The organism is Phytopseudomonas argentinensis (assembly GCF_900113905.1).
Lineage (GTDB): Bacteria > Pseudomonadota > Gammaproteobacteria > Pseudomonadales > Pseudomonadaceae > Aquipseudomonas > Aquipseudomonas argentinensis.
Window position 1 is genome coordinate 458,228 of sequence record NZ_FORC01000003.1, and the last position, 114,729, is coordinate 572,956.

Annotated in this window: 98 protein-coding genes and 2 riboswitches (2 of these 100 only partly in view); of the genes, 60 read left to right on the forward strand and 38 right to left on the reverse strand. The window is 64.0% G+C overall.

Going from position 1 to position 114,729, the window contains the following annotated elements; all coding sequences use genetic code 11:
• A protein-coding gene (hemF, locus tag BM154_RS16640) for an oxygen-dependent coproporphyrinogen oxidase (RefSeq protein WP_074886493.1) crosses the window boundary here: on the reverse strand, positions 1 to 713 show its 5' portion. Its footprint begins 208 nt before the window's first position; 713 of the gene's 921 nt are visible here — the first part of the coding sequence; it begins with the start codon at positions 711 to 713; the stop codon falls past the left edge of the window.
• A 172-nt stretch (positions 714 to 885) separates the two neighbouring features.
• Here hemF and BM154_RS16645 point away from each other — a divergent pair, with 172 nt between their 5' ends.
• On the forward strand, positions 886 to 1,863 hold the full coding sequence (locus BM154_RS16645) for an NADPH:quinone reductase (RefSeq protein ID WP_074886496.1): 978 nt from the start codon (positions 886 to 888) through the stop codon (positions 1,861 to 1,863).
• Between the two features lie 244 nt (positions 1,864 to 2,107).
• Here the strand turns inward: BM154_RS16645 and tsaC are convergent, their stop codons facing one another.
• The 3 genes from tsaC to BM154_RS16660 form a co-directional block, all read right to left on the reverse strand.
• Positions 2,108 to 2,665, reverse strand: a complete 558-nt coding sequence (gene tsaC / locus BM154_RS16650; RefSeq protein WP_074886499.1) for an L-threonylcarbamoyladenylate synthase type 1 TsaC — start codon at positions 2,663 to 2,665, stop codon at positions 2,108 to 2,110.
• A gap of 35 nt (positions 2,666 to 2,700) precedes the next feature.
• Entirely contained in the window at positions 2,701 to 3,801 is a 1,101-nt protein-coding gene (gene dprA / locus BM154_RS16655; protein ID WP_074886502.1) for a DNA-processing protein DprA, read from the reverse strand.
• A gap of 239 nt (positions 3,802 to 4,040) precedes the next feature.
• Positions 4,041 to 5,081 (reverse strand): LysM peptidoglycan-binding domain-containing protein, encoded by a 1,041-nt coding sequence (locus BM154_RS16660; protein ID WP_074886505.1) that lies wholly within the window; start codon positions 5,079 to 5,081, stop codon positions 4,041 to 4,043.
• Positions 5,082 to 5,234: 153 nt separating this feature from the next.
• Here BM154_RS16660 and def point away from each other — a divergent pair, with 153 nt between their 5' ends.
• The 5 genes from def (at position 5,235) to BM154_RS16685 (ending at position 9,766) form a co-directional block, all read left to right on the forward strand.
• Positions 5,235 to 5,741: a peptide deformylase gene (def, locus tag BM154_RS16665; protein ID WP_027904102.1), complete on the forward strand. Its 507-nt coding sequence runs from the start codon at positions 5,235 to 5,237 to the stop codon at positions 5,739 to 5,741.
• Positions 5,742 to 5,811: 70 nt separating this feature from the next.
• Positions 5,812 to 6,753 carry a methionyl-tRNA formyltransferase gene (gene fmt / locus BM154_RS16670; RefSeq protein WP_074886508.1) on the forward strand — a complete coding sequence of 314 codons (942 nt, stop codon included), beginning with the start codon at positions 5,812 to 5,814 and terminating at the stop codon, positions 6,751 to 6,753.
• Entirely contained in the window at positions 6,750 to 8,066 is a 1,317-nt protein-coding gene (gene rsmB / locus BM154_RS16675) for a 16S rRNA (cytosine(967)-C(5))-methyltransferase RsmB (protein WP_074886511.1), read from the forward strand. The genes fmt and rsmB overlap by 4 nt, the downstream gene beginning before the upstream one ends.
• Positions 8,063 to 9,436 (forward strand): Trk system potassium transporter TrkA, encoded by a 1,374-nt coding sequence (gene trkA / locus BM154_RS16680; RefSeq protein WP_074886515.1) that lies wholly within the window; start codon positions 8,063 to 8,065, stop codon positions 9,434 to 9,436. Before rsmB ends, trkA begins: the two co-directional genes overlap by 4 nt.
• Before the next feature lie 9 nt (positions 9,437 to 9,445).
• Positions 9,446 to 9,766 (forward strand): tetratricopeptide repeat protein, encoded by a 321-nt coding sequence (locus BM154_RS16685; protein WP_074886518.1) that lies wholly within the window; start codon positions 9,446 to 9,448, stop codon positions 9,764 to 9,766.
• Positions 9,767 to 9,833: 67 nt separating this feature from the next.
• Here the strand turns inward: BM154_RS16685 and BM154_RS16690 are convergent, their stop codons facing one another.
• On the reverse strand, positions 9,834 to 10,733 hold the full coding sequence (locus tag BM154_RS16690) for a LysR family transcriptional regulator (RefSeq protein ID WP_074886521.1): 900 nt from the start codon (positions 10,731 to 10,733) through the stop codon (positions 9,834 to 9,836).
• A gap of 172 nt (positions 10,734 to 10,905) precedes the next feature.
• Here BM154_RS16690 and BM154_RS16695 point away from each other — a divergent pair, with 172 nt between their 5' ends.
• Positions 10,906 to 12,195, forward strand: a complete 1,290-nt coding sequence (locus BM154_RS16695) for an MFS transporter (protein ID WP_074886524.1) — start codon at positions 10,906 to 10,908, stop codon at positions 12,193 to 12,195.
• Positions 12,196 to 12,264: 69 nt separating this feature from the next.
• Here BM154_RS16695 and BM154_RS16700 read toward each other — a convergent pair whose 3' ends face one another.
• On the reverse strand, positions 12,265 to 12,915 hold the full coding sequence (locus BM154_RS16700; RefSeq protein WP_074886526.1) for a 7-cyano-7-deazaguanine/7-aminomethyl-7-deazaguanine transporter: 651 nt from the start codon (positions 12,913 to 12,915) through the stop codon (positions 12,265 to 12,267).
• A 605-nt stretch (positions 12,916 to 13,520) separates the two neighbouring features.
• Entirely contained in the window at positions 13,521 to 14,063 is a 543-nt protein-coding gene (locus BM154_RS16705) for a C40 family peptidase (protein WP_074886530.1), read from the reverse strand.
• 257 nt (positions 14,064 to 14,320) lie between these two features.
• Here BM154_RS16705 and choX point away from each other — a divergent pair, with 257 nt between their 5' ends.
• The gene (gene choX, locus BM154_RS16710) at positions 14,321 to 15,247 is read left to right on the forward strand and encodes a choline ABC transporter substrate-binding protein (protein ID WP_074886533.1); all 927 of its coding nucleotides are present in this window, start codon (positions 14,321 to 14,323) and stop codon (positions 15,245 to 15,247) included.
• Positions 15,248 to 15,292: 45 nt separating this feature from the next.
• Here choX and BM154_RS16715 read toward each other — a convergent pair whose 3' ends face one another.
• The 4 genes from BM154_RS16715 to BM154_RS16730 form a co-directional block, all read right to left on the reverse strand.
• The gene (locus tag BM154_RS16715; RefSeq protein WP_074886536.1) at positions 15,293 to 15,559 is read right to left on the reverse strand and encodes a PilZ domain-containing protein; all 267 of its coding nucleotides are present in this window, start codon (positions 15,557 to 15,559) and stop codon (positions 15,293 to 15,295) included.
• A gap of 95 nt (positions 15,560 to 15,654) precedes the next feature.
• Positions 15,655 to 16,542, reverse strand: coding sequence for a lysophospholipid acyltransferase (locus BM154_RS16720; protein WP_074886539.1), 888 nt, complete (start codon positions 16,540 to 16,542; stop codon positions 15,655 to 15,657).
• Between the two features lie 87 nt (positions 16,543 to 16,629).
• A complete protein-coding gene (locus tag BM154_RS16725; RefSeq protein WP_074886542.1) occupies positions 16,630 to 17,244 on the reverse strand; it encodes a pyridoxamine 5'-phosphate oxidase family protein in 615 nt (204 codons plus the stop codon).
• A complete protein-coding gene (locus BM154_RS16730; RefSeq protein WP_074886545.1) occupies positions 17,241 to 17,804 on the reverse strand; it encodes a DNA-3-methyladenine glycosylase I in 564 nt (187 codons plus the stop codon). The genes BM154_RS16725 and BM154_RS16730 overlap by 4 nt, the downstream gene beginning before the upstream one ends.
• A gap of 329 nt (positions 17,805 to 18,133) precedes the next feature.
• Here BM154_RS16730 and glyQ point away from each other — a divergent pair, with 329 nt between their 5' ends.
• From glyQ to BM154_RS16780, 10 genes are all read left to right on the forward strand, one after another.
• Positions 18,134 to 19,081: a glycine--tRNA ligase subunit alpha gene (gene glyQ, locus BM154_RS16735; RefSeq protein ID WP_074886548.1), complete on the forward strand. Its 948-nt coding sequence runs from the start codon at positions 18,134 to 18,136 to the stop codon at positions 19,079 to 19,081.
• Positions 19,078 to 21,132, forward strand: coding sequence for a glycine--tRNA ligase subunit beta (gene glyS, locus BM154_RS16740; protein WP_074886552.1), 2,055 nt, complete (start codon positions 19,078 to 19,080; stop codon positions 21,130 to 21,132). The genes glyQ and glyS overlap by 4 nt, the downstream gene beginning before the upstream one ends.
• 43 nt (positions 21,133 to 21,175) lie before the next feature.
• Positions 21,176 to 21,706 carry a D-glycero-beta-D-manno-heptose 1,7-bisphosphate 7-phosphatase gene (gene gmhB, locus BM154_RS16745; protein ID WP_074886555.1) on the forward strand — a complete coding sequence of 177 codons (531 nt, stop codon included), beginning with the start codon at positions 21,176 to 21,178 and terminating at the stop codon, positions 21,704 to 21,706.
• Positions 21,707 to 21,741: 35 nt separating this feature from the next.
• Positions 21,742 to 22,518 carry a lysophospholipid acyltransferase family protein gene (locus tag BM154_RS16750; RefSeq protein ID WP_074886558.1) on the forward strand — a complete coding sequence of 259 codons (777 nt, stop codon included), beginning with the start codon at positions 21,742 to 21,744 and terminating at the stop codon, positions 22,516 to 22,518.
• Positions 22,519 to 22,750: 232 nt separating this feature from the next.
• Positions 22,751 to 23,368, forward strand: coding sequence for a CDP-alcohol phosphatidyltransferase family protein (locus tag BM154_RS16755; RefSeq protein WP_074886561.1), 618 nt, complete (start codon positions 22,751 to 22,753; stop codon positions 23,366 to 23,368).
• 11 nt (positions 23,369 to 23,379) lie between these two features.
• Entirely contained in the window at positions 23,380 to 25,137 is a 1,758-nt protein-coding gene (locus tag BM154_RS16760) for a bifunctional alpha/beta hydrolase/class I SAM-dependent methyltransferase (protein ID WP_074886564.1), read from the forward strand.
• Positions 25,137 to 26,486 carry a phosphatase PAP2/dual specificity phosphatase family protein gene (locus BM154_RS16765; RefSeq protein ID WP_074886568.1) on the forward strand — a complete coding sequence of 450 codons (1,350 nt, stop codon included), beginning with the start codon at positions 25,137 to 25,139 and terminating at the stop codon, positions 26,484 to 26,486. The genes BM154_RS16760 and BM154_RS16765 overlap by 1 nt, the downstream gene beginning before the upstream one ends.
• On the forward strand, positions 26,476 to 26,931 hold the full coding sequence (locus BM154_RS16770) for a hypothetical protein (RefSeq protein WP_074886571.1): 456 nt from the start codon (positions 26,476 to 26,478) through the stop codon (positions 26,929 to 26,931). Before BM154_RS16765 ends, BM154_RS16770 begins: the two co-directional genes overlap by 11 nt.
• A gap of 10 nt (positions 26,932 to 26,941) precedes the next feature.
• Complete coding sequence (locus BM154_RS16775; protein WP_074886574.1) at positions 26,942 to 27,562, forward strand: lysophospholipid acyltransferase family protein; 621 nt, start codon at positions 26,942 to 26,944, stop codon at positions 27,560 to 27,562.
• A gap of 1 nt (position 27,563) precedes the next feature.
• Positions 27,564 to 28,496 (forward strand): phosphatidate cytidylyltransferase, encoded by a 933-nt coding sequence (locus BM154_RS16780; RefSeq protein ID WP_074886577.1) that lies wholly within the window; start codon positions 27,564 to 27,566, stop codon positions 28,494 to 28,496.
• 72 nt (positions 28,497 to 28,568) lie between these two features.
• Here the strand turns inward: BM154_RS16780 and gyrB are convergent, their stop codons facing one another.
• From gyrB to dnaA, 4 genes are all read right to left on the reverse strand, one after another.
• Complete coding sequence (gene gyrB / locus BM154_RS16785; protein ID WP_074886581.1) at positions 28,569 to 30,986, reverse strand: DNA topoisomerase (ATP-hydrolyzing) subunit B; 2,418 nt, start codon at positions 30,984 to 30,986, stop codon at positions 28,569 to 28,571.
• A 3-nt stretch (positions 30,987 to 30,989) separates the two neighbouring features.
• Positions 30,990 to 32,093 (reverse strand): DNA replication/repair protein RecF, encoded by a 1,104-nt coding sequence (gene recF / locus BM154_RS16790; RefSeq protein ID WP_074886584.1) that lies wholly within the window; start codon positions 32,091 to 32,093, stop codon positions 30,990 to 30,992.
• Positions 32,094 to 32,228: 135 nt separating this feature from the next.
• Positions 32,229 to 33,332, reverse strand: coding sequence for a DNA polymerase III subunit beta (gene dnaN, locus BM154_RS16795; RefSeq protein WP_074886587.1), 1,104 nt, complete (start codon positions 33,330 to 33,332; stop codon positions 32,229 to 32,231).
• Between the two features lie 35 nt (positions 33,333 to 33,367).
• A complete protein-coding gene (gene dnaA / locus BM154_RS16800; protein ID WP_074887158.1) occupies positions 33,368 to 34,870 on the reverse strand; it encodes a chromosomal replication initiator protein DnaA in 1,503 nt (500 codons plus the stop codon).
• 522 nt (positions 34,871 to 35,392) lie between these two features.
• Here dnaA and rpmH point away from each other — a divergent pair.
• From rpmH to yczE, 22 genes are all read left to right on the forward strand, one after another.
• A complete protein-coding gene (gene rpmH, locus BM154_RS16805) occupies positions 35,393 to 35,527 on the forward strand; it encodes a 50S ribosomal protein L34 (protein WP_003213577.1) in 135 nt (44 codons plus the stop codon).
• Positions 35,528 to 35,542: 15 nt separating this feature from the next.
• Positions 35,543 to 35,944, forward strand: a complete 402-nt coding sequence (gene rnpA, locus BM154_RS16810; RefSeq protein ID WP_208609456.1) for a ribonuclease P protein component — start codon at positions 35,543 to 35,545, stop codon at positions 35,942 to 35,944.
• Positions 35,937 to 36,182: a membrane protein insertion efficiency factor YidD gene (gene yidD, locus BM154_RS16815; protein WP_074886593.1), complete on the forward strand. Its 246-nt coding sequence runs from the start codon at positions 35,937 to 35,939 to the stop codon at positions 36,180 to 36,182. Before rnpA ends, yidD begins: the two co-directional genes overlap by 8 nt.
• A gap of 2 nt (positions 36,183 to 36,184) precedes the next feature.
• On the forward strand, positions 36,185 to 37,924 hold the full coding sequence (yidC, locus tag BM154_RS16820) for a membrane protein insertase YidC (RefSeq protein WP_074886596.1): 1,740 nt from the start codon (positions 36,185 to 36,187) through the stop codon (positions 37,922 to 37,924).
• 75 nt (positions 37,925 to 37,999) lie between these two features.
• Complete coding sequence (gene mnmE / locus BM154_RS16825; protein ID WP_074886599.1) at positions 38,000 to 39,367, forward strand: tRNA uridine-5-carboxymethylaminomethyl(34) synthesis GTPase MnmE; 1,368 nt, start codon at positions 38,000 to 38,002, stop codon at positions 39,365 to 39,367.
• A gap of 719 nt (positions 39,368 to 40,086) precedes the next feature.
• Entirely contained in the window at positions 40,087 to 41,979 is a 1,893-nt protein-coding gene (gene mnmG / locus BM154_RS16830; RefSeq protein WP_074886602.1) for a tRNA uridine-5-carboxymethylaminomethyl(34) synthesis enzyme MnmG, read from the forward strand.
• The gene (rsmG, locus tag BM154_RS16835; protein WP_074886605.1) at positions 41,979 to 42,623 is read left to right on the forward strand and encodes a 16S rRNA (guanine(527)-N(7))-methyltransferase RsmG; all 645 of its coding nucleotides are present in this window, start codon (positions 41,979 to 41,981) and stop codon (positions 42,621 to 42,623) included. Before mnmG ends, rsmG begins: the two co-directional genes overlap by 1 nt.
• A 13-nt stretch (positions 42,624 to 42,636) precedes the next feature.
• Positions 42,637 to 43,425 (forward strand): ParA family protein, encoded by a 789-nt coding sequence (locus tag BM154_RS16840; RefSeq protein WP_074886609.1) that lies wholly within the window; start codon positions 42,637 to 42,639, stop codon positions 43,423 to 43,425.
• A gap of 11 nt (positions 43,426 to 43,436) precedes the next feature.
• Entirely contained in the window at positions 43,437 to 44,309 is an 873-nt protein-coding gene (locus BM154_RS16845; protein WP_074886612.1) for a ParB/RepB/Spo0J family partition protein, read from the forward strand.
• Positions 44,310 to 44,466: 157 nt separating this feature from the next.
• Positions 44,467 to 44,859, forward strand: coding sequence for a F0F1 ATP synthase subunit I (locus tag BM154_RS16850; RefSeq protein WP_074886614.1), 393 nt, complete (start codon positions 44,467 to 44,469; stop codon positions 44,857 to 44,859).
• Positions 44,860 to 44,890: 31 nt separating this feature from the next.
• Entirely contained in the window at positions 44,891 to 45,760 is an 870-nt protein-coding gene (gene atpB / locus BM154_RS16855) for a F0F1 ATP synthase subunit A (RefSeq protein WP_074886617.1), read from the forward strand.
• Between the two features lie 151 nt (positions 45,761 to 45,911).
• Positions 45,912 to 46,169 carry a F0F1 ATP synthase subunit C gene (gene atpE / locus BM154_RS16860; RefSeq protein WP_003097235.1) on the forward strand — a complete coding sequence of 86 codons (258 nt, stop codon included), beginning with the start codon at positions 45,912 to 45,914 and terminating at the stop codon, positions 46,167 to 46,169.
• A 58-nt stretch (positions 46,170 to 46,227) separates the two neighbouring features.
• The gene (locus BM154_RS16865; protein WP_070884868.1) at positions 46,228 to 46,698 is read left to right on the forward strand and encodes a F0F1 ATP synthase subunit B; all 471 of its coding nucleotides are present in this window, start codon (positions 46,228 to 46,230) and stop codon (positions 46,696 to 46,698) included.
• A gap of 14 nt (positions 46,699 to 46,712) precedes the next feature.
• Complete coding sequence (locus tag BM154_RS16870) at positions 46,713 to 47,249, forward strand: F0F1 ATP synthase subunit delta (RefSeq protein ID WP_074886620.1); 537 nt, start codon at positions 46,713 to 46,715, stop codon at positions 47,247 to 47,249.
• Between the two features lie 21 nt (positions 47,250 to 47,270).
• Positions 47,271 to 48,815: a F0F1 ATP synthase subunit alpha gene (gene atpA / locus BM154_RS16875; RefSeq protein WP_013793554.1), complete on the forward strand. Its 1,545-nt coding sequence runs from the start codon at positions 47,271 to 47,273 to the stop codon at positions 48,813 to 48,815.
• A 50-nt stretch (positions 48,816 to 48,865) separates the two neighbouring features.
• On the forward strand, positions 48,866 to 49,726 hold the full coding sequence (gene atpG / locus BM154_RS16880) for a F0F1 ATP synthase subunit gamma (RefSeq protein WP_027904139.1): 861 nt from the start codon (positions 48,866 to 48,868) through the stop codon (positions 49,724 to 49,726).
• A gap of 27 nt (positions 49,727 to 49,753) precedes the next feature.
• Positions 49,754 to 51,130, forward strand: a complete 1,377-nt coding sequence (gene atpD, locus BM154_RS16885; RefSeq protein ID WP_013793552.1) for a F0F1 ATP synthase subunit beta — start codon at positions 49,754 to 49,756, stop codon at positions 51,128 to 51,130.
• A gap of 42 nt (positions 51,131 to 51,172) precedes the next feature.
• Positions 51,173 to 51,601: a F0F1 ATP synthase subunit epsilon gene (locus BM154_RS16890; RefSeq protein WP_074886622.1), complete on the forward strand. Its 429-nt coding sequence runs from the start codon at positions 51,173 to 51,175 to the stop codon at positions 51,599 to 51,601.
• Positions 51,602 to 51,718: 117 nt separating this feature from the next.
• Positions 51,719 to 53,083 (forward strand): bifunctional UDP-N-acetylglucosamine diphosphorylase/glucosamine-1-phosphate N-acetyltransferase GlmU, encoded by a 1,365-nt coding sequence (gene glmU, locus BM154_RS16895; protein ID WP_074886626.1) that lies wholly within the window; start codon positions 51,719 to 51,721, stop codon positions 53,081 to 53,083.
• A 136-nt stretch (positions 53,084 to 53,219) separates the two neighbouring features.
• Positions 53,220 to 53,993 carry a DeoR/GlpR family DNA-binding transcription regulator gene (locus BM154_RS16900; protein ID WP_013793549.1) on the forward strand — a complete coding sequence of 258 codons (774 nt, stop codon included), beginning with the start codon at positions 53,220 to 53,222 and terminating at the stop codon, positions 53,991 to 53,993.
• 10 nt (positions 53,994 to 54,003) lie between these two features.
• Entirely contained in the window at positions 54,004 to 55,842 is a 1,839-nt protein-coding gene (gene glmS, locus BM154_RS16905) for a glutamine--fructose-6-phosphate transaminase (isomerizing) (RefSeq protein WP_074886629.1), read from the forward strand.
• Complete coding sequence (yczE, locus tag BM154_RS16910) at positions 55,842 to 56,489, forward strand: membrane protein YczE (RefSeq protein ID WP_074886632.1); 648 nt, start codon at positions 55,842 to 55,844, stop codon at positions 56,487 to 56,489. Before glmS ends, yczE begins: the two co-directional genes overlap by 1 nt.
• A gap of 72 nt (positions 56,490 to 56,561) precedes the next feature.
• On the opposite strand, the gene map is transcribed toward yczE, so the two are convergent.
• Complete coding sequence (map, locus tag BM154_RS16915) at positions 56,562 to 57,329, reverse strand: type I methionyl aminopeptidase (protein ID WP_074886635.1); 768 nt, start codon at positions 57,327 to 57,329, stop codon at positions 56,562 to 56,564.
• Entirely contained in the window at positions 57,326 to 57,535 is a 210-nt protein-coding gene (locus BM154_RS16920) for a ParD-like family protein (RefSeq protein WP_074886638.1), read from the reverse strand. Before BM154_RS16920 ends, map begins: the two co-directional genes overlap by 4 nt.
• A 411-nt stretch (positions 57,536 to 57,946) precedes the next feature.
• On the opposite strand from BM154_RS16920, the gene BM154_RS16925 reads away from it, so the two are divergent.
• On the forward strand, positions 57,947 to 59,839 hold the full coding sequence (locus BM154_RS16925; RefSeq protein WP_074886641.1) for a PhoX family protein: 1,893 nt from the start codon (positions 57,947 to 57,949) through the stop codon (positions 59,837 to 59,839).
• A 12-nt stretch (positions 59,840 to 59,851) separates the two neighbouring features.
• On the opposite strand, the gene BM154_RS16930 is transcribed toward BM154_RS16925, so the two are convergent.
• The 8 genes from BM154_RS16930 to zwf all read right to left on the reverse strand — a co-directional run bounded on the left by BM154_RS16930 (position 59,852) and on the right by zwf (position 80,250).
• Positions 59,852 to 60,397 (reverse strand): TadE/TadG family type IV pilus assembly protein, encoded by a 546-nt coding sequence (locus BM154_RS16930; protein ID WP_074886645.1) that lies wholly within the window; start codon positions 60,395 to 60,397, stop codon positions 59,852 to 59,854.
• Between the two features lie 8 nt (positions 60,398 to 60,405).
• Positions 60,406 to 62,481 (reverse strand): pilus assembly protein TadG-related protein, encoded by a 2,076-nt coding sequence (locus BM154_RS16935; RefSeq protein WP_074886649.1) that lies wholly within the window; start codon positions 62,479 to 62,481, stop codon positions 60,406 to 60,408.
• 2 nt (positions 62,482 to 62,483) lie between these two features.
• A complete protein-coding gene (locus BM154_RS16940) occupies positions 62,484 to 62,951 on the reverse strand; it encodes a TadE/TadG family type IV pilus assembly protein (protein WP_074886652.1) in 468 nt (155 codons plus the stop codon).
• A 395-nt stretch (positions 62,952 to 63,346) separates the two neighbouring features.
• Positions 63,347 to 64,525, reverse strand: a complete 1,179-nt coding sequence (locus BM154_RS16945) for a beta-barrel domain-containing protein (RefSeq protein ID WP_074886655.1) — start codon at positions 64,523 to 64,525, stop codon at positions 63,347 to 63,349.
• Positions 64,512 to 66,668, reverse strand: a complete 2,157-nt coding sequence (locus tag BM154_RS16950) for a type I secretion system permease/ATPase (RefSeq protein WP_074886658.1) — start codon at positions 66,666 to 66,668, stop codon at positions 64,512 to 64,514. The genes BM154_RS16945 and BM154_RS16950 overlap by 14 nt, the downstream gene beginning before the upstream one ends.
• Positions 66,658 to 67,908, reverse strand: a complete 1,251-nt coding sequence (locus tag BM154_RS16955) for a TolC family protein (protein WP_074886661.1) — start codon at positions 67,906 to 67,908, stop codon at positions 66,658 to 66,660. The genes BM154_RS16950 and BM154_RS16955 overlap by 11 nt, the downstream gene beginning before the upstream one ends.
• 20 nt (positions 67,909 to 67,928) lie before the next feature.
• Entirely contained in the window at positions 67,929 to 78,311 is a 10,383-nt protein-coding gene (locus BM154_RS16960) for an Ig-like domain-containing protein (protein WP_074886664.1), read from the reverse strand.
• A gap of 487 nt (positions 78,312 to 78,798) precedes the next feature.
• Positions 78,799 to 80,250, reverse strand: coding sequence for a glucose-6-phosphate dehydrogenase (gene zwf, locus BM154_RS16965; protein ID WP_074886667.1), 1,452 nt, complete (start codon positions 80,248 to 80,250; stop codon positions 78,799 to 78,801).
• Between the two features lie 155 nt (positions 80,251 to 80,405).
• Here zwf and hexR point away from each other — a divergent pair, with 155 nt between their 5' ends.
• The 4 genes from hexR to BM154_RS16985 all read left to right on the forward strand — a co-directional run bounded on the left by hexR (position 80,406) and on the right by BM154_RS16985 (position 84,149).
• On the forward strand, positions 80,406 to 81,272 hold the full coding sequence (gene hexR, locus BM154_RS16970; protein WP_074886670.1) for a transcriptional regulator HexR: 867 nt from the start codon (positions 80,406 to 80,408) through the stop codon (positions 81,270 to 81,272).
• A 17-nt stretch (positions 81,273 to 81,289) separates the two neighbouring features.
• On the forward strand, positions 81,290 to 81,580 hold the full coding sequence (locus BM154_RS16975) for a YceK/YidQ family lipoprotein (RefSeq protein ID WP_074886673.1): 291 nt from the start codon (positions 81,290 to 81,292) through the stop codon (positions 81,578 to 81,580).
• A 111-nt stretch (positions 81,581 to 81,691) separates the two neighbouring features.
• A complete protein-coding gene (locus tag BM154_RS16980) occupies positions 81,692 to 81,880 on the forward strand; it encodes a PA3496 family putative envelope integrity protein (protein ID WP_074886676.1) in 189 nt (62 codons plus the stop codon).
• A gap of 85 nt (positions 81,881 to 81,965) precedes the next feature.
• Entirely contained in the window at positions 81,966 to 84,149 is a 2,184-nt protein-coding gene (locus BM154_RS16985) for a patatin-like phospholipase family protein (protein WP_074886679.1), read from the forward strand.
• Positions 84,150 to 84,179: 30 nt separating this feature from the next.
• Here BM154_RS16985 and BM154_RS16990 read toward each other — a convergent pair whose 3' ends face one another.
• The 3 genes from BM154_RS16990 to BM154_RS17000 form a co-directional block, all read right to left on the reverse strand.
• Positions 84,180 to 86,894, reverse strand: coding sequence for a DEAD/DEAH box helicase (locus tag BM154_RS16990; RefSeq protein ID WP_074886683.1), 2,715 nt, complete (start codon positions 86,892 to 86,894; stop codon positions 84,180 to 84,182).
• Between the two features lie 109 nt (positions 86,895 to 87,003).
• On the reverse strand, positions 87,004 to 87,393 hold the full coding sequence (locus BM154_RS16995; protein ID WP_074886686.1) for a response regulator: 390 nt from the start codon (positions 87,391 to 87,393) through the stop codon (positions 87,004 to 87,006).
• A gap of 44 nt (positions 87,394 to 87,437) precedes the next feature.
• Positions 87,438 to 87,638 carry a Flp family type IVb pilin gene (locus tag BM154_RS17000; RefSeq protein ID WP_074886690.1) on the reverse strand — a complete coding sequence of 67 codons (201 nt, stop codon included), beginning with the start codon at positions 87,636 to 87,638 and terminating at the stop codon, positions 87,438 to 87,440.
• Between the two features lie 396 nt (positions 87,639 to 88,034).
• On the opposite strand from BM154_RS17000, the gene cpaB reads away from it, so the two are divergent.
• From cpaB to BM154_RS17040, 8 genes are all read left to right on the forward strand, one after another.
• Complete coding sequence (gene cpaB / locus BM154_RS17005; RefSeq protein ID WP_074886693.1) at positions 88,035 to 88,976, forward strand: Flp pilus assembly protein CpaB; 942 nt, start codon at positions 88,035 to 88,037, stop codon at positions 88,974 to 88,976.
• 19 nt (positions 88,977 to 88,995) lie between these two features.
• Positions 88,996 to 90,234 carry a type II and III secretion system protein family protein gene (locus tag BM154_RS17010; protein ID WP_074886697.1) on the forward strand — a complete coding sequence of 413 codons (1,239 nt, stop codon included), beginning with the start codon at positions 88,996 to 88,998 and terminating at the stop codon, positions 90,232 to 90,234.
• Positions 90,235 to 90,243: 9 nt separating this feature from the next.
• Positions 90,244 to 91,410 carry a CpaE/TadZ family protein gene (locus tag BM154_RS17015; RefSeq protein WP_074886700.1) on the forward strand — a complete coding sequence of 389 codons (1,167 nt, stop codon included), beginning with the start codon at positions 90,244 to 90,246 and terminating at the stop codon, positions 91,408 to 91,410.
• The gene (locus BM154_RS17020; RefSeq protein ID WP_074886702.1) at positions 91,410 to 92,651 is read left to right on the forward strand and encodes a TadA family conjugal transfer-associated ATPase; all 1,242 of its coding nucleotides are present in this window, start codon (positions 91,410 to 91,412) and stop codon (positions 92,649 to 92,651) included. The genes BM154_RS17015 and BM154_RS17020 overlap by 1 nt, the downstream gene beginning before the upstream one ends.
• Positions 92,652 to 92,681: 30 nt before the next feature.
• Positions 92,682 to 93,563 (forward strand): type II secretion system F family protein, encoded by an 882-nt coding sequence (locus BM154_RS17025; RefSeq protein WP_074886705.1) that lies wholly within the window; start codon positions 92,682 to 92,684, stop codon positions 93,561 to 93,563.
• Positions 93,563 to 94,453, forward strand: coding sequence for a type II secretion system F family protein (locus BM154_RS17030; protein WP_074886708.1), 891 nt, complete (start codon positions 93,563 to 93,565; stop codon positions 94,451 to 94,453). Before BM154_RS17025 ends, BM154_RS17030 begins: the two co-directional genes overlap by 1 nt.
• On the forward strand, positions 94,450 to 95,793 hold the full coding sequence (locus BM154_RS24320; protein WP_083414593.1) for a tetratricopeptide repeat protein: 1,344 nt from the start codon (positions 94,450 to 94,452) through the stop codon (positions 95,791 to 95,793). Before BM154_RS17030 ends, BM154_RS24320 begins: the two co-directional genes overlap by 4 nt.
• Before the next feature lie 94 nt (positions 95,794 to 95,887).
• Positions 95,888 to 96,166, forward strand: a complete 279-nt coding sequence (locus BM154_RS17040; RefSeq protein ID WP_074886716.1) for a DUF3613 domain-containing protein — start codon at positions 95,888 to 95,890, stop codon at positions 96,164 to 96,166.
• A 104-nt stretch (positions 96,167 to 96,270) separates the two neighbouring features.
• On the opposite strand, the gene BM154_RS17045 is transcribed toward BM154_RS17040, so the two are convergent.
• Positions 96,271 to 96,966 carry a response regulator transcription factor gene (locus BM154_RS17045; RefSeq protein WP_074886721.1) on the reverse strand — a complete coding sequence of 232 codons (696 nt, stop codon included), beginning with the start codon at positions 96,964 to 96,966 and terminating at the stop codon, positions 96,271 to 96,273.
• Between the two features lie 157 nt (positions 96,967 to 97,123).
• A complete protein-coding gene (locus BM154_RS17050) occupies positions 97,124 to 97,606 on the reverse strand; it encodes a prepilin peptidase (RefSeq protein WP_074886724.1) in 483 nt (160 codons plus the stop codon).
• Between the two features lie 99 nt (positions 97,607 to 97,705).
• On the opposite strand from BM154_RS17050, the gene BM154_RS17055 reads away from it, so the two are divergent.
• Both BM154_RS17055 and BM154_RS17060 read left to right on the forward strand, forming a co-directional pair.
• Complete coding sequence (locus BM154_RS17055) at positions 97,706 to 100,432, forward strand: PAS domain-containing sensor histidine kinase (RefSeq protein ID WP_083414595.1); 2,727 nt, start codon at positions 97,706 to 97,708, stop codon at positions 100,430 to 100,432.
• Position 100,433: 1 nt separating this feature from the next.
• On the forward strand, positions 100,434 to 100,739 hold the full coding sequence (locus BM154_RS17060; protein ID WP_074886726.1) for a hypothetical protein: 306 nt from the start codon (positions 100,434 to 100,436) through the stop codon (positions 100,737 to 100,739).
• Here BM154_RS17060 and cobM read toward each other — a convergent pair.
• From cobM to BM154_RS17080, 4 genes are read right to left on the reverse strand one after another with little or no spacing between them, the layout of a single operon-like run.
• Entirely contained in the window at positions 100,702 to 101,475 is a 774-nt protein-coding gene (gene cobM, locus BM154_RS17065; RefSeq protein ID WP_074886730.1) for a precorrin-4 C(11)-methyltransferase, read from the reverse strand. The genes BM154_RS17060 and cobM overlap by 38 nt on opposite strands.
• 50 nt (positions 101,476 to 101,525) lie before the next feature.
• The gene (locus tag BM154_RS17070; RefSeq protein ID WP_074886733.1) at positions 101,526 to 101,933 is read right to left on the reverse strand and encodes a cobalamin biosynthesis protein; all 408 of its coding nucleotides are present in this window, start codon (positions 101,931 to 101,933) and stop codon (positions 101,526 to 101,528) included.
• Positions 101,930 to 102,640, reverse strand: coding sequence for a CbtA family protein (locus BM154_RS17075; protein ID WP_074886736.1), 711 nt, complete (start codon positions 102,638 to 102,640; stop codon positions 101,930 to 101,932). Before BM154_RS17075 ends, BM154_RS17070 begins: the two co-directional genes overlap by 4 nt.
• 10 nt (positions 102,641 to 102,650) lie before the next feature.
• Positions 102,651 to 102,836 carry a CbtB domain-containing protein gene (locus BM154_RS17080; protein ID WP_074886738.1) on the reverse strand — a complete coding sequence of 62 codons (186 nt, stop codon included), beginning with the start codon at positions 102,834 to 102,836 and terminating at the stop codon, positions 102,651 to 102,653.
• Between the two features lie 95 nt (positions 102,837 to 102,931).
• A riboswitch (cobalamin riboswitch) is annotated at positions 102,932 to 103,133 on the reverse strand.
• Between the two features lie 71 nt (positions 103,134 to 103,204).
• A riboswitch (cobalamin riboswitch) is annotated at positions 103,205 to 103,388 on the forward strand.
• Positions 103,389 to 103,484: 96 nt separating this feature from the next.
• Between BM154_RS17080 and cobW the strand changes: the two genes are divergently transcribed.
• From cobW to BM154_RS17095, 3 genes are all read left to right on the forward strand, one after another.
• Positions 103,485 to 104,534, forward strand: coding sequence for a cobalamin biosynthesis protein CobW (gene cobW, locus BM154_RS17085; protein ID WP_074887165.1), 1,050 nt, complete (start codon positions 103,485 to 103,487; stop codon positions 104,532 to 104,534).
• Between the two features lie 12 nt (positions 104,535 to 104,546).
• On the forward strand, positions 104,547 to 108,281 hold the full coding sequence (gene cobN, locus BM154_RS17090; RefSeq protein ID WP_074886741.1) for a cobaltochelatase subunit CobN: 3,735 nt from the start codon (positions 104,547 to 104,549) through the stop codon (positions 108,279 to 108,281).
• Positions 108,282 to 108,568: 287 nt separating this feature from the next.
• Positions 108,569 to 110,179, forward strand: a complete 1,611-nt coding sequence (locus BM154_RS17095; protein WP_074886744.1) for an ATP-binding cassette domain-containing protein — start codon at positions 108,569 to 108,571, stop codon at positions 110,177 to 110,179.
• 88 nt (positions 110,180 to 110,267) lie between these two features.
• Here BM154_RS17095 and BM154_RS17100 read toward each other — a convergent pair whose 3' ends face one another.
• The 4 genes from BM154_RS17100 to BM154_RS17110 form a co-directional block, all read right to left on the reverse strand.
• The gene (locus BM154_RS17100; RefSeq protein ID WP_074886748.1) at positions 110,268 to 111,356 is read right to left on the reverse strand and encodes a 3-deoxy-7-phosphoheptulonate synthase; all 1,089 of its coding nucleotides are present in this window, start codon (positions 111,354 to 111,356) and stop codon (positions 110,268 to 110,270) included.
• Between the two features lie 279 nt (positions 111,357 to 111,635).
• Positions 111,636 to 111,767, reverse strand: coding sequence for a hypothetical protein (locus BM154_RS24585; protein ID WP_279626230.1), 132 nt, complete (start codon positions 111,765 to 111,767; stop codon positions 111,636 to 111,638).
• Positions 111,768 to 111,794: 27 nt separating this feature from the next.
• On the reverse strand, positions 111,795 to 112,223 hold the full coding sequence (locus BM154_RS17105; protein WP_074886751.1) for an NUDIX hydrolase: 429 nt from the start codon (positions 112,221 to 112,223) through the stop codon (positions 111,795 to 111,797).
• On the reverse strand, positions 112,223 to 112,801 hold the full coding sequence (locus BM154_RS17110; protein WP_074886754.1) for an LOG family protein: 579 nt from the start codon (positions 112,799 to 112,801) through the stop codon (positions 112,223 to 112,225). The genes BM154_RS17105 and BM154_RS17110 overlap by 1 nt, the downstream gene beginning before the upstream one ends.
• 407 nt (positions 112,802 to 113,208) lie before the next feature.
• Here BM154_RS17110 and BM154_RS17115 point away from each other — a divergent pair, with 407 nt between their 5' ends.
• On the forward strand, positions 113,209 to 114,216 hold the full coding sequence (locus BM154_RS17115) for a magnesium chelatase ATPase subunit I (RefSeq protein WP_074886757.1): 1,008 nt from the start codon (positions 113,209 to 113,211) through the stop codon (positions 114,214 to 114,216).
• 2 nt (positions 114,217 to 114,218) lie between these two features.
• Positions 114,219 to 114,729, forward strand: partial view of a vWA domain-containing protein gene (locus tag BM154_RS17120; RefSeq protein ID WP_083414596.1) — the 5' portion only. Its footprint extends 179 nt past the window's final position; only the first 511 of its 690 coding nucleotides appear in the window; the start codon lies at positions 114,219 to 114,221; the stop codon falls past the right edge of the window.

Below are 114,729 nucleotides of genomic sequence, written 5' to 3' on the forward strand. Positions count from 1 at the left end.
CGGCGGTATTCCTGGAATTCGCGCTGCGCCGGCGTGTAGGGCTTGGCCTTGCGGCGCTGCACGATGGGCAGGTAGGCGTCGATATAGGCGTCGCCGATGGCGCGGATAAAGGCGAAACAGGTGTCGAAGCCCCATTCGTTGAGGTCGTCGAAGAACAGCCCGCCAATGCCGCGGGGTTCGCCGCGGTGCTTGAGGTGGAAGTAACGGTCGCACCAGGCCTTGTAGCGCGGGTAGACGTCGGCACCGAAGGGCGCGCAGGCCTGTTCGGCAACGCGGTGCCAGTGCACGCAGTCCTCTTCGTTGCCGTAATAAGGCGTGAGGTCGAAGCCACCACCGAACCACCACACCGGCTCCTCGCCCTCCTTCTCGGCGCTGAAGAAGCGTACGTTGGCGTGGGAGGTGGGAACGTGCGGGTTGTGCGGGTGGATCACCAGCGACACGCCAAGGGCCTGGAAGCCGCGCCCGGCCAGCTCGGGACGATGGGCACTGGCCGACGGCGGCAGGTTCTCGCCGAACACGTGGGAGAAGTTGACGCCGCCCTTCTCGATCACCGCGCCATCACCGATCACCCGGGTGCGCCCACCGCCACCACCCGGACGCTGCCAGGCGTCTTCGGCGAAGCTGGCCTGGCCGTCTTCGCGTTGCAGCGCGGCACAGATACGGTCTTGCAGGTCGAGCAGGTAGGCTTTTACGGCCTCGGTCTGGTCACTCACGGGCTTACCCTGGTTGCGGCGAAATCGGCGGCTAGCATAGCACCGGCCATTCGCGCTCCGCAGTTGACGCCGGTCAACGGCGGATGCGACGTTCCGCTGCTGAGCAAAATCGTTTCAACCCCGCGAAGCGCTCGGGGTCTATTGCATTCACTCTTCAAGCAGGAGCAAGACGATGGCCAAACGCATCCAGTTCAGCCGCCACGGTGGCCCCGAGGTTCTCGAATACGTCGACTACCAGCCTGCCGCGCCCGGCCCCCACGAGGTGCGTGTGCACAACCAGGCCATCGGCCTCAACTTCATCGACACCTATTTCCGCAGCGGCCTGTACGCGCCGCCATCCCTGCCCTCCAGCCTGGGTACCGAAGGCGCCGGCTTCGTCGATGCCATCGGCTCCGAGGTCAAGGGCTTTCAGGTCGGTGACCGGGTGGCCTACGCCACCGGCCCGCTCGGTGGCTACAGCGAGCTGCACGTATTGCCGGCCGACAAGCTGGTCAAGCTGCCCGATGCGATCAGCTTCGAGCAGGCCGCCGCGGTGATGCTCAAGGGCCTGACCGTGCAGTACCTGTTGCGCCAGACCGCCGAACTGAAGAGCGGCGACATCATCCTCTTTCATGCCGCTGCCGGCGGCGTTGGCTCCTTCGCCTGCCAGTGGGCCAAGGCCCTGGGCGTCAAGCTGATCGGCACCGTGAGCTCGGCGAAAAAGGCCGAGCGCGCCCTGCAGCAGGGCGCCTGGGCGACCATCGACTATAGCCACGAGAACGTCGCCCAGCGCGTGCTGGAACTGACCGACGGCAAGAAATGCCCGGTGGTCTACGACGGCGTCGGCAAGGACACCTGGGAGACCTCGCTCGACTGCGTGGCGCCGCGTGGCCTGCTGGTCAGCTTCGGCAATGCCTCGGGTGCGGTCACCGGGGTCAACCTCGGCATCCTGGCGCAGAAGGGCTCGCTGTACGTCACCCGCCCGACCCTGGCGAGCTACGCCGACACCCCGGAGCGCCTGCAGAAGATGGCCGACGAACTGTTCGGCATGATCGCCAAGGGCAAGCTCGAGGTGGAGATCGGCCAGCGCTACCCGCTCAGCGACGCCGCTACCGCACAAACGCTGCTCAGCGAACGCAAGACCACGGGCTCGACGATTCTGTTGCCGTAAGCTTTTACCGATAGTGCCCACGCTCTGCGTGGGAACAATCAACACTCTGATCGGCTGCCTTCGTTTTGGAGGTTTGTCTCTATGGCCGGAAAGTGGCGAAAGCGGCCATTTGCAGCGGTGGGCTAAAGCCCACCCTACAGATCGTGCCAGCCTCGTAGGCTGGGCCGGGCGGCGATCCGCTTCAGCCCACCAATATGAGCAGGTTTGAGATCGCAGCACGACCGGCCGCTTCTGCCTTCAAGCGTCAGGCCGGTCGGCGCACGTCACCAGTCACCAAATCTCGAATTACACTCGGATTGCGCCGCCCACCCAGGGCACCACCCAGCACCGCATCCAGCTGCCGTGGGAAGTACTGTTCGACCCGCAAACGTGACCGCGCCGCCGGCCGACCAGCTGGGTTGGCCGAGGTCGACACCAGCGGCCCGGTCAGCGCACAGAGCTCGCGCACCCGCGGGTGGTCGCTGACCCGCAGGGCCACGGTATCGTGCTGACCGGTGATCCACTGCGGCAAGCGATCCTGGTGTGGCACCAGCCAGGTGTTGGGCCCCGGCCAGGTGCTGGCCAGGCGGTCCTGCCAGGCCTCTGGCAGGTCTTCGAGCAGAAAGTCGAACTGGCGAATGGTGTCGGCCACCAGAATCAACCCCTTGTGCACCGGCCGCTCCTTGAGCGCCAGCAGCCGATCCACGGCCATCTCGTCCCACGGGTCGCACCCCAGCCCCCAGACCGCCTCGGTCGGGTAGGCGATCACGCCACCGGCACGCACCACGCGCGCTGCCTGCTGAACCTGCCAACTGGTGACCATGCATACCTCCGCCGAAAAACACTCGGCGCAGTGTATTACGGCTTGCGGCCCGTCCAAAGCCCGGCTTCGCAGGCGACCAGACCGTCCAGCTCCAGCTCGGTCAACGCCGCCAACACCTCGGGCAACGGCCAGCCGGCGGCATGGGCCAGAGCTTCACTACTGTGCGGTGCGGCATACAACAGAGCCAGCAAGGGATGTACATCGGTCCGGGTTGAAGCGACGGCCTGTTCGGCAGCTGGTGACTGCTGCCAACCGCGCAGGGCTTCGAGAATATGCTCGATGCTCTCCACCAACGTGGCGCCATCACGGATCAGCTGGTGGCAGCCCTTGGCACCCGGGTGGTGGATGGAGCCGGGAATCGCGTACACCTCGCGGCCCTGCTCGGCGGCCAGGCGCGCGGTGATCAGCGAGCCGCTGGACGGGCTGGCCTCGACCACCAGCACGCCCAGCGACAGGCCGGAAATGATGCGGTTGCGACGGGGGAAGTTGGCGGCCTGGGGTGGGCTGTCCAGCGGCAGCTCGGACACCAGCGCCCCGCCGCGCTCGACGATATCCCGGGCCAGGCGCTGGTGGCGCGCCGGGTACAGGCACTGCAATCCGGTGCCGAGAACTGCCACGGTCTGCCCGTCGGCATCCAGGGCACCCTGGTGGGCAGCGCCATCGATGCCCAGGGCCAGCCCGCTGGTGACCACGAAACCACCACGCGCCAGGCTGCGCGCGAAGCTGTGAGCAGTGTCCAGGCCCGGCCGCGAGGCGCGCCGACTGCCGACCATGGCCAGCTGCGGGCGCTCCAGCAGCGTCGGGTCGCCGGCCACGAACAGCAGCGGCGGCGCGTCGGCGATCTCGGCGAGCAAGGCTGGATAATTCGCCTCGTCCCACATCACCAGTTGCTGGCCAGGCATTTGCAACCATTCCAGGGCCCGGCGCGCCCGTTCACGAATCTCCGGGCTGCGCCGCGCCTCGCTGCAGGCCAAGGGCAAGCCGAGCGAGCGCCAGGCGCTAGCCGGCGCACTCAGGGCGGCCGAGGCGCTGTCGAAGGCGCTGAGCAGTTTATGGAATCGTTTGGGGCCCAGCTCCGGCAGGCAATGCAGGCGCAGACGGGCTTCGAGTTCGGCAGGAGAAAGCGAGGGCGACATGGCGGATCATCCTTGATCGTGGGCCCTATCGGAGGGTCTGTTCGCGCTTCAGCGCGAGTCGCGTTGCTGCGAAAAATGGCCTCCGGTTAGGCGCAGGACGCAGGTAATGGTCGCTCCCTTGCCAAGTCCTGCAACGACAGCGGAGGTCATTTCCCGCGCAACCCGCAGGGCCGGCGCGGCCGTGCGTGAAACGCGAACAGACCCTAGCACAAGCCCCGCGTGGGCGGGGCTTGCAGGTGTTACGGATTGCGTACCTTGTCCATCACCGCCAACTGCCGCGAGGCATTGAGGATCATGCCGTAGCTGAGCTTGTCGTAGGTGCGGAACACCATCAGCATGCCGGCGCGCTCGTCGGGGATCTTCACAGACTCGCCGGTAACCCGGTCGCGTACGGTTTCGCCGGTCTTGTAGACCGCCAGTACGTTGCCGATCTCCAAGCCATCGCGGGCGCCCTTGTTGAGGGTGACCACATCGAACTGGCCGATCTGGCTGACGCCGCGTGGCACGTCGAGGATCAGGCCCTTGATCTCGGTCTTCGGCTCGCTGGGCATGAAGGTCGAATTGATCGCCCGCTCTTCGGTGGGGAACAGGCGGTCGCCGTTGCGCACTTCCTGGGTGGTGCGGGTCAGGTTGAGGGTACCGACGCCCTCTTCCTCGGCGATGATTTCGCCACCGCCGATGTCATCGGCGTTGATACCGAGAAATTCCTTGGTCACCGGATCGGTGTAGGTCTTGCCCTGACGGAAGATGCCGTAAACCGGCGCCGCCGGGTCGAAGCTGCCGCGGGCATACACACGGTCGCCAGCGCCGCTGACCACACGCTCGGCATTGCCGGCGACGATATAGGGCGCGCTCTGGAACTGTTCCGGGGAGTCGACGATGCGGTTCTTGAGCAGGAAGCTGTTGATCGCCTCCAGCGGAATGGTCGGGATGGCCTCGGCCATCGGCGTGCTGCGCACCTTCGGCGACAGCTTGATGGTGCCGCGCGAATCACCGCGGCCCAGCACCAGACGCGGCTTGCCATCGATATAGACGAGGCTCAGCACATCACCGGGGTAGATCAGATGGGGGTTCTGCACCTGGGGGTTGGCGTGCCAGATTTCCGGCCACTTCCACGGTTGGCTGAGGAACTTGCCGGAGATATCCCAGAGGGTGTCGCCCTTGACGACCGTGTAGCGGTCGGGATGACCATCCTTGAGCTGCACGTCGGCCAGGGCGAGCCCGGTCTGCGCCAGGCTGCTCGCGCCGACCAGCAGCAGGGCGAGTAGTGATTTCCTCATGCGGTGAATCCCTTTATGATGTGCCTTCGCGTGAAGCGCCCTAGCGCTGCGACAGAGCCCAGTAAATCCGCGGCTTGACGCCGTTTTTTGAATGCTTGCGTCATCTTAGCAGCGGATTTTGAATTTATTCCACAAGTGCATCACAAACGTATTATGGCGATTTTAAACATTCTCGAATTTCCCGATCCGCGCCTGCGGACCATCGCCAAGCCGGTGGACGTGGTCGATGACGCCCTGCGTCAGCTGATCGACGACATGTTCGAAACCATGTACGACGCCCCCGGGATCGGCCTCGCCGCTACCCAGGTGAATGTGCACAAGCGCGTGGTGGTGATGGACCTGTCCGAAGACAAGAGCGAGCCGCTGGTGTTCATCAACCCCACCTTCGAGTCGCTGACCGAGGAGATGGACCAGTACCAGGAAGGCTGCCTGTCGGTGCCCGGCTTCTACGAGAACGTCGACCGCCCGCAGAAAGTGAAGATCAACGCCCTGGATCGCGACGGCAAGCCGTTCGAGATGATCGCCGAGGGCCTGCTCGCGGTGTGCATCCAGCACGAGTGCGATCACCTAAACGGCAAGCTGTTCGTCGACTACCTGTCCACGCTCAAGCGCGACCGCATCAAGAAGAAGCTCGAAAAGCAGCACCGCCAGCAGGCCTGATCGGGCCCACAGCAAAGGCTTGCCGCGGCAAGCCTTTTGTTTTTCCAGCATCCAGTCAAAGCGAGACCCCATGACCGAAGCTCTGCGTATCGTTTTCGCCGGCACCCCGGAATTCGCCGCCGCCCACCTCAAGGCCCTGCTCAACACGCCGCACCAGATCGTCGCGGTGTACACCCAGCCGGATCGCCCGGCCGGCCGCGGCCAGAAGCTGATGCCCAGCCCGGTCAAGCAGCTCGCTGTGGAAAACGCCATTGCCGTACTGCAGCCGCCGAGCCTCAAGGACGCCGCGGCGCAAGCCGAACTGGCGGCGCTGGAGCCGGATCTGCTGGTGGTGGTCGCCTATGGCCTGATCCTGCCCCAGGCGGTGCTGGATATCCCGCGCTTCGGCTGCATCAACAGCCACGCCTCGCTGCTGCCGCGCTGGCGTGGTGCGGCGCCGATCCAGCGCGCCGTACAGGCCGGTGATGCCGAGAGCGGCGTGACCGTTATGCAGATGGAAGCCGGGCTGGACACCGGGCCGATGCTGCTCAAGGTGCGCACACCGATCACTGCCGAAGATACCGGCGGCAGCCTGCACGACCGCCTGGCCGAGCTCGGCCCACCGGCAGTGATCGAAGCCATCGCCGGCCTGGCCAGCGGCACGCTGATGGGCGAAGTGCAGGACGACGCCCTGGCCAACTACGCCCACAAGCTCAACAAGGACGAGGCGCGTATCGACTGGAGCCACCCGGCCGATGAGCTGGAACGCTTGATCCGCGCCTTCAATCCCTGGCCGATCTGCCACAGCTCCCTGAACGAGGCCCCGCTCAAGGTACTGGCTGCTCGTATCGGTGAAGGCCAGGGCCAGCCCGGGGAAATTCTCGCCACCAGCAAGGACGGCCTGACCGTCGCCTGCGGCAGCGGCGCCCTGCTGCTCACCCGCCTGCAATTGCCTGGCGGCAAGGCGCTGAACTTCAGCGATCTGTACAACAGCCGCCGCGAGCAGTTCGCCGTCGGCACGGTGCTGGCATGAACCCCAGGCTGGCAGCAGCCCGCGCCCTGGCCGCGGTGCTCGAAGGCAAGGCGTCGCTGGGCACCAGCCTGCCGCCGCTGCTCGACAAGGTCGAGGCCCGCGACCGCGGCCTCGCCCAGGATCTGGCCTTTGGCGCCGCACGCTGGCAGCCACGCCTCGAACTGATCGCCGGCAAGCTGCTGCGCAAGCCCTTCAAGGATGGCGACCGCGACCTCGAAGCCCTGCTGCTGGTCGGCCTCTACCAGTTGTTCTACACCCGTATTCCGGCCCACGCGGCCATCGGCGAGACCGTCGGCTGCGTCGACAAGCTGAAGAAGACCTCGGCCAAGGGCCTGCTCAACGCCGTGCTGCGCAACGCCCAGCGCGACAGTGAAAGTATTCTGACCGAACTGGACCGCGACCCGGTGCTGCACACCGCCCACCCGCGCTGGCTGCAGAAGCAGCTCAAGGCCTTCTGGCCCGAGCACTGGCAGGCCATCTGTGCCGCCAACAATGCGCATCCGCCGCTGATCCTGCGGGTCAACCGACGCCACGGCAGCCGCGATGACTACCTGACGCGGCTGCGCCAGGTCGGTTTCGAGGCCGAACCCTGCACCTTCAGCCGCGACGGCATCCGCCTGCTGCAGGCCTGCGACGTGACGCTGCTGCCGGGCTTCACCGAGGGCCACGTCAGCGTGCAGGACGAAGCCGCGCAACTGGCCGCCGACCTGCTGCAACTGGCCCCCGGCCAGCGCGTACTCGACGCCTGCGCAGCGCCAGGCGGCAAGACCTGCCACCTGCTCGAAGCCGAGCCGGGCTTGAGCGAAGTAGTCGCCGTGGATCTGGAAGCCAAACGCCTGCTGCGCGTGCGCGAAAACCTCGACCGCCTGGGCCTCGACGCCAAACTGATCGCCGCCGATGGCCGCGACACGGCTGCCTGGTGGGACGGCAAGCCGTTCCAGCGCATCCTCCTCGATGCGCCCTGCTCGGCCACCGGCGTGATCCGCCGCCACCCGGACATCAAGCTGACCCGCAAGGCCGATGACATTCCGGCCCTGGCCACCCTGCAAGGCGAGCTGCTCGACGCCATGTGGTCGGCCCTCGAAGTTGGCGGCATCCTGCTGTACGCCACCTGCTCGACGTTGCCGACGGAAAACACCGAAGTCATCGGCGCGTTTCTCGAACGCACGCCGGGTGCCCGCGAGCTGGACATCAGCGGCCCGTTTGGCCTCAAGCAGCCCCATGGCCGCCAGTTGCTCGCCCAGCAGGACGGCCATGACGGCTTCTACTATGCCAAGCTGATCAAGATCGCAGCCGCAGGAGCAACCCGATGAAGATCATCATCCTCGGCGCCGGCCAGGTCGGCGGCACCCTGGCCGAGCACCTGGCCAGCGAGGCCAACGACATCACCGTGGTGGACACCGACGGTGATCGCCTGCGCGACCTCGGCGACCGCCTCGACATCCGTACCGTGCAGGGCAAGGGCTCGTTCCCGACCGTACTGCGCCAGGCTGGCGCCGACGATGCCGACATGCTGGTGGCGGTGACCAACAGCGACGAAGTCAACATGATCGCCTGCCAGGTCGCCTATACCCTGTTCCATACGCCAACGCGCATCGCCCGGGTGCGCGAAGCGGCCTACCTAACCCGCGAAGCGCTGTTCGACAACGAGGCCATCCCGGTCGACGTGCTGATCAGCCCCGAGCAGGTGGTGACCAACTACATCAAGCGCCTGATCGAATACCCCGGCGCCCTGCAGGTGATCGACTTCGCCGAGGGCAAGGCTCAGCTGGTCGGCGTCAAGGCGTACTACGGGGGCCCGCTGGTCGGTCAGCAGCTCAAGCAGATCCGCCAGCACATGCCCAAGGTCGACACCCGGGTGGCGGCGATCTTCCGCCGCGACCGGGCGATCATGCCCCAGGGCGATACGGTGATAGAGGCCGATGACGAGGTGTTCTTCATCGCCGCCAAGGCCGACATCCGCGCGGTGATGAGCGAGATGCGCCGGGTCGAGAACGAATACAAGCGGGTGGTGATCGCCGGCGGTGGGCATATCGGCGAGCGCCTGGCCGAAGCCATCGAGAGCCGCTACCAGGTGAAGATCATCGAGATGAACCCGGCGCGCTGCCGCTACCTCTCGGAAAACCTGGAAAGCACCATCGTGCTGCAGGGCAGCTCGTCGGACCGCGACCTGCTGGTGGAAGAGAACATCAAGGATGCCGACATCTTCCTGGCCCTGACCAACGACGACGAGGCCAACATCATGTCCTCGCTGCTGGCCAAGCGCCTGGGTGCACGCAAGGTGATGACGCTGATCAACAACCCGGCCTACGTCGACCTGATCCAGGGTGGCGAGATCGACATCGCCATCAGCCCACAGCTGGCCACCATCGGCAGCCTGCTGACTCACGTGCGGCGCGGCGATATCGAAAGCGTGCACTCGCTGCGCCGTGGCGCCGCCGAGGCCCTGGAAGTGATCGCCCACGGCGACGCGCGCTCGAGCAAGGTGGTCGGCAAGGCCATCAAGGACATCTCGTTACCGCAGGGCGCCACCATCGGCGCGATCATCCGCGACGAACAGGTATTGATCGCCCACGACGTGACGGTCATCGAATCCGGCGACCACGTGATCCTGTTTCTGATGGACAAGAAGCACATCCGCGACGTGGAACGGCTGTTCCAGGTTGGCCTGACCTTCTTCTAGGGAGCCCCCATGAGCACCGACGCACTGGAAAAGATGCTCGCCAAGGGTGTGGATAACTCGCTGCTGCGCTTCGGTCTCGGCAAGGGTTATCTGGACGCCGGCGATGCCGCCCGGGCCGCCGAACACCTGCAGCGCTGCGTCGAGCACGACCCGCAGTACTCGGCGGCCTGGAAACTGCTCGGCAAGGCCCATCAATCTGCCGGCAATCTCGAAGCGGCGCGCAATGCCTGGCAGAGCGGGCTGCAGGCGGCGCAGGCGAAAGGTGACAAGCAGGCGGAAAAGGAAATGACCGTGTTTCTGCGCAAGCTGGACAAGAACGCCGGCGCTTGAACCACGAACAGTCCCTAGCCCGGGTGGCGCGGCACTCGCCCGGGCCACGAACCAGCGGCCACCTCAACTACTTGAGGGCCTGCACTTCCCTGGTAAGCAGGTCGACAAAGGCCTGGGCCAGCGGCGAGCGTTCCTGGCGGCGCTTGACCAGCCACACCGCAGTGGTGGCATCTGCGTCCATCAGGGTGCGGAACACCACGCCATCGATGCGGATACGTCGGAACGATGCCGGCAGTACCGAAACCCCAAGCCCCGCCGCCACCAGGCCGATGATGGTCAGCGCTTCGTTGGCCTCCTGGGTAACCCGCGGGGTGAAACCGGCCTGCCGGGCCAGGTTGAAGAACTGCCCATACAGGCCCGAGCCATAATTGCGCGGAAAATAAACGAAGGGCTCATCGGCCAATTCGGCCAGAGCCAGCCCTCGATCCTGTTCGCCAGCCAGCGGGTGGCCGGCATGCAGCAAGGTCACCAACGGTTCGCTGAGCAGCTCAACCGCATCCAGCTCGGTGGGGAGTTCCAGCGGGCGAATCATGCCGATCTGCAGCTTCTTTTCCAGCAGCGCCTGACTGACCTGGCGGCTGGTCATCTCCTGCAAGTTGAGGTGCACCGCGGGGAACGCCTGGCGAAAGGCGAATACCGCCCGGGGAATGATCGACACGAAAGGCGCCGAGGCGGTAAAGCCGATCTGCAGCTCGCCTATCTCGCCCTGTTCGGCACGCCGTACCACGTCTACCGACTTGCTGACCTGGGCCAGGGTTTGCCGGGTTTCCTCGAGAAACAGCCGCCCGGCATCGGTCAGCGCCACATGGCGGTTGCTGCGCTCGAACAGACGCACCCCGAGTTCCTGCTCCAGCGCCTGGATCTGCTGACTCAGCGGCGGCTGGGAGATGCCCAGCAGGTCGGCGGCGCGGCCGAAATGCAGCTCTTCGGCTACGGCGACGAAATAGCGCAGATGGCGCAATTCCATGCTCACTCCAATAGGTCGCTTAACGTATCGATTAGGTCGAATATTATATTGGAAAGAACTTGCCTGGCTATTTATCCTGACTCTATTCCCAATAACAACAACCACCCGTGCTGGCCAGCGCCAGCGCATGCGGCGGCGTTCTGCCTGGGAAAAGTACGGTCATGAGGAAGCAATGAGTCAGCCCGTTCCACACGCACCGGACGAGTGCGTCAACGCCCACTCCGAGGAGCCTGCCCCCCGCAGCGCCCCGCTTGAGCCCGTTTACATCCAGAAGGGCACCCGCGCCTTCCTGCGCACCATTCTTGCCATGTGCAGCGGCGGTTTCGCCACCTTTGCGCTGCTCTATTGCGTACAGCCGATGATGCCGATGCTGGCGCAGCAGTTCGCGCTCAGCGCCGCGCAGAGCAGCCTGGTTCTCTCCGTTTCCACCATTACTCTGGCCCTTGGTCTGTTGATAACCGGGCCGCTGTCCGATGCCCTCGGCCGCAAACCGGTAATGGTGGTATCGCTGCTCGCCGCCGCCCTGTTCACCGTCGGCAGCGCGCTGATGCCGACCTGGGAAGGGGTGCTGGTGATGCGTGCCCTGGTCGGCCTGGCGCTCAGCGGCCTGGCCGCCGTAGCCATGAGTTACCTGAGCGAAGAAATCGACCCGCTGCACCTGGGCCTGGCCATGGGCGTGTATATCGGTGGCAACGCCATCGGTGGCATGAGTGGCCGCCTGCTCAGTGGCGTGCTGGTCGACTTCATGTCCTGGCACGCGGTGCTCGGTACCCTCGGAGGCCTGGGCCTGCTGGCCGGCGCGGCGTTCTGGCGCCTGCTGCCCGAGTCACGCAACTTCCGCCCTCGCTCGCTGCGCCCGCGCAGCCTGCTGCAGGGCTACACCTTGCAGTTCCGCGATGCCGGCCTGCCATGGCTGTTCCTGCAGGGCTTCCTGCTCATGGGCGCCTTCGTGACGCTGTTCAACTACATCGGCTATCGGCTGATCGAGGCTCCCTTCAAGCTCGACCAGACCAGCATTGGCCTGCTGTCGATCGTCTACCTGTCGGGCATCTACAGCTCCGCACAGATCGGCGCCCTGGCCGACAAGCTGGGTCGCCGCAAGGTGCTCTGGGCGGTGATCGGCCTGATGCTGGCTGGCCTGGTGCTGACCCTGTTCGACGTGCTGCCGGTGATCCTGGTGGGCATGCTGCTGTTCACCTTCGGCTTCTTCGGCGCCCACTCGGTGTCGAGCAGCTGGATCGGCCGCCGCGCCACCCAGGCAAAAGGCCAGGCATCGTCGCTGTATCTGTTCTGCTACTACCTGGGTTCCAGCGTCGCCGGCACCCTGGGCGGGGTGTTCTGGCAGGCTGGCGGCTGGGATGGCCTGGGCCTGTTCATCGGCTCGCTGCTGTTGATATCCCTGGCCGTGGCCCTGCACCTGTCGCGCTTGCAGGCGTTGCCGCTGGCCATGCCGTCGCGCTGAACCACCCGCCAGGCAACGAAAAACGCCGGACTCCCGTAGGGGGATCCGGCGTTTTTGTTCGTGCCTGTCTCAGTTCAGCACGGTGCGCTGCGGTACCCGGCGCACGATGGCGCTAAGCAGCATGCCGTATAGCGGCACGAACAGCGCCAGGCTGACCGCCAGCTTGATCACGTAATCCACCATGGCGATCTCCACCCAGTTGGCGGCCATGAACGGGTCGCTGCTCTGCCAGAAGGCGATGGAGAAGAACGCCAGGGTGTCCATGGCCTGGCCGAATACGCTGGAGGCGGCCGGGGCGACCCACCAGTGCTTGAGTTTGCGCAGGCGGTCGAATACCTGGATGTCGAGCAGTTGGCCGAGCACATAGGCCAGGAAGCTGGCCAGGGCGATGCGGAACACGAACAGGTTGAATTCGCCCAGCGCCGCAACGCCACCGAACGCACCTTCATGGAACAGCACCGAGACGATGTAGGAGGCGACCAGCGCCGGCAGCATGACGCGGGCAATCACCACGCGCGCGGCGTGTTTGCCGATCAGGCGAACGGTCAGGTCGGTGGCCAGAAAGATGAACGGGAAGCTGAACGCGCCCCAAGTGGTGTGCCAACCAAAGACAGTCATCGGCAGCTGCACCAGGTAGTTGCTGGCGATGATGATGAGGATGTGAAAGGCGATCAGCGCAGCCAATACGGTGCGACTGACCGATGCAGGGAGCAGGGTCATGGGATGTCCTTTTTCGGGAAATGGGGTTAGGGAACCCATTGCCTCAGCCGATATGGCTGGAAGCGGCGCGCAGTGTACTGCCTGGGCTGCACTTGCGACAGCCCGCCCGGCGGATGACGAGCCTCTTTGATTGGTGACGCTTCGAAGGCAAAAGCGGACGGTCATCGCTGGCTTTGTAATGTCTTTCTTGCGCAAAAGTAACTGACGACGCCAATCGCCCCTTCAGGAGGCCGAGTGGAATCATTGTGCAGGGGGACGAGCCGCATGGACGCGGCGAGAGGCCTGATGGGCCAGGGACGGCCCTTCCAGGCCGGCCCCCGGAGCAATGATGGAGCGAGGGAACCCCAGCGAAGCTGGGGCCGGATGGCGGGGCTAGACCTTTTGGTTACTTTTGGGGCAATGCCAAAAGTAACCCGCTCGTCAGAGCGGAACCGAGCACATAAACAACTCGGTAATGCTGGCGGCCTCATGTCGGTACGGGCGGTGACGCCTAGTCCATGCCCTTGATTTTTCGCGGGCATGGCCCGCTCCCACAGATAATCACCAGTCCATCCTGCGGGAACGAACGGCCGCTCCCGCCACATAACAGTCGTTCGCCGTTCCCGTCAGCCGTTGCTAGCCAACTGCGCGCCTTCGGGCATCACCCGGCGGGCCAGCTGGAAATGCTTTTTCCAGTAGCCGTCGCTGAGCTTGTCGATGCGCACGTTGGTGCCGCGACGTGGTGCATGAATGAAGCGGTCGTTGCCCAGGTAGATGGCCACATGATCGACGCTGCGCCCGCGAAGGCGGAAGAACAGCAGGTCGCCAGGTTCCAGATCACCCTTGGACACCTTGGGGCCGTCAAAACGGGCGAGGCCACGGGAGGTGCGCGGCAGGTCGAGGTCATCGACCTGCTTGAAGGCGTATTTGACCAGGCCGCTGCAATCGAAGCCGTGATCGGGGCTGGTGCCGCCCCAGCGATAGGGTGTGCCCAGCGCGCTCAGTGCGCGGTTGACGACAGCCTGGGAGGAATTCGGATCGGGCTTGGCAGGGGCGACGATACGGCTGCTGCCGTCCTGCAGGTGAACCCGGAAGCTGGCGGATGCATTGCCAGCCGCAGCACATAAAAGGGTGCTGCCTAAAATCAGAGAGACGATAAATTTATTCAATTCGTTGACCCAGAAAGAAAGAGACGCAAGCCAAGCCGCCGTGAATCCTTTCCTGAATCAGCCACTTGCAACCTAAACAATGAAATATGAGAGTGCTCCGCACGTCCTGTGGACGGACAGCCCATGACAGCGATGGGTTCAATTCTGCTCATCTCGAGCGACGAACGGTATGCGTTTCGGGTGCCTTGCAACGGTGGCAAAAATCCCCCCCTTCATCTGCTAGGGTTACGGCTTCCTCACGCACAAGGACACCGCCGATGAAGCCCTTCAAGACCTTGATTGCCGCCGGCCTGCTGGCCATTTTCGCCAGCGTTCAGGTACACGCCGAAGACGCCAAGTGCGCCAACGTCAGCCTGGCCGACCCGGGCTGGAGCGACATCGCGGTCACCAACGGCATCGCCAGCCTGCTGCTCGATGGGCTGGGCTACAAACCGCAGACCCGTACCCTGGCCGTGCCGATCATCTTCGCCGGCCTGCAGAAAGGTCAGGTCGACGTGTTTCTCGGCAACTGGATGCCGGCCGGCCAGCACGACTATGACCGCTACGTGGCCAGCGGGCAGATCGACAAGGTGGTCGAGAACCTCGGCGGCACCGAATACACCCTGGCCGTGCCGACCTATGCCTACGAAGAGGGCGTACAGGACTTCAAGGACCTGGACAAATTCGCCGCCCGCTTCGGCAAGAAGATCTACGGCATCGGCTCCGGCTCGCCAGCCAACGATTACATACGCCAGATGATCGCCAACGACGAGTTCGGCCTGGGCGACTGGCAACTGGTCGAATCCAGTGAGCAGGCCATGCTGGTGCAGGTCGGCCGCGCCGAGAAACGCGGCCAGTTCGTGGTGTTCCTCGGCTGGACGCCGCACCCGATGAACGTGCAGTTCGACATGCAGTACCTCAAGGGTGGCGAGAAATTCTTCGGCAGCACCGGCTCGGTGAATACCCTGGCGCGCAAGGGCTTTGTTGCCGAATGCCCGAACGTGGGCAAACTGCTGACCAACCTGAAGTTCACCCAGGACATGGAGAACACCATCATGGACGAGGTGCTCAACCGCAAGGTGGCCAGTGCCACGGCAATCAGGAACTGGATCAAGGCCAACCCCGAGGTGCTGGACGGCTGGCTGGCAGGCGTGAAAACCCGTGACGGCGGCGATGGTCTGGCGGCGGTGAAGGCCAAGCTGTAGGCACAACGAACGAGGCCGGCGGAGCAGGGCGCCGGCCCGTTGGATTCAGTCGCGGATAAAGCGCAGCCCCACACCCTCGGGAGTGACGCGCATGACCTCCATCTCCAGAATCGGCGCCTCGATGGGCAGGTCCTGGACCTGGCCGGTCACCCGGGTGCCCGGTTCCAGCGCGACCAGGTCCTGATGTTTGACGTACACACCACCATCGGACAGGTCCTGGGTCTGGGCAACAATTTCGCCGAAGCTCGGGTGGCAGATCTTGATACGGCACTTCATCGGCGTACGCGGGTGCTGGCGCTGATTGGCGGACATGTCCTGGCAGCCTCGGGAAAGATGTGCGCTGTTAATAACTCAATTTACCGCTTACGCCCAGCATGCTGGCGCTTCATTGCGAAGCGCCGCCGGTTTCAGTACCAGCGCTCTTCGCCTTCGGGGCGTTTCTTGAAGCGCTTCATGCTCCACATGTACTGGCTGGGATAGGCGCGCACGTACTTCTCGACCACGCCACTCATGGCCGCCACTGCGGTGTGGGTGTCTTCGCTGTACATGCCCTCCGGCGCGGCTTCGAGAATCACCTTGTAGCCGGAACCATCTTCCAGGCGCAGCGCATGCAGGAATACGCCGACCGCCTTGCCGCCGGCGAGCATGCCCGGCACGAACTTGCTGGTCAGCGCGGTGGTGCCGCAGAAGGGTACGAACATGCCGGACGACAGGCTTGGCTCCGGGTCGGCGGGGATACCCACGGCGCCGCCCTTGCGCACTTCCTTGATGACACTGAGGATGCCTTCCTTGGTCGACGGCGCCACGCGGTTGCCCAGCTGCACGCGCTGCTCGCGCAGCAGGTCATCGACCGCCTTGAGCTTGGGCGGGCGGTAGAAAATGATCGGTTTGCACTGCGAGCAGTAGAAGTGGTTGAGCACCTCCCAGTTGCCCAGGTGGCTGGTGATGCCGACCACACCCTTGCCGGAGGCCAGGGCAGCTTCGAGCACTTCCAGGCCTTCGACTTCGCGCACCCGCGCCAGCGACTTGTGCGCCGGCCAGACCCAGGCGCAGGCGCTCTCGGTGAGGGTGCGGCCGATGTCCATCAAACTGCGGCCAACCAGCTTGTCGTGCTCGGCGGCGGTCAATTCCGGAAAGCACTTGGCCAGGTTGATGCGCACGACTTCACGGGAGCCGTTGGGCAACTTCCACATCAGCCAGCCGATCATCGCGCCGAGCGACTGCACGGCGCGCCAGGGCAGGAGGGCGAACAAGCGCAGGGATCCGACCACCAGCGCGCCTTTGAGCTTTTCCACAAGCAGCTCCCGAGAAAAAAGGGCGCGTATTGTAACCCTCCGGGGCCGGCGTGACTGTTACATACACGATCAGAAACGACGAAACGTTCAATAAAGCTGGGTTTTCAGGCGTTCCTGCAGCTGTTGCTCGTAGGCCTGCACGTCGAACCCGGCGTCCAGTACCGATTTGAGCAGGTCGCCGGCTGACGGCAGGCTGGCTCGCTCGACCTGCCGATCGGCATCCCACAGGCCGGAACGCACTGCCGCCTTGGAGCACTGGAAGTAGCAGGTGTCGACGTGGATGCGCAGTACGCTGCGCGGCAGCTTGCCCTGCGCCTCGCACAGCGCCAGCAATTCGGGATCCAGCGAGATGGTCGCGCGGCCGTTGACCCGGAAGCTCTCGCCGACGCCGGGAATCAGAAACAGCAGTGCCACATGGGGGTCGTGGATGATGTTGCGCAGGCTGTCGATGCGGTTGTTGCCCGGGCGATCCGGCAGCAACAGGGTATGTTCATCGAGGATTCGCACGAAGCCCGGCGCATCGCCGCGTGGCGAACAGTCCAGCCCATCCGCGCCACGGGTGCCCAGCACCACGAACGGCGAGGCAGCCACCAGTGCCTGGTAAGGCGCGCTCAGGTAGGTCAGCTCCTTGCGCAGCGAGCGCTCGTGGGGTACGCCGTAGAGCGCCTGGAGTTGTTCGAGGGTGTCGATGGTGGTGCTCATGGCTGCTTCTCCGTTTGCAGTTGTGCGTAGCGATCGCAGTCGCGGGTGTGATCCATGACCATGCCGGTGGCCTGCATGAAGGCGTAGCAGATGGTCGGGCCGACAAAGGTGAAGCCGGCCTTCTTCAGCGCCTTGCTCATGGCCTCGGCTTCGGGGGTCACCGCCGGCACCTCGCCGCGGCCAGCGAAGTGGTTGATCTTCGGCTGGCCGCCGACGAATGACCAGAGCAGCGTCACCGGATCATCGAGGCGCAGCCAGGCCTGGGCGTTCTTGCGCACCGCCTGTAGCTTGAGGCGATTGCGGATGATGCCAGGGTCCTGCATCAGGGTATCGATATAGGCATCGCTCATCGCTGCCAGGCGCTGGGCATCGAAACCAAACAGCACCTCACGATATCGCTCGCGTTTCTTCAGCACGGTGATCCACGACAGCCCGGCCTGGGCCCCTTCGAGCAGCAGCATCTCGAACAGGTGCTGGGGATCACGCGACGGCACGCCCCATTCCTCATCGTGGTAGGCCTGGTACAGCGGGTCGTCGTTACACCAGAAACAGCGGGGCATGGCAGTCGGCTCGGCGATGGGCGAGGGCAGACTATAACCGCGGACTATCAGCGCCTGTAGCCTGGGTGAAACCCGGGGGCCATATCGAGCCCGACCGCCAGCTTTCCCGCCGAAACGCTGATGACCGCTTCGCACGCATGGCGCTCCCACAAAGGCAGGGGCGAGTCGCCTCTCGTTGCTTTCAAATTCATGACAGCCCGCGAGGATATCCACAGGGTGTGCTCTGCAGCGCTGCACTTTATCAGTCAACGCGGCGCAGCATGCGGGCTGCGCCTTGCATCGGGTATACTCCCCGGCTTTCTGTCGCAGCCCCAACAGGTGAATTTTTCGTGAGCCAGACAACGCCTGCCGTGCGCACCTTCCAGGACCTGATCCTCGCCCTGCAACAATACTGGGCCGAGCAAGGCTGTGTGGTACTGCAACCCTATGACATGGAAGTGGGCGCCGGTACCTTCCACACCGCGACCTTCCTGCGTGCCATCGGCCCGGAAACCTGGAACGCCGCCTACGTGCAGCCATCGCGTCGCCCGACCGACGGCCGCTACGGTGAGAACCCCAACCGCCTGCAGCATTACTACCAGTTCCAGGTAGTACTCAAGCCGAATCCGGAAAACTTCCAGGAGCTGTACCTCGGCTCGCTGAAGGCCATCGGCCTCGACCCTGAAGTGCACGACATCCGTTTCGTCGAAGACAACTGGGAATCGCCGACCCTCGGCGCCTGGGGTCTGGGTTGGGAGATCTGGCTCAACGGCATGGAAGTCACTCAGTTCACCTACTTCCAGCAGGTCGGCGGCATCGAGTGCTACCCGGTCACTGGCGAGATCACCTACGGCCTCGAGCGCCTGGCCATGTACCTGCAGGGCGTTGACTCGGTCTACGACCTGGTATGGACCGACGGCCAGTTCGGCAAGGTCACCTATGGCGACGTGTTCCACCAGAACGAAGTGGAGCAATCGACCTACAACTTCGAGCACGCCAACGTCGAGAAGCTGTTCGAGCTGTTCGATTTCTACGAGAGCGAAGCCAACCGCCTGATCGAGCTGGAGCTGCCGCTGCCGACCTACGAGATGGTCCTCAAGGCTTCGCATACCTTCAACCTGCTGGACGCCCGCCGCGCCATTTCGGTGACCGCGCGCCAGCAGTACATCCTGCGCGTGCGCACCCTGGCCCGCGCCGTGGCGCAGAGTTATCTGCAGGCCCGTCGACGCCTGGGCTTCCCGCTCGCCACCGCCGATCTGCGTGATGAAGTACTGGCCAAGCTGGAGGCAGCAGAATGAGTGCGCTCGATTTTCTGGTTGAACTGGGCACCGAAGAGCTGCCACCCAAAGCCCTGAAAACCCTTGGCGAGTCCTTTCTCGCCGGGGTCGAAAAAGGCCTCAAGGCCGCCGGCCTGAGCTACAGCGGTGCGCGCTACTACGCCGCGCCGCGTCGCCTGGCCGTGCTGGTCGAGCAACTGGCCACCGAACAGCCGGACCGCACCGTCAACCTCGACGGCCCGCCCGTGCAGGCTGCCTTCGACGCCGAGGGCAACCCGACCCAGGCTGCCTTGGGCTTCGCCAAGAAGTGCGGCGTGGAGCTTGCGGCCATCGACCAGAGCGGGCCGAAGCTGAAGTTCAGCCAGCACATCCCTGGCCAGCGTGCCTACACGCTGCTGCCCGGCATCGTGGAAAACTCGCTGAACGAGCTGCCGATTCCCAAGCGCATGCGCTGGGGCGCCCGCAAGACCGAATTCGTACGCCCGAGCCAGTGGCTGGTGATGCTGTTCGGCGACCAGATCGTCGACTGCGAAATCCTCGCCCAGAAGGCCAACCGCTTCTCCCGCGGCCACCGCTTCCATGCCAACCATGAAGTGCGCATCTCCGCGCCGGCCATGTACGCCCAGGAGCTGCGCGCCGCCTACGTGATCGCCGACGCTGCCGAGCGCCGCGAGCAAATCGCCAAGCGCATCGAACAGTTGGCCGCCGAGCAGCAGGGCACCGCTATCGTGCCGCCGGCGCTGCTCGACGAAGTCAGCGCCCTGGTCGAATGGCCGGTGCCGCTGGTCTGCTCCTTCGAGGAACGCTTCCTGGAAGTGCCCCAGGAAGCGCTGATCACCACCATGCAGGACAACCAGAAATACTTCTGCCTGCTCGATGCCAACGGCAAGCTGCTGCCGCGCTTCATCACCGTGGCCAACGTCGAGAGCAAGGACCCGGCGCAGATCGTCTCCGGCAACGAGAAAGTGGTACGCCCACGCCTCACCGACGCCGAGTTCTTCTTCAAGCAGGACAAGAAGCAGCCGCTGGAAGCCTTCAATCAGCGCCTGGCCAACGTGGTGTTCCAGGCCCAGCTCGGCACCGTCTACGACAAGGCCCAGCGTATTTCCGCCCTGGCCGGCTTCATCGCCGGGCGCATCGGCGGCGATGCCAAGCGCGGCGCCCGCGCCGGCCTGCTGAGCAAGTGCGACCTGGCCAGTGAAATGGTCGGCGAGTTCCCGGAGATGCAGGGCATCGCCGGTTACTACTACGCCCTCAACGACGGCGAGCCGGAAGACGTCGCCCTGGCCCTGAACGAGCAGTACATGCCGCGCGGTGCCGGCGCCGAGCTGCCAAGCACCCTGACCGGTGCAGCGGTAGCCCTGGCTGACAAGCTCGACACCCTGGTCGGTATCTTCGGTATCGGCATGCTGCCCACCGGCAGCAAGGACCCCTACGCACTGCGTCGTGCCGCCCTGGGCGTGCTGCGCATCCTGATCGAAAAGGGCCTGGAGCTCGATCTGGGCGCCACCGTCGAATTCGCCGTGCGCCAGTACGGCAGCAAGGTCAAGGCCGCCGGCCTGGCTCCGCAGGTGCTGGAGTTCATCTTCGACCGCCTGCGTGCGCGCTACGAAGACGAAGGCGTGGACGTATCGGTCTACCAGGCCGTGCGTGCAGTGAACCCGATGTCGCCATTGGACTTCGACCAGCGCGTGCAGGCCGTGCAGGCCTTCCGCACGCTGCCCGAAGCCGACGCCTTGGCCGCCGCCAACAAGCGCGTGTCCAACCTGCTGAGCAAGGCCGACGGCCAGATCGCCAGCAGCATCGAGGCCCACTACTTCGATACGCCGGCCGAGTTCGCCCTCAACGCCGCGATCCAGAAGGCCGACAACGCCGTGCAGCCATTGGCGCAGTCGCGTCAGTACCGCGAGGCGCTGGCCCAACTGGCCTCGCTGCGCACGCCGGTGGACAGCTTCTTCGAAGCGGTTCTGGTCAATGCTGAAGATCCCAAGGTACGTGCCAACCGCTATGCGCTGCTGGCGCGTCTGCGTGGCTTGTTCCTGGGTGTCGCCGACATCTCGGTGCTGGGCTGATCACCTTGCCCGGCCCCTAGGGGCTGGGCATTGAGGAACACGCGTGAAGCTGATCATTCTCGACCGCGACGGGGTCATCAACCATGACTCCGACGCCTATATCAAAAGCCTCGATGAGTGGATTCCGATCCCCGGCTCCATCGAGGCCATCGCCGCGCTGAGCAAGGCCGGCTGGACCGTGGCCGTGGCTACCAACCAGTCCGGCATCGCCCGCGGCTATTACCCGCTGAGCGTGCTGGAGTCCATGCACGCGCGCTTGCGCGAACTGGTGGCCGAGCAGGGCGGTGAAGTCGGCCTGATCGTGAAGTGCCCCCACGGCCCGGACGACGGCTGCGAGTGCCGCAAGCCCAAGCCCGGCATGCTGCGCCAGATAGGCGAGCACTACGGCGTGGCGCTGAGCGGAATCTGGTTCGTCGGCGACAGCGCCAGTGACCTGGAAACGGCGCGAGCCGTCGATTGTCAGCCGGTGCTGGTGAAAACCGGCAAGGGTGAACGCACCCTGACCAAAGGACTGCCGGCGGGCACGCTGGTATTCGATGACCTGGCAGCCGTGGCTGCCCAGCTTCTCACTTGATAGCGCAGGCCCGACCTGCCACGGTAATTGCTCACATGTCGACAGTGCAGTTCCTCAGAACCTTCCTCTTCTACCTGTTGCTGTCTTCCAGCTCGTTCGTCTGGTGCATCATCAGCGTATTCGTCGCGCCATTCCTGCCATTTCGTGCCCGCTACCGTTTCGTGGTGCAGAACTGGTGCCGTTGCGCGGTGTGGCTGGCCAAGGTAGTCGCCGGCATCAGCTACGAGATCAGGGGTCAGGAAAACATCCCCGAGCGCCCCTGCGTCATTCTCGCCAAACACCAGAGCACCTGGGAGACCTTTTTCCTGTGCGCCTACTTCGAGCCGCTTAGCCAGGTAATCAAGCGCGAGCTGATGTGCGTGCCGTTCTTTGGCTGGGCGCTGGCCATGCTCAAACCCATCGCCATCGACCGCAGCAACCCCAAGGCCGCACTCAAGCAACTGGCCCAGCAAGGCCGCACACGCCTGGAGCAGGGCGCCTGGGTGTTGGTGTTCCCGGAGGGCACACGCATCCCGGACGGCCAGATCGGCAAATTCTCCCGGGGTGGTACCGCCCTGGCAGTCAACAGCAACCTGCCGGTGCTGCCGATTGCCCACAATGCCGGGCAGTTCTGGCCGAAGGACGGCTGGAGCAAGAAGCCGGGCGTGGTGCAGGTGGTAATCGGCCCGGCCATGTACGCAGAAGGCGAAGGCCCACGGGCGATCGCCAATCTCAACGAGCGCGCATTTCAATGGGTCAGCCAGGCGCAATGCGAAATCGGTGCGCTGAACCCACAGGCCGCTCCGGTGGAAACCGCCAACGACCTCGCCTGACCCGGCCCATCTGTGGATAACCTGTTGAGCAAATTCTTTTTTAATTGAATTTTCTAGCTCAAGATACTGATTTAAATGGATTTTTATTGGTACCTAAACTGTCGATAAATTGGGCATAAGTTTTACGCGGCAACTTGACGATGTTCACGTTGGCGTATCGCTTAGTAGGGGCTCAACCGGCTAAGCTGGCGGTCTGCCAGACATAGAAACATGGCGAAACGGAGTTCGTGACATGCTTTCGATTTATCAGCTGAAACCGCGCTTTCAGAACCTCTTGCGTCCCCTGGTACAGCGTCTTTTCGACGCTGGCGTGACCGCCAATCAGGTAACCCTGAGCGCCGCCGTCGTATCGGTGCTCATCGGCCTGCTGCTGGCCATCTCTCCCGAGCGGCTCTGGCTGTTCGCCCTGATCCCGCTGTGGATGATTCTGCGCATGGCGCTCAACGCCGTGGATGGCATGCTGGCCCGCGAGTTTGGCCAACAATCGACGCTGGGCGCCTACCTAAATGAACTCTGCGACGTGATCGCCGATGCCGCGTTGTTCCTGCCCTTTGCGTTGCTGCCCGGGGTCTCGCCGACCTTGGTGGTGGTGCTGGTGCTGTTCGCGCTGATCAGCGAATACGCCGGGGTGATGGGCCCGATGGTGGGCGCCGCGCGCCGCTATGACGGGCCGATGGGCAAGAGCGACCGTGCCTTCTGCTTTGGCGTGCTGGGTGCAGGGGTGGCCACCGCGCTGCTGCCGTTGAGCTGGATCGATCCGATTCTCGCGGTCATCACCGCGCTGCTGCTGTACACGCTGTTCAACCGCGTACGCCAGGGTCTGGCGCAAGCATCTTCCTCTGCGCAATAGGAATGCCCCCGATGATCGAAGCTCGCTCCAGTACCTTCACGACCCACGACGGCGTCAGCCTGTTCTATCGCCACTGGCCGGCTGCCGATGTGCAGCCCGGGGCAGCCCGTCGCGCCATCGTGATGTTTCATCGCGGTCACGAGCATGGCGGGCGCATGGCCCATCTGGTCGACGAGCTGGGCCTGCAAGGCTTCGACTTCTTCGCCTGGGATGCCCGCGGCCACGGTGAGTCGCCAGGCGCACGGGGCGACAGCCCAAGCTTCGCCACCAGCGTGCGCGACGTACAGACCTTTATCGACCACATTGCAGCCACGTATAGCATCGATACCGGAGACATGGTGGTGCTGGCGCAAAGCGTTGGCGCCGTGGTGGTGTCCACCTGGGCCCATGATTACGCGCCGAAGATCCGCGCACTGGTGCTCGCCTCGCCAGCATTCAAGGTCAAGCTGTACGTGCCGTTCGCGCGTCCGGGCCTGAAGCTGATGCGCGCCTGGCGCGGCAATTTCTTCGTCAACAGCTATGTCAAAGCCAAGTTCCTCAGTCACGACCCGCAGCGCATTGCCTCCTTCGACAACGACCCGCTGATTACCCGCGCCATTTCGGTGAACATGCTGCTGGGCCTGTACGACGCCGCCGAGCGCGTGGTCGCCGATGCCCAGGCGATTCAGATTCCCACCCAGCTGCTGATCTCCGGCAGCGACTTCGTGGTGCACCGCAAACCCCAGGAGCAGTTCTTCCAGCGCCTGGGCAGCCTGGACAAGGAAATGCACATTCTGCCCGGGTTCTTCCACGACACCCTGGGCGAGCGTGACCGTGCTCATGCGCTGAGCCGCATTCGCCGCTTCGTACTGAAAGCCTTCGAGCAACCGCTACAGCGTCCCTCGCTGCTGGATGCCGACTGCCTGGGCTGGAGCTGCGCCGAAGCCGAGGAACTGGCGGCCCCACTGCCGAAGAACTCGCCGCGCGATCTCTACTGGCGCGCCACGCGGGCCGGCATGCGCCTCGGCAGCAGTGTGTCTGCAGGCGTGAAGCTGGGTTTCGAGACCGGTTTCGACTCGGGCAGCACCCTGGATTACGTATACCGCAACACGCCAACCGGCAGCTCGCCGATTGGTCGACTGATCGACCGCAACTACCTGAACTCCATCGGTTGGCGGGGCATTCGCCAGCGCAAGGTGCACGCCGAAGAGCTGCTGCGCCTGGCCATGGGCAAACTGCGCGAGCAGAGCCACCCAGTGCGTATCGTCGATATCGCCGCCGGCCATGGACGTTACATTCTCGAAGCGCTGGAGCAGGGCAGCGACAAACCGGATTCGATCCTGCTGCGTGATTACAGCGACATCAACGTGCGCGACGGCGCGGCACTGATCGAGCAGAAAGGCCTGGGCAGCATCGCCCGATTCGTCAAAGGCGATGCCTTCGACAAGGCCGACCTGGCCGCGCTCGACCCGAAACCTACCCTGGCGGTGGTCTCCGGCCTGTATGAATTGTTCGCCAGCAACACCATGGTCGGCGACTCCCTGGCGGGCCTTGCGGCAGCCGTGGAAGAGGGCGGCTACCTGATCTACACCGGCCAACCCTGGCACCCGCAGCTGGAACTGATCGCCCGTGCGCTGACCAGCCACCGCGGCGGCGAGGCCTGGGTGATGCGCCGGCGTAGCCAGGCGGAGATGGATCAGCTGGTCGAAGCGGCAGGATTTCGCAAGCTGACCCAGCGCATCGATGAGTGGGGCATCTTCAGCGTGTCCCTGGCGCAGCGGGTGTCCTGATGACGCCCGCCGCGGTCGTCCGTGAAAGCGGACTATGGAAGCGCGGCGTACTCTGGCTGCTGCTGCTCGCGCCACTGTTCTTCGGTACCTATGGCTTCGCCAACTGGTTCACCGGCCAGCGTGACGACGTCGGCAGCCTGGTGTTCGGCTGGGAGTGGCTGATTCCCCTGTGGCCGTGGACGATCATTCCCTACTGGTCCATCGACCTGCTCTACGGCCTGGCCTTCCTGCTACCGGCCACCCGTGCCGCGGTGGATCGCCTCGGCCTGCGACTGCTCACCGCCCAGGTGATCTGCATCAGCTGCTTCCTGCTCTGGCCGTTACGTTTCACCTTCGACCGGCCAGCACTGGATGGGCTGTTCGGCATGATGTTCGACGTGCTGATGGGGTTCGACAAACCCTTCAACCAGGCGCCATCGCTGCACATCACCCTGCTGGTGGTGCTCTGGGCCTGCTTTGCCCAGCACGCCAGCGGCCTGTGGCGTGCAGTCGTGCATATCTGGTTTCTGCTGATCGGCCTGTCGGTGCTGACCACCTGGCAACATCATTTCATCGACGTACCGACCGGCATGCTCGCCGGTTGCCTGTGCCTGTGGCTGTGGCCCAGCGAAGGGCGCAGCCCGTTGTTTGCCTGGTGCCTGGCCCGCGACCCGCGGCGCTGGCGGTTGGCGCTGCGTTACGCCTTTGGCGCAGCTCTGTGCAGCGCCGTGGCGATTCATTTCGACGGCTTCGCCTTGTGGCTGCTGTGGCCGGCCCTGTCGCTGCTGATGGTCGCGTTGAACTATGTACTGTTCGGAGCCAAGGGTTTTCAGAAGCGCGCGGACGGCCGTCTCAGCGCTGCCAGCAGCTGGCTGTTGGCGCCCTATCTGCTCGGCGCCTGGATCAACTCGCGAGCCTGGACCCGCAAGCATCCGCAGCCCGATGAAGTGGCCGACGGCGTCTGGCTCGGACGCATTCCCGGCAAGGCAGAAGGGCAGGCGTTCGCCGCCATCGCCGACCTCTGTGCCGAGCTGCCGTGCCGGGTGGAAGGCAAGGTCTACCGCGAACTGGCCAGCCTCGATCTGATCACGCCGAGCAGTGAACATTGCCTCCAGGCGGCAGTGGCCATCGAAGACCTGCGCAGCCACGGGCCGGTGCTGGTGTGCTGTGCCCTGGGCTATTCACGCAGCGCCACCGCCATCGCCGCCTGGCTACTGCATAGCGGCCGCTGCAGGAGCGTCGCAGAGGCCGTTTCAAGGCTGCGCCAGGCTCGCCCACAGGTTGTGCTGGGAGACGCGCATCTACAGGCCCTGGAAGGCATTTTGAGCCACTCGATATCCACCGAGGGAGCCACACCACATGGCCAATGAAATGCAACTGCAGCTGGTTGCCGGGCTGCTACGCCGCGGCAAAGCCCTCGATCGTTTGTCGGGCGCGCTGACCTTGCTCGCACTCGTCATCGGCCTGGGCCCGCTGCTTGGTTTCATGGCACTCAGCACGGGCGCGGCGGTGTGCATCGCGCTGCTGCTCTGCGGCCTGATCCAGAAATACTACGCGTTGCGCGTCGCCCTCGATGCCGAGCTGTTCGCCGCCCTGGCTGCCGCGCCCGAGCAGCTCGAGCGGCGCACCACCGAGCTCGATCAGGCGCTGCTCGGGCTGGGCCGCAAGGCCGAGCCAGGGCGCTCCTGGGAACAACGCAGCCAGGGCGCGCTACGCCTGCTGCGTCTACAGGCACTGTGGCTGGCCCTACAGCTGCTGGTCGCCCTGGCGGCCATCGTGCTGATGCCGTGGCTCTCACACATTCGATTCGGATAAGGAACTGTCCATGCTCGCATCCCTGGTCGCCTTTTTCATCACCTCCGGTGCGCGGCTGCTCACCGGTGCCCGGGCCCTGTGGCTCGGCAGCACCGCACAGCCGGTGCAGCGTATCTACTACGCCAACCACAGCAGCCATGGCGACTTCGTGTTGCTCTGGGCATCGCTGCCCGCTGAACTGCGCAAGCGCACCCGCCCAGTGGCCGGCTCCGATTACTGGATGAAGGGCGCGCTGCGCAGCTTCCTGATCCAGCGGGTGTTCAACGGCGTGCTGGTCGACCGCCAGCGCAGCGATCCCAACGCCAACCCCTTGCAGGCGATGCTCGATGCGTTGGCCGAGGGCGACTCGCTGATCGTCTTCCCGGAAGGCACCCGCAACCTCGAGGACGGCCTGCTGCCGTTCAAGGCCGGCCTCTATCACCTGGCCAAGGCGCGCCCGGACGTGGAGGTGATCCCGGTATGGATCGCCAATCTCAACCGTGTCATGCCCAAGGGCCGAGCGCTGCCGCTGCCGCTGCTGTGCACCCTGAATTTCGGCGCGCCGCTGGGCATGGGCGAGGAGGAGGGCAAAGAGGCTTTCCTCGAACGCGCCCGTAATGCCCTGCTGACCCTGGCTCCCGCGGAGGTTTGAGATGGATCGCAATACCATGCTGTTGTTTGCCGGCATTGGCGGCATTCTGCTCCTCGCCAGCCTGATCGGCTGGCTGCTGAAGCTGCGTGCCGGCCCTGGTCAACACGCCGTGATCGACAACCTCAACGCGCGCATCAATGCCTGGTGGGTGATGGTGCTGGTGATCGGCTTCGCCTTCCTGTTCGGCAATACCGGCGTGGTGGTGCTGTTCTATTGCGTGTCGTTCTATGCGCTGCGCGAGTTCATGACCCTCACGCCCACCCGGCGCAGCGACTACCCGGCACTGGTCGCCGCCTTCTACTTCGCGCTGCCGATGCAGTACCTGTTGATCGGCATCGGCTGGTACGGCCTGTTCGCCATCTTCATTCCGGTCTACGTGTTCCTGCTGCTGCCGATACTGTCGTCCCTGGGCGGCGATACCACGCGCTTCTTGGAACGAACCTCCAAGGTGCAGTGGGGCCTGATGATCGCGGTGTACTGCATCTCCACCGTACCGGCGCTGCTGACCCTGGAGATCGCTGACTACGAGGGTCGCAACCTGCTGCTGATCGCCTGGCTGGTGATCGTCGTGCAGATCTCCGATGTACTGCAGTACGTGTGCGGCAAGCTGGCCGGCAAACGCAAGATCGCGCCCAACCTGTCGCCATCGAAAACCGTGGAGGGCTTCTTTGGTGGCGTGGCCCTGGCCACCCTGATTGGCGCCTCGCTGTACTGGATCACCCCATTCGCCTTCTGGCAGGCGGGCCTGTTCGCCCTGTTGGTATGCCTGCTCGGCTTCGCCGGCGGCCTGGTCATGTCGGCGATCAAGCGCGACCGCGGCGTCAAGGATTGGGGGCATATGATCGAAGGCCACGGAGGCATGCTCGATCGCCTCGACTCGGTGTGCTTCGCCGCCCCGGTGTTTTTCCACATGGTGCGTTACTGGTGGGGCTGACGGGCTACTAAACCGTTGATGGGCAATAAAAAACCCGGCGCCAGGCCGGGTTTTTTGTGCTTCTGAACGCGATCAGACGTCGAGGTTCGACACCGCCAGGGCGTTGGTCTCGATGAAGTCACGGCGCGGTTCTACTTCGTCACCCATCAGGGTGTTGAAGATCTGGTCCGCGGCGATGGCGTCTTCAATACGCACCTTGAGCATACGGCGCACTTCCGGGTCCATGGTGGTTTCCCACAGCTGATCCGGGTTCATCTCGCCAAGCCCCTTGTAGCGCTGGATGCTGTGGCGCTTGGTGCTCTCGGTCATCAGCCAGCTCAGCGCTTCCTTGAAAGTAGTGACCGGCTTCTTGCGTTCGCCACGCTGCACGTAGGCGCCTTCTTCCAGCAGGCTGTTCAGCTGGTCGCCCAGGCTGGTGACGGTCTTGTAATCGTTGCTGGTGAAGAAATCACGGTTGAAGGTGATGTAGCTGGAGTTGCCATGGGAGATCATCTCGACCTCCGGCAGCCACAGGTGGCGCTCGGTATCTTCGCGCAGGCTGGTCTTGTAGGCCAGGCCGGAGCGATCCATGGTCTTCAGGCGGGCATCGAACTTCAGGCGCCAGGCTTCCATGACGTCCTGGTCGGCGAGCATCTCCTGAGTCACGCCTTGCAGGTAGACGAAGTGCTCGGTGATCTCTTCCGGGTACAAACGCGACAGACGCTTGAGGGTTTTCATCACCGTGCGGTAGTCGCCGACCAGACGCTGCAGGGACTCGCCGGAGAGGCCGGGAGCAGCTTCGTTGACGTGCAGGCTGGCGTCTTCCAGAGCCGACTGGGTCATGTATTCCTCCATGGCCTCGTCGTCCTTGATGTACTGCTCCTGCTTGCCTTTCTTGACCTTGTACAGCGGCGGCTGGGCGATGTAGATGTAGCCGCGCTCGACCAGCTCCGGCAACTGACGGAAGAAGAAGGTCAGCAGCAGGGTACGGATGTGCGAACCGTCGACGTCAGCATCGGTCATGATGATGATGTTGTGGTAACGCAGTTTGTCGATGTTGTATTCCTCACGGCCGATGCCACAACCCAGGGCGGTGATCAGCGTGCCGACCTCCTGAGAGGAAATCATCTTGTCGAAGCGTGCTTTCTCGACGTTGAGGATCTTGCCCTTGAGCGGCAGGATGGCCTGGGTCTTGCGGTTACGGCCCTGCTTGGCAGAACCGCCCGCGGAGTCACCCTCCACGATGTACAGTTCGGAAAGGGCAGGGTCCTTCTCCTGACAGTCGGCCAGTTTGCCTGGCAGCCCGGCGATGTCCAGCGCGCCCTTGCGGCGGGTCATTTCACGGGCCTTGCGCGCCGCTTCACGGGCACGGGCCGCGTCGATCATCTTGCCGACAACGGCCTTGGCTTCGTTCGGGTGCTCGAGCAGGAAGTCGGCGAAGTACTTGCCCATTTCCTGTTCCACCGCAGTTTTCACCTCGGAGGAGACCAGCTTGTCCTTGGTCTGGGAGCTGAACTTGGGATCTGGCACCTTCACCGAAATGATCGCGGTCAGGCCTTCACGAGCATCGTCACCGGTGGTCGAGACCTTGTGCTTCTTGGCCAGGCCTTCCTGTTCGATGTAGTTGTTCAGGTTACGGGTCAGCGCCGAGCGGAAGCCCGCAAGGTGAGTGCCGCCGTCGCGCTGGGGAATGTTATTGGTGAAGCACAGCAGGTTTTCGTTGAAGCTGTCGTTCCACTGCAAGGCGACTTCCACACCCACACCATCGTCACGCTGGACGTTGAAGTGAAATACCTGGTTGACCGCGGTCTTGTTGACGTTCAGGTATTCGACGAATGCACGCAGACCGCCTTCATATTTGAACAGCTCTTCCTTGGCGGTGCGTTCGTCCTTGAGCAGGATGCCCACACCGGAGTTCAGGAACGACAGTTCACGCAGACGCTTGGCGAGGATGTCCCAGCTGAAGTGGATATTGGCGAAGGTGTCTTCCGAGGGCTTGAAGTGGATCTGGGTGCCCGTTCCATCGGTGTCACCAACCGCTGCCAGAGGTGCCTGGGGCACGCCGTGGACGTAGGTCTGCTCCCAGATCTTGCCGCTACGGCGAATGGTCAGCACCAGCTCCTTGGAGAGGGCATTGACCACCGACACACCCACGCCGTGCAGGCCGCCGGAGACCTTGTAGCTGTTATCGTCGAACTTACCGCCGGCGTGCAGCACGGTCATGATGACCTCTGCTGCAGATACGCCTTCTTCCTTGTGCATATCGACCGGGATACCACGGCCGTTATCACGCACACTGATCGACTCATCCGGATGGATGGTGATGGTGATCTCGCTGCAATGACCAGCCAAGGCTTCGTCGATGGAGTTGTCGACCACCTCGAAGACCATGTGGTGCAGGCCGCTGCCATCGTCGGTGTCACCGATGTACATGCCTGGCCGCTTGCGTACGGCATCCAGGCCTTTCAGTACCTTGATACTGTTGGAGTCGTACGTTTGGTTTTCGCTCATGCCTTACTCCCGGTGGTCGTGGGTCTGGGTGATACGCCCATGTTCCACGTGGAACATGGAAACCGGCGTATCCGTTTGCCAGCCATCGCTCAACAATTCATGGTCTACACAGGTGATAAATACCTGGCAGTTCAAATCTTCCAACAACCGGCACAACGCGCGGCGATGCTGCTCATCCAGTTCTGACGGCAAGTCATCCACCAGATAGATGCATTGGCCGCGCTTGGCCTGATCAACCAAGTGCCCCTGGGCGATCCTCAAGGCGCACACAACTAGCTTCTGCTGGCCCCGCGACAGGATGTCTGCCGCGTTATGCGCTCCGAGCCTCAGCCTGAGATCCGCCCGCTGCGGTCCAGACTGGGTGTGCCCAATCTGCTGATCACGCAGCAGTGACGAGGTCAGCACTTCGCTCAGGGCTCGCTCTTTGTCCCATCCTCGGTAATAGCTCAGCGTCAGGCCGCTAAGTTCGACCAGCTCGCTGAGGGTACGCTCGAAGACGGGCTTCAATTGCTGTATGTAGGATCGCCGATAACTGTCGATTTCATCACTGGCCAGGCATAACTCGCGATCCCAGGCCGCTTGCGAAACGGCGTCAAGTGTACCACGGCGAAGCCACGAATTACGCTGCTTGAGGGCCTTCTGCAGGCGCTGCCAAGCCGGTAGAAAACGTGGTTCCACGTGGAACACACCCCAATCAAGGAACTGCCTGCGGACCTTCGGCGAACCCTCCAGCAGGCGAAAGCTGTCAGGGTTGATCAGCTGTAGGGGCAACGTTTCGGCAAGCTGCGCTGCACTTCGCGCGTTTTGCCCGTCGATGCGAATCTGGAACTCCCCCTGACGATCCCGGGACACGCCGAGGTTGCTCAGCCGACCGTCATTCAGTTGCACTTGCCCGAACAACGTGCAGACCTGCTGCTCGTACTGGATCACCGGCAGCAGGCGAGCACTGCGAAAGGAGCGCGCCAGGCCCAGCAGATGAATGCCTTCGAGTACGCTGGTCTTGCCGCTGCCATTATCGCCATAGAGGATGTTGATGCGTGGCGAGGGCAGCAGGGTTGACGGCTCGAGATTGCGGACGGCGGTGAAATTGATGCGGGTCAGGGACATGAACAGACCGGAAGAGAAGGGCAGCGATCAGGCCACCTGAAACGAAATCAGCCTTGGATGTTACGGATCAAAGCTGCATCCGAACATACCAAGGCTGATTATCTGACACTGGAAGCTGCCTTTCAGCAGCTTGAATTACAGACGCATCGGCATGACGACGTAGGCAGAGTCGTCATTGTCGGCTTCCTGCACCAGCGCACTGCTGTTGGAGTCCGACAGAATCAGGCGCACCTGCTCGGTGGTCATCACGCCCAGTACGTCCAGCAGGTAGCTGACGTTGAAGCCGATCTCCAGGGAAGCACCGTTGTACTCCACGGCAATCTCTTCTTCCGCTTCTTCCTGCTCCGGATTGTTGGCCTGAATTTTCAGCAAGCCAGCAGCCAGTTGCAGGCGGATACCGCGGTACTTCTCGTTGGAGAGGATCGCAGTACGGCTGAAGGCTTCACGCAGGCCCTGACGATCGGCGACCACCAGCTTGTCGCCACCACGGGGCAGCACGCGTTCGTAATCCGGGAACTTGCCATCGACAAGCTTAGAGGTGAAGGTGAATTCACCGGTGGTGGCACGGATATGGTGCTGGCCGAGGACGATGGACACTTCACCGTCCTGTTCGGTCAACAGGCGAGCCAGTTCGAGAATCCCCTTGCGCGGCACGATGACCTGATGCTTGCCGTCCTGCTCGATGGCGGCTTCCATGGAACACATCGCCAGGCGATGGCCATCAGTAGCGACGGCCCGCAGGATACCGGTCTGCACTTCGAGCAGCATGCCGTTGAGGTAATAGCGCACGTCTTGCTGAGCCATGGCAAAACTGGTGCGCTCAATCAGGCGACGCAGCTTGCTCTGCACCAGGCTGAAGGTCAGCGAGCCCGGACCTTCCTCGACGGTGGGGAAGTCATTGGCAGGCAGGGTGGACAGGGTGAAACGGCTGCGCCCGGCCTTGACCAGCAGCTTCTGCTCGTCGACACGAATATCGATCAACGCATCGGCCGGCAGGCTCTTGCAGATGTCCATCAGCTTGCGCGCCGGCACGGTGATCTCGCCTGGCTCGGCGGCATCTTCCAGGGCCACGCGACCGACCAGCTCGACCTCCAGGTCGGTACCGGTCAGCGACAGCTGCTGGCCTTCGACGACCAGCAGAACGTTGGACAGAACCGGCAAGGTCTGGCGGCGTTCCACGACGCCGGCGACCAGTTGCAGGGGTTTCAACAGGGCTTCGCGTTGAATGGTGAAGTGCATGGTCTAGTCCCTTGCCTCGTGCATGGAGTTGCGTATCAAGTGGTCAGTGTACGCAGCAGGTTCTTGTAATCCTCGCGGATGTCCGCATCGGATCCCCTAAGTTCAGCAATCTTACGACAGGCGTGCAACACAGTGGTGTGATCGCGACCGCCGAAGGCCACACCGATTTCCGGCAGGCTGTGGTTGGTCAGTTCCTTGGACAAGGCCATGGCCACCTGACGCGGCCTGGCGATGGAACGCGAACGACGTTTGGACAACAGATCGGTGATCTTGATCTTGTAGTACTCGGCCGTGGTGCGCTGGATATTGTCGATGCTGACCAGCTTGTCCTGCAGGGCCAGCAGGTCCTTCAGCGATTCGCGGATCAGCTCGATGGTGATATCGCGGCCCATGAAGTGCGAGTGTGCGATCACCCGCTTCAAGGCACCTTCCAGCTCGCGCACGTTGGAGCGAATACGTTGGGCGATGAAGAAGGCTGCATCGTGGGGCAGGTCCACCTTGGCCTGATCGGCCTTTTTCATCAGGATCGCCACGCGGGTTTCCAGCTCGGGCGGCTCGACCGCCACCGTCAGGCCCCAGCCGAAGCGCGACTTCAACCGCTCCTCCAGACCTTCGATTTCCTTGGGGTAGCGGTCGCTGGTGAGAATCACCTGCTGGCCACCCTCGAGCAGGGCATTGAAGGTATGGAAGAATTCCTCCTGGGAGCGCTCCTTCTTGGCGAAGAACTGGATGTCATCGATCAGCAGCGCGTCCACCGAACGGTAGAAACGCTTGAATTCGTTGATGGCATTGAGCTGCAGCGCCTTGACCATGTCGGCCACGAATCGCTCGGAATGCAGGTAGACGACCTTGGCATTGGGATTCTTGGCCAGCAGGTGGTTACCGACCGCGTGCATCAGGTGAGTCTTGCCGAGGCCGACGCCCCCATAAAGGAAGAGCGGGTTGTAGCCATGCTTGGGGTTGTCCGCCACCTGCCAGGCCGCGGCACGGGCCAGCTGGTTGGACTTGCCCTCGACGAAGTTGTCGAAGGTGAAGGTCCGGTTCAGGTAGCTGGTGTGCTTGAGGCCACCTTCTACCTGCACGTTGCGCTCGGTGCGCGCCGGCGCCACGCTGGACGCGGCGCCGGCCATGGAATCGAAGCTGGCCCGCGACGGCTCGGTCTGCACCGGCAGCTTGGGCGGCGGCGCACTGACCTGAGGCGTGGGGGCGACAGGGGGAGGCGCGGAGGGTGCCGGGCTGTTATAGCTGGAAGCCGATGGCGAAGGCGTCAATACCGCACGCGGCGCCGAACTGCGACGGCTGCCGATCAGCAGCGAGATAGCCGGTACCAGGCCGGTCGCCCGCTCACCGAGCAGCTCGAGCATACGGCCCATGTACTTTTCATTGACCCAGTCGAGAACGAAGCGATTAGGGGCGTACACACGCAGCTCATCGCCTTCGGCTTCTACCTGTAGTGGACGGATCCAGGTGTTGAATTGCTGGGCAGGCAGTTCATCGCGAAGGAGTTCCACGCACTGCTGCCAAAGTTCCACGGACACGGACATCCCCTGATTGAAAACGCTGAGGCAAAAACAGCAGCTATTGTAGCCGCTAGCAGGGTAGTTATCCACATAGCTGAGCCAATCAGTACATGGTAAATCAAGGTGTTAGGCAATTTGCCACATGTCGGATAAGGACACTCTGAACGCTGTGGATAACGCTCCATAAGCCTGGTTGACAAGCCGGCGGATAAACCTCTGGATATCCGCCCTGTGGATAAAGAGGCAATCAGTCCCCAGGGCTTGCCCAGCAAACCAACACCCGCCGCACCCTTTTCTGACAGACTTGCCATTCCCCACAGGCGGTACAGTGACTGCGCTCGGGGCAGTTATCCACAGAAAGCAGCCCATGCATCTATAAACACCATAACAAGCCTTTCTTAAAAGATTCTTTCCTTTATATTTCTCTATCTGCAAAACAACTGGTTGGAAATTGACCTGGCCTGCGGCTTTCTCTAGAATCGCCGGTCTCTTAAAACGGGGACCATTCCGGTCCGTTGTCGACAACCAGGTAACCGCATCATGAAACGCACTTTCCAACCCAGCACCATCAAACGCGCTCGTACCCACGGCTTCCGTGCTCGCATGGCTACCAAGAACGGCCGTGCCGTCCTGTCGCGTCGTCGCGCCAAGGGCCGTGCTCGCCTCGCAGTCTGATTTTCCAGTCTTGTGGTGAGTCGAGGCTTCGGCCGGGAAAAGCGCCTGCTCACACCCCGGCAATTCAAGGCAGTCTTCGACTCTCCCAGCGGCAAAGCGCCGGGCAAGAGTGTCCTGCTGCTTGCGCGCAACAACGAGCTTGATCATCCACGCCTCGGTCTGGTGATCGGCAAGAAGAGCGTCAAGCTCGCCGTTGAGCGCAACCGCCTGAAACGCCAAATCCGCGAATCGTTCCGCCTCAACCAGGACAATCTGGTGGGCTGGGACATAGTGGTGGTCGCGCGTAAGGGCCTGGGTGATCTGCAGAACGCCGAGCTGGCTCAACAGTTCGGCAAGCTGTGGAAGCGCCTGGCTCGCAGCAAACCCGCCCAACAGGCCGATGCCCAGACCGGGGTGAACGACAATCCCCATGCGTAAACTGGTCCAAGCTCCAATCCGGTTTTACCAGTACGCCATCAGTCCGATGATGGCCAGTCATTGTCGTTTCTACCCCACTTGTTCCTGCTACGCGCTTGAAGCCATCGAAATCCATGGCGTCCTGCGTGGTGGCTGGCTGACCGTTCGTCGTCTGGGACGCTGCCACCCCTGGCATCCCGGAGGCTACGATCCGGTGCCCCTCGCGAAACACTCCCGTTCCTCTTCGATGGCCGAATAATCATGGATATCAAACGTACGATCCTGATCGTCGCCCTGGCAGTCGTGTCCTACATGATGGTTCTTCAATGGAACCAGGACTACGGCCAGGCCGCTCTGCCGAATCAGACCGCTTCGACCAGCAAACCCGCACCGAGCTTGCCGGAAACCGCTTCGGTGGCGAGCAATGACGACGTGCCGACTGCGAATGCCGACGGCGCCAATCCAAGTCCGGTGGAAACTATTGCGGTCAGCGACGAGCTGATTCAGGTCAAGACCGACGTCCTGGATCTGGCCATCGATCCACGTGGTGGCGACGTGGTGCGCCTGAGCCTGCCGCATTACCCGCGCCGCCAGGACCGCCCCGACGTGCCCTTCCAGCTGTTCGATAACGGCAACGAGCACCTGTACCTGGCGCAGAGCGGCCTTACCGGTGCCAATGGCCCGGACGCCCGCGCCAACGGTCGCCCGCTGTACAACAGCGAGCAGCGCGTCTATCAACTGGCCGACGGCCAGGACCAGCTGGTCGTCGACCTCACCTTCAGCGAAGGCGGCGTCAACTACATCAAGCGTTTCACCTTCAACCGCGGCCTGGAAACCAGCTGCTCGGCCAAGGAAGTGGAACAGAAGAAGACCGGCTGCATCACCGGCAAGGGCTACCAGATCGGCGTCACCTACCTGATCGACAACCAGAGCCCGAACGCCTGGACCGGTAACCTGTTCGCCCAGCTCAAGCGCGACAACAGCGGTGACCCGTCCTCCAGCACCGCCACCGGCACCGCCACTTACCTGGGTGCCGCGCTGTGGACCCCCGAGAAGCCCTACACCAAGGTGTCGATGAAAGACATCGACAAGCAGAGCCTCAAGGAAACCGTGCAGGGCGGCTGGGTTGCCTGGCTGCAGCACTACTTCGTGACCGCCTGGGTTCCCGCCAAGGATGACACCAACCTGGTGCAGACCCGCAAGGACAGCCAGGGCAACTACATCATCGGCTACACCGGCCCTGCGCTGAACATTCCCGCCGGTGCCGAGGCCCAGACCAGCACCACGCTGTATGCCGGTCCGAAGATCCAGAAGGACCTCGCCGCGCTGTCGCCTGGCCTGGACAAGACCGTCGACTACGGCATTCTGTGGTTCCTCGCCGAGCCTATCTTCTGGCTGCTGGAACATATCCACAACCTGCTGGGTAACTGGGGCTTCTCGATCATCGTGCTGACGCTGATCATCAAGCTGGCCTTCTTCCCGCTGTCGGCTGCCAGCTACCGCTCCATGGCCCGTATGCGTGCCGTTTCGCCACGCCTGCAGGCGCTGAAGGAGCAGTACGGTGACGATCGCCAGAAGATGTCCCAGGCGATGATGGAGCTGTACAAGAAAGAGAAGATCAACCCGCTGGGCGGCTGCCTGCCGATCCTGGTGCAGATGCCGGTGTTCCTGGCCCTGTACTGGACCCTGCTGGAATCCGTGGAAATGCGCCAGGCGCCGTGGATCCTGTGGATCACCGACCTGTCGATCAAGGATCCGTACTTCATCCTGCCGATCATCATGGGCGCCACCATGTTCATCCAGCAGCAGCTCAACCCGACGCCGCCGGACCCCATGCAGGCGCGCGTGATGAAGATGATGCCGATCATCTTCACCTTCTTCTTCCTGTGGTTCCCTGCTGGTCTGGTGCTGTACTGGGTGGTCAACAACGTCCTGTCCATCGCCCAGCAGTGGTACATTACCCGCAAGATCGAAGCCGCGAGCAAGCCTTCCGAGGCCTAAGCCGTCGCGCTTCACCCGCTACATGACAGACGCCCCCTCGTGGGGCGTTCTGCTATCCAGCGTCTGGAGAACCTTATGTCCGCCCCCCGTGAAACTATCGCCGCCGTCGCCACCGCCCAGGGTCGTGGCGGGGTCGGCATCGTCAGAGTCTCCGGCCCGCGGGCAAGGATGATCGGCATCACCCTCAGTGGCATCGAGCCCAAACCGCGCCACGCCCACCATGGTGCCTGGCATGACGATGGCGGCGAAGTGATCGACGAAGGCCTGCTGCTGTTCTTTCCGGGGCCCCATTCGTTCACTGGCGAGGATGTGCTCGAGCTGCAGGGCCATGGGGGGCCGGTGGTGCTGGACATGCTCCTGCGGCGCTGCCTGGAGCTTGGCGCACGCCAGGCACGCCCGGGCGAGTTCAGCGAGCGCGCCTTCCTCAATGACAAGCTCGACCTGGCCCAGGCCGAAGCGATTGCCGACCTGATCGAAGCCAGCTCGGCCGAGGCGGCGCGCAATGCCGTGCGCTCGCTGCAGGGTGAATTTTCACGGCGCGTGCATGAGCTGACCGAGCGACTGATCAGCCTGCGTATCTATGTGGAAGCGGCCATCGATTTCCCGGAAGAGGAAATCGACTTTCTCGCCGATGGTCATGTGCTGGGCCTGCTGGAAGGCGTGCGCGAACAGTTATCCACAGTATTGCGCGAGGCGGGGCAGGGCGCCCTGCTGCGCGATGGCATGACCGTGGTCATCGCCGGCCGGCCCAATGCCGGCAAATCAAGCTTGCTCAATGCCCTGGCAGGCCACGAGGCGGCCATTGTCACCGATATCGCCGGTACTACCCGCGACGTGCTGCGTGAATATATCCACATCGACGGCATGCCCCTGCACGTGGTCGACACCGCTGGCCTGCGCGACACCCAGGATCAAGTCGAACGAATTGGCGTGGAACGCGCGCTGAAGGCCATAAGCGAGGCCGATCGGGTATTGCTGGTGGTCGACTCGACGGCCCCGGAAGCAGCCGACCCCTTCGCATTGTGGCCAGAGTTTCTGCAGCAGCGTCCCGACCCTGCACGGGTCACGCTGATTCGCAACAAGGCGGATCTCTCTGCTGAGCCGGTGGCCTTGCACAGCACTGCCGATGGCCAGGCCACGCTGACACTCTCGGCCAGATCCAGCGAAGGGTTGGACCTGCTGCGCGAACACCTGAAGGCCTGCATGGGCTTCCAGCAAACCGCGGAGAGCGGCTTCAGCGCGCGCCGCCGCCACCTCGATGCGCTGCACCAGGCGCAACGCCACCTCGACCATGGCCATGCGCAACTTACCCTGGCCGGTGCCGGCGAGCTGCTTGCCGAGGACCTGCGCCAGGCTCAGCAAGCCCTGGGCGAGATCACCGGCGCGTTCAGCTCCGATGACTTGCTGGGGAGAATCTTCTCCAGCTTCTGCATCGGCAAATAACCTTTCGGCCCCTACTTGTGGATAACCCTATTGCAGGTACCGGGGCTCGATGTCGACGCACAGGCAAGTTATTGCAATGGCTGGCATCTGAGCCCCATTAGCTGGCCAGGTGAGCCCCCACCTGCGAACAGCGCCTGATCACCTGGCTTTCAAGACTCCTCCAGGAAAGCCACATCCCCCCTCTGTATCTACAGATACTTCTCGCAGCCCAACCGAGTCATGCCGCGCTCAGGGGTAATCTGCTGCCACCGCTATTTTCGGCAATGCATTCACAGGCAAAGATAAGACCTGTGGAAAACCTGACCTGAGCCCTGCCTATAACCCGGTGTCTAACCAAGGGATAAACCACCCTGTGAATAACCTGCCCTTTTACACACAGGCTGATCACCGCTGCCGCACACCCGCCGCCCAGGTTAATCGCAGTTCCATACATCGCTGTACATACCGTTGATAAAGGGCTGTAGCCATCTATCCACAGATATCCGCGCAACCATTTATAAACATAAAAACAAGCCTTTTAAAAAAATCATTCTTTATCTTTATTTATGTTCCAACCCCGGATGACACCTTCTAGGTAACGGGACAGACAACGGCTCTTCCATAAGAAGCAGCGGCGATTGGCTATTTTTTGTGCAAAAGGCTTCTTTCAGGCCGGCTAAATCCCTATACTTGCCGCCCTTTCCTAAAAGCTCCCTTTCTCAACAGGCACGAGGTGCGTGGTGGATTTCCCTTCCCGTTTTCAAGTGATCGTCATCGGCGGCGGTCATGCCGGTACCGAGGCTGCGCTTGCAGCGGCGCGCATGGGCGTGAAAACCCTGCTGCTGACCCACAACGTGGAAACCCTCGGGCAGATGAGCTGCAACCCGGCCATCGGCGGGATCGGCAAGAGCCACCTGGTCAAGGAAATCGACGCCCTCGGCGGCGCCATGGCGACAGCTACCGACCTGGGCGGTATCCAGTTCCGCGTGCTCAACAGCCGCAAGGGCCCGGCCGTGCGTGCCACCCGTGCTCAGGCTGACCGCATCCTCTACAAGGCGGCAGTGCGCGAGATTCTCGAGAATCAGCCCAACCTGTGGATATTTCAGCAGGCAGCTGACGACCTGATCGTCGAGCAGGATGAGGTCAAGGGTGTGGTCACCCAGATGGGCCTGCGCTTCTTCGCCGACTCCGTGGTGTTGACCACCGGCACCTTCCTGGGTGGACTTATCCACATCGGCATGCAGAACTACTCCGGTGGTCGCGCAGGTGATCCGCCTTCGATCGCCCTGGCCAAACGCCTGCGCGAATTGCCGCTGCGCGTCGGTCGCCTGAAAACCGGCACGCCGCCACGCATCGACGGCCGTTCCGTGGACTTTACCCAGATGACCGAGCAGCCGGGCGACACGCCGATTCCGGTGATGTCGTTCATGGGCAACAAGCAGCAGCACCCACGCCAGGTGAGTTGCTGGATCACCCACACCAATGCGCGCACTCACGAGATCATCGCTGCCAACCTCGACCGCTCGCCGATGTACTCCGGGGTCATCGAAGGGGTGGGCCCGCGGTATTGCCCGTCGATCGAAGACAAGATCCATCGCTTCGCCGACAAGGACAGCCACCAGGTGTTCATCGAGCCGGAAGGCCTGACCACCCACGAGCTGTACCCCAATGGCATCTCCACCTCGCTGCCGTTCGATGTGCAGTTGCAGATCGTGCAGAGCATCCGCGGCATGGAAAACGCCCATATCGTGCGCCCCGGTTACGCCATCGAATACGACTACTTCGACCCGCGTGACCTGAAGTACAGCCTGGAGACCAAGGTCATCGGCGGGCTGTTCTTCGCTGGCCAGATCAACGGCACCACCGGTTACGAAGAAGCCGGCGCGCAAGGCTTGTTGGCCGGTGCCAATGCCGCGCTGCGCGCACAGGGCAAAGACGCCTGGTGTCCGCGTCGCGACGAGGCCTACATCGGCGTGCTGGTCGACGACCTGATCACCCTGGGTACCCAGGAGCCTTACCGCATGTTCACCTCGCGGGCGGAATACCGGCTGATCCTGCGCGAAGACAACGCCGATCTGCGCCTGACCGAGAAGGGCCGCGAGCTGGGCCTGGTCGACGACCAGCGCTGGGCGGCCTTCGAAGCCAAGCGCGAGGGTATCGCCCGTGAAGAACAGCGCCTGAAGAGTACCTGGGTACGTCCGAACACGCCCCAGGGCGAGGCCATCGTCGAGCGCTTCGGCACACCGCTGACCCATGAGTACAACCTGCTCAACCTGCTGTCGCGCCCGGAAATCGATTACGCCGGCCTGGTCGAGGTGACCGGCGAAGGTGCCGAAGACCCGCAGGTCGCCGAGCAGGTCGAGATCAAGACCAAGTACGCCGGCTACATCGAGCGTCAGCAGGACGAGATCGCTCGCCTGCGCGCCAGTGAGCAAACCGAGTTGCCTGTGGATATCGACTACGCGACCATCTCCGGGCTGTCCAAGGAAATTCAGCACAAGCTTGGCAACGCGCGGCCGCAGACCCTGGGTCAGGCCTCGCGTATCCCGGGCGTTACGCCGGCGGCCATCTCGCTGCTGTTGATTCACCTCAAAAAACGCGGCGTCGGCCGCCAGTTGGAGCAGAGCGCCTGATGTCGGTTACCGCTCGCCATGCCGAAGAACTGCAACAAGGCGCCCGTGAACTGGGCGTCGAGTTGACCGAGCAGCAGCAGACCCAGCTGCTGGGTTACCTGGCGCTGCTGATCAAGTGGAACAAGGCCTACAACCTGACCGCCGTGCGCGATCCGGACGAGATGGTGTCACGTCATCTGCTGGACAGCCTCAGCGTGGTGCCCTTTGTGGCGGAGGCTGGGGATAACTGGCTGGATGTCGGCAGCGGCGGCGGTATGCCGGGCATTCCGTTGGCGATCCTGTTTCCCGAGCGGCGCTTCACCCTGCTCGATTCCAATGGCAAGAAGACCCGCTTTCTGACCCAGGTGAAGCTCGAGCTCAAGCTGGCCAATCTCGAAGTTATCCACAGTCGGGTGGAAGCGTTCACGCCGGTGCAGCCCTTCGCAGGCATCTGCTCGCGGGCGTTCAGCTCCCTGGAGGATTTCGCCAACTGGACGCGCCACCTGGGCGATGGCCATACCCGGTGGCTGGCGATGAAGGGTGTGCACCCGGATGACGAGCTGCAGGCGCTGCCAGCGGACTTCAGTCTCACCGCCACCCAGGTGCTCAAGGTTCCCGGTTGCCAAGGCCAGCGCCATCTGTTGATACTGCGTCGCTCGGTTTAGGGGGAACGGCAACATGGCTAAAGTATTCGCAATCGCCAACCAGAAAGGCGGCGTGGGCAAGACCACGACCTGCATCAACCTGGCGGCGTCTCTGGTTGCGACCAAACGCCGTGTACTGCTCATCGATCTCGATCCCCAGGGCAACGCCACCACCGGCAGCGGTATCGACAAGCAGACCCTGGAACACTCCATCTACGACGTGCTGGTCGGTGAATGCAATCTGGTCGAGGCCATGCAGTTTTCCGAGCACGGCGGCTACCAGCTGCTGCCGGCCAACCGCGACCTGACTGCCGCGGAAGTGTCGCTGCTGGAAATGAAGATGAAGGAAAGCCGCCTGCGTTACGCCCTGGCGCCAATCCGCGAGAACTACGATTACATCCTCATAGACTGCCCGCCGGCGCTGTCGATGCTGACGGTCAACGCCCTGGTTGCCTCCGACGGGGTAATTATCCCCATGCAGTGCGAGTACTACGCGCTCGAAGGGCTGAGCGACCTGGTCAACAGCATCCAGCGCATCGGCAAGCTGCTCAACCCGTCACTGAAGATCGAAGGCCTGCTGCGTACCATGTACGATCCGCGCATCAGCCTGACCAGCGACGTGTCTGCCCAGCTCAAGGAACATTTCCCCGACACGCTCTATCAAACCGTGATCCCGCGCAACGTGCGACTGGCCGAAGCCCCCAGCTTCGGCATGCCGGCGCTGGTCTATGACAAGCAATCCCGTGGCGCGATCGCCTACCTGGCGCTGGCTGGCGAGCTGGTTCGCCGCCAGCGTGCGAACGCCCACACCGCAACCGTATAAGGAATCTGTGCATGGCTGCCAAGAAACGTGGGCTCGGACGAGGCCTGGACGCCCTGCTGGGAGGCACCAGCGTCGATGCGCTCGAGCAGGAAGCGGTCAAGGCCGATACCCGTGAGCTGCAGCACCTGCCGCTGGATCTGATTCAGCGCGGCAAGTATCAGCCGCGCCGCGACATGGACGTCACTGCCCTCGAGGAACTGGCCCAATCGATCAAGACCCATGGGGTGATGCAGCCCATCGTGGTGCGTCCCCTGGGTGACGGTCGTTTTGAGATCGTCGCCGGTGAACGGCGCTGGCGCGCCACCCAGCAGGCCGGCCTGGAGCGCATTCCCGCCCTGGTACGCGAGTTGCCTGATGAAGCGGCCATCGCCATGGCGCTGATCGAGAACATCCAGCGTGAAGACCTCAACCCCATCGAGGAAGCCATGGCCCTGCAGCGCTTGCAGCAGGAGTTCCAGCTGACCCAGCAGCAGGTCGCCGAAGCGGTCGGCAAGTCGCGTGTCACCATCACCAACCTGTTGCGCCTGATCGCCCTGCCCGAGGAAGTGAAAACCCTGCTCTCCCACGGTGACCTGGAAATGGGTCATGCCCGCGCATTGCTGGGCCTGCCGGTCGAGCAGCAGACCGAAGGTGCGCGACATGTTGTCGCACGTGGTCTGACCGTGCGCCAGACCGAAGCGCTGGTACGCCAGTGGTTGAATACTCAGGAGCGGCCTGCTGCTACCAGCAAGGTCGATCCGGATATCAGTCGGCTCGAACAGCGCCTGGCTGAGCGGCTGGGCTCTCCGGTGCAGATCAAGCATGGCCAGAAGGGCAAGGGCCAATTGGTCATTCGCTACAATTCCCTCGATGAACTGCAGGGCGTTCTGGCCCACATTCGCTGAAACAATTGCTCCCGAAGCACTACGGCGAAAAGACTTTCGGGCAGTTGAACGGGGTGGGAACCGCCCCTATACTCTGCGCGCATTTCGGCGGCATAAACTATGCCAAGGCATTGATTCTCCTGGCGCCGATACCATGAGGGCCATTCCAGGTAATTCGATGGATATCCGCACGCCAAAACGCTTGCCCTTCCATCGCCTGCCGGTGTTTCCGGTACTCCTGGCCCAGCTGATTACGTTGTTAGTATTCGCCGCTGTGTTCTGGCAATGGCGAGGTGGTGTTGCCGGTTACTCCGGCTTGTGCGGCGGGCTGATAGCCTGGTTGCCGAATCTGTACTTTGCCCACAAGGCATTCCGGTTTTCCGGAGCGCGGGCAGCCCAGGCCATCGTCCGGTCGTTCTATGCCGGCGAAGCAGGGAAACTGGTTTTGACAGCGGTGCTTTTCGCGCTGGTGTTTGCAGGTGTGAAGCCTTTGGATGCGGCGGCCTTGTTCGGCGTCTTCCTGCTGACCCAATTGGTCAACTGGTTCGCACCCTTGCTGATGAAGAGATGATTTTTAAAGCCTTAGAGCGTTTGAGGGATTTATGGCAGCTGCAGAAACCGCTTCGGGTTATATCCAGCATCACTTGCAGAACCTGACCTATGGTCAGCACCCGGTCAATGGCTGGGGGTTCGCCCACACGGCCCAGGAAGCCAAAGAAATGGGCTTCTGGGCATTCCACCTCGATACCCTGGGTATCTCCGTGGTGCTGGGCCTGGTGTTCATCTTCCTGTTCAAGGCTGCTGCCAAGCGCGCGACCTCCGGCCAGCCTGGCGGCCTGCAGAACTTCGTCGAAGTGCTGGTCGAATTCGTCGACGGCAGCGTCAAGGACACCTTCCACGGCCGTAACGCACTGATCGCTCCGCTGGCCCTGACCATCTTCGTCTGGATCTTCCTGATGAACCTGATGGACCTGGTGCCGGTGGACTGGATCCCGATGGCTGCCGCCAAGATCGCCGGTGACGACCACCTGTTCTTCCGCGCCGTGCCGACCACCGACCCGAACGCCACCCTGGGCATGGCCCTGTCGGTATTCGCGCTGATCATCTTCTACAGCATCAAGGTCAAGGGCATCGGCGGCTTCCTCGGCGAGCTGACCCTGCACCCGTTCAGCGCCAAGAACATCTTCGTCAAGATCCTGCTGATTCCGGTCAACTTCCTGCTGGAGTTCGTGACCCTGATCGCCAAGCCGGTATCCCTGGCCCTGCGACTGTTCGGCAACCTGTATGCCGGCGAGCTGATCTTCATCCTCATCGCGGTCATGTTCGGCGGCGGCATTCTGTTGGCAGCACTGGCAGGCGTCCTGCAGTGGGCCTGGGCAGTCTTCCACCTGATCATCATCACGCTGCAGGCCTTCATCTTCATGATGCTGACCATTGTTTACCTGTCGATGGCGCACGAAGACAGCCATTGATGACCAGACGCGCATCGCTGATGCGCGGCGTTCTCGATGGATCCGGCCTCGGCTGGAACGCCCGCAAGGGCACTGGAAGTAACGGTTTTGCTTTACCGCTTTACCCTTAGAAAAACCTTAACCAATACGACGTAAAAAGTCGGGAGGAAAGATGGAAACTGTAGTTGGTCTGACCGCGATCGCTGTTGCTCTGCTGATTGGCCTGGGCGCTCTGGGTACCGCCATTGGCTTCGGCCTGCTGGGCGGCAAGTTCCTGGAAGGCGCTGCGCGTCAGCCGGAAATGGTTCCGATGCTGCAAGTGAAAATGTTCATCGTCGCCGGCCTGCTGGACGCCGTGACCATGATCGGTGTTGGTATCGCACTGTTCTTCACCTTCGCGAACCCCTTCGTTGGTCAAATCGCTGGCTAATCACTCGAGTTTTTCGAGGTGATTGGTGTGATGGACAACGAACGAGCGAGGTGTTGGCGTGAACATTAATGCAACCCTGATTGGCCAGTCCGTTGCCTTCTTCATCTTCGTGCTGTTCTGCATGAAGTTCGTGTGGCCTCCGGTCATTGCGGCTTTGCAAGAGCGTCAGAAGAAGATTGCTGAAGGTCTGGATGCTGCCAGTCGTGCGGCTCGTGACCTGGAGTTGGCCCAAGAGAAAGTGGGTCAGCAACTGCGCGAAGCCAAGACACAGGCTGCTGAAATCATCGAGCAAGCCAAGAAACGCGCGAACCAGATCGTCGATGAAGCCCGTGATCAGGCTCGCGTCGAGGCGGATCGTGTGAAGGCTCAGGCTCAGGCCGAGATCGAACAGGAAATCAACAGCGTCAAAGACGCCCTGCGTGCCCAAGTGGGTGCCCTGGCCGTCGGCGGTGCCGAGAAGATCCTGGGCGCATCCATCGACCAAAACGCGCATGCGGAGCTGGTTTCCAAACTGGCCGCCGAAATTTAAGCGAGGGCGCGATCATGGCAGAACTGACCACGTTGGCCCGACCTTATGCCAAGGCGGCTTTCGAATACGCCCAGGCCCACCAGCAGCTGGCCTCTTGGTCAGCCATGCTCGGCCTGGCAGCGGCGGTGTCGCAAGACGCCACCCTGCAAAGCGTGTTCAAGGCCCCGCGTTTGACGAGTACAGACAAGGCCACCACCTTCGTCGAGGTGTGTGGTGACAAGTTCGACGCCCAGGTACGCAATTTCATCCACGTTGTCGCAGAGAACGATCGTCTGGCCCTGTTGCCGGAAATCTTCGCCCTGTTCGAGCTGTACAAGGCCGAGCAGGAGAAGTCGATCGACGTGGACGTTACCAGTGCCTTCGCATTGAGCGATGAACAGCAAGACAAACTCGCCAAGGTTCTCAGTGCACGGCTCGGCCGGGAAGTGCGCCTGCACGCTGCGGAGGACTCCACCTTGATTGGTGGCGTCGTGATCCGCGCCGGCGACCTGGTTATCGATGGCTCAGTTCGCGGCAAAATCGCGAAGCTGGCCGAAGCATTGAAATCTTGAGTTTGAAGGGGCAGCAGAGCTATGCAGCAACTCAATCCTTCCGAAATTAGTGAAATCATCAAGGGACGTATCGAGAAACTCGACGTCTCTTCCCAAGCCCGTAACGAAGGCACCATCGTCAGCGTATCCGACGGTATCGTGCGTATTCACGGTCTCGCCGACGTCATGTACGGCGAAATGATCGAGTTCCCGGGCAGCGTCTACGGTATGGCACTGAACCTGGAGCAGGACTCCGTCGGTGCCGTTGTCCTGGGTGCGTACACCACCCTGGCCGAAGGCATGAGCGCCAAGTGCACCGGTCGCATCCTGGAAGTTCCGGTTGGTCCGGAACTGCTGGGCCGCGTCGTCGACGCACTGGGCAACCCGATCGATGGCAAGGGCCCGATCAACACCGCCGCTACCGACGCTGTCGAGAAAGTGGCTCCAGGTGTGATCTGGCGTAAGTCGGTCGACCAGCCGGTACAGACTGGCTACAAGTCGGTCGATGCCATGATCCCGGTAGGCCGTGGCCAGCGCGAGCTGATCATCGGTGACCGTCAGATCGGCAAGACCGCCCTGGCCGTCGACGCCATCATCAACCAGAAGAACAGCGGCATCTTCTGCGTCTACGTAGCAGTTGGTCAGAAGCAATCGACCATCGCCAACGTGGTGCGCAAACTGGAAGAGTCCGGTGCTCTGGCCAACACCATCGTGGTAGCGGCTTCGGCTTCCGAATCCGCTGCGCTGCAGTTCCTGGCTCCTTACGCCGGCTGCACCATGGGCGAATACTTCCGCGACCGCGGTGAAGATGCGCTGATCGTATACGATGACCTGTCCAAGCAGGCCGTTGCCTACCGTCAGATCTCCCTGCTGCTGCGCCGTCCGCCAGGCCGTGAAGCCTACCCGGGCGACGTGTTCTATCTCCACAGCCGTCTGCTGGAGCGTGCATCGCGCGTTTCCGAGGAATACGTCGAGAAGTTCACCAATGGCGCCGTGACTGGCAAGACCGGTTCCCTGACCGCTCTGCCGATCATCGAAACCCAGGCTGGCGACGTTTCCGCGTTCGTTCCGACCAACGTGATTTCCATCACCGACGGTCAGATCTTCCTGGAATCGGCCATGTTCAACTCGGGTATCCGTCCGGCCGTCAACGCCGGTATCTCGGTATCCCGTGTGGGTGGTGCTGCGCAGACCAAGATCATCAAGAAGCTCTCCGGTGGTATCCGTACCGCTCTGGCTCAGTACCGTGAACTGGCGGCATTCGCCCAGTTCGCTTCTGACCTGGACGAAGCCACCCGCAAGCAGCTCGAGCATGGTCAGCGCGTTACCGAGCTGATGAAGCAGAAGCAATACGCTCCGATGTCCATCGCGGACATGGCGCTGTCGCTGTATGCCGCCGAGCGTGGTTTCCTGACCGACATCGAAGTCGCCAAGATCATCAGCTTCGAGCAGGCTCTGATCGCCTTCTTCAACCGTGATCACGCCGATCTGATGGCGAAGATCAACGAGAAGGGTGACTTCAATGACGACATCGATGGCCAGCTCAAAGCCGGTATCGAGAAGTTCAAAGCCACCCAAACCTGGTAAGCCGCAGCGGGCGTCGCGAGACGCCCGCCTGCTAACCCGATAGGTGTGAAATGGCAGGCGCAAAAGAGATTCGCAGCAAGATTGCGAGCATCAAAAGCACGCAGAAGATCACCAGCGCCATGGAAAAGGTGGCGGTCAGCAAGATGCGCAAGGCACAACAGCGCATGGCAGCTAGCCGTCCCTACGCGGAGCGTATCCGCCAGGTAATTGGTCATCTGGCCAACGCCAACCCCGAGTACCGTCACCCCTTCATGATCGAACGCGAAGTCAAGCGCGTCGGTTACGTGGTGGTGAGTTCGGACCGTGGTCTGTGCGGTGGCTTGAATACCAACCTGTTCAAGGCCCTGGTCAAGGACATGTCGGCAAACCGCGAGCGCGGCGTGGAGATCGATCTCTGCGTAGTTGGCAGCAAGGGTGCGGCATTCTTCCGCAACTTTGGTGGCAACGTCGTTGCTGCGATCAGCCACCTCGGCGAAGAGCCGTCGATCAACGATCTGATCGGCAGCGTCAAGGTGATGCTCGATGCTTACCTGGAAGGGCGCATCGACCGTTTGTCCGTGGTTTCCAACAAGTTCATCAATACCATGACCCAGAAGCCGACCGTGGAGCAGTTGATTCCACTGGTGGCCGATCCGGATCAGGAACTGAAGCACCACTGGGACTACCTGTACGAACCCGACGCCAAGCAGCTGCTTGACGGGCTGATGGTGCGCTACGTGGAGTCGCAGGTGTACCAGGCAGTGGTCGAGAACAATGCAGCCGAACAGGCCGCACGGATGATCGCGATGAAGAACGCCACCGATAACGCGGGCGACCTCATCAAAGACCTGCAGTTGATCTACAACAAGGCACGTCAGGCAGCGATCACCCAGGAAATTTCGGAAATCGTCGGCGGCGCTGCCGCGGTTTAACGGTTCAAATATTCAGAGGAACCAAAGATGAGTAGCGGACGTATCGTTCAAATCATCGGCGCCGTCATCGACGTGGAATTCCCGCGTGACAAGGTGCCGAGTGTTTATGAAGCGCTGAAAGTAGTCGGCGCCGAAACCACTCTGGAAGTTCAGCAGCAGCTGGGCGACGGCGTGGTGCGTACCATTGCGATGGGTTCGACCGAAGGCCTCAAGCGTGGCCTGAACGTCGACAGCACTGGCGCTGGCATCCAGGTACCGGTCGGGGTCAAGACCCTGGGCCGTATCATGGACGTGCTGGGCAACCCGATCGACGAAGCCGGTCCGATCGGCGAAGAAGAGCGCTGGGGCATTCACCGTGCCGCGCCGACCTACGCCGAGCAATCGGGCTCCAACGAGCTGCTGGAAACCGGCATCAAGGTCATCGACCTGGTCTGCCCGTTCGCCAAGGGCGGTAAAGTCGGTCTGTTCGGTGGTGCCGGTGTCGGCAAGACCGTAAACATGATGGAACTGATCCGTAACATCGCCATCGAGCACAGCGGTTATTCCGTGTTCGCCGGTGTGGGTGAGCGTACTCGTGAGGGTAACGACTTCTACCACGAGATGAAGGACTCCAACGTTCTCGACAAGGTAGCCCTGGTCTACGGTCAGATGAACGAGCCACCAGGCAACCGTCTGCGCGTCGCCCTGACCGGCCTGACCATGGCCGAGAAGTTCCGTGACGAAGGCCGTGACGTGCTGTTCTTCGTCGACAACATCTACCGCTACACCCTGGCCGGTACCGAAGTATCCGCACTGCTCGGCCGTATGCCGTCGGCAGTAGGTTACCAGCCGACCCTGGCTGAAGAGATGGGTGTTCTGCAAGAGCGCATCACTTCCACCAAGACCGGTTCGATCACCTCGATCCAGGCCGTATACGTACCTGCGGACGACCTCACCGACCCGAGCCCGGCGACCACCTTCGCCCACTTGGACGCCACCGTCGTACTGTCCCGTGACATCGCCTCCCTGGGTATCTACCCGGCGGTCGACCCACTGGACTCGACTTCGCGCCAGCTGGACCCGAACGTGATTGGCCAGGAGCACTACGACACCGCTCGCGGCGTTCAGTACGTGCTGCAGCGCTACAAAGAGCTGAAGGACATCATCGCGATCCTCGGCATGGACGAACTGTCGGAAGAAGACAAGCAGCTGGTATCCCGTGCTCGTAAGATCCAGCGCTTCCTGTCCCAGCCGTTCTTCGTTGCTGAAGTGTTCACCGGCTCGCCAGGCAAGTACGTTTCCCTGAAGGACACCATCGCTGGTTTCAGCGGCATCCTCAAAGGTGAGTACGATCACCTGCCGGAGCAGGCGTTCTACATGGTCGGTGGCATCGAAGAAGCCATCGAGAAAGCGAAGAAACTGTAATCACCCGTGCGCCCGGCAACGGGCGCTTACGTGAGGCTAGATATGGCTATGACAGTCCATTGCGACATCGTCAGCGCAGAAGGCGAGATCTTCTCCGGTCTGGTCGAAATGGTGATCGCCCACGGTAACCTGGGTGATCTGGGGATTTCCCCGGGCCACGCACCGTTGATCACCGACCTCAAGCCGGGCCCGATTCGTCTGGTCAAGCAGGGTGGCGATATTGAGGTGTTCTACATCTCCGGTGGCTTCCTGGAAGTGCAGCCAAGCATGGTCAAGGTTCTCGCCGACACCGTGCAGCGCGCTGCCGACCTGGATGAAGCCTCCGCTCAGGAAGCCGTCAAGGCTGCCGAGAAAGCGCTGAGCGAGCAGGGAGCCGAGTTCGACTACGGTTCCGCCGCTGCTCGTCTGGCCGAGGCCGCAGCCCAGCTGCGCACCGTCCAGCAAATGCGCAAGAAGTTCGGCGGTAGCTGATACCGACGCTCTTCATCGTTGCTTGGTAAAAGGGTAGCCTTGGCTACCCTTTTGCTTTTCTGCCGTTTTATTTTCCTGCCGACCCGTGCGGCGGGGATTGCCAAGGAACCGCCCCCCATGTCCCTCGATATCGTCATTCTCGCCGCCGGCCAGGGCACCCGCATGCGTTCGGCCCTGCCCAAGGTGCTGCACCCGGTGGCTCACAAGCCCATGCTTGGCCACGTCATCGACACCGCCCGCAGCCTGCAGCCGCAGAGCATCCAGGTGGTGATCGGCCATGGCGCCGAGAAGGTGCGCGAGCGCCTGGCGGCCGACGACCTGAATTTCGTCATCCAGGCCGAGCAGCTGGGTACCGGCCATGCCGTCGCCCAGGCGCAGCCCGCCCTGAACGCCGATACGGTATTGATCCTCTACGGCGACGTGCCGCTGATCGAGCCGGCTACCCTGCAGCGCCTACTGGAGCTGGTCAACGACAATCAGCTGGGCCTGCTCACCGTCGAACTGGCCGATCCGACCGGTTACGGCCGTATCGTCCGTGACTCAAAGGGCGCCGTGCAGGCCATCGTCGAGCACAAGGATGCCAGCGAGGCGCAGCGGCAGATCCGCGAAGGCAATACCGGCATTCTCGCCGTGCCGGGCAAACGCCTGGGCGACTGGTTGGGGCGCCTGTCCAACAGCAACGCCCAGGGCGAGTACTACTTGACCGACGTGATCGCCATGGCGGTGGCCGATGGCCTGGTGGTGGCCACCGCCACCGCGGCCGACGAGATGGAAGTGCTCGGTGCCAACGACCGCATCCAGCTCTCCCAGCTCGAATGCCATTACCAGCAGCGCATGGCGCGCCGCTTGATGGCCCAGGGTGTGACCCTGCGCGACCCGCACCGCTTCGACGTACGTGGTGAAGTGACCGTGGGCCGCGACGTGACCATCGATATCAACGTGATCCTCGAAGGCCGCGTGGTCATCGAGGATGACGTACAGATCGGCCCTAACTGCGTGATCAAGGACAGCACCCTGCGCAAGGGCGCCATCGTCAAAGCCAACAGCCACCTGGAAGGGGCCGAAGTGGGCGAGGGCGCCGATTGCGGTCCGTTCGCCCGTCTGCGTCCTGGCAGCGTGCTGGGCGCCAAGGCCCATGTGGGTAACTTCGTGGAGCTGAAGAATGCCGTGCTGGGGGAGGGCGCCAAGGCCGGCCATCTGAGCTACCTGGGCGACGCCGAGATCGGTGCGCGCACCAACATCGGCGCCGGCACCATCACCTGCAATTACGATGGCGCCAACAAGCACCGCACCGTCATGGGTGAGGATGTCTTCGTTGGCTCGAACAGTGCGCTGGTTGCGCCGGTCACCCTTGGCGATGGCGTTACCACTGCCGCAGGTTCCGTGGTCACCTCGGACGTACCGGCCAACAACCTGGCCGTTGCCCGTGGCCGCCAGCGCAATATCGAAGGCTGGCAGCGCCCAACCAAGAAGCAGAAGTAACGCCATTCTGTGGGTAACTCTGTCTTCCGGCTGCAGTATGGAACGGCCAGAGTTATCCACAGCTTCTGAGCTGCTTGACAGCAAAGCTTCGTTAGGTTTTGATTCGCGCCATTATCTTTCGAATCGAAACTTAAGCATGTCCAAACGCAACACGCCGCAACGTCGTCACACCATTCTTGCCTTGCTCGCCGAGCAGGGCGAGGTGAGCGTCGACGCCCTGGCCAAGCGTTTCGCCACCTCCGAAGTGACCATTCGCAAGGACCTCGCCGCACTGGAAGCCAACGGCCTGCTCCTGCGCCGTTATGGCGGCGCGGTGCCGCTGCCCCAGGAAATGATGGTCGAAAGCAGCCAGCCGGTTTCCCGCTACAAGCAGGCCATCGCCCGGGCGGGGGTGGCGCGCATCCGTGAGCACGCGCGGATCATCATCGACAGCGGCACCACGACCGCGGCGATGATCCCCGAGCTGGGCCACAAGCCCGGGCTGGTGGTGATGACCAATTCCCTGAACGTGGCCAATGCCCTGCGCGATATCGAGCATGAACCGGTGCTGCTGATGACCGGCGGCACCTGGGATCCGCATTCCGAATCCTTCCAGGGCCAGGTCGCCGAGCAGGTGTTGCGCTCCTATGACTTCGACCAGTTGTTCATCGGTGCCGATGGCATCGATCTGCAGCGCGGTACCACCACCTTCAACGAACTGCTGGGCCTTTCGCGCGTGATGGCCGAGGTGGCCCGTGAAGTGATCGTCATGGTCGAGAGCGACAAGATCGGCCGGCGCATTCCCAATCTCGAGCTGCCCTGGGGCAGCGTGCACACCCTGATTACCGACGAGCGCCTCGACAGCGAGGCGCGCGAACAACTCTTGGCCCGCGGGATCCAGCTGATCTGCGCGGCCACCGACGCATCCTGAGGAGAACCTTATGTGTGGCATCGTAGGCGCCATCGCTGAACGCAACATCACCGCCGTGCTGGTCGAGGGCCTCAAGCGCCTCGAGTACCGCGGCTATGACAGTGCCGGTGTGGCGCTGATCGATGACCTGGGCACCCTGCAGCGCCGCCGTCGCGTGGGCAAGGTCAGCGAGCTGGAAGCGGCGCTGGACAGCGAACCGCTGCCGGGTCGCCTGGGCATCGCCCACACCCGCTGGGCCACCCATGGCGTGCCTACCGAAAACAATGCGCACCCGCACTTTTCCGGGGACCAACTGGCAGTGGTGCACAACGGCATCATCGAAAACCATGGCCCGCTGCGCGAGCAACTGCAGGGCCTGGGTTATGTCTTCAGCTCGGATACCGATACCGAAGTCATCGTCCATCTGCTCGATCACACCCTGAAGAGCCACAGCGACCTGGCCGACGCCCTCAAGGCGGTGGTCAAGCAACTGCGCGGCGCCTATGGCCTGGCGGTGATCAGTGCGGCCAACCCGGATCGCCTGCTGGCCGCGCGCAGTGGCAGCCCGCTGGTGATCGGTCTGGGCCTGGGCGAGAACTTTCTCGCCTCCGACCAGTTGGCCCTGCGCCAGGTCACCGACCGTTTCATGTACCTGGAAGAGGGCGATATCGCCGAGATCCGCCGCGACAGCGTGCAGATCTGGGACACCCACGGCAACCCGGTGCAGCGCGAAGCGGTGCAGTACCACGAAGGCGCCGATGCCGCCGACAAGGGCGCGTTCCGCCACTTCATGCTCAAGGAAATCCACGAACAGCCCACCGTCGTGCAGCGCACCCTGGAAGGCCGCCTGGGCACTGACCATGTGCTGGTACAGGCCTTCGGGCCACAGGCTGCCGAGCTGTTCGCCAAGGTGCGCAACGTGCAGATCGTCGCCTGCGGCACCAGCTACCACGCCGGTATGGTCGCCCGTTACTGGCTCGAAGAGCTGGCCGGCATCCCCTGCCAGGTCGAAGTGGCCAGCGAATTCCGTTATCGCCGCGTCGCGGTGCAGCCGGACACCCTGTTCGTCAGCATCTCCCAGTCCGGTGAAACCGCCGACACCCTGGCCGCCCTGCGTAACGCCAAGGCCGATGGCGGTTACCTGGCCAGCCTGGCGATCTGCAACGTTGGCATCAGCTCGCTGGTGCGCGAGTCCGACCTGACCCTGCTGACCCATGCCGGCCCCGAGATTGGCGTCGCCTCCACCAAGGCCTTCACCACCCAACTGGTCGGCCTGATGCTGTTGACCCTGGCCCTCGGCCAGGTCAAGGGCACGCTGCAAGCGGGTGTCGCCGCCGAGCTGGTAGACGAGCTGCGCCGCCTGCCGGCGCGCCTGGACGAAGCCCTGGCCATGGACAAGATCGTCGAGAAGGTCTCCGAACTGTTCGCAGAGAAGCACCACACCCTGTTTCTCGGCCGTGGCGCCCAGTATCCGGTGGCGATGGAAGGCGCCCTCAAGCTCAAGGAAATTTCCTATATCCACGCCGAGGCCTACCCGGCCGGTGAGCTCAAGCACGGCCCGCTGGCCCTGGTCGACGCGGACATGCCGGTGGTCACCGTGGCACCCAACAACGACCTGCTCGACAAGCTCAAGTCCAACCTGCAGGTGGTTCGTGCCCGTGGCGGCGAGCTGATCGTGTTCGCCGATGCCAGCGCTGCCATGAGCAATGGCGAGGGTACCCACGTGGTGAACATGCCGCATATCCACGATGCGCTGGCACCGATCCTCTATACCCTGCCGCTGCAACTGCTGTCGTACCACGTGGCGGTGCTGCGCGGCACCGATGTGGATCAGCCGCGCAACCTGGCCAAGTCGGTCACGGTGGAGTGATGCGCAACAAGCCCGTGCTGGCCCAGCTCGGGCCACTGGCGCAACTGCGTGCCGGCAACCTGCCGCTACGTCTGCTGCAGCTGTTCGTCGGCCTGGCCTTCTTCGGCATGTCCATGGCGATGATGATTCGCGGCAACCTCGGGCTATCGCCCTGGGATGCGCTGCATGTCGGCCTGGCCAAGTTGTTGCCGTTGAGCTTCGGTTGGATTGTGGTTGGCGTGTCCTTCATGGTGCTGCTGTTGTGGATTCCGCTGCGGGAAATCCCCGGCCTCGGCACCCTCGCCAACGCGGTGGTGATCGGCCTGGTGGCGGACCTCACCCTGCAGCTGCTGGTGGCGCCGGAAGGCTTCATCTGGCGCCTGCTACTGACCCTGGGCGGCGTGCTGCTGTGCGGTTTCGGCTCGGCGCTGTACATCGGCGCCCAGCTAGGCCGTGGCCCGCGCGATGGCCTGATGACCGGCCTGCATCGGGTGACCGGTTACTCGCTGCGCTCGATGCGCACCGCTATCGAGTTGAGCGTGTTGTTGGTCGGCACCCTGCTTGCCGGCTACAAGGTACTGGGCATCGGCACGCTGCTGTTCGCCTTCGGCATCGGCCCGCTGACCCAGCTGATGCTGCCGTGGGTACTGGTGAAGTTGGATACCTGACTGGGCACAGGCGGACACGGGCTGAATGCGCAGGTAGGGGATTTACCGCCGGCTTCGAACGCTTGAAGCGTATCAGCGCAGCGGCGTTTCATCCGCTCTCAGGGTCAGCACCCGCACGCCATCGGCCGTGACCGCCACGGTGTGCTCGAACTGAGCGGACAGCAGGCCATCGGTGGTCACTACCGTCCAGCCGTCGCTTAGGGTTCGGGTGGCGGGTTTGCCCTGGTTGATCATCGGCTCGATGGTAAAGGTCATGCCTTCGCGCAGGATCAGGCCAGTTCCAGCCTTGCCCCAGTGCAACACTTCCGGTGCTTCGTGCATCTGCTTGCCGATGCCGTGGCCGCAGTATTCGCGCACCACCGTATAGCCATGGGCGCGGGCATGGCGTTCGATGGCATGGCCAATATCGCCCAAGCGGCCGCCCGGGCGCACCGCAGCGATGCCTTTCCACAGCGCTTCGTAGGTCACCCGGCTAAGCCGCTGCGCTTCGGGCGACACCTTGCCGATCAGGTAGGTCTTGCTGGAGTCGGCGATGTAGCCATTCTTTTCCAGGGTAATGTCGAAATTCACCAGATCGCCATCTTGAAGTATTTCGGTCGGGCTAGGCACGCCGTGGCAGACCACCTGATTGCGCGAGGCATTCAAGGCATAGGCATAGCCGTATTGCCCTTTGCTCGCCGGACGCGCCTGAAGGCTGTGGACAATGAAGTTATCCACAAGGTCATTGACCTGCATGGTCGACATGCCGCGCAGCTCCAGCTGGTCGAGATGGCCAAATACCAGGGCCAGCAGCCTGCCGGACTCGGCCATCAAGGCGATTTCTTCCGGCGTCTTGATCATGACGCATTCGCCAGGCCAGGCGCCGATACACCGGCAGCGCGCAGTTCGGCAGCCATCACCTCGTTGAAGCTCAAGGTCGGATTCATCTCGCAGAGCATGCCAATACGAATCCAGAACCCGGCCTGGGCGTTGATGGAGCGATGCGACACGCTGCTCGCTCGGCGGATCTGATCGTGCAGTGCATCTTCGATATTGACGATACCCATGGTGAGCCCTCTATACGTTTCATATATAAATCATATATCTCTTGATCGCCTATGCCTATATTTTTTACCGCAGCTGAGAGAATTTTGGTTAAATTTTGAACAGTACAGATACAGCTAGCGTCATTACTGGCTCATAGATATATATCCACAGGTGATGAAAGATCTTATCCAAGGTATCTGTGTATAACGACAGGGTGCTGATCAAATACTGCACAACCTCCTGTATAGGCCGTGTTACTAGGCGTATAGAGCTTGGCTCCCAGCTTATCCACAGCTTCGACCACGATAAATGTGGGTAGCCAGCTGCGTTCACTCAATGCTGTGGAAAAAGACCATTCACCGAATCGTCATCCAATCGTCATCTTCTTTGCCTAGCGTGCCTGCGCATCAGAACAACGCTGGAGCGCCGTGATGCATGATGACCAACTGACCGACCTCGAACGCCTGACCCTTTCCCGTCGCCGGTTCATCGGTGCCGGGGCGCTGACCGGCGCGGCGCTGTTTCTTGGCGGCGGTTTGCTGAGCCGTAGCGTATTGGCCGATTCGATCAGTAGCACCGTCGCCAGCCCGCTGCTGGGTTTCGCCAATCTGCCTGCCGCCACGGCCGATACCATCACCCTGCCGCCCGGCTATTCGTTCCGCCCGCTGATCAGCTGGGGCCAGCCGTTGCAGAAGGGTGGCCCGGCGTTCAAGGGCGACGGCAGCAACAGTGCGGCCGAGCAGTTGCTGCAGTTCGGTGACAATACCGATGGCATGAGCTTCTTTCCCTGGCCTGGCGACCCCGATCGCGCGCTGATGGCGATCAACAACGAGTATGTGAATTACCGCTATCTGCTGGCCCATGGCGGCCTGCCGAAATCCGCCGAGGACGTGCGCAAGGCACAGAACGCCGAGGGAGTGACGGTGATCGAGGTGCGTCGCGGTGGGGACGGCTGGGCCTTCGTGCAGGGCTCGCCATACAACCGCCGGGTGCATGGCAACCTGCCGATAGAGGTGAGTGGCCCGGCCCGCGGCCATGAGCTGCTCAAGACCGCGGCCGACCCGCTTGGTATCGAGGTGCTGGGCACCTTCCAGAACTGCTCGAGTGGCAAGACGCCCTGGGGTACCTATCTGACCTGCGAAGAAAACTTCAGCGACTGCTTTGGCAGCAGCGATGCCAACCTGCAGTTCACCCCCGACCAGAAGCGCTTCAGCGTGCTGCATGCCAGCGCCGAGAACGACTGGCACCGCTTCGACCCGCGCTTCGATATCGCCAGGAATCCCAACGAGCTGAACCGCCATGGCTGGATCGTCGAGATCGATCCATTCGACCCGACCGCCAAGCCGATCAAGCGCACCGCCCTGGGCCGCTTCAAGCATGAGAACGCGGCGCTGGCCACCACCGGCGATGGCCGCGTGGTGGTGTACATGGGCGATGACGAGCGCGGCGAGTTCATCTACAAATTCATCACCCGCGATCGTCTGGACCGCGATGACGCCAAGGCCAATCGGCATATCCTCGACCAGGGCACGTTGTACGTGGCGCGCTTCGACGAGGGCAATGGCGACGCCGATCATCCCAAAGGCCGGGGTCGCTGGATCGAGCTCACTGCTGGCAAGCATGGTCTGACTGCCGAGCATGGCTTTGCCAACCAGGCCGAGGTGGTGATTCGCGCGCGGCAGGCTGGCACCCATGTCGGCGCTACACGCATGGATCGCCCCGAGTGGATCACCGTCAGCCCCAAGGACGGTCAGGTCTATTGCACCCTCACCAACAACAGCAAGCGCGGCGAGCCCGGCCAGCCGGTCGGCGGCCCGAATCCGCGGGCCAACAACCTGTACGGGCAGATCCTGCGCTGGCGCGAGCACGGCGACGATGCCGCCGCCATGGATTTCCAATGGGACCTGTTCGTGGTCGCCGGCAACCCGGTGGTACACGCCGGCACGCCCCAGGCAGGTAGCCACGCGATCAATGCCGACAACATGTTCAACAGCCCGGACGGTGTCGGCTTTGATGGTGGCGGCCGGCTGTGGATCCAGACCGATGGCAAGTACAGCAACAAGGGCGACTACGCCGGCATGGGCAACAACCAGATGCTCTGCGCCGACCCGCACACCGGCGAAATTCGCCGTTTCATGGTCGGCCCGGTGGGCTGCGAGGTAACCGGCCTGGCCTTCTCGCCGGACTACAGGAGCATGTTCGTAGGCATTCAGCACCCAGGTGAAGAGGGCGGCTCGAGCTTCCCCGACCACCAGGCTGGCGTGCACCCCCGCTCGACGGTGGTGGTGATCAGCCGCGACGACGGTGGAGTGATCGGCGCCTGACCCACGCCCTGCTCAGAGGGTCACGGTGGTGGCGCCGCGGATGACCACCTCGCCGTTTTCCTCGGGCAGGCCGGGAATGCTGATGCCCAGCAGCCGCAAGGTGGGCACGATGGCCCGCTGCTCGCTGGCGCCATCGGGGTTGTAACGGCGTTGTAGGCACACGTGCAGCACATAACGGGGGGCGAGCGGATCCCGGTTGTCGAGGGCGATATTGCCGTAGGACGGCTGGCCGGCATGGCCCGGCAACGGGCTCCAGTTCAGGCCGGCGGCGTCCTGCTCGGGCGCCGGGCAATCGCCGCTGCGCCAGCCTTCCGGTAGCCAGCTGCGTTGCACCACGGCAGTGATTTCCCGACTGAGCAGCTGACTGTAGGCGGCATTGCCCGGATCGACCTGCAGCGTCGCACGGGCCGCGTCGGCGCTGACCTGCTTGAAGGTCAGCATCAGCAGCATGGGAAGGCTGTAGGCGATGATCGCGTAGACCACCACGAAGAACACCGCGAACAGCATGGCGAACTCGATCGCCACGGCGCCTTGCTGGGACTTGCTCGCCTTTTTCATCGCCCACCTCAATGGATCAACTGCGGGATGCCGCAGCTGATGCTGTGAACCTTGATCTTGCTCTTACCAAGATCCAGGCCAAGGTTGGCGAGCAGGCTGCTGACGGCGCTGCCCACCGAGTTGAGCAGTGGCTTGAGCACATCGAGAACCGGGTTGAGGATGGTAAGCAGCAAAGGCTGGGAGTTGTTGCTCAGGCCAAGGGAGGCAGCCAGGCTGGTGAGCACGTTGCTGAGCAGCCCGCCCTGCGGTTTGGTCTGTAACGAGGTGATCAGTTCGGTGCGGCATTGGGCCTTGTTGCTGGTGCAATTGGTCAATGGCAACTTGCTGTACCATTCATCGGGCATCGTGGAATCCAGCAGCAGCGCGACCGGGCGAGGCCAGGTCAGCCCGTCGGCCTTCATGGCAGCGCGAATGGCATCCTTGTTGGGGTAGGTCGCCAGGTACCTGTCCGCGATCTGAGCGGCCTGGGTCGGCGTGAAGCCGGGATAACCATTGGCGTCCGTCGGTGCTCCAGTCCCTATCATCTTGCTGACCTGGGCGAGCAGGTTGGTTATCGAGTCACCGATTTTCAGATTGTTGACCTGGGTAATATCGGACTCCTGTTCGGCGAGCGTCAGCTCATCGCGAACCGGATTATTGCCGGTAGCGATCAGCGGTACGGCGGCCTTGCCCTTGATCAGGTCGACGTTCAGCAACCTTAGAATGCTGGCTTCCTGCAGGTTCGACTCGGTACAGCTGGCGCGGGTCGACCACAGTGAACCACTGGGCATGGTGCCGATGCAGATATTGCCGACGGTGGATTCGACTTCGATGGTCGCTTCGGGCTCTGCACGCGAGCAGTCGATGGCTGTCAGCTCACCTTTGGCGCTCGCCAGGTCGAGGATGATCGGCAGCTTGATGGAGGTGCCGAGCATCCTCAGCAGGGAATTGGCCAGGGGCACGCTGGTGCTGTCGATATCGATATGCATGCGTGTCTGGGCGTTGAAGGCGGTGGTGCCCACGGGGCCGATGCCAATGGCTGGCGGCTCGACGATGCCCAGTTCCACCTTTACCAGAGCGAGAAGATTCAGCTGATCTATCAACAGGCCGCGCCCTTGAACGGCAGTTAGCAGGCCTGTGGATAACACATCGCCTAACGCCAGCCTGGCATCCAGTGCCGACCCCACTGCCTGGCCGGGCGCGGTTATCAGCTTCAACAGGCCGGGGCGTTGCTCTGTCGCCAACAGGTTTACCGTGGCGCTCTTCAACTGCGAGTTTGCCAGCGTGGAGCCCAGTGCCCTGATATCCGCGGCCAGCGCCTGATCGTGGTGGGCCAGGTTGGCAGAGACGTCGACCAGACTCTGGATGCCCACCGCCCCGACCCGGGTATCCACCAGGTTCGCCAGGCCCTCAGGGGTCAAGGCCCGCAACTGATTGACGCCGATGTTCACACCCAGCGCCTGCAGCAAACCGGCCGGGGTGATCCGGGTGTTCGCCAGCCCCTGCGAATCGAGCACTGTCAGCGTGCCGACGTTCACGCCGGCGGCTGTGAGTAACCTGGGCAACAGGCCATTGGTATCGAGGTCCAGCAGCTGCGCGCCGACGCTGAACACCGTCAGCGGGTCGCTGTCTTTCTCCGCTACCGCGACGGCTTGCAGGCGTACGCTGTCATTGTCGCTGAGCCCGAACAGGCCGCCGCTGCGCACCACGATGCTGGCCGGTACCTGGCTGCTGGTCACCACGCGAACCGCCCGGCCATTGGCGGCGTCCGCAGCTGGCACGCGCAGGCCGTCGATGATCGAGACGCTCACACAGGATGAACTCAGCGAGCGTGCGGCGCCCTCGACGAAACCATAGGAAGCGGCATTTTCCACGGCATACACGTGGGCGAGGGCGGTATCCAGCGCGCAGTTGCCGGAGGCCAGCCGTGATATGGATTCCAGGGCCGCGGTGTCCGCCAGTTTCTGCAGGTTGCGTTGTTCGAGGTACAGCCGGCCGCTATCGATCACCAGGGCTAGGAACAGGATGGCCATGACCAGGGTCGCCGCACTCAGCATGCTGAAGGCGCCTCGCTGGCGGTCACGCCCGGGGCAATAGCTGAGCATGCTCAGCCTCCCGCCCCGTGGCTATACAGGCGGATTTTCGCTTCGCCGCGGATCTCGTCCGGCAACTGCGGCACCTTCCAGCCGAATATGGAGAAGGGCGGCATGATGCGCTCCGGATCACCGTGGCGCACGCACACGCTCCACACCGAGCCGGTTTTCAGAAAGCCGTCATAACCCTCGCAGGGTTGCGCCCAGGCTGTCGGCAGCCAGGAGTTGCGCACGCTCTGCTGCACGCGTTGCTGATAAAGGGCGATTTGTTCAGGGGTAGGTGCGCGAGTATCGGGGGAGCGAATGGCATCACGCAGCGCTTCGCTGGCCAACTCCTGGTAGGTGGCGCCGAGCAGGAACGGGATGCTGTAGCCGACCAGCCCGTAGAGGATCAGGAAAAAGATGATGAAGGCGATCGAGAACTCGACGGCGGCAGCGCCTCGCTGCCGGTAAGCCGAGCCAGACCCAGCTGAGAGAGGCACTTCCCTGATCCTCGAGAGCGGTTATTTCCAGACGTTCCAGCGGCGTGATCGGCCTGTGGATAAATCGGCCGGGGGCCGACGCCCAGGTGGGATACACTCGCCACTGGCTTTGTAATAGCACGCGCCCAGGCGGCTCTCCATCGCACTTTGTGATTAATCGGACAAGGCGTTTTCCTCTTTGAGCCTAAGAACCTGCTTACGGTCTTCGTGCCGGCTTTATCAATGTCGAGTGCTATGTGACGGGAGCGGCCGTTCACAATTTTGTAGGAGCGGCTTTAGCCGCCAGCTCTTTGCGGCCTAATAAAGCTCGGGGCTATAGCCCCTCCTACATACTCACCGACCGCTTCTGCCTTGTAGTTACCCGTACGCATGTCCAGAAAGATCATGGGCGGGGTCTAATAAAGCTGGGCCTTGAGCAATGGCCTGAGCAGGTAATTGAGCACCGTGCGCTTGCCGCTGAGAATGTCCACTTCGGCCACCATGCCGGGAATGATCGGCAGGATTTCGTCACGGCGCTTGAGCTGGCTGCCGTCGGTCTTGATCAGCACCTCGTAGTAGAACTCCTTGCCCTGGGCCGTCTCCTCGAAAATGGTGTCGGCACTGATCTGCTCCAGGGTGCCGGTCAGGTACCCGTAGATGCTGTAGTCGTAGGCGGTGATCTTCACCTTGGTGGGCATGCCCGGCACCAGAAAGGCGACATCGCGCGGCTTGATGCGCGCCTCGATGAGCAACTGATCCTCGACCGGAATCACTTCCATGATCGGCTCGCCGGGCTGGATCACCCCGCCGCGGGTGTTGATCAGCACGGTGTTCACCCGGCCGCGTACCGGCGACAGGATCTCGGTACGGCGCAACTGATCCTGGCGCTGCGCGATGATGGGCTCCAGGGCGCTGAGTTCGCTTTTCTTGCTCTGCCGCTCGGTGTAAGCGTCCTGGAAGTAGGTGCTGCGCAGTTCGGTCAACTTGCCGTTGAGCGTGGCGATTTCCTGGCCGAGCTTGAGCGCTTCCATCTGGCTCACGGCGCGTTTGGCCACCAAAGGTTCGACCAGGTCGAGCTGCTGCTGCGCCAGGCGGATCTGCCGGTTGATCGCACTGACGCCGTCCTGCAGCTTGTCGCGCCGGGATTTGAACAACTCCTGTTCGGAGTGCGCGAGTGGGCTGGTTGGGTCGATGTCCTCGGCAAAGTCGATGCGCTCCTTGCCCAGCACTTCGGCATCCAGGCGCGCGATGGTGGCGCGCAGTGCCGCCGACTGGTTGGCCGACTCCTGGAAGGAAGTGCGAAAGCGCGTCTCGTCGAGGCGCACCAGAGGCTGGCCGACTTCGACCAGATCACCTTCGCCGACCAGCAGGCGGTCGAGAATGCCGCCCTCCAGGCTCTGGATCTTCTGGATGCGGGTAAAGGGCACCACGCGGCCGTCGCCGCGGGTCACTTCATCGAGCTCGGCCCAGGCGGCCCAACCGATGAACAGCAGAACGGTGGCCAGTACCGTCCACAGCAAGGGCCGGAACAGTGGATGGGTGGCGCTCAGCAGCGGATCGTCGAGCTGCCGGCGCAGGCGGTCATTGGACGCCATGATTGCCCCCTCTCGGCTCCTGCGGTGCGCTCACCACGTTGTCCTGCACCACCTGATCCAGGGCGCCGTCCATGATCACCCGGCCCTGGCGCATCACCACCGCGCGCTCGACCAGCGAGAGCATGACTTTCTTGTGGGTCACCAGGATCAGGGTGCGGCCGCTGACCCAGTGCTGCAGGTATTCGACCACGTTCTTTTCGCTGGCCTGGTCGAAGGACGACGTCGGTTCGTCGAGCAGCACGATGGGCGGATCCTGCACCAGCACGCGCACCAATCCGACCGCCTGGCGCTGGCCACCGGACAGGCTGGCATTGCCCTGGATGGGCATGTCCAGGCCCAGCGGATGGCTGCGCACCCAGGCGCCGAGGCCGACGCCGTCGAGGGCTTCGAACAGCTCCTCGTCGCTGACCGCCGCGCCTTCCAGGTTGAGGTTGTCGCGCAGGGTACCGTAGAACAGCGCGATGTCCTGGGGCAGATAGCCGATATGCCGGCGGCGGTCGGCGGGGTCGATCTGGGTCAGGCTGATGTCGTCGACCATCACCCGCCCGGCGCTCGGGTCGAGCAGCCCGGCGAGCAGGCGCAGCAAGGTGGATTTGCCGGCGCCGTTGCCGCCCAGCAGGGCAACCCGCTCGCCGGCGCGGATGCTCAGGGCGTTGATGTCGACGATCGGCGGCGCGTCGTCATGGGCGAGGCGCAACTGTTCGAGGCGATAGTCGCCGGTGAGGTGTTCCTTGCGCACGAAACGTTGGCCGGCCGGCCGCTCGACCGGGCCGGTCATCAACTGGTCGAGGCCTTCGAGGGCGACCTTGGTGTGCTGCCAGCGACCGAGAATACCGGCGATCTGCGACAGTGGGGCAATGGTGCGCGCCGCCAGGATCGAGCAGGCGACCAGTGCGCCCATGCTCAGGTAACCATCACTGATGCGGTACACACCGAATACCACCACGCCGACGTAGCACAGCTGCTGCACGGTGCTCACCCCGTAGCTGAGCGCCGAGGTCAGGCTCTGGGTTTTCATCGCGCTGCCGGCGAGCTGCGCGGTGAGGGTTTCCCACAGGTGCATGCAACGGCCTTCGGCGCGGCTGGCCTTGACCGTCTCCAGGTGCTCGATGGATTCGAGCAGGATGCCGTTCTTCACCGACCCTTCGCGCAGGTTCTGGCGCGACAAGCGCGCTAGGCGACCCTGGGCGAGCAGGCCGGGGAGGATCATCAGCACGGCGGCGACCACCGGCACCCAGACCACATGACCGCCGATCAGGGCGATGATCAGCAGGAAGATGAACACGAAAGGCAGGTCGCTGATCACCGCCGCGCTCGACGAGGTGAAGAATTCGCGCACCGACTCGAACTCGCGAATCTGCGTGCTGAAGGCACCCACCGACGCCGGCTTGGCGCCCAGGCGGGTGTTGAGCACGCGCTCGAACAATAATGATGAAAGCTGCAAATCCAGGCGCTTGCCCAGGGTGGTGAGCAGGTGGGCGCGCAGCCCGCGCAGCAGGCTTTCCAGGACGATGGCCAGGGCCACGCCGCTGGCCAGCACCCACAGGGTGTCGAAGGCCGCGTTGGGCACCACGCGGTCGTAGACCTGCATGGCGAACAGCGCGGCGGCAATGGCCAACAGGTTGGCGATAAAGGCCGCCACGGCCACTTCGGCATAGGAGCGGCGCAGGCGCTTGAGCGCGCCGTAGAACCAGTGCTCGCGGGTTGGGCTGGCGAATTCCTCGGCGCGCCCGTCCGGGCGATAGCGGCACTTGGCGAACACTGCCATGCCGCTGTAGAGCGGCTGCAGATCGGCGACCGGCAGTTGCTGCACGCCGCCGTCACTGTGCGGCACGAGAATCTCGGCCTGCTCGCCGTGTTGGCCGACCAGCACCACGCAGCGCCCGTCATTGAGCAGCAGCAGGGCCGGTAACAGGTAGCCATCGATGCGCTGCAGTTTTTCTTCGCTGACCTGGGCGACGATATCGGCACGGCGCAGGGCACGCGGCACCATGCGCAGCGGCAGGCGGCCCTGATCCAGGGCGATGCCGTCGGCCAGTTCGGCGTCGCTCACCGGGCGGCCGAGTTGCCGGCATAGCAGCACCAGGCCCTGGCGTAGCGGGTCCTGGCTCTTGCCCGGCGAGGTCAGCGTGTCAGGATCCATTCAGGCCATTCTCCAGCAAGGGGCCGAGCAGGCCGATCTGCGCCGCAGCGCGGTATTCCAGGCGCAGGCGCTCGACCTGCAGCACGATCAGCTGGCGCTCGGCTTCGAAGCGCTCGCGCTGCACGGTGAGCAGGTCGATCACGTCGCGCCGGCCCACTTCGAACTGCTCGCGATACAGGCCGCCGACCTGCTCGGAATCACGCACCTGCACGGCCAGGGCGTGCTCGCGCCAGAGCAGCGAATCGCCGATATCGAACAGGCTCTGCAACTGCCGGCGGATGTCGCGCTGGATGGCGTCCTGGCCCCAGCTGGCGGACTCCAGGCGCTGGGCGGCAGCGGTGGGGCGCTGGAAGTTGGAGAGGCCCTGAATGGTGTCCATGCGCAGGCGCAGGTTGACCATCGAGTCGTTCTGCAAGCGCCCGCCGATCTCCCGCCGCGTGGCCGAGGCCTCGAGGTTCAGTTGCGGCAGCAGCGCCGCCTTGGTACCACGCAGCTCGGCCTGGGCCAGGTTGGTGTCTTCCAGGGCGCGCTGGTAGAGCGGCGAGCCGGTGATCAGCCCTGGCAGATCACGGGTCGCCAGGTAGCGCTGCATGGACTGTGGGCGTGGTTCGGCCAGGCCCTCCGGCGGCGCCCCGACGAGCAGCGCGAACTGGTTGCCGGCATCGAGCAGGGCGCCTTTTTCCAGGGCCAGCTGCTCCTGGGCGCGGGCGATTTCCAGGCCGGCACGGTCCTGCTCGCTGCGGTCCGAGTAACCGTCAGCACCGCGTGCCTCGGTCATTCCACGGATGTCGTCGAGCAGGCGGATATGCCGGCGTACCGCGTCGATACGACGCTGCGCGACCAACACGTCCAGGTAGGTCTCGACGATGTCCAGGGCGGCGTCTTCGCGGGTCACTTCGGCGCTGGCCGAGAGCTGGCGCTGGGTGGCCTTGGCGCTGTCCACCTGGCTGTCGACACGGCCCCAGTCGTAGAGCATCTGCGAGACGGTAACGTCGTAGACGGTCTCGCCAATATCGAACTCCTGGGGGCCACCGGACAGCGACAGCGACGGGTAGTAGCCACCCTTGGCGATCTTCACCTCGGTCTCGGCGCGAGCCGCCTCGGCCACCGCGGCGCGCACCTGGGGGTGGATCGCCAGGCCATTGCGTACCGCCTGGTCCAGCGGCATGGCCATGGCCGAGGCCGGCAGACACAGGGTCAATGCCAGGCGCGCGGCCCATCGACAATGAGGTGTGTGCATACGGTACGACGATTTCCCTATCAACTGACCACAACCTGTACCGTGTTCTCTTCTACCAAGAGCGTGGTGTTTCCGTAGGTATAGACGTCATAGACGATGCCTTCCAGCAACTGCGTCCCGCCTTTCACCGCGCTGCTGCTGACCATCAGGGTGTCGTTGCTCTCACCGGTGATCTGCAGGACGTTGCGCGAGTCGGTCATGGCATCCACCGCGGCGGCGGTGAGGGTCAGGGTGCTGCCCGAATCGCCGGTGCCAAGGTCGATGCGCTCGATGTTGCTGAAGGTGCCGATGCCGGCGGCGCCGTAGTTGATGTCGATGCCGCCATCGAACACCACGGTGTCAAAACCGGCGCCACCGTCGACGCTGCCGAAATTGGTGGCGCGGATCTGAATGGTGTCGTTGCCGGCACCGGCGTCCACCCGATCACCAGCGGCCACGTTGAGAATCAGATCGTTGCCAGTGCCGGCGAAGATCCGCTCATTGGCGATGGTGGCGCTGCCGGACAGGATGTCGTCGGCGGCCGTGCCGTCGACGCGCACGGTACCGATGGTCAGGCCGAGCAGGCCGAGCGGATCGAGATCCACGGTGTAGACGCCGGTAGTCTTGCCCGCAGACGTCGCGGTGATACGCAGCGCCAGATCCGGCCCCAGGTTGAGGATGTTGGTCAGCGACAGGCCGAGCTGGCTGAGTACACTGGGGCTGAGCAGGTTGATGGAGAAGTTGCCGTTGGCATCGGCGGCCAGCGGTGCAAGGCCGATGTAACCCGCCGGGGTCAGCACCTCGACCGCCAGGGCCGCGCCGGCCACCGTCTTGCCGCTGACGCCGAGCCGCGCAGCCGGCAGGTTCAGCAGGCTGAGGTTGGCATCCACCGCCAGGTTGCCCAGGGTGATTGGCTGCTGCTGCAGGCTGGCGCCCAGGCCCAGGGCAACCACATTGCTCTGGTTGCCTGCCTGATCCTTGGCCGAAACGGACACCTGGGCGCTGAGCAGCTGGTCCCAGGTCAGGCCGATGTTCAGCCCGCTCAGCAGGTTCACCGACGCCAGCCCGGCGTTGTTGGCGGTGACCGTGGCGGTGGCGACGGTGCCGCCCAGGTCGATGCGCACGGTCAGCTCGCTGTTCGGCTCAGCGGAAATGGTCAGCAGGCTGCCGACCAGGTTCAGCACCGGTGACGACGGCGCAATGGTGTCGACGGTGAAGTTCGCCGCCTGGGAGTTGGCGCCATTGTTGATGTGCGCCGTGACCGAGGCTGCGCCCTGGGGGAAGCTGCCCGTTGGCGGCACCACCGAAACCACGGCGTTGCCCGCTAGCGCTTCGGCAGCGGTAACGGTATGGGTCTGATTGAAGGTGTAGCCACCGCTACCGCTGTAGGTGAGGGTGACGGTGTCGCCGGCGCGCACCCCGGTGGCCAACCCGACGCGCACCTGAATACCGTCGGCGGCTTCGGCAGCGTTGATGTAGGTGTCGAGGGCTTCCGCCACGCTGATGATAGGTGCCGACAGGTTGGGTGCGTTGGTGCCCGCCGATACGCTGACGTTGCCCGCGGCATCGGTTGCGGTCACGGCGATCGCCTGGCCTGCCACTAGTGCTGGGATCAGCACCGCGGCGAAGGTGCCTGCCGCGGTGGCGGTCACCGTGATTGGATTGGCCACATTGCCGTTCACCACGATACGCACCTGGGTGCCCGCTTCTGCGCTACCGGTAAGCAGGGTACCGTCTGCGCTGACGAACAGGCTGCTCGGTGCGTTGGGTGCCTGGCTGTCGATCGTGGTACCGGCCGAAGGGCTCTGGTTGCCGGCGGCATCCCTGGCAACCACGTTGACGGCGGTGTTATGGGGCAGCGGACTACTTGGCGTGAAGCTCCAGGTGCCGTTGGCGGCGGCGGTCGTGGTGCCGATGGGAGCGCCATTGCTGCCGGTGAGCACCACCGTGCTGCCGGCCTCGGCCGTGCCGGTAAGCACGATGCCTCGGCTGGGTTGAATGGTGGGCGCGGCGGGCGGCACGGTATCGATGGTGGCACTGTTCGAGCCGCTGGTATTACCCGCTGCGTCACGCGCCACGGCAGTGACTACGGTGCCATTGGCCAAGGCACTGCCCGGCGAAAAGCTCCAGCTGCCACTGGTGTTGGCGGTTGCCTGCCCAATTGTCGTGCCACCCGGGCCGGTGAGGATCACCGTGCTGCCGGCCTCGGCGGTGCCGCTCAGCGAGATGCCGTTGCTGGGTTGAATGGTGGGCGCAGTGGGCGCCACGGCATCGACCGTGGTGCTGACCGAGCCACTGCTATTGCCGGCCGCATCCCTGGCCACCGCCGTCACCACCACGCCATTGGCCAGGGCCGGGCTTGGGGTAAAGGTCCAGGCGCCGCCGCCGTCGGCGATGGCAGTGCCGATGGGTAGGCCCCCGGGGCCGGTAAGCACTACGGTGCTGCCCGCTTCAGCCGTGCCGGCGAGCACCGTGCCATTGCTGGGCTGGATGGAGGGCAGTACGGGCGCCACATTATCGATGGTGGTGCTGGCCGATGGGCTGGTGTTGCTGGCGGCATCACGTGCCACCACCGTCACCAGCGTGCCGTTGGCCAGGGGTGACTGCGGCGTGAAGCTCCAGGTGCCGTCGGCATTGGCGGTGGTGGTGCCGATGGGGCTGGCGCCGGGGCCGGTGAGGATCACCGTGCTGCCCGCTTCGGCCGTACCGGTCAGCAGGTTGCCGTTGCTGGGTTGGATGGTCGGGGCACCGGGCGCCACGGCGTCGATCACTACGATGGCCGGCGCGCTAGTGTTGTTGGTGGCATCGGTGGCGGTGATGCTCACCGAGGTGCCGTTGGGGATGGCCGGTGAAAAATTCTGCGACCAGGCACCGGTGGTGGCGTCGGCCGTAACCTGCACGTCAGCCCTACCTACAATACGGATGGTGACGGTGCTGCCTGGCTCCGCGGTACCGCTGAGCACGCTGCCGTTGCTGGGCAGTACGTCGGGCAGGTCGGGCACCCTATCGTCCACGGTCACGCTGGCCGGGGTGCTCAGGTTGCCCGCCGCATCCACGGCGACCGCAGTGACGACGGTGTCTTCCGCCAGCGGCAGCGCTGGTTTGTAGTACCAGTTGCCATTGCCGTCCACGGCCACCGTGGCGATCTGTACCCCGCCCACGCTCAGGCGTAGAGTGCTGCCGGCCTCGGCGGTGCCACTCAATTCGCTGCCGTTGCTGGCGGCGATAACCGGTGGGAGCGGGGCGAGGCTGTCGACCGTGGTGCTGGCCACGGGGCTCTGGTTACCGGCCGCGTCTTCTGCCCTGACAGTGACCACCACGCCATTGACCAGGGCGGTGGCAGGGGTGAACGTCCAGTTGCCGCTGCCATCGGCCGTCAGGGTGGCGATGGTATTGCCATTGGCGGTGAGCGTAACCGTACTGCCCGCCTCGGCGGTGCCGCGCAAGGTAAGGCCGGTGGTGGCTTCGATGGTCGGTGCCACGGGTGCGATGGCATCGACGGTAACGGCAGTGGGCGCTCCATCGTTGCCTGCGGCATCCCGGGCACTGACGCTGACCAAGGTGCCATGCTGCAACGGCGTGGGCGGGGTAAAACTCCAGGCGCCGCCAGGGCCTGCGGTGGTCTGCCCGATGATGACGCCGCCCGGGCCGGTGAGGATCACCGTAGCACCCGCTTCTGCGCTGCCACCGAGCTGCACGCCGTTGCTTGGCTGCACCACTGGGGCGGCGGGCGGCACGGCGTCGATCACCAGGTTTGCCGGTGTGCTGGTGTTGCCGGCTGCATCCTCGGCCACCACCCGAATCGGGGTGTTGTTGCCGAGTGCTACCGGCGGCACGAACGACCAGTTGCCTGCGCCATCGGCCACCGTTTGGCCGATGGCGACGCCGCCTGCGCCGGTAATGATGACCGTGCTACCGGCTTCGGCCGTGCCACTCAAGATCACCCCATTGCTGGGCTGGATGGTGGGTTGTGCTGGCGCCTGATTATCGACCGTGACTGCAGCCGCTGGGGCACTTACGTTGCCGGCTGCATCGGCAGCCGTGGCGGTGATGTTGATGCCGTTGCCCACGGCAGTGCTCGGGGTCAGGGTCCAGTTACCGTTGGTGTCCGCCACGGCAGTGCCGATGCTGGTGCCCGCCACGCGGATCGTCACCGTGCTGCCGGCTTCGGCGGTGCCGCTGATGAGCTGGCCGTTGCTCGGCGCGATCACCGGCGCGGCGGGTGCAATGGCGTCGACCAGGATGCTGGCGGGCGCACTTTCGTTGCCCAGCGCATCGCGGGCCACCACGGTGACCAGGCTGCCATCGGCCACAGCCGGGGTGAGGGTGGTGCTCCAGTTGCCATTGGCGTCGACAAGGGCGGTGCCAAGCGGCGCACCACCTGCTCCCGTAATGACGACCGTGCTGCCGGCCTCGGCCGTGCCACTGAGCAGCACGCCATTGCTCGGATTGAGAGTGGGATGATCCGGCACCTGGGCGTCGATCACGGTGCTGGCGGATGGGCTGGTATTGCCTGCCGCGTCGCGCGAGACCACCGTCACCTGCGTGCCGTCGACCAGTGCGGTGTCGGGGGTGAAACTCCAGCTGCCAGCCGCATCGGCGCTCGCCTGGCCGATCACCGTACCGCCTGGGGCGGTAAGCAGCACAGTGCTGCCGGCCTCCGCCGTACCACTGAGTTCCACGCCGTTGCTGGGCGAGATGGTCGGCGTAACCGGTGCGACGGTATCGATGACGGTGCTGACCGACGCGCTGGTGTTGCCAAGCGCGTCCCGGGCGGCGGCGCTGACCAGCGTGCCGTTGGCGAGCGCCGGTGAGGGGGTCAATGTCCAGGTACCGTCGGCGGCTGCGGTGGCCTGGCCGATGACGCGGCCGCCGGCTTCGGTGACTACCACGCTGCTGCCGGCTTCGGCGGTGCCGCCGAGCTGTTGGCCATTGCTGGCATTGATCGTCGGTGTGGCTGGCGCCTGGGCGTCGACCGTGGTGGCGACCGGCCCACTGGTATTGCCGGCGGCGTCCCGTGCCACGGCGGTGACCACCAGGCCATCGGCCAGGGCAGGCGTGGGTGTGAAGGTCCAGTTGCCATTGGCGTCGGCGGTCGCCTGGCCGATGCTGACGCCGCCCGAGCCAGTGAGAATCAGCGTGGCGCCCGCTTCGGCCGTGCCGCTGAGTTGCGTGCCATTGCTGGCAGCGATGGTGGGGAGATCGGGCGCAACGCTGTCGATCACCGTGGAGGCCGCTGCACTGCTCAGGCCGGCGATGGTGACCGTCGCCTCGACGATGGTGCCATTGGCCAGCGGTGGCTGCGGGGTGAAGGTCCAGTTGCCCTGAGCGTCGGCTACGGCCTGGCCAATCACGCTGCCCGAGCCGTCGGTCAGTTGTACGGTGGCGCCCGGCGCGGCGGTGCCACTGAGCTCGCTGCCGTCGCTGTGCGCGATGGTCGGGCGCGACGGCAGGGTCGCATCCACGGTCACGCTGGCAGGCGGGCTCTGATTGCCCACCGCATCGGTGGCGGTAACCGTCAATTGGGCGCCGTTCGCCAGGGCGCTGGCCGGGGTGATCGACCAGTTGCCATCGGTGTCGGCGGTGGTGGTCTGGCTGAAGCCATTGGCGCCGGTGATGGTGATCAGGCTGCCGGCTTCGGCGGTGCCCGTCACCTGCGTGCCGTTGCTGGGGTCGAGCAGTGGGGCGGCGGGGGCCTGGGCGTCGATGCTGATGACGACCGCCGGGCTGCTGTTGCCGACTGCATCGCGGGCGATCACGGAGACCTGGGTGCCGTTGGCCAGCTGGCCGCCCAAGGGATGCGTCCAGGTGCCATCCGCATTGACCTGAACCGTCAGCGGTGCGGCATTGCCGATGGTCAGCGACAGGATGCTGCCGGGCTCGGCGGTGCCGCTCAGCTGGGTCGAGCCGTTGCTCGCTGTGATCGTCGGGGTGGCGGGCGGCTGAGCATCCACCAGGGTAGCGCCTGGCTGGCTGGTATTGCCGGCAGCGTCACGAGCGACCACGTTGACCTGAGTGCCATCGAGCAACGGGTTCTGCGGCGTGAAGGACCAGTTGCCATTGCCATCGGCGGTTGTCTGGCCAATGGCAACGCCGCCCGGGCCGGTGAGAATGACCGTGCTGCCGGCCTCGGCGGTGCCGCTGAGCGAGCGGCCGTTGCTGGGCAGGATGGTGGGCGTGTCGGGCGCGGCGGCGTCGACCGTGATGCCCACCGGGGCGCTCTGGTTACCGGTCTCGTCGCGGGCCACGATGCTCACCGCGGCGCCGTTCGCCAGCGGTGCTTGAGGCGTGAAGCTCCAGTTACCCTGGGCATCGACCCTTGCCTGTCCGATTACCGTGGCGCCGATACTGATCACCAACAGGCTGCCCGCCTCGCCGGTACCACTGAGTTGCTGCCCACTGCTGGGCACCACGGTGGGTGCTGCAGGGGCCACGCTGTCGGTAACCACACTGCTGGCGGCGCTGGTATTGCCGGCGGCATCACGGGCTACCGCGTTGATTGGCGTACCGTTGGGTAATGCGCTCGCTAGCGTGAACGACCAGTTGCCGCCGGCATCGGCTGTGACCTGGCCAATCAGTGCACCATTGGCGCCGGTGAGAATCACCGTGCTGTCGGGCTCGGCGCTGCCGCTGAGCTGTGTACCGTTGCTGAAACCGAGGCTCGGCGCTGGCGGCGGCACGCCATCGATAATCAGCGAGGCGGCAGGGCCGGTATTACCGGTCGCATCCGTTGCCATCGCCGTGACACGGGCCCCGTCGGGCAATTGCGCGGTCAGCGTCGTGCTCCAGGTGCCATTGGCCGCTGCCGTGGCTTCGGCGATCAGGTTGCCGGCACCGTCGCGCAGGGTGACGGTGCTGCCCGGCTCGGCGAAACCGCGCAGGATGATGCCGTTGCTCGGTTCGATGATCGGTGTAGCGGGCGCAGCGGCATCGATGCTCAGGCTGGCGGGCGCGCTGGTGTTGCCAGCGGCGTCGCGCGCCACCACGGTAATGACGGCGTTGTCGGCCAAGGCTGGCGATGGACTCAGCGACCAGTTGCCGTTGGCGTCAGCAGTCGCCTGGCCGATCACCCGCCCGCTGCTGTCGCTGATGATCACCGTGCTGCCGGCCTCGGCGCTACCCAGCAGCCGCATGCCGTTGCTCGGATCAACGACCGGCGCCTGCGGTGCGACGCTGTCGATCGTGATGCTGGCCGCGGTGCTTTGGTTACCCGCCGCATCGCGGGCAACAACGTTGACCACCGTTGCGTTGGCCAGCGGTGTACCGGGCTGGAAGCTCCAGTTGCCCTGGCTATCGGCAATGGCCTGGCCGATGGCGGTGCCACCCGGCCCGGTCAGCAGCACCGTGCTGCCGGCTTCGGCTGTTCCGCTGAGCAGGCTGCCGTTGCTGGGTTGCAGGGTGGGTGCTGGCGGCGCGACGTTATCGGTCACGGTGATGGCCGGCGCGCTGCTGAGGCCGTTGGCCACCACCGTCGCGCTGACACTGGTGCCGTTGGGCTGTGGGGTGGGCGGCGTGATCGTCCAGTTGCCATTGCTGTCGGCAGTGGCCTGGCCCAGGAGGACACCGTTCGGATCGCTCAGCACCACCAGCGCGCCTGCCGTCGCGGTACCGGTGAACTGGCTGCCGTTGCTTGGCTCGATGGTCGGGCTCGCCGGTAGCGTGGTATCGACGGTCTGGCTGGCGGCCAGGCTCTGGTTGCCGGCCGCGTCGGTCGCGGTAACGGTGACGTTCGCGCCATTGGCAAGCGGGGTCGCTGGCGCGAATGTCCAGATGCCATCGGCATCGGTGGTGGTGGTCTGGTCGGGGGCACCGGGAATGCTGATCGTGATGGTGCTGCCGGCTTCGGCGGTGCCGCTAAGCAGACCTCCGTTACTGGGATAAATCAGCGGCGCATCGGGTGCCAGGGTGTCGACGATCCCCGTGGTGGTGCCACTGGTGTTGCCGCTGGGGTCTCGGGCACTGAGCTCGATGGTAACGCCGTTGGCAATCGGCCCACCGGGGCTAAGGGTCCAGTTGCCGTTGCCGTCCGCGGTCACCTCTACCTCAGGCGAAGTGCCAATACGGATCGTCACCGTGCTGCCCGGTTCGGCGCTACCGCTCAGCAGTGTGCCATTGGTGGGATTCAGGGTGGGCACCGCGGGCGGTTGTGAGTCGATTACCACCGTGCTGGGTGGACTTACGTTGCCGGCCGGGTCACGGGCGGTGATGGTCAGTGGCGTGTCATTGCTGAGGGCGTTGCCCGGGGTGAAGCTCCAATTACCATTGTTGTCTGCTACGACTTCACCGATGGATATTCCACCCGGCCCGGTGATCACCACGGTGCTACCGGCCTCCGCACTGCCACTAAGGGTACTGCCACTGCTGGCGTCGATCTGCGGAGCTGCAGGTGGGGTCCGGTCGATCTCCACGATCAGCGGTGGGCTGGTATTGCCCACGGCATCGCGCACGCGGATTTCGATTGCTGCGCCGTCCGCCAGCGGTGTGGTGGGGATGAAGTTCCAGTTGCCATTGGCATCGGCAACGGTTTGTCCGATCAGCTCGCCATTGTTGTAGATCAAAATGATCTTGCCGCCGGGCTCGGCGGTACCGCTCAGCTCGCTACCGTTACTGGGTTGAACCACGGGTGGTAGCGGCTGCACGGCATCGATAATTAGAGTGGTTCCCGCGCTGGTGCCTGCCGGGGTGCTGGCGGTAGCGCTGATCACCGTACCATCGGCAAGCGCAGATGGTGGAGTTATGGTCCAGGTGCCGTTGGCCCCAGCTATGACGCGACCAATCTCGCTGCCGTTGGCAATGACAATGACCAGGCTGCCAGCGTCCGCGGTGCCCGCAATAAGCGTTCCGTTGCTTGCAGCGATTATCGGTGCATTGGGCAGTGCGTTATTCACCACCACGGCTTCTGCTTGTCCGACGTTTCCCGCGGCGTCGCGGGCCACCACACTGACCTGGCTGCCATTGGTGATCGCCGGGCTGGCAGTGAAATGCCAGTTGCCGTTGGCATCGACCAGCGCCTGACCGATCACGCCATTGGAGTCGCTGAGGATAACGGTGCTGCCCGCTTCCGCGCTACCGCTGAAAACCGTGCCATTGCTATTGCTGATGGTCGGCCGATCTGGGGCTTGAGCGTCGATAGTCAGGCTGGTTTGCTGACTGATATTGCCGGCCCGGTCAGTGGCGGTGATGGTGACGGATGTATTGTTGGCCAATGCGGGGGTGGGTTGATAAGACCAGGTGCCATCTGCAGCCGCAGTCACGGTAAGCGTTGTATTGCCATTGATGGTCAGCGTTACCGTGCTGTTAGGCTCGGCGGTACCGATCAGGTGAGCGCCATTGCTGGCCTCGACGCTGGGTGCTGCAGGAGGCGTCTTGTCGATAACAATACGAATTACCGGAGGGCGAAAGCCGCCAGGCGCAACCGTATGTACATCGATCAGGGTGCCATCGGGCCATGCGGGTGACGGAATCCATGACCAATCACCATTGGCGTCGGCAGTGGTCTGGGCGAGCACCTCGCCATTGGGGTGAATCAGGAAGATGGTGGCATTGGCTATTGCCGAGCCGCTCAACTGGTCACCATTGCTTGGTTCTACGGTCGAAGGCTGGGTTACCAGGGGGGCGTCGAGGGACGCCGGCGGGCTGACATTGCCTGCTGCATCCACCACCAGGACGTTGATGGTTTGGCCGCCCGTCAGCGCTGCCGCAAATGTCACTACGAAATTGCCGTCGGCATCGGCGTTGACGGTATACACGCTGCCGTTGACCTCGACCCTGACCAGGGCTCCAGGTTCTGCGGTTCCCGTCAGGAAGCGACTGTCCTGGCTCAGCAGCAGATTGCTGGCCGCAGCGGGTGGTTCGTCGTCCTCCGGGTCTCCAGGGTCCACTGGCTCTACGGGGTCTACCGGATCGACAGGAGGTGTGGTGCTGCCGCCCTCGTTATTGCCGCTACCACTATTAGTGCTGCGCTGGTCGACCTGATCCGCCACCGCCACGCCGCCAGCGATGGCTACCCCGCCGATAACGGTAGCCGTGCCCAGCCCTAGGGTGCCTCCGGCGGCGCCCGCCACGGAAGTCAGAGAGGTGAAGCCCGAGAGCGTACCTTCCGATGCGTAGGACGCGGCCAGAATGCCATCTGAAGCCGCTGCCTGGGAAAGATCCACCGCGACCAGCTGTTCTTCTTCACCCACCAGATACAGCTGGCTGGGTTGTTCGACCGATGCATAAAAATTGCTGATGCGCAGAACCTCACCGTTCTGCATCTGCATGATCAGATCCGGCCCTTCGCGGGTATAGCTGGTAACTGCCTCGGGCGGGATATTGAGCGCTACATGGCTGCTTTCGGAGAGAGGGAGCGTATTACTGACAGTACGTTCGGTGGCTTGCGTGACCTGTTGGCCAATGGGCGCGACTTTCGCCTGTACTGCCATGCAACTTCTCCTGTTACCCACTACTGAACAGTGCCAAGCGAGTTTCAATTCACCCCAATTTCACTGCGAAGGAGGGGTGAGATTAACTTGGCAAGTTTTTAAGTTAGCGGCTGAGGAGAAGGTGGAAAACTATCGATGATAACTTTTTGAAATTAAATAATATTAATCTAATAGCTTTGGTTATTTAAAACAAAATTACTAATCACCTCGGATTAGCCAGTGTTTCGCAACTCATTGTTTTTTAATCTTATAGATTTCGCCTTGTGCGATTAGTGGCCTTGATAGGTTTCCGATATTCACGAGTAAGCCAATGGGTAAATAAATTTATTGAACCTAATGGCTCGCGGCAGAAGTATGTCAAGTTCCGATCCATTAATCGGATCGCTGTCTTATAAGATGTCATCAATAGCCAAATGCTTACACGCCGAGGCATTGATTGGCGGGTGGCAATAAGCGGGCTGTTAATAGCAGCCCGCCTCCTGGGCTATTAGGATTCATCGATCCATTGTCGACCATGGCGCTCCAGCAGGTGCTGCAGCTGTTCCGGGCCATTGCTGCCTGCTGCATAGGGGCGTGGGCTCTGGTAGTGCTGTTGCCAGCCCTTGATGATCGGGTCGACCCATTGCCAGGCGGCTTCCACCTCATCGCGGCGCATGAATAACGTGGAGTCGCCTTCGATCACGTCCAGCAGCAACCTTTCATAGGCATCCCAGCGGCGTTGCTTGTTGAAGGCATCGGCCAGGTTCAGGTCCAGTTCGACCGGCTGCAGGCGCATGCCCTTGCCCGGGTTCTTGGCCATCAGCTGCAGGCTGATACGCTCCTCCGGTTGCAGGCGAATCAACAACTGGTTGGCCTGGCCATTGCCGAACAGCTGGTGGGGCACCGGCTTGAATTGAATGAGAATTTCCGAACTCTTGCGAGCCAGGCGCTTGCCGGTACGCAGGTAGAAGGGCACGCCCGCCCAGCGCCAGTTGTTGATTTCGGCCTGCACGGCGACGAAGGTCTCGGTGTCGCTGTCGTTATCGACGTTCTTCTCGAAGTAGTAGGCCGGCACGTCCTGGCCGCCGATCCTGCCGGCGGTGTACTGGCCACGCACGGTCTTGTCGCGTACATCCAGCCCGGTGATGGGTTTGAGGGCCTCGAGAATCTTCACCTTTTCGTTGCGCACCGACTCGGCGTCGAAACGCACCGGTGCCTCCATGGCCACCAGGCAGAGCAATTGCAGCAGGTGGTTCTGGACCATGTCGCGCATCGCACCGGCGTTGTCGTAGTAGCCGCCGCGGTTTTCCACACCCAGGGTCTCGCACACGCTGATCTGCACATGGTCGATGTGCCCGGCGCGCCATACCGGCTCGAACAGCGCGTTGGCGAAACGCAGGGCCATCAGGTTCTGAACGGTTTCCTTGCCCAGGTAGTGATCGATGCGAAACACCCGGGACTCGTCGAACACCGCGCCAATGCTGGCATTGATCGCCTGCGCCGACTGCAGGGAATGGCCGATGGGTTTCTCCAGCACGATACGGGCGCCCGCGCCTGCCAGGCCGGCGACCTTGAGGTGCGACGCGATGTCTTCGAACAGGTCGGGCGCGGTGGCCAGGTAGAAGAGTCTGACGCGCTGCTGGTCAGCGCCCAGGTACTTGGCCAGGCGGCCGAAATCGGCACTTTGCGAGGCATCCATGGTGAAGTAGTCCAGACGCTCGGCGAAGCTGCGCCAGGTATCTTCATCGAAGTCGGCGCGCGCTACCTGCACGCGGCAGTGTCGTTCGGCGAGGGCCTGGTAGGCGGCCCGGGTATGGGTACTGCGGGCCAGGGCGAGAATGCGTGTATCGCGGTGCAGCCGACCATCGCGATGCAGGTAATAGAGCGCCGGTAGCAGCTTGTGCAGGGCGAGGTCGCCCGTGCCGCCGAATACCAGCATGTCGCAGCAATTGCTCTGCATGGGAACTCCGATTCGGTTTGTCCGTGCGAGGTCGCCAGGCTTGTAGTATAACTACAAGATCACTACAGCCCGGCGGCGTCCCTCGATCATAACCGAGTCGTGGCGCTGCAGACGTCCAGTCGCGTATCCATCCTTTGCCAGTCGAGTCCCAGCCAGTGAATTTGTTGCAGCACATTGCCCAGTCACGCCACCTCCTGCGTAAGTCGGAACTCAAGGTGGCCGATCATGTGCTTCTCGATCCTGCGGCGGTCATGCATAGCTCCATGGCCGAACTGGCCCACCTGGTGGGCATCAGCGAACCGACCATCGTACGTTTCTGCCGCGCCATCGGCTGCAGTGGCTTCCAGGATCTCAAGCTGAAGCTGGCGCAGAGCCTGGCCGCCGGTGCCAGCTTCGGTCAGTTTGCGATCCACGAGGACGACTCGGTCGCCGACTTCAGCATGAAGATCTTCGATACTACCCTGCATACCCTGATCGAAGTACGCGAGAAGCTCGACCCGGTAGCCCTGGAAAAGGCTATTGGCCTTTGCTCCCAGGCGCAGCGTATCGAGTTCTACGGTTTTGGTGCGTCTGGCGCGGTAGCCGCTGATGCCCAGCACAAGTTCTTCCGTCTGCTGCTCAATGCCGCGGCCTATTCCGACCCGCACATGCAGGCAATGTCCGCCATCACCCTCAAACCGTCCGATGTGGCGGTGTGCATCTCCCAGTCCGGGCGTTCCAAGGACCTGCTGACCACCGCCAATGTGGTGCGTGAAGCCGGCGCCTCGCTGATCGCCTTGTGCCCCGGGCAGACGCCGCTGGCCGACCTGGCCACCGTCAACCTGGCCATCGACGTGCAGGAAGATACCGAGATCTACACCCCGCTGGCCTCGCGTATCGCCCACCTGGTAGTCATCGACGTACTGGCCATGGGCGTAGCCATGGCCCGTGGCCCGAGCCTGGTCAACCACCTCAAGAGTGTAAAGCGCAGCCTGCGTAGTCTGCGTTTATCGGCTAAGTCGATACGCACCACGGAAGAGTAGAACCGTTGAATTCAAGGATGACCTGGCGTGTGAGGCCGGGGGTAGGCGTCGGCCTGATCAGCATGCTGTTGGGTTGCAGCAGTGTTGTAACCCGTCTGGGGCCGGACGAGGAGGTCAAACTCTATCCGGCCACCAGAAAGACCGTAGACATGACTGGCGATCTCTACTGCTGGATGTTTTTGGGCTGCCCGATTTTTCTGGTAACCCTGCCGGTGGATCTGGCGCTGGATACCGTACTGTTGCCGGTAGACGGTGTGCGTGTGTTCAACCGGAACACGCAGGAAAAAACGCAGATGGCTAGCCGCTAGCGTTTCTCAAGGTCTGGCAGATTGCTGTCACCGGTCTTTCATCTATGTGCCGTCAAAGCGTCATCGCATTCGCTGAAGCTGGTCTCCCGTAATTCAACCTGGAGACCTGCCATGGCTCGCCATGTGGATGAAGCGTTGCACCCGGAACAGAGCGTCGTCAAAGCCCGCCGCAAGCTGCTCGACGAGCAGCGCATGCGTTACCGTCGGGCCATCGAGGCCTATGGCGAGAATCGTCGCCTGCAATCGGAAATCTCCAGCTTCCAGGATCCCTTCATGGGCGAATCCCACCGCCTGCACTGATTGCAGACGGAACATTTCGCGGCGCGCATCCCTGGCCGGCAGGCTCCTATAATGGCGCTTTTTCGCCCAACGCCAGGGATGTGCCATGCGTCGTCTGTTCGTTCTGTTGTTCCTGCTGTTTCCCCTCCTGGGTATTGCGCAAGAGGCCCAGCCCAAGGTCGGCCTGGTGCTGTCCGGCGGCGCGGCGCGGGGGCTGGCCCATATCGGCGTGCTCAAGGCGCTGGAGGAGCAGGGTGTGCGCATCGATGCCATCGCCGGCACCAGCATGGGCGCGGTAATCGGCGGCTTGTACGCCTCGGGCTACAGCATCGCCGAGCTCGAGGAGGTGGCGCTGACCATGGATTGGCAGCAGGTGCTGTCCGACGATCCGCCGCGCACCGACGTGCCGTTTCGGCGCAAGCAGGATGACCGCGACTTTCTCATCAAACAGCGCCTGAGCTTTCGTGATGACGGCAGCCTCGGTCTGCCCCTGGGCGTGATCCAGGGCCAGAACCTGGCGCTGCTGCTCGAGCGGCTGCTGGTGCGCAGCAGCGACGTGCGCGACTTCGACCGCCTGCCGATTCCCTTTCGCGCCGTGGCCACCGACATCGCCAATGACCAGAAGGTGGTGTTTCGCAGCGGCCATCTGCCCCAGGTGATCCGCGCCAGCATGTCGATCCCGGCGGTGTTCGCGCCGGTGGAGCTGGACGGCCGCCTGCTGGTCGATGGCGGCATGGTCGACAACATCCCCGTGGACGTGGCGCGCGACATGGGCGTCGACCGGGTCATCGTCGTCGATATCGGTACGCCATTGAAACCGCGCAAGGAGCTGCTCACCGTGGTCGACGTACTCAACCAGTCGATCACCATGATGACCCGGCGCAATTCCGAGGAGCAACTGGCCACGCTGCGCGACAGCGACGTGCTGGTGCAGCCGGACATGGCGAGATTCGCAGTCACCGATTTTGGCCGCGGCGAGGAAATGATCGAGGCGGGCTACCAGGCCGCCAAGGTGCTGCAGCCGCGCTTGAGCGAGCTGGTCCGACGCAGCGGCGGCAACCCGGCACTGACCCTGGCGCGCAGTGCCCAGCAGCGCGCCCCGGTGATCCACGCCATCCAGGTGGACAACGACTCCAAGGTTGGCGACGAGGTGATCCGCAACTATATCCGCCAACCCATTGGCGAGCCGCTGGACATGGCCAAGCTGCAGCGCGACATGGGCACCCTGTATGGCCTCGACTACTTCGAGCGGGTGCAGTATCGGATGGTCAGCCGCAACGATCGGAATACCCTGGTGATCGATGCCCGGGAAAAGCGCACCGGCACCGACTACCTGCGCATGGGGCTGAACCTCTCCGACGATTTCAACGGCGACAGCGTCTTCAACCTGGGGGCGAGCTTTCGCAAGAACGGCATCAATCGCCTGGGTGCCGAGTGGCTGACACGGGTGCAACTGGGCGACCGCCAGGAGCTGTTCAGCGAGTTCTATCAGCCACTCGACGTCGGCTCGCGCTGGTTCGTGGCACCCAACCTGCGTGCCGAGGCCTGGAACCTCGAGTCCGTGCTGGACAACGACCCGATCGCCGAGTACCGGGTGCAGCGCTACGGCTACGGGTTCGATATCGGCCGGCAGATCGCCAACAACGGCGAGCTGCGTTTCGGCATCGGCCAGGCCTGGGGCGATGCCGAGGTGCGTATCGGCGAGCGCGATCAGCCGGAGTTCAGCTTTACCGAGGGCTACTACGAACTGCAGTACGCCTTCGACACCCTGGACAATGTCGACTTTCCCAACGAAGGTGAGGAGATCAGCCTGAACCTGCGCCAGTATGACGCCAGCCTCGGTGCCGACGATCGCTATCGGCAGTGGCAGATCAAGCTCGACAAGGCGTTCAGCCAGGGGCCGCACAGCCTGGTGGTTGGTGCTCGCTACGGGCGCACCCTCGATGACGCCCAGGTGGTCACCTCCAGTTTCCAGCTCGGCGGTGCGCAGCAGCTCTCGGGCTTTCGCCAGGACGCCCTGGCCGGCCAGAACGTCAGCCTTGGGCGCATGGTGTACTACCGGCGCATGACCCCGCGCTCGTTCCTGCCGCTGGACTTCCCGCTGTACTTTGGCGCTTCCCTGGAACGTGGCCGGGTGTGGAACAACGACAATGCCTTCGATAGCGGTTATATCAACGCCGCGAGCGTGTTCCTGGGTTACGAGACGCCGCTGGGGCCGCTGAACTTCAGCTATGGCCTGAATGACGAGAACGAGAAGGCCCTGTACCTGAACCTGGGCCACAGTTTCTGAGATCTGCGGCGCCAACAGCTTTCGGCCAGACTACAGGCGCTGCAGCAGCGCCTGTAGCGCGCGGTCCGGCTCCTGGGCCCACAGGCCATAGCTCAAGGGCACCACCTCCAGGCCGGCGCGGGCCAGCACGCGGTAGCGCTCCAGTTCGAGAAAGCCCTCGCCGTCGCCCGGAAAGCCGATCAGGTCGATGGCCAGGCACTTGTCGCCGCGCTGGCAGAACAGGTCCAGCAGCAGGCCGGCCAGCGGATAGCGTGTCCAGGTGAGCACACCATGGGCCTCGAGCGCGGTGCACAGGGCACGTTCGAAGGCGTCCTGCTCGGGCTGCTGGTGGCGGGGCGTCGATGGTTCGGCAGCGCTTTCCAGGTAGCGGCGCAGCAGGTGGTCGGCGGGCAGCTGACGTTCGTCGCCGCTGAACAGCAGCACCTGGCGTTCCCGGGCACGGGTAATCGCCACGTTGAACATGTCCTGGCGGTTCAGGTACACCGCGGCCTGGCTGCTACTGGCGTCGAGGGCGAAGCTGATGATCATCAGGTCGCGCTCCTCGCCCTGGAAGCCGTAGGGCGTATCCACCAGCACACGAAAATCGCGCAGACGTTGCAGGTCGAGGCCGGCGATGCGCTGGCGGATGGCCTCGACCTGATCGCGAAACGGTGACACCACGCCGATGCTCGGCTTGACCGGGCTGTCGGCGTAGCGCTCGATGTGCGCGTCGATCAGCTGCAGCACATGCTCAAGCTCCACCTGGTTGACGCCATTGCCCGCCCGCTCGCCTGTCAGGCGTTGCAGCTGCAGGCTGTCGCAGTGCGTCAGGCCCGGGCGCTCCTTCATCACCCGCAGGCGGTTGTCGTAGAAACGCTGATTGCTGAAGCGGATCAGCGCCGGGCGGCTGCGAAAGTGTTCGTCGAGAAAGGTCAGCGCGCGCTGCTCCGGCAGGTGCAGGCCGACCAGATCCAGCACGCTGTTGTCGCGATAGCTCCAGCGCTCGCGCTCTTCGCCTGGCAGGCCGCTGCGCTGCAGCAACTGACCCTCACGGTGGCGCGACAGGAACGACAGGTGGCGCAGCTGTCTGGCGTCACCGCTGATCACCGCGCGGCGGCAGCGCTGGAAGGCCGGCAGGGCCGAGGCGATATCGCACTGGGTGGCTTCGTCCATGACCATCACGTCGAACAGTCCGGGCTTGAGCGGCAGCAGGCGATGCAACTCATCCAGGGTCACCACCCAGATCGGGAAGGCGGCCAGCAGCAGTTGCGGATTGATGTCCTCGAAAAGCGCCAGTTGCCGTTGCGACTGGCGCGCGCGAATCGCCTGGTTGTATTGCACGAACAGCTGCCGGTTGCCGGCCAGCAAGCCACTCAGGCTGGCGGCACGGCGGGTATTGAGGTAGTCCCGGCTGAGCCGCTCACGGCGCTGCTGGCACTCGCGCAACTCGTCGAGCAGCGCCCAGGGGCGCACGCTGTGGCGCACGCGGCGCCGGACCCAGGGCAGCAGCAGGTGACGTCGCCAGAAACCCAGGGTGCCGCGCTCGGCCCGCAGGATCAGCCGGCTCCAGCGCAGCGCCTGTTCACTGCGCCTGGCCAGCGCCTTGGCCTGGCTCTGCTCCTGTTCGATCAGCTGTTGCAACGCGCGCTGCAGCTGCAGCTCGGCATCCGCCGTGACGCTCGGCAGTTGACCCTGCAACAGGCTGGCCAGGCGGTCGCGCAGGGTTTGCTGCAGGCTGCCGCCGTCGCTCTCGAGCACGGCATCGTGCAGACCGAAATCCTCGCGCAGTTTCTGGCCGATGACCCGAACGGCCTGGGCGCTGCGGCTGACCAGCAATACCGATTCGCCGTGCAGGTAACGATCCAGCGCCAGGGCCGCCAGGGTGTAGCTCTTGCCGGTGCCGGGCGGGCCGGAAACCTGGCTCAGCGGATAGCGCGCGGCGTTGGCCAGCGCCTGGCTCTGGGCCTGGCTGAGCTGAGCCGGCAGGGCCTCGGGCGCGCTGGCGGCCTGGGGCGAGACCGGCTGGGGCTCGCCAAGCAGTTGGCACAAGGGCGCCGACCAGTCACGGGTTTCCTGCAGTTGCTGCAGCTCATGGACGATGCCACGGCTACCACTGCCGCGGGGCACCAGGGCGACGAAGGCGGCAGCCCGCAGCGACAGGCTGCGGCGGCGCAGCGCCTGGTCCACGGCTTGCTGGTCTTCGAGCGCCGGGAAACCACTGGCAGTAAGTACGTCGGTCACCCGCGTGCGCCGGCTGATCCAGCCCAGCAGGTCACCGAGCCCATGGCTATCGATGGGCGCGTCGGCCAGGGGCAGGTCATCGAGCGAGGCGGTGTCGGCGTCGACCAACAGCTGGCGCAGCAGGCGCCAGTTGGCCAGCGGTTGACTGGGGTCGATGGCCAGCAGGTGCGCATTGCCCTCGCTGCCGCTGTTCAGGGTGGCTTCGTAGTACACCAGCGGTGCACAGAACGCCGTGGCCGGGCCGTCACCGCCACTCAGTCGCCCACACACCGGCAGCACGCCATAGACCAGCTGCAGTTCACGTTGGTAGAGGCGCTGCTGGCGCTCCAGCTCGGCGCCAATGCCCGGTGCCAGCGCCAGCAGCGGCAGTGCGCCGCTGGCCAGCTCTTCGCGGCCGTCGAGCCAGGCCAGGCGCCCGGCTGCCAGGGTGGAGAGATTGTCGAGGTTCAGGTCGCGGCTGTCAGCCAGGTAGGCGCTGCGATAGAAGGCCAGCAAGCGGGCGATCCGTGCGTCGTGTTCCTGCATTATGGGTCCGTGGCGGCCTGGGTAAGGCGGCGACTCTACCGCTGCGCGTCATCGCTGTCACCGCGAAGTGCGGCGCCGAGTCAGCACTGGCGCAATGCAGAGACGCCGCTCAGCAGGTGACCACATGGGCAATCGGAAAGCGCTGATTGAGCACTTCGATCAGGCGTTCCTGATAGATCGGCTTGGGCAGGAAATCCGCTACCTGCAGGGGCAGCAGGCCGATCACGTCGTTCATGTCGGCATGCCCGGACATCACGATGATCGGCAGTGATGCGTGAAGAGGCGAGGCGCGCAGGTTTTGAATCAGGCGCAGGCCGCTCTCGTCCGGCATGCGCAGGTCGGTGATCAACAGTGCGATATCCGGCCAGGTGGCCAGGCACGCCATCGCCGCCGCGACGTTGGTCGCGCAATGGCAGTGAAAGCCTTCGCCCTCGAGCAACTCACCGAGTTCTTCGAGGGCGTCGGCTTCGTCATCGACCAGCAGGATATGTTGGCGCATGAGTGAAGCACCCCTCAGTTGAACAGCCAAGGTGATTGCGACTATCAAGGAGTCGCAACGGGCGGTGTTAGTGCGTCCTTTATATTCTCAAATACGGTACTGACCTGAGTGCCGACGTCACCCACCGCACCGACGATAACCACCGCAATCAGCGCAGCGATAATTGAGTATTCAATCGCCGAGGCTCCGTCTTCGCTGGCGAAGAACTGGCGAACTTTTTCGCGAAGGATAATGAACTTGAACATGGGTACTTCCTCTGTAGCCTGGGCAGGCAGGGACGCCTGTGTTGGGGACTTGAGGAGAAAGTTTGAAAGTCTGAAGGACCATTCGCAAACTTACCTTGGTATTACATCCAAGGTATTAGTCACAAGTATTACTTCTAATAAATTCAACGATTAAGGCACTATCATTTCATGCGCCAAAATAGCGGCGGGGAAAAAGCCAGTTTATCAGCGACGAACGGTACGTTCTATTTGGATGTGCAAACGCACACTAAGTTTCCCAATAAATAATTGTTAAACCAAACTGAATACGGGCCGATAGCCCAGGCAACTTTTCCACCGTGTTCGTCTGGTCGGTCAGCATGAATAGTGGTTGTCCCGAGTTATTGCCGTGGTAATGGCAACAAGGAGCGTGCTGTCATGAATAGCCGATTGACGCTGGTGGTGGCCGGCGTGCTGCTGGTGGGCGCGGTGATCACCGGTTACTGGGGCATCAGCCTGAGTCGCCAGAGCGCGCAGCCTGCGCCGCTGCCTGCTGCGCCTGCCACGGCCGCGGTCGGTAGCCAGTTGCAGGCCCAGGTCGATGAGCAGCAGCGCGTCGACGTGGTGGTGTTGACCAGGGCGGTACAGCCTTTGGTGCCCATCAGCCGTGACGACCTTGCCGTGGAGCGCCTGCGTATCGCGCCGCCGGGCAGTTTCGCCAGCCCCGAGCAGGTGCTCGGGCGCACCCTGTGGCAGGCGATGCCGGCCGGTACCGTATTGAACCATGAGGCTTTCGAAATGGCCGGCCCGCTGGCGCGGATGATTCGCCCCCATGAGCGTGCCCTGGCAGTGGCGGTCGATGAAGTGATTGGTGGTGGCGGCCACCTGAGCCCGGGTGACTACGTGGACGTGCTGCTCTTTCTGCGCCAGGGCGAAGGCAATGCCGCGCAGACCGCCCAGGTGGTGATTCCGGCGCTGCGCCTGTTGAGCGTGGGTGACACGCTGGGTATCACCAACGCAGGGGCACCTGCCCAGCTATCGGCCGATGCCGACGAGGAACGTCGACGCCGCCGCAATGCTCCGAGCACCGCCGTGCTGGCGGTTCCCGAAACCCTGCTCACGCGGTTCATGCTGGCCTCCCAGGTGGGCAGCCTGCGCCTGGCGGTGCGCAGTGCGGATGAAAAACGCCTGGCCGATTACTACGCTGGCAAAGAGCCGGGCGCCGATATCGGCGAAGCGCAGCGGCAATTGTTCCAGTTCGAGCAACTGGCACTGCGCGGTGCGGGCCCTGAGCCGCGTGCTCAATCCGAACCGGTAAGCCAAGCGCCGGCCGGCATACCGGTGTACCGCGGCAATGGCGCCACCCGGCAAACCCCCTGATCGGCAAGGATGCAACGCGATGAATGATGGTCTGTACATTTCCCGCCTGCTGACCAGCCTGGTGACGGTCGTGCTCTCGCTGCCAGGCGTGGCATTCGCCTCCTGCGCCGGCCTGGAGCCGGTGCCCGCGGTACTGCAGGTGAGCCAGGGCATGCAGCGCGAGCTGTGGTTCCCGGTGCCCATCACGCAGCTGGCCATCGGTGACCCCGAGGTGGCGGACGTGAGCCTCAGCAGCAAGGACAGCTTCCTGCTGGTCGGCAAGCGTGGCGGCGCCACCAGCCTGATGGTGTGGACGGCCTGTGACCGCGAACCCCGGCAAAGCCAGGTACTGGTGCAGGGCGCGGCCACCGCCGCGGTCGCCGAGCCGGTGGTGCCGTTCGATCAAGAGACCCTGCCGAGCCAGGTGCAGACCGATATCCGTTTCGTCGAGGTGCGCCGCAGCAAGCTGCGTGAGGTGGGCATGCGTATCTTCGGCACCGGCTCCAACAACTTTCTGATCGGCGCGCCCGGCACCGGGCCGGCGACAGTGCCGGTCGGCGGGGTCGGTGGCGTGGGATCTGGTGCGCCATTTCCGCTGGTGAGGGATGGTTTCAACATTCTCTGGGGCGGTGGCAGCAGCAAGTTCCTGCTGGGGCTCGATGCCCTGGAAAACAGCGGCTTCGCCTATACCCTGGCGCAGCCCAGCCTGGTGGCGCTCAATGGTCAGAGCGCCAGTTTCCTGGCCGGCGGCGAGTTCCCGATTCCGGTACCCAGCAGTGGCAGTGATTCGCTGTCCATCGAATACAAGGAATTCGGTGTTCGTCTGACGCTCACCCCCACCGTGGTGGGCCGCAACCGCATCAGCCTGAAGGTGGCCCCGGAGGTCAGCGAACTCGACTTCACCGCCGGCATCACCATTGCCGGCACCCAGGTGCCGGCGCTCAATGTGCGGCGTACCGACACCAGTGTGTCGCTGGCCGACGGCGAAAGTTTCGTGATCAGCGGGCTGCTGTCCACCAACAGTTCGTCGGCTGTGGACAAGTTGCCGTTTCTCGGTGATGTGCCGGTACTCGGCGCGTTCTTTCGGTCCTCTCGTATCGAACGTGAGGAGCGCGAGCTGCTGATGGTGGTCACGCCGCATCTGGTGCAGCCGCTGGCCGCCGATGCCCAGTTGCCGGACCTGCCGGGCGAGCAGTTGCGCCGTTACGACCCGGGCGTATTTCGCCAGCTGTTTCTCGAGAACGGCGATGCTCATCGCGCCGACGGCCTGTCGCGCTAGGGAGTGGTGATGGAGCAGATCTTTCTCGCACAAACCCGCCGCAAGCAGGACCTGGAATGGCTACAGGCGGCCATGGCCGGCCAGGGCCAGGTACTCAACGTCGGCGAAACCCTCGACGAGGTGCTGGGCCTGATGGATATGACCGGCAGTTGCCTGGTGTTCGTCGGTCTCAGTCGCGAGGGGCAGACCGGGCAATGCGCGCTGATCGAAGCGCTGCTCGACATGCGCCCGATGGTGGTGGTAGTGGCCCTCGGCGATGGCCTGGACAACCAACTGGTGCTCAACGCCATGCGTGCCGGTGCGCGGGACTTCATCGCCTATGGCTCGCGCAGCAGCGAGGTGCTGGGCCTGGTGCGGCGCCTGACCCAGCGTTTGCCGCAACTGCCACCGTCCCGCGAGCAGGGCGAGCTGACCCTGCTCTATGGTGTGCAGCCGGATGCCGACGCCGCGCTGCTGGCGGTGCACCTGGCGCTGCAGATCCAGGCTCGGGGCCAGCGCACGCTGTACGTCGACCTGGGCATTCCACGCGGCGAAAGCCTGGAGCTGTTTGGCATGGAGTCGTCGTTCTGCTTTGGCGATGCGCTGCGGCATATCCGGCGCCTCGATTCGAACCTGATCGAAAGCGCCTTTGCCCGTCATCCCGATGGCTTACGGGTGCTGCCCCACGGCCCGGACGACGAGGCCCTGGAGCGCTTCAGCCTCGGCGAATTGTTCCTGCTGCTGGGTAGCCTGCGCCAGCACTTCCAGCACGTGCTGGTGAACCTGTGCGGGCAGCCGGACTGCGACGGCCTGCGCTCCTTCATCAGCCATGCGCAACGGCTGTTCTGGTGCGTTGACCAGAGCGTACCCAATTGTCGGCGCAACCTGGCGCTGCTGACCCTGTGGCGTAGCAAGGGCATCAAGCTCGACCACGCGCGGCTGTTGGTCGACCGTTATCAGCCGGCGGTGGCGCCCGGCCTGCCGGAATTGAGCAAGACCTTCGCGCTGCCGCTCGAGGCAGGCCTGCCGCTGAGCCCCGTTATCCGGCTAAAAGCCAAGAACCAGGGTGTTCCGCTGTTCGAGTTCGCCCCCCGTGATGGCCTCACCCACGGCCTCCTGACGCTGGCCAACGGGCTGCTCGAACCCCGCCAGGGCAGGGCAGGCCAGTGGTGGCGGCGCCTGTTGAGGAACAATTGATGCCCATAGGTCCATTTGGCGGCACCAGCGCGCGAGTCGGCGTGCACGATCTCAAGCCCGTGCTGCACCGTTATCTGATCGATGCCCTGGAAGACAAGGGTGAAAACCTCCTGGAAGGAACCCGCGGTTCCCTGGCGGCCTTTGTCGTCGAGCAGGTCAGTGACTACGTCAGTCGCCGGCAGATCGCCATTTCCCGATACGAGGTGGACCGCCTGGCCGAGGAACTGGTCGATGAACTCACCGGTTTCGGCCCGCTGGAAATTCTCCTCAAGGACGACTCCGTCAGCGAAATCCTGGTCAATGGCCCGCACCGGGTGTTCGTCGAGCGTGGGGGCGTGCTGCAGCTCAGCGACCTGCGCTTCATCGATGACCAGCACGTGCTGCGGGTCATCCAGCGCATCCTGGCGCCGGTGGGGCGGCGCCTGGACGAGTCGTCGCCGATGGTCGATGCACGCATGCCCGATGGCAGCCGGATCAATGCGATCATCCCGCCCGTGGCGCTGGACGGCCCCTGCATCTCGGTGCGCAAGTTTCGCAAGGACATGCTGCGCAGCGCCGACCTGCTGGCCAGCAACTCGCTCGACCAGGCGATTCTCAGCTGTCTGGAGCTGATGGTCAGACGCCGGTGCAACATCATGGTCAGCGGCGGTACCGGCACCGGCAAGACCACGCTGTTGAACATGCTCAGCCAGATGATCGATCCCCGCGAGCGCATCGTCACCATCGAGGACACCGCCGAGCTGGAACTGCTGCACGACCACGTGGTGCGTCTGGAGACCCGCCCGCCGAATGCCGAGGGCTTCGGCCAGATCGCCGCCCGTGAGCTGGTGCGCAACGCCCTGCGCATGCGCCCGGATCGCATCGTGCTGGGCGAGATCCGTGGCGCCGAGGTACTCGACGTGCTGACCGCCATGAACACCGGCCACGATGGTTCGATGAGCACGGTGCACGCCAACAATGCCCAGGATGCCCTGCTGCGCCTGGAAACCCTGGTCGGGTTTTCCGGCGCCAAGGTGGGTGAGCGCACCTTGCGGCAGACCATCTGCGCGGCACTGGACGTGGTGATCCAGCTGACCCGCCTGCCCGATGGCCGCCGCTGCATCAGCGAAGTGGTGGAGGTGCTGGGCCTGCGTGAAGACCAGTACGTCACCAATACCCTGTTCCGCCTCGATCGCGCCGGCAGCGGCACCTTCTGCCGCGATGCGCCGAACCCGGCCGGACACAAGCTGCGCCGTGATTGAGGGCGACGCGATGAGCAAGGGAGCGCCGTGATGAACGCATCCTTACTGCTGGGCGGGATCTGCCTGACGCTGCTGGCGCTTGGCCTGCTGATGCTGCGCAGGAGTCGCGACCAGGCCGCATCGGAGCAGGTGCTGCAGCGCCTGCTGGCCGATCAGCCGGAGCCGCTACATGGGGCAACCCTCAGCCATCTGGACAAGCTGCTGCTGCGCGCCGGCTTCAGCAAGCCGCGCCGGGGGCTGGGGCTGTGGCTGTTCATCTGGTTGCTGGGCGCCGTGCTGGGGGTGATCGTCGGCCACTGGCTGGGCCTGTTGCTCATGCTGCTGGGGCCGTTGCTGGCCGGCCGGCTGTTCATCGCATTGCGCTACCGTCGCCGGGTACTGCGCATGATCGAGCAGCTGCCGGTGTTTCTCGACCATGTGATCCGCAGCCTGAAGTCCGGTCGCCCCCTGGGTGATGCCTTGATGCTGGCCATGGAAACCGCTCCGCAGCCGCTGCGGGGTGCCATGGCGCGCACGCGGCGCAACGTGCAGCGTGGCATGAGCCTGGGCGATGCCCTGCAGGACTTCGCCGATCTCTACGAGCGTGATGAATTCCAGGTGCTGGCCCTGGGCGTGCGGGTCAACCAGCATTATGGCGGCAACAGCAGCGAGCTGCTGAACAACCTGATCCGCCTGATTCGTGAACGTGAACACAGCGCGCGCCGGCTGCGCGCACTGACCGGCGAGACACGCATCAGCGCCTATGTGATGGGTGGCTTGCCGCTGGCCCTGGCGCTGTACATCTTCATCACCAATCCGCAGTTCATGCTGGGCATGTGGCAGGAGTCCACCGGCCGCATGGTGCTGTTTCTGGCCTTCGTGCTGCAGGCGGTCGGCAGCCTGGCGCTGTGGCGCATGCTGAGGAGCCTGTGATGAGCGCGCTACTGCTGCTCAGTGCACTGCTGCAATTGCTGCTGGCGCTGCTGTTCCTGTATCTGGCCTATGACGATCTGCGCGCGCGCCGCCAGTTCAGCCAGCGCATGGGCACCTTGTCGCGGGTGTCTGGTGGCGGTGTCATGCGCGGTATCGGCGGCAGTTCCCTGGGCCGTCGCACCCTGAGCATGGACAGTGAAACCCTGCAGTTGCTCAATCGCCTGGGCTGGCGCAAGCGCAGCCAGCAGTCGATGTTCTCGGCCATTCAACTGGGTGCCCCAGTTGCCCTGCTGGTGCTGGTGATCCTCGTCCAATTGCTGATGAGCAGGCCACCGCAGCCGGTCTGGCTGGCGCCGGTGTTCGCCCTGGGCATCGGCTATCTGCTGCCCAAGCGCTGGCTGGCCTGGGCGGCGAAACATCGTCAGGAAGCGCTTGCCGAGGAGGTGACCACCTTTATCCCCCTGCTGCGCATCCTCTTCGATGTCGGCATGACCGTCGAGCAGGGGCTGCGGGTGCTCGCCAAGGAGGCGGAAGGCATCCTGCCCAACCTCAGCGCAGAGCTGCGTCAGGTGCTGGCGCGGGTCGACGCAGGGCTCGAGCTGGGGCGCGAATTACGTGACATGGCTGCCGCGCTGGAGGTCTACGAGGTCACCGATTGCGTGGTGATCCTCGAACAGCTTATCGTCCAGGGCGGCGGCGCCATGGCCTCGTTGTTGCGGCTCAAGGAGCTGATCGATGACCGTCATCACACGGCGCTCGAGGAAAGGGTTTCCAAACTGTCCGGCAAGATGTCCGTCATCATGATGGTGTTTCTGTTTCCGGCGTTGTTGATCGTATTGGCAGGGCCCGGCTTCATTGCAATCGTCGGGGCTCTGGGGGAGATGAGATGAAGCGTGTAGTGAGCGTGGTGGGGGTGATGGGACTGTTGGCCGGGTGCGCGAGCGGCCCGGCCCAGTCGCCCTGGTTAACGAGCAGGGCGCAGGCGACACCGATGGCCTGCGCGCCGTTGTCCCAGGACCAGGAACTGGCGCTGAACCTGGCACAGAAAACCGCCGGTGAAGGACGCCTGCATGCGGCGCTGGCCAACCTGGAGCGTCTACCCGACAACCTCCCCCAGGCGCGGCTTGCCAAGGCGCGTATCCTGCGTTCGCTGAATCGCCCGGAGGCCAGTGAACTCTATGCCAGCCTGACCAGCTCCTGTCTCAAGGCGCAGGGCGAGCAAGGGCTCGGCCAGCTCGCCAGTGCCGCCGGCCGCTACCCTGAGGCGCTGGAGCATCTGCGCCTGGCGGCCAGCCTGGAACCGGCCAGTGCCACCATTCGTAATGACCTGGGGGTGGTGTACATGAACCTCGGGCGTCTGGACGAAGCGCGCTTCGAACTGCTGACCGCCCTGGAGCTGGATGAGGCGGAGCAGCAGCCGGCACTCAACCTGCTGACCTTGCTGATCTACCAGGGCATGCGCCCCCAGGCCGATGCGCTGGCTGAGCGCATGGGCTTCTCCGCCAGTGCATTGCGCACCGCCGAGCAGCGGGCCGAGGCGTTGCGCAGCCAGCTTGGCGCGAGCAACGCCGCCGGCACGCCACCCGGCGGCGCCACCCGCGCCCCGGGCGCTCAGCCGCGTTCGTCCGCTGTGGCGAGCCCGGCAGCCGCGCTCAAGGCCCCCGCCGAACCGCCGCTGGCAATGCTGCCAAGGGTCGCGACTGGTGCCGCCAGCCCAACCCCCGCAGCGGCGTCTCGTCCGTCAGGCGTTCCAGCGCCGCAGTTGTCCAACTTCCGCCCCGCTCCGGTGGTGCCTCTGTCGGTGGCCAGCGCCGCCAGGCTGCCGGCCAGTTCGGCCCCGGCCAACGCTTCCACACCCGCTGCCGCAGCAGGGGCTCGCGCCGCCGCACCAGCGCCGGCCATTGCTCCGGTACCGGTGGCCAGCGCAGCGCCTGCGCCGACGCCGCCTCAGGTGACCGTAGCGCCATCGCTACCCAGCCCGCCGGCGCGGCCAGCTGTGGCCGCCGCGCCACTGCCGCGGGCTGCCGTGGAGCCCGTGCCGGCTGCCGCGCCAACCCAGACCCACGTTGCGGCCGCGGCAGTTTCCACGCCGGCCGCCACGCCTGCCAGCCAGGCGCCGGCAGGAATCGAGATGCGCCCGGGCCGCCTGATCGTGCCTGACGATGGCGGTTTCATTCGTGTCGAGCCTGTCGATGGCAGGCAAGGCGAGACGCTGACCACGCAGCGCTAGGGGCAATACACCAAGGCCTCCACTGGGGAGGCCGGCGTGAAACACCGGGCGGCCAATCCACCGCCAGAACCTAATCCGTTGGAGGGAGAGCACCATGAAGGGAGTAGGCATAGGCGTGGCACTGCTGGCATGTCTGCCACTGGTTGGCCTGGCGGATGAGCGAGGTCCAAAGGGCTTGGTGGGCGAACAGGTCGAGACCCAGACCGCTCACTGGCTTCGCCTGCAACGGGAGGGGCGCCTGGCATCCGACCATCCCCAGACATCGACACCGGCAGAGCGCGAGCTGGCACTGCAGCGCTGGCTGGAGAGCCATAAGCATCCTATTCCCGAGTTCTATGAACAGGATGTTGGTGGCAAACTGGGTGAGCAATAAAAGATTGGCCGAATAATGTATTCACGGCCTGTTACGGACCGGATAAAGAGCACTTTCGTGGCTATGCATGTTTGCCACGCGCGGCTATGGCAGGCTTACAAAATTTACCCGCTAGACGGGTAGCAGAGTGCTAATTGGGTACGGTTATGTACGCGGGTCAGCCTCAATATCTGTGAAACATAAAGTTTGACAGTATTTTCCGTAATGCCCAATTCACAGGATATCTGATAGTTGGTCATGCCTTTGGCGATAAGTTGCGCTACTGCCAATTGCCGGCGCGACAACTTGTCGAAAGGTTCGGGAATGGTGTCGGCCGAGGTGCTCATCTGCGCCACGTTCTTGACCGGCATGGTCGGTATCAGCTCGCTGTGCATGTCGTTCAACGAGGCGGCAAGATCCTGGATCTGCTGGCGGATCTGTTGCTCCCTGACCTTCTGCTCGACCCGATCATGCAGGCGTTGCACGCCAGCCTGCAGCTCCTGCAGATTCACCGGTTTCTGGTAGTAGTCGCTTACCCCGGCGCGCAACGCGAGGATCACGTCCTGCTTGTCGGTGCTACCCGTGAAGATGGCCGTCTCGTACAGGCGCCCGGGGCGCGCCAGCCTGGCCAGTTCCCCCACCAGCTGTACACCGGTAAGGCCTGGCATATGCATGTCGCTTAGCACGATGCCGATGTCCTCATCCTGCTGGAAAGCCTGCAGTGCATCCCGGGTGTTGTGACAGGGCGTCACCTGATAACCCAGTGCTTCAATAAACTCGGCAAGCTCCTCGACAATGATGGGTTCATCATCAACAATCATTATTCGCAACGTATTAATGCCTACTGGAAACAGGGTACTAAAGGAGATTAGTCACTGGCCCAATTAGTGTCAAAAATGCGCAGGTATGGGTTGTCGGCTAAGTTGAGTTATTACTTTAGTGTTATAGGAGAAGTTCATGCCTTTGGTTATTCTTTGCTCAGGCTTTGCCGGTTATCCATAAACCGATGCCGAAAATCACGAAACCCGCGCAAACAAAGGGTGCATAGGGCGTTTTATTTCCCGCGGTTGTTCTCAGGTATATCCAGGTTTCTGGGAGTGTCAGCCCGATAGCGGGTCGGATGCGCAGCAAGCTCAGCCAGGAGACCTGCGCCACGGCTGCACCGATAACGCTGAACAGCAGGTAGCTGACATCGCTGGCCGCGCCCAGGGCGAGCAGCATCTTCACGTCTCCTGCGCCCATCTGCCTGGCCAGGTAGCCGGGGAGCGACAGCAGGCAGGCCACGCCCAGCGCCAGGGTCGCTGCCTGGGGGGAGGCGCCAGTGATGCTGCTGCCGAAGTACAGCAGATGCAGCAGCGCGGCGGCGAGGGCACCCAGGGTCAGCAGGTTGCTGATCCGACGCTGCCGGGCGTCCTGCAGCGCACAGGCAGCCATCCAGCCGAGCAAGAGGAAGTAGGCCATACGACAAGGGTATCCAGGGAAGACGGGCGACATTGCCCACGTATGTTGACGGCGCTTTTTATCCGTCTGCGGCGCTAATCATGGTAGGTGAGCCGGACAATGCAAGTGTTCAAGGATTGGTTCAAACGCGGTGACGATACCCAGGTGCCGCTCGCCACAGCGGCACTTACACCGCCTCCCATATCGGCCAACAGCCCCTGCCTGAATCTGTCCATCGACGCCCTGGGGCGGGTTTTCGAAGTGTCCGGCAGCCTCTCCCACCGCTTGCCGATCGCGATTTCCCAGGTGTTGCCTCTGGAGCAGTTGCTGCACGGGCAGAGCCGCTACCTGGTTACCGACCTGGGCGCTTTCGTGCAGCAGATGCTCGACCTGTCCTTCGTCACCCGTGACGGCGGCATTCTGCATACCCGCGGTTGGCTGAAAGCGGAGATACAGGGCTGGTCGCTGCAGGCTTTCGAAATCGGCGACTTCCTGGCCCGGCTGCATGCCTGCGAACAGCGCCTGCATGCGTTCTCGCAAATCAGTGCGGTGGCGCAGACCGTGCGCGGTACCGAGCGCGTCGAGTTTCCCCGCCACATTCACGGCTGGTTGAGTGCCATGGCCCAGGCCCTGCGCATGGCCTGCGTGGCCCTGGCGCTGCCGGATACCCAGCGCGGTGGCTGGCAGGTGGTCGGTCACCACCGTGACGCGCTGACACCGGTGTTCTGGGACGATGGCCAGCATCTGCCGCGCGAGCTGCAGCACTATGCCGGCGACCAGCCCGTGCAGTGGCTGCGCGGAGATGCAGGCGCACCCGAGTGGCATGCCGCGGACTCGGTATGGCTGGTGCCCTATGCCGATCACCAGGGCATTCGTGCCTGGCTGCTGTGTTCGCCGTACGTCGCCCACCAGAGCATGCCGGAACTCAATACCCGGGACTGGCTGGATCTCTTCGCCCATGTCGCCGCCCCTTTGCTGCAGCGCCTCGACGAACAGAATCGCAAGTTGCACAGCGAACGGGTGGATATCCTGCAAAGCCTGCTGGGTACCGGCTGGTGGGAATACGTGCCACGCAGCGGGGCCTTTCTGCTCGCCCCCTGTCTGACCCAGCGCTTTGGCTTCGCCGAGGGTGCAACGGTCACCCTGGCCGATTGGCTGGAGCTGCTCAATCCGGCGGATCGCGACGAGTTCCGCATCCGCCTGGGCGATGCCGAACTCGGTGGTCGCGCGTTCGAGCAGGTGGTGCGCCTGCGCGATGCCGAAGGCGCGCTGTGCTGGTTCCGCATCCACACCCGCATCCTCAACGCCAAGGGCCAACGGCGTATCGTCGGTGCGGTGCTGGACATCAACGACATGAAGCTCAAGGAAGTCGAGGCCGACGCCGCCACCACGCGCCTGAAGAGTCTGGTTGCCAGTGCGCCGGCGGTGATCTACGTGAATCGCTGCGACGACGGGGTATTCGTGCCGGTGTTCTGCAGCGACAGCTGCAGCGCATTACTGGGCTGGACGCTGGACGACTTCGTGCAGCGCAGCGTGGCCGACTTTATCCACCCCGATGACCGCGATATCTATTTCGCCCACACCCGCACCCTGCTCAGCCAGGGCGTGGCCAGCTGCCGTTATCGGCTTATCGACCGAGATGGCCGCTACCACTGGTTGCAGGACGAAGCCAAGCTGTTGCGTGACGAGCGCGGCATCCCCATCGAAGCGGTCGGCCTGTGCCTGGACGTGACCGACGCCGCTCAGGCCGCCGAGCGGGTGCGCGAGAGCGAGGAGCGCTACCGCATCCTGGTCGAGGACTCGCCGGCGATCATCTGTCGCTATCGCCCCGACCTCACCCTGGTCTACGCCAACCGGCCGCTGGCCCAGTACCTGGGCATTCGCCAGGAAAGCCTGCCCGGCACCAGCCTGGCCACCTACCTGTCGGCCCAGGAGCTGACCCAGTTTCGCGAGCGCCACCGCCAGCTGACGCCCCTTGAGCCAGTCGGCACGGCGCTGGTGCGCATGGACCTGCCCGGCCGCGAGCACATCTGGTGGGTGCTGTCCGAGCGCGGTGTGTTCGACGAGCAGGGCAAGCTGCTCGAGGTACAGGCCGTCGGCCGCGACGACACCGAACTGCAGAAGGCTCGGCAGATGCTCAACCAGAGCGCCAAGATGGCGGTGCTGGGCGAGATGGCCACGGGGCTCGCCCACGAGATCAACCAGCCGCTCAACGTCATGCGCATCGCCCTGACCAATACCCTCAAGGGGGTGGAAAACGGCTCGGCCAACCCGGAATATCTGAAGAACAAGCTGGGCCGCATCGAGCAACAGATCACCCGCGCGGCGAAGATCATCAACCACATGCGCATCTTCGGCCGGCGCTCCGAGGTCGAAGGTGACCTGTTCAGCCCGGACGAGGCCATCGAAGGGGCCGTGAGCCTCATTCGTGAGGGCGACCTGGTGCGCGACATCGACCTGACCCTGCAACTGTGCGGAACGCCCCAGGTGCGCGGGCATGCCGACCAGCTCGAGCAGGTGGTCATCAACCTCCTGGTCAACGCCAAGGATGCGCTGCTCAGTGCGCTGGACAGGCAGCCCGGGTTGGAGCCGGGTATCCTGCTGCGCAGCGACTGCGTGGACGACCAGGTGATCGTGCAGGTCCAGGACAATGCCGGGGGCATCGACCCACTGCTGCTGGATCGGGTGTTCGACCCGTTCTTCACCACCAAGCCGGTGGGCAAGGGCACTGGCCTGGGGTTGTCGGTCAGTTACGGGTTGGTCAACCAGATGGGCGGCAAGCTGAGCGTGAGCAATCAGAATGGTGGCGCCTGTTTCCGTATCGAACTGCCGGTGGTCGCCAGTTGATATGAACAATTGGCTGGATACGCTGCACGCCTATTGCGCGGCTGTACTGCAGGGGGATCAGCAACTGATCGAACGGCTGCGCGCAGCCGGCTTCGACTGCCATCAAGGCAAGTGGAGCTTTCATCTGCCCGCACTGCATGCCTGGTTATTCGGCCAGCATGGAGCGCTCGATTACCCGACCTTTCTTAAGCAGCTGTACGCCAGCAACCTCAACGAGCGCCTTGCCGGCCAGGGCGCGCAGATCGCCATCGCCGACAACCGCGGCAAGGTCAGCGACAGCCTGTATCGTCTGCAGCGCCTGCCCTGAACAGATGACGATGGCCTTCGCGGTAGAGCGCCGAGTCGGCGAAATCTTCCGCGCCCAGCACCTGGCCGACGAGAATCAGCGCGGTGCGTTTGAAGGCCCTGGCACTGACCTTCGCTTCGATATCGGCCAGGGTGCCGAGCACCCAGTCCTGATCCGGCCAGCTGGCGCGGTGCACTACCGCGATCGGGCAACTGGCGCCGTAGTGCGGCAGCAGCTCGGCGACGATCTTTGCCAGGTGCTGCACGCCCAGGTGGATGGCCATGGTCGCGCGGTGGCGCGCCAGGTCGGCTAGTTGCTCGCCAGCGGGCATCGGTGATTTGCTGGCGTAACGAGTGAGGATTACCGTTTGCGACACGTCTGGCAGGGTCAGTTCGCTTTCCAGCAACGCCGCGCAGGCTGCCGTGGCGGTAACCCCGGGAATGATCTGGAAAGGGATACCCAGCGCACGCAGGTGGCGAATCTGTTCGCCGATGGCGCCATACAGGGACGGGTCGCCGGAATGCACTCGCGCAACGTCTTCGCCGCGCTCGTGGGCGGCGCGCAGCAGGGTGATGATTTCATCGAGATGCAGTTCGGAGGTGTTCACTACCAGGCTGGCCTGATGGCCGTCGAGCACCGCTTCGGGCACCAGAGAGCCGGCGTAGAGAATCACCGGGCAGCTGCGGATCAGGCGCTGGCCCTTGACGGTAATCAGCTCTGGGTCGCCGGGGCCGGCGCCGATGAAATAGACGGTCATTGGATTCCTGAATGTGAGGGCGAGGCGCCAGTGCTCAAGCCTGATCCAGCCTAAGGGTGAACGCGGGCGACGGCCACGGTGGCAGCGGCGCTCTTGCGTTTGGTTATCCACAGGTGAGCGGGTTGGCCGCACAGCCGTTCGGCCAAGGCCAGGGCGCTGGCTTCGGCAACGCCGGGCGTGCCGGCCACCTGCAACGCCTTGGTCGAGGTTTCGCTCAGGCGCCCATGGTAACCCGCCATTACCTCGGCGGGCAGGAAGCGGATCGGCAGGTTCAGGTGGGCGGCCAGTTGCTGCAAGCCTGGCTCATCGGCCTTGTGGGCGCTGCTGGCCAGGGCCGTCAGCTCGGCGGTGCTCGAGCCGTGCTCCTTCAGCGCGCTATCGAGCAGGGCCAGTAGTTCGCCTAGCGGGCAATCGCGCCGGCAACCCAGGCCGGCAACGAGGGTAGGGCGCTCGCTCATGCAGGCTGGTGGTTGCGGCCGTGAAACCAGGCGGCGGCCATACCGAGAGACGCCCAGAACGCGGCGTTGGTGAGCAGCGAGGCGAGGATGAACTGATGCTCCAGCGTTTCGGGCGCCAGGCTTTCATGCACCTCGGGCTGCGGTGCGCCGACCAGGTGAGGCAGGGCGAGAAGCACCACGCCGAGGATGCGTAGCATCCAGTTGCTACCGAACGCCAGCAGCGCCAGGCCTGCGGCGGTCGCTGTCGCTGTGCCGATCCACCAGTACTGGCGCAGCAGCAGCTCTGCCGCGGCAGTCCCTGGCAACTCCGGAGGCAAGCCGCTGGCGGGCGCCAGGACGAAAGTGGCGAAACCGGCCAGCCCCCAGAGCAGGCCCTGCCAGGTTTTCTCGGGGGCGCGCAGGGTGAACAGGCCAGCCAGCATCAGCGCGAAACCGACGGCGACGACCAGATTGCTCAGGCCTGTGGATAACAGCCGCTGCCAGCCGTCCTCGGGCGCCCAGGCTTCGCCGTCGTGGCTGTGCCCGTTCGCACCATGGTCGTGGGCAGCGGTGGTGTCGTGGCTGTGTTCGATGGCGGCAGGCTCCGCGACTTCGAAGCCTTCCGCCTGCAGGATCAGCGGGGTTACCCACAGGCTTTGCAGCAGGGTCAGCACGATGGCGGCGAGCAGGCCGGCGAAGCCTGCGGTCTGGGCGATACGCTTGATCATCGCGAGGCCCTCAGTGGCACGGAAACGCGGCGCTGTGCCGGGTATCGTGGGCAGCATTGTGCAGCGCTTCGACGTGGGAGAAACCGGCGAAGAAAATCAGCACGGCGCCCAGCACGCAGCTGCCGACGGCAAGCAGAATACGTTGCGACAGGGGGAGTGCGGAGGCGGTGGATTCGGACAGGACGCTGCTGGACATGATCGTAGACCTCAAGGGTAAACGGCACAGCAGGACACGGCGAGACTGCCCGCACGGGCGGGCGATAGTCGGCGCGCGCCCGCCCACCGCGGGTTGCCAAACAGAGGATTCAGGCCGGTCTCCGGGCTCGCGATGATCACCTTGCGGCGATAGGGATCGGCCTTCCCATGCATGTGCACAGTGGCCAAAACGATCCTGGCATTCGCTTACCGTTGCGGGGGCAGCGCCGGACTCGAACCGGCTTCCCGTTTCACCTCACGCACGGCGGCGCGAGACACCTGAAACAACCGGGCAAGAACAACACGAAGGAGCAAGTGCGTCAACCTGTTGCAGGTCGCTCCGCGATTGACCGTGCCACAGGCTCTGCGTAGCCTTGCTGGTTTCGAGGTGCTGCCTGTAGTCACAGGCAGCTAAGAGGGAACACGGAACACCGTGGCTGCCCCCGCAACTGTAAGCAGCGAGTGCGTCGCCAATCGCCACTGGGAGACCGGGAAGGCCGGCCGCGCGCCATGACCTGCCAGCCAGGAGACCTGCCTCGATAACGCTTCGACAACCGGGCGGGGTGATCCGGTGATGCCTTCGCGCCAGCCTGCTCGCGCCTGCCATCCTATCGCCCGCTCGCCGTTTCTGCAGACGCCAGGGGCCATCATGAAAACGCTCGCCAAACTTCCCGTCACCATCGTCACCGGCTTTCTTGGTGCCGGCAAAACCACCTTGCTGCGCCACATGCTGGAAAACGCCGAGGGTCGTCGTATCGCGGTGATCGTCAACGAGTTCGGCGAGCTGGGTATCGACGGCGAGATCCTCAAGCAGTGCTCCATCGGTTGCACCGAGGAAGAGGCCAACGGCCGGGTATTCGAGCTGGCCAACGGTTGCCTGTGCTGCACCGTGCAGGAAGAATTCTTCCCGGTGATGCGCGAGCTGGTGGAGCGCCGTGGCGACCTCGACCATATCCTCATCGAGACCAGCGGGCTGGCCCTGCCCAAGCCCCTGGTGCAGGCCTTCAACTGGCCGGAAATCCGCAATGCCTGCACCGTCGATGCGGTGATCACCGTGGTCGACAGCCCGGCCGTGGTCGCCGGCACCTTCGCGGCATTCCCCGATCAGGTCGACGCCCAGCGCAAGCTCGACCCCAACCTCGACCATGAGTCGCCGCTGCATGAGCTGTTCGCCGACCAGCTGGCCAGCGCCGATCTGGTGATCCTCAACAAGGCCGACCTGCTCGATGCCGAGGCGCTGGCAGCGGTGCGCGCCGAAGTGGCCGAGGAGCTGCCGCCGGCGGTCAAGGTGGTCGAGGCCCATGGCGGCTCGCTGCCGCTAAACGTACTGCTGGGCCTGAACAACGAGACCGAGCTGCATATCGAAGGCCGCAAGACCCACCACGACAACGAAGATGAAGATCACGATCACGACGAATTCGACTCGTTCCACGTGGAACTACCGGAAGCAGACGAGGCGCGCCTGCTGAATGCGCTGAAGGATGTGGTCGGCAAACACGGCATTCTGCGGGTGAAAGGTTTCGTTGCCGTGCCGAACAAGCCCATGCGCCTGCTGCTGCAGGGCGTCGGTCAGCGCTTCGACAAGCATTTCGACCGTGCCTGGAAGCCTGACGAGGCCCGAGTGACTCGCTTGATCGTGATCGGCCAGGAGCTGGATCACACTGCCATCGCCGCCGAGCTGAAAGCGGCGCTGGCGTAACCGGCGCCCATCATGCACCTGCTGCGTACCCAGCCCGGCCAGTCGCTGCCGGCCGACAGCATCGCCGACCTCGGCCAGACCCCCGCCGAGCTGGTGGTACTGTGCACCGGTGATTCACACCTGTCGCTGCTGGCCGAAGTCGCCCGCCATCTGCCCGAGGATTACCCCAGCCTGCGCCTGGCCAGCCCGGCGCAGCTGGCCAACAACGCCTCGGTGGACTTCTACGTCGAGCAGGTGCTCAGGCACGCCAAGGTCATCATGATTTCCGTGCATGGCGGCGTCAGCTACTGGCGCTACGGCATCGAGCGGCTGGTGGAGCTGGCCGGGCAGGGCAAGACGCTGATTCTGGTGCCGGGCTGCGATAACCCCGACCCCGAGCTGACTGCACTGGGCAACGTGACCGCCGACGATGCCGAACGGCTCTGGCAGTACCTGCGCCAGGGCGGTGTGGATAACGCACGGCAGTTCTTCAACTGCATCGCCGACCGTTACCTGGGACGGGACTACGGCTGGCAGCCGCCGCACGCGCTACCGCGGGTCGGCCTGTATCACCCCCGGCTGGGCAATGCCATGCTGCAGGACTGGCGCGCCGACTGGCAGGCCGATGCACCGGTGGCGGCGTTGCTGTTCTATCGCACCCATGTGCAGGCGGCCAACACCGCGTTCGTCGACACCTTCTGCCAGCGCCTGCAGGCCCAGGGCATCAACCCGCTGCCCATCGCCGTGGCCAGTCTCAAGGAGGCGGCCTGCATGGCGCAGGTCGAGGACTGGCTCGACGATGTGGGCGCCAGCGTGATCATCAACACCACCGGTTTTGCCCAATCCAACCCGGAGTCGCCCCAAGCGCGGCCGTTCCGCCGTGACGTGCCGGTGCTGCAGGCGCTCTGCGCGCTGGACAGCGAGGAGCAATGGCAGGGCAACGCCCAGGGCCTCGGCCCCCGCGACCTGGCCATGCATATCGCGCTACCGGAACTGGACGGCCGGCTGATCACCCGGCCGATCAGCTTCAAGGGCCTGGCTTTTCGCAGCGAGCGCAGCCAGAGCGACGTGGTCTGCTACCGCGCGCACCTGCCCGGCATGGATTTCGTTGCCGAGCTGGCACGTCGGCAGGCCGACCTGCAGCGCCTGCCGGCTGTGGATAAACGCGTTGCCCTGGTGCTCGCCAACTACCCGACCCGCGACGGCCGCATCGGCAACGGCGTCGGCCTGGATACGCCAGCGGCGGCGCTGAATATTCTGCAGGCCTTGCAGCAGCGGGGTTACCCGGTCGAGGCGTTGCCGGACAGCGGCACGGCACTGATCCACCAACTGCTCGGCGGCGTGACCAACGATCTCGACAACCTCGACCTGCGGCCCTGCGCCCAGAGCCTGGCGCTGGACGACTACCAGCGCTTCTTCGCCGCCCAGCCCGAGGCCAATCGCCAGGCAGTGCTGGAGCGCTGGGGCTCGCCCGAGAACGATCCGATGTTCCGCGCGGGCCGGCTGATGATCGCCGGCCTGCGTTTTGGCCTGACCTTCGTCGGCATCCAGCCGGCACGGGGTTACCAGGTCGACGCGGCGGCGGTCTATCACGATCCGGACTTGGTGCCGCCCCACGGCTACCTGGCCTTCTATTTCTGGATGCGTCACGTCTACGGGGCCAACGCGGTGATCCACGTCGGCAAGCACGGCAACCTGGAGTGGCTGCCGGGCAAGAGCGTGGGACTGTCGGAAAGCTGCTGGCCAACGGCGATTCTCGGTGCGCTGCCGAATATCTACCCGTTCATCGTCAACGATCCCGGCGAAGGCGCGCAGGCCAAGCGGCGTACCCAGGCGGTGATCATCGACCACCTGATGCCGCCGCTGACCCGCGCCGAGAGCTACGGCCCGTTGCGTGACCTGGAGCGGCTGGCCGACGAGTATTACGACGCCAGCCAGCTCGACCTGCGCCGCGCCAGTGAGCTGCGCGGCGAGATCCTGCACAAGGTGCGCGAGGCCAGCCTGGATCGCGAGCTGGGCCTGCAGCTCAACGACGACCCCGCCAGCTGGTTGCCACAGCTGGACGCCTACCTGTGCGACCTCAAGGAGTCGCAGATCCGTGACGGCCTGCATGTGTTCGGCGAGTCGCCGACCGGCACCCTGCGCCGCGACACCCTGCTGGCGCTGCTGCGCATTTCGCGTGGCGATGGGCAGGGCGGCAATGCCAGCCTGCTGCGTGCGCTGGCCGATGATCTGGCACTCGGCTTCGATCCGCTCGATTGCGAGATGGCCGCGTCGTGGACGGGGCCGCGCCCGGCTATTCTCGTCAGCATGAGCGATGAGCCATGGCGCAGCTTTGGCGACACTCGCGAACGTCTGGAACTGCTGGGTTTAGGGTTGATGTCGGGGGCGGATTTCGAAGCTGTCGGATCGAGTAGCGCGGCCGTGCTGCACAATCTGCACAGCCATATCGCCCCGCTGCTGGATGCTTGCGGCGATGCCGAGATGCACGGTCTGCTCGACGCCCTCGACGGCCGCTTCGTGCCCTCCGGCCCCAGCGGTGCGCCGAGCCGTGGGCGCCTCGATGTACTGCCCACCGGGCGCAATTTCTACTCCGTGGACGTGCGCAACCTGCCCACGCCCACCGCCTGGCGCCTCGGCGTGCAGGCCGCCGACCGCTTGCTCGAACGTCACCTGCAGGACGAAGGCGATCACCTGCGCCAGCTCGGCCTGTCGGTATGGGGCACCGCGACCATGCGCACCGGCGGCGACGATATCGCCCAGGCCATGGCGCTGCTGGGCGTGCGCCCGGTATGGCAGGCCGGCAGCGGGCGGGTCGAGCGTTTCGAGGTGCTGCCGCTGGAGCAGCTCGGTCGCCCGCGTGTCGATGTGACCCTGCGGGTATCCGGCTTCTTCCGCGATGCCTTCGCCAACCTGATCCGCCTGTTCGACGATGCCGTGCAGGCGGTTGCCGATCTGGACGAGGCGCCAGACATGAACCCGCTGTCCGCCCGGGTCTGGCAGGAAGCCCTGGCGCTGCAGGATGGCGGGCTGGACGAACGCGAGGCACGGCGCCAGGCCGGCTGGCGGATCTTCGGCTCCAAGCCGGGTGCCTATGGCGCCGGCGTGCAGAACGCCATCGAGGAGCGCCTGTGGGAAAACCGCGCGGACCTGGCCGAGGTGTACCTGAACTGGGGCGGCTACGCCTACGGCAAGGGCGCGGAGGGCGCGCCGGCCCGCGAGCAGTTCGCCGAGCGCCTGGAGCGCATGCAGGCGGTGCTGCACAACCAGGACAACCGCGAGCACGACATCCTCGATTCCAACGACTACTACCAGTTCCAGGGCGGCATGCTGGCGGCGGTGGAAACCCTGCGTGGTGGCAAGGTGGCCAGCTACTTTGGTGACAACAGCCAGCCCGACACCCCGCGCATCCGTACCCTCAAGCAGGAGCTGGGGCGGGTGGTGCGCGCCCGCGCGGCCAACCCCAAGTGGATCGAGGGCATGAAGCGCCACGGCTACAAGGGCGCCTTCGAACTGGCCGCGACCATCGACTACCTGTTCGCCTTCGACGCCACCAGCGAGCTGGTCGACGACCACCAGTACGCCCTGCTTACCGACGCCTACCTGATGGACAGAGACACCCGCGACTTCATCCAGCAGCACAACCCCGGCGCCCTGCAGGACATCGTCGAGCGCCTGCTCGAAGCCCAGCAACGTGGCCTGTGGCAGGAGCCGGGCGAGTACCGTGAAGCCCTGGAAAACCTGCTGCTCGATAGCGAGGAAAGCTGACGACGCCCGTAGCCTGGGTCTCGCTGCGCTCAACCGATTTGGTTCGTAGCTTGTAGGATGGGTGCAACCCATCAATTGCCGATGGGTTTCACCTACGCGGCCCGACCCATCCTACGGGTACCCAAACCCTTGGTGTTGCCCTCAGCCTGACCCAGGTTTACCCTGGCCGCTCATTCCCCGCCGGAGTCTCGTCCAATGCGCCAGTAATGCCGTCGTGCTCGCACGAACTGTGATCGTCCGCCGTGGCCTTGTGCCGCGCGTTTTCACGGCATTGCCTGGAGTCATTCATGACGAACTCGCCTGTTATCGCGCTCGAGCGCGTGTCCTTTCATTTTCCCACTGGCCAGCCGCTGTTCGATGCGCTGAGCGAAACCTTCGATACCCGGCACACCGGTCTGGTGGGGCGCAACGGCGCCGGCAAGAGTGTGCTCGGCCGCCTGCTTGCCGGGCGTTTGCAGCCGACCGCAGGGCGGATCGCGGGGCAGGCGCAGGTCGCCTATCTGCCTCAGGATATCGAGGTGGCCAATGGAACGCGGGTGGTCGACCTGATGGGGTTTGCTGCACCTTTCGATGCGCTGGGTCGCGTCTGTGCAGGCTGCATGGACGAGGACGATGTCGAGACGCTCGAAGGCCGGTGGGATATCGCCGAGCGTCTGCACGCGGCGTTGCACGACGAGGGCCTTGGTCACCTCGCCCTGCAAACCCCGGCCGCCATGCTCAGCGGCGGCGAGCGCACGCGGGTGGCGCTGCTTGGCATGTTGCTCAGCGGTGCCGACCTGCTGATTCTCGATGAGCCCAGCAACCATCTGGATCAGGCCAGCCGTCAACGTCTTTACGAGCGCTTGCGGCAGTGGCCTGGCGGGCTGCTGGTGATCAGCCATGATCGTCAACTGCTCGAAGGCATGCAGCGTATCGTCGAGTTATCGCCAGGCGGGCTGCGCGCCTACGGCGGCAATTACAGCGTCTACCGAGACGCTCTGTTACGTGAGCGACAAGCCGCCCAGCATGGGTTGGAGCACGCCCGTACCGAACGCAAACGGGGTGAGCGGGCGTTGCAGGCACAGCAGCAACGCCAGCAGCGCCGTGCTGCCAACGGAGCGTGTGCAGCGCGGGACAGCAACCAGGCGCCGATTCTTCTGGGCCGGCAGAAGAGCCGTAGCGAGGCCAGCGCCGGACGTCTGCAGCAGCGCCTGCAAGAAGCCCGTAGCGGACTCGATGGAGCGGTGCGCGAAGCCGCCGCGCAGGTCGATGAGCACCTCGGGATCGAGCTGCATGGCAGTGCTGCAACGCTGCCCGAGGGCAAGCGGGTATTGAGTCTGCGCGCTGTGCAGGCGCCGTTCTCGGCTGCCAGCCTGCCGGATATCGACCTGTTCGGACCGCGCCGGCTGGCGATCACCGGACCCAACGGTTGCGGCAAGTCGAGCGTGCTGGCGATGCTCGCCGGCCGCCTATCAGCCGTTGCTGGAGCGTGTCGGGTCGAGGTGCCGCTGGCCTACCTGGATCAACAACTGTCCTGCCTGCCCGCGGCGCAAAGCGCGCTCGAGCACTTGCGTCGCTGCAATCGCGGGTTGCCCGAAGCGCTGGCCCGCACTCGGCTGATGCACCTGGGGCTGGATGCTCATCGGGCGTTGCTACCCTGTGCACGGCTCAGCGGTGGTGAACGTCTGAAGCTGGCGCTGGCCGGGGTGATCGACAGTGAGCCGGCCTCGCCCCTGCTGCTGCTCGACGAACCCGATAACCATATCGATCTCGACTCGCTGTTGGCCGTCGAAGCCATGCTGCGCGACTACCGCGGGGCGCTGATCGTGGTCTCCCACGACGCCGCGTTCATCGAGGCATTGGCCATCACCGATCGCTTGCAGTGGACGGCCCAGGGCTGGCAGCACGAGCGGGTGTGATCGGTGAGCTGTCGTAGCTCGGGTCGAGCGTGGCGACACCCGGGATAGGTACCCTCGGTATCGCTGCGCTCGACGCCAGGCTACGGCGTCAGACCAGGTGGCGCATACGGATGGCGGCGTCCACCAGCATGCGCTCGGTGCCCGCCCAGCCGAGGCAGCCGTCGGTGATGGATACACCGTAGCGCAGCTCGCCGCCCAGGCTCTGGGCGCCGTCGAACAGGTGGCTTTCGATCATCACCGCACGCAGGGCGCCGTCGCCGGCCAGGCGCTGGTCGAGCACGCTGCTCAGCACCTCGGGCTGGCGCAGCGGGTTCTTGCCGCTGTTGGCATGGCTGCAGTCGACCATGATGCGTGGCGCGATGCCCTGGCGCTCCAGCTCGGCGCGCGCGGTGGCGACGCTGGCGGCGTCGTAGTTCGGCCCCGCGTGGCCGCCGCGCAGCACCAGGTGGGTATCCGGGTTGCCGTGGGTGTGCACCAGTGCCGGGCGGCCGTGGCCGTCGACGCCGAAGTGCTGGTGGGCATGGGCTGCCGAGCGCATGGCGTCGCAGGCGATGCCGAGGCTGCCGTCGGTGCCGTTCTTGAAGCCCACCGGCATCTCCAGGCCGCTGACCAGTTCGCGATGCACCTGGGACTCGCTGGTGCGTGCGCCAATCGCCGCCCAGCCGAGCAGGTCGTCGAAGTAGCCGGCCACCAGTGGCTGGAGGATCTCGCTGGCCGACGGCAGGCCCAGCTCCAGCAGCCTGAGCATCAATTTGCGCGAACGACGCAGGCCTTCGGCCATATCGCCGCTGCCATCCAGCGCTGGGTCGTAGACCAGGCCCTTCCAGCCCACCGTGGTACGCGGCTTCTCGACGTAGGCGCGCATCACCAGCAGCAGGCGATCACCCACCCGCTGGCTGAGGGCGGCCAGGCGTTCGGCATATTCGAGTACGGCGGCATCGTCGTGCAGGGAGCAGGGGCCGACCACCACCAGCAGGCGCGGGTCGTGACCATCGAGAATGGCGCGGATCGAGTGGCGCTGTTGCTGCACCTGGCGGGCAAGGGCCGCGGAGAGTGGCAGTTCTTCGCGCAACTGGGTGGCACTGGGCAACGGCGAGGTGTGGCGGCGGCCAGGCTGGGCGACCAGGTGCAGGTCGGCGGCTTTGGCGGTGGAGCGGGGATTGGCGGCTACGGACATGGTGATTTCCTCGGCCGGCGCGGAGTTACCGCGCGCGGCGCACTATCTGGCTCGATGAGATGTTCGATTGAGTGGTTGAGCGGCGTGAGCGCCGATAAATCGCCAGCTGTAGCGGTAATAGGTCTGGTAGGTGATGCAGTTGATATAGGCGGTCATGGTGAAATCCTCTGTGAACAATCGATGTGCCGGAAAAAACAAAACCCCCGGTCGGGAGGCCGACCGGGGGTTTCGAGAAACTGTCTGGTGGCGACCCTGGATTACTAGGGCGCCTGTGGGGTATCAGGCGCGCCTGTGGCTAAACCAATACCCATAAAAATAAGCGGTTGCAGCGACCACCGATGCCTGGGCACGCGCGATCACGATGCAGGCTGCATCGAGGCGGGTGGCGTTCAGGATCATGGATGTGGACATGTGCGGCTCCGTTGAATGGCCTCGACGTTAATTCATCGCGGTGGTCGATTGCAAGCGTCGTTCGCTGAGCGCGGACAATGCACGGCGCGCCGCCACCGTCAGCGGCTCGGGCGGGCTATCGAGAGCGAACCAGGCGACATCACTGTGTTTCTCGGGTTCGACGTTGCGCACTTGACCCTCGAAGGCCTCGGCCAGGTAGACCGGCGCCAACCAGTGTTCGCCGCGCTGCGCATCGATCTGGTCGACCACGCAAAGCAACGCCAGCGTCGTCAGGCGGATGGCCAGCTCTTCCTCGATCTCGCGACGTACTGCCTGCTCCACCGGCTCCAGCCAGTCCACCTTGCCGCCGGGCAACCCCCAACAGCCGGCTTCCGGCTCACGCACGCGGCGCACCAGCAGCAGGCGCCCGTCCTGCACGATGGCGGCGCCGCAGCCCAGGCGTGGTTGCGCGTTCATCAGGTTTCCTGCCTGCCGATCCACTTGCCCACGGTCGGCGCCTGGTAGCTATCGATCGCCTTCAACAAGGCGTCGATGTCCTGCTCGACGATCAGCATCTTGCGGTGCGGCGCCTTGACGAAGGCTTCGTCGACCATGTGATCGAGGAATGCCGCGAGGCGGTCGTAGTAGCCGTTGATATTGAGCAGCGCGCAGGGTTTCTGGTGGTGGCCGAGCTGTGCCCAGGTCCACACCTCGAACAACTCCTCCAGGGTGCCGACGCCGCCGGGCAGGGCGATGAAGCCGTCCGACAGTTCGGCCATCAGCGCCTTGCGCTGGTGCATGGAGTCGACGATACGCAGGTCGTCGAGGCCGGTATGGGCCACTTCCTTCTCCCACAGCGAGCGCGGGATCACGCCGATCACCTCGCCGCCTGCCTCCAGCGCAGCGTTGGCCACGGCGCCCATCAGGCCGACGGAGGCGCCGCCGTACACCAGGCCGATGCCGGCCTTGGCGAGGGTTTGACCGAGGCGGGTAGCAGCCTCGAGATAGACGGGATTGGTGCCCGCATTGGAACCGCAGAAAATGCACAGGCGCATCGAAATCTCCCTGATGGTTAGGGTCTGTTGACGTTTCAACGCGAGCCGCGTTGCCGCGAGAAATCTCGCCAGGCCGGGCGGCGATCCGCTAGGCGGAGGACGCAGGCAATGGTTGTTCCCTTGCCAAGTCCTCCAACAACGCATGGCGAGATTTCTCGCGCAACCTAGGCGGCCCCGCCCGAAGGGCCGGGCCCGTTTTTGCGCGAGACGGCGTTACTCGATGGCTCATTTGGCCCGCCAAACTTCGCATCTCGTGCCTTGCCTCGCGCAAAAGCGGGCTCCGGCGCGGCCGTGCGTGAAACGTCAACAGACCCTAGGATGCCAAACCAGCGACCTTAGCAGACGAGCGGGGTAGCGCACGACCGCTCGCTGGTACAATGGGGCCTTTGCCCAGCGCGGATCGACCCATGACCGACACCGTCCATTTTCCCCTCGCCGCCGTGGTTGGCGCCGACTCCCTGAAGTTGGCGCTGTGCCTGGTGGCAGTCGATCCGGCGATTGGCGGGGTGCTGATCGAAGGCCCACGCGGCATGGCCAAATCGACCCTGGCCCGCGGCCTGGCCGCACTGCTGGAGAGCAGTGTGTTCGTCACCCTGCCGCTGGGCGCCAGTGAAGAGCGCATCGTCGGTACCCTCGACCTGGACGCCGCGCTGGGCGAGAGCCGTGCGCAGTTCTCGCCCGGGCTGCTGAGCAAGGCTGATGGCGGGGTGTTGTATGTCGACGAGGTCAACCTGCTGCCCGATCATCTGGTCGACCTGTTGCTGGATGCGGCGGCCAGCGGTGTCAACCATGTCGAGCGCGACGGCATTTCCCATCGCCACGCTGCGCGCTTCATCCTGATCGGCACCATGAACGCCGAAGAGGGCGAGCTGCGCCCGCAACTGCTCGACCGCTTTGGCCTCAACCTGGCGTTGGATGGCCAGCCGCAGCCTGGTGCGCGTGCCGAGATCGTGCGCCGTCGCCTGGCCTTCGATGCCGACCCGCAGGCCTTTGTCGCCACCTGGGCCGGGCAGCAGCAGGCATTGGCCGAGCGCTGCCAGCAGGCGCGTGCGCGGGTGGCGACCATCCCTCTCGATGACAGGGCGCTGGAGGCGATCACCGAGCGCTGCTTCGAGGCTGGCGTCGATGGCCTGCGCGCTGACCTCGTCTGGCTGCGCGCCGCCCGTGCTCATGCGGCCTGGCGCGGGGCCGCGCGTATCGAACCTGTGGATATCGATGCGGTGGAGGGCTTCGTGCTGCGTCATCGTCGTCGCCAAACGCCGCCGCAACAGCAGGCGCAACCGCCGGCCAGCCCGCCGCCCCAGGCGCCGAGTGAGCAGCCAGCAGCCGGCGACGGCAATTGGGGTGAGCTGCCGGCGCAGGCGCAAAGCACCGGCGAGCGCCGCGAGCCGCCGCGCTGGGCAAAAAAGCCCTAGGCATTCCCCCGCGCGCCAAGGCGGGGACGGATGCCAGACCGACACCAGGCAAACAGGCAGGCGGGCGCAGCGGTGCCAAGCGCCCAGGCGGCAGCGGCGCCATCGATTGGCTCGCCACCTTGCTGCAAGGCAAGCCCAGGCGCCGCACCGATCTGCAACGCCGACCGCGCAGCAATGCCCCCACCCAGCTATGGCTGATCGTTGTCGACGCCTCGGCCTCAACCCGCCGTTATGGGGCCTTGAGCAAGGCCAAGGGCTTGCTGGCCGAGCTGTTCGAGCGCGCCTACCGGGAGCGCGCGCGAATCGCCGTGCTCGACGCCCACGGTACCCAGCCGCACTGGCACTGGCAGGGCCAAAAGGCATCCGGCGCCTTGCAGCAGTGGTTGCGTGAACTCGGTGCCGGCGGTGGTAGCCCGTTGATTCCCGCGCTGCAGCAAGCCCACCACTGGCTGCAGCGGCGCCAGCGCCTCAAACCCGACGAGGCGCAGCGCCTGCTGGTGATTACCGACGGGC

What these genes read in the sequence shown, in the direction of transcription:
- dprA (WP_074886502.1), bottom strand. Translation starts at nt 3,801, where the DNA reads ATGTCGCCCTCGCTTTCTCCTGCCGAACTCGAAGCCCGTCTGCGCCTG.
- BM154_RS17115 (WP_074886757.1), top strand. Translation starts at nt 113,209, where the DNA reads ATGACCGACACCGTCCATTTTCCCCTCGCCGCCGTGGTTGGCGCCGAC.
- BM154_RS16985 (WP_074886679.1), top strand. Translation starts at nt 81,966, where the DNA reads ATGCGTCGTCTGTTCGTTCTGTTGTTCCTGCTGTTTCCCCTCCTGGGT.
- BM154_RS16900 (WP_013793549.1), top strand. Translation starts at nt 53,220, where the DNA reads ATGTCCAAACGCAACACGCCGCAACGTCGTCACACCATTCTTGCCTTG.
- BM154_RS17025 (WP_074886705.1), top strand. Translation starts at nt 92,682, where the DNA reads ATGAACGCATCCTTACTGCTGGGCGGGATCTGCCTGACGCTGCTGGCG.
- glmU (WP_074886626.1), top strand. Translation starts at nt 51,719, where the DNA reads ATGTCCCTCGATATCGTCATTCTCGCCGCCGGCCAGGGCACCCGCATG.
- BM154_RS17000 (WP_074886690.1), bottom strand. Translation starts at nt 87,638, where the DNA reads ATGTTCAAGTTCATTATCCTTCGCGAAAAAGTTCGCCAGTTCTTCGCC.
- BM154_RS16750 (WP_074886558.1), top strand. Translation starts at nt 21,742, where the DNA reads ATGTCGACAGTGCAGTTCCTCAGAACCTTCCTCTTCTACCTGTTGCTG.
- trkA (WP_074886515.1), top strand. Translation starts at nt 8,063, where the DNA reads ATGAAGATCATCATCCTCGGCGCCGGCCAGGTCGGCGGCACCCTGGCC.
- BM154_RS16690 (WP_074886521.1), bottom strand. Translation starts at nt 10,733, where the DNA reads ATGGAATTGCGCCATCTGCGCTATTTCGTCGCCGTAGCCGAAGAGCTG.
- BM154_RS17060 (WP_074886726.1), top strand. Translation starts at nt 100,434, where the DNA reads ATGAACAATTGGCTGGATACGCTGCACGCCTATTGCGCGGCTGTACTG.
- BM154_RS16770 (WP_074886571.1), top strand. Translation starts at nt 26,476, where the DNA reads ATGGCCAATGAAATGCAACTGCAGCTGGTTGCCGGGCTGCTACGCCGC.
- rsmG (WP_074886605.1), top strand. Translation starts at nt 41,979, where the DNA reads ATGTCGGTTACCGCTCGCCATGCCGAAGAACTGCAACAAGGCGCCCGT.
- BM154_RS17095 (WP_074886744.1), top strand. Translation starts at nt 108,569, where the DNA reads ATGACGAACTCGCCTGTTATCGCGCTCGAGCGCGTGTCCTTTCATTTT.
- BM154_RS16890 (WP_074886622.1), top strand. Translation starts at nt 51,173, where the DNA reads ATGGCTATGACAGTCCATTGCGACATCGTCAGCGCAGAAGGCGAGATC.
- BM154_RS16930 (WP_074886645.1), bottom strand. Translation starts at nt 60,397, where the DNA reads ATGAAAAAGGCGAGCAAGTCCCAGCAAGGCGCCGTGGCGATCGAGTTC.
- cobW (WP_074887165.1), top strand. Translation starts at nt 103,485, where the DNA reads ATGAAAACGCTCGCCAAACTTCCCGTCACCATCGTCACCGGCTTTCTT.
- BM154_RS17070 (WP_074886733.1), bottom strand. Translation starts at nt 101,933, where the DNA reads ATGAGCGAGCGCCCTACCCTCGTTGCCGGCCTGGGTTGCCGGCGCGAT.
- BM154_RS16660 (WP_074886505.1), bottom strand. Translation starts at nt 5,081, where the DNA reads ATGAGGAAATCACTACTCGCCCTGCTGCTGGTCGGCGCGAGCAGCCTG.
- atpG (WP_027904139.1), top strand. Translation starts at nt 48,866, where the DNA reads ATGGCAGGCGCAAAAGAGATTCGCAGCAAGATTGCGAGCATCAAAAGC.
- BM154_RS16685 (WP_074886518.1), top strand. Translation starts at nt 9,446, where the DNA reads ATGAGCACCGACGCACTGGAAAAGATGCTCGCCAAGGGTGTGGATAAC.
- BM154_RS16780 (WP_074886577.1), top strand. Translation starts at nt 27,564, where the DNA reads ATGGATCGCAATACCATGCTGTTGTTTGCCGGCATTGGCGGCATTCTG.
- BM154_RS16920 (WP_074886638.1), bottom strand. Translation starts at nt 57,535, where the DNA reads ATGGGTATCGTCAATATCGAAGATGCACTGCACGATCAGATCCGCCGA.
- BM154_RS17100 (WP_074886748.1), bottom strand. Translation starts at nt 111,356, where the DNA reads ATGTCCGTAGCCGCCAATCCCCGCTCCACCGCCAAAGCCGCCGACCTG.
- BM154_RS16730 (WP_074886545.1), bottom strand. Translation starts at nt 17,804, where the DNA reads ATGCCCCGCTGTTTCTGGTGTAACGACGACCCGCTGTACCAGGCCTAC.
- BM154_RS16945 (WP_074886655.1), bottom strand. Translation starts at nt 64,525, where the DNA reads ATGGCGTCCAATGACCGCCTGCGCCGGCAGCTCGACGATCCGCTGCTG.
- BM154_RS16990 (WP_074886683.1), bottom strand. Translation starts at nt 86,894, where the DNA reads ATGCAGGAACACGACGCACGGATCGCCCGCTTGCTGGCCTTCTATCGC.
- recF (WP_074886584.1), bottom strand. Translation starts at nt 32,093, where the DNA reads ATGTCCCTGACCCGCATCAATTTCACCGCCGTCCGCAATCTCGAGCCG.
- atpA (WP_013793554.1), top strand. Translation starts at nt 47,271, where the DNA reads ATGCAGCAACTCAATCCTTCCGAAATTAGTGAAATCATCAAGGGACGT.
- BM154_RS17050 (WP_074886724.1), bottom strand. Translation starts at nt 97,606, where the DNA reads ATGGCCTACTTCCTCTTGCTCGGCTGGATGGCTGCCTGTGCGCTGCAG.
- yidD (WP_074886593.1), top strand. Translation starts at nt 35,937, where the DNA reads ATGCGTAAACTGGTCCAAGCTCCAATCCGGTTTTACCAGTACGCCATC.
- glmS (WP_074886629.1), top strand. Translation starts at nt 54,004, where the DNA reads ATGTGTGGCATCGTAGGCGCCATCGCTGAACGCAACATCACCGCCGTG.
- BM154_RS16725 (WP_074886542.1), bottom strand. Translation starts at nt 17,244, where the DNA reads ATGAGCACCACCATCGACACCCTCGAACAACTCCAGGCGCTCTACGGC.
- BM154_RS16975 (WP_074886673.1), top strand. Translation starts at nt 81,290, where the DNA reads ATGACCTGGCGTGTGAGGCCGGGGGTAGGCGTCGGCCTGATCAGCATG.
- BM154_RS17040 (WP_074886716.1), top strand. Translation starts at nt 95,888, where the DNA reads ATGAAGGGAGTAGGCATAGGCGTGGCACTGCTGGCATGTCTGCCACTG.
- BM154_RS16755 (WP_074886561.1), top strand. Translation starts at nt 22,751, where the DNA reads ATGCTTTCGATTTATCAGCTGAAACCGCGCTTTCAGAACCTCTTGCGT.
- BM154_RS16695 (WP_074886524.1), top strand. Translation starts at nt 10,906, where the DNA reads ATGAGTCAGCCCGTTCCACACGCACCGGACGAGTGCGTCAACGCCCAC.
- BM154_RS16870 (WP_074886620.1), top strand. Translation starts at nt 46,713, where the DNA reads ATGGCAGAACTGACCACGTTGGCCCGACCTTATGCCAAGGCGGCTTTC.
- yczE (WP_074886632.1), top strand. Translation starts at nt 55,842, where the DNA reads ATGCGCAACAAGCCCGTGCTGGCCCAGCTCGGGCCACTGGCGCAACTG.
- choX (WP_074886533.1), top strand. Translation starts at nt 14,321, where the DNA reads ATGAAGCCCTTCAAGACCTTGATTGCCGCCGGCCTGCTGGCCATTTTC.
- atpD (WP_013793552.1), top strand. Translation starts at nt 49,754, where the DNA reads ATGAGTAGCGGACGTATCGTTCAAATCATCGGCGCCGTCATCGACGTG.
- BM154_RS16980 (WP_074886676.1), top strand. Translation starts at nt 81,692, where the DNA reads ATGGCTCGCCATGTGGATGAAGCGTTGCACCCGGAACAGAGCGTCGTC.
- mnmE (WP_074886599.1), top strand. Translation starts at nt 38,000, where the DNA reads ATGTCCGCCCCCCGTGAAACTATCGCCGCCGTCGCCACCGCCCAGGGT.
- glyS (WP_074886552.1), top strand. Translation starts at nt 19,078, where the DNA reads ATGAGTGCGCTCGATTTTCTGGTTGAACTGGGCACCGAAGAGCTGCCA.
- BM154_RS17030 (WP_074886708.1), top strand. Translation starts at nt 93,563, where the DNA reads ATGAGCGCGCTACTGCTGCTCAGTGCACTGCTGCAATTGCTGCTGGCG.
- gyrB (WP_074886581.1), bottom strand. Translation starts at nt 30,986, where the DNA reads ATGAGCGAAAACCAAACGTACGACTCCAACAGTATCAAGGTACTGAAA.
- BM154_RS16955 (WP_074886661.1), bottom strand. Translation starts at nt 67,908, where the DNA reads ATGCACACACCTCATTGTCGATGGGCCGCGCGCCTGGCATTGACCCTG.
- BM154_RS16765 (WP_074886568.1), top strand. Translation starts at nt 25,137, where the DNA reads ATGACGCCCGCCGCGGTCGTCCGTGAAAGCGGACTATGGAAGCGCGGC.
- BM154_RS17055 (WP_083414595.1), top strand. Translation starts at nt 97,706, where the DNA reads ATGCAAGTGTTCAAGGATTGGTTCAAACGCGGTGACGATACCCAGGTG.
- BM154_RS17015 (WP_074886700.1), top strand. Translation starts at nt 90,244, where the DNA reads ATGGAGCAGATCTTTCTCGCACAAACCCGCCGCAAGCAGGACCTGGAA.
- BM154_RS16850 (WP_074886614.1), top strand. Translation starts at nt 44,467, where the DNA reads ATGGATATCCGCACGCCAAAACGCTTGCCCTTCCATCGCCTGCCGGTG.
- BM154_RS17110 (WP_074886754.1), bottom strand. Translation starts at nt 112,801, where the DNA reads ATGCGCCTGTGCATTTTCTGCGGTTCCAATGCGGGCACCAATCCCGTC.
- atpB (WP_074886617.1), top strand. Translation starts at nt 44,891, where the DNA reads ATGGCAGCTGCAGAAACCGCTTCGGGTTATATCCAGCATCACTTGCAG.
- fmt (WP_074886508.1), top strand. Translation starts at nt 5,812, where the DNA reads ATGACCGAAGCTCTGCGTATCGTTTTCGCCGGCACCCCGGAATTCGCC.
- zwf (WP_074886667.1), bottom strand. Translation starts at nt 80,250, where the DNA reads ATGCAGAGCAATTGCTGCGACATGCTGGTATTCGGCGGCACGGGCGAC.
- BM154_RS16645 (WP_074886496.1), top strand. Translation starts at nt 886, where the DNA reads ATGGCCAAACGCATCCAGTTCAGCCGCCACGGTGGCCCCGAGGTTCTC.
- BM154_RS16760 (WP_074886564.1), top strand. Translation starts at nt 23,380, where the DNA reads ATGATCGAAGCTCGCTCCAGTACCTTCACGACCCACGACGGCGTCAGC.
- yidC (WP_074886596.1), top strand. Translation starts at nt 36,185, where the DNA reads ATGGATATCAAACGTACGATCCTGATCGTCGCCCTGGCAGTCGTGTCC.
- atpE (WP_003097235.1), top strand. Translation starts at nt 45,912, where the DNA reads ATGGAAACTGTAGTTGGTCTGACCGCGATCGCTGTTGCTCTGCTGATT.
- BM154_RS16960 (WP_074886664.1), bottom strand. Translation starts at nt 78,311, where the DNA reads ATGGCAGTACAGGCGAAAGTCGCGCCCATTGGCCAACAGGTCACGCAA.
- cpaB (WP_074886693.1), top strand. Translation starts at nt 88,035, where the DNA reads ATGAATAGCCGATTGACGCTGGTGGTGGCCGGCGTGCTGCTGGTGGGC.
- BM154_RS17075 (WP_074886736.1), bottom strand. Translation starts at nt 102,640, where the DNA reads ATGATCAAGCGTATCGCCCAGACCGCAGGCTTCGCCGGCCTGCTCGCC.
- map (WP_074886635.1), bottom strand. Translation starts at nt 57,329, where the DNA reads ATGATCAAGACGCCGGAAGAAATCGCCTTGATGGCCGAGTCCGGCAGG.
- tsaC (WP_074886499.1), bottom strand. Translation starts at nt 2,665, where the DNA reads ATGGTCACCAGTTGGCAGGTTCAGCAGGCAGCGCGCGTGGTGCGTGCC.
- BM154_RS24585 (WP_279626230.1), bottom strand. Translation starts at nt 111,767, where the DNA reads ATGTCCACATCCATGATCCTGAACGCCACCCGCCTCGATGCAGCCTGC.
- BM154_RS16715 (WP_074886536.1), bottom strand. Translation starts at nt 15,559, where the DNA reads ATGTCCGCCAATCAGCGCCAGCACCCGCGTACGCCGATGAAGTGCCGT.
- rsmB (WP_074886511.1), top strand. Translation starts at nt 6,750, where the DNA reads ATGAACCCCAGGCTGGCAGCAGCCCGCGCCCTGGCCGCGGTGCTCGAA.
- BM154_RS16840 (WP_074886609.1), top strand. Translation starts at nt 42,637, where the DNA reads ATGGCTAAAGTATTCGCAATCGCCAACCAGAAAGGCGGCGTGGGCAAG.
- BM154_RS16995 (WP_074886686.1), bottom strand. Translation starts at nt 87,393, where the DNA reads ATGCGCCAACATATCCTGCTGGTCGATGACGAAGCCGACGCCCTCGAA.
- cobN (WP_074886741.1), top strand. Translation starts at nt 104,547, where the DNA reads ATGCACCTGCTGCGTACCCAGCCCGGCCAGTCGCTGCCGGCCGACAGC.
- BM154_RS16950 (WP_074886658.1), bottom strand. Translation starts at nt 66,668, where the DNA reads ATGGATCCTGACACGCTGACCTCGCCGGGCAAGAGCCAGGACCCGCTA.
- def (WP_027904102.1), top strand. Translation starts at nt 5,235, where the DNA reads ATGGCGATTTTAAACATTCTCGAATTTCCCGATCCGCGCCTGCGGACC.
- cobM (WP_074886730.1), bottom strand. Translation starts at nt 101,475, where the DNA reads ATGACCGTCTATTTCATCGGCGCCGGCCCCGGCGACCCAGAGCTGATT.
- BM154_RS17080 (WP_074886738.1), bottom strand. Translation starts at nt 102,836, where the DNA reads ATGTCCAGCAGCGTCCTGTCCGAATCCACCGCCTCCGCACTCCCCCTG.
- BM154_RS17105 (WP_074886751.1), bottom strand. Translation starts at nt 112,223, where the DNA reads ATGAACGCGCAACCACGCCTGGGCTGCGGCGCCGCCATCGTGCAGGAC.
- BM154_RS17045 (WP_074886721.1), bottom strand. Translation starts at nt 96,966, where the DNA reads ATGATTGTTGATGATGAACCCATCATTGTCGAGGAGCTTGCCGAGTTT.
- BM154_RS16935 (WP_074886649.1), bottom strand. Translation starts at nt 62,481, where the DNA reads ATGCTCAGCTATTGCCCCGGGCGTGACCGCCAGCGAGGCGCCTTCAGC.
- BM154_RS17010 (WP_074886697.1), top strand. Translation starts at nt 88,996, where the DNA reads ATGAATGATGGTCTGTACATTTCCCGCCTGCTGACCAGCCTGGTGACG.
- BM154_RS16845 (WP_074886612.1), top strand. Translation starts at nt 43,437, where the DNA reads ATGGCTGCCAAGAAACGTGGGCTCGGACGAGGCCTGGACGCCCTGCTG.
- BM154_RS16700 (WP_074886526.1), bottom strand. Translation starts at nt 12,915, where the DNA reads ATGACCCTGCTCCCTGCATCGGTCAGTCGCACCGTATTGGCTGCGCTG.
- BM154_RS16775 (WP_074886574.1), top strand. Translation starts at nt 26,942, where the DNA reads ATGCTCGCATCCCTGGTCGCCTTTTTCATCACCTCCGGTGCGCGGCTG.
- BM154_RS16925 (WP_074886641.1), top strand. Translation starts at nt 57,947, where the DNA reads ATGCATGATGACCAACTGACCGACCTCGAACGCCTGACCCTTTCCCGT.
- BM154_RS17020 (WP_074886702.1), top strand. Translation starts at nt 91,410, where the DNA reads ATGCCCATAGGTCCATTTGGCGGCACCAGCGCGCGAGTCGGCGTGCAC.
- dnaN (WP_074886587.1), bottom strand. Translation starts at nt 33,332, where the DNA reads ATGCACTTCACCATTCAACGCGAAGCCCTGTTGAAACCCCTGCAACTG.
- BM154_RS24320 (WP_083414593.1), top strand. Translation starts at nt 94,450, where the DNA reads ATGAAGCGTGTAGTGAGCGTGGTGGGGGTGATGGGACTGTTGGCCGGG.
- rpmH (WP_003213577.1), top strand. Translation starts at nt 35,393, where the DNA reads ATGAAACGCACTTTCCAACCCAGCACCATCAAACGCGCTCGTACCCAC.